Source organism: Pseudomonas helleri (assembly GCF_001043025.1).
GTDB classification, from domain to species: Bacteria; Pseudomonadota; Gammaproteobacteria; order Pseudomonadales; family Pseudomonadaceae; genus Aquipseudomonas; species Aquipseudomonas helleri.
Map to the genome: position 1 here is coordinate 54,679 of NZ_JYLD01000011.1, position 113,114 is coordinate 167,792.

Annotated in this window: 119 protein-coding genes (2 of these 119 only partly in view); 32 read left to right on the forward strand and 87 right to left on the reverse strand. The window is 59.6% G+C overall.

Features of this window, described 5'->3' with window-relative positions; translation table 11 throughout:
• The 4 genes from TU84_RS17885 to TU84_RS17900 form a co-directional block, all read left to right on the forward strand.
• Positions 1-158 carry the end of an urea transporter gene (locus TU84_RS17885; RefSeq protein WP_048371319.1) on the forward strand. It extends 733 nt beyond the left edge of the window, so the window shows 158 of its 891 coding nt (coding positions 734-891); its start codon lies off the left edge, out of view; the stop codon is at positions 156-158.
• A gap of 39 nt (positions 159-197) precedes the next feature.
• Positions 198-1,019 carry an ion transporter gene (locus TU84_RS17890; protein WP_048371321.1) on the forward strand — a complete coding sequence of 274 codons (822 nt, stop codon included), beginning with the start codon at positions 198-200 and terminating at the stop codon, positions 1,017-1,019.
• A 93-nt stretch (positions 1,020-1,112) separates the two neighbouring features.
• Complete coding sequence (locus TU84_RS17895; protein ID WP_048371323.1) at positions 1,113-2,114, forward strand: sulfate ABC transporter substrate-binding protein; 1,002 nt, start codon at positions 1,113-1,115, stop codon at positions 2,112-2,114.
• A 169-nt stretch (positions 2,115-2,283) separates the two neighbouring features.
• Positions 2,284-4,221 (forward strand): DNA topoisomerase III, encoded by a 1,938-nt coding sequence (locus tag TU84_RS17900; RefSeq protein ID WP_048371325.1) that lies wholly within the window; start codon positions 2,284-2,286, stop codon positions 4,219-4,221.
• A gap of 6 nt (positions 4,222-4,227) precedes the next feature.
• Here the strand turns inward: TU84_RS17900 and TU84_RS17905 are convergent, their stop codons facing one another.
• The 11 genes from TU84_RS17905 to ccmA all read right to left on the reverse strand — a co-directional run bounded on the left by TU84_RS17905 (position 4,228) and on the right by ccmA (position 12,681).
• On the reverse strand, positions 4,228-5,070 hold the full coding sequence (locus TU84_RS17905; protein WP_048371326.1) for a PhzF family phenazine biosynthesis protein: 843 nt from the start codon (positions 5,068-5,070) through the stop codon (positions 4,228-4,230).
• A gap of 112 nt (positions 5,071-5,182) precedes the next feature.
• Positions 5,183-5,578: a hypothetical protein gene (locus TU84_RS17910; RefSeq protein WP_048371328.1), complete on the reverse strand. Its 396-nt coding sequence runs from the start codon at positions 5,576-5,578 to the stop codon at positions 5,183-5,185.
• A gap of 134 nt (positions 5,579-5,712) precedes the next feature.
• Positions 5,713-6,915: a c-type cytochrome biogenesis protein CcmI gene (ccmI, locus tag TU84_RS17915; RefSeq protein ID WP_048371329.1), complete on the reverse strand. Its 1,203-nt coding sequence runs from the start codon at positions 6,913-6,915 to the stop codon at positions 5,713-5,715.
• A complete protein-coding gene (locus TU84_RS17920; protein WP_048371331.1) occupies positions 6,908-7,384 on the reverse strand; it encodes a cytochrome c-type biogenesis protein in 477 nt (158 codons plus the stop codon). Before TU84_RS17920 ends, ccmI begins: the two co-directional genes overlap by 8 nt.
• On the reverse strand, positions 7,381-7,917 hold the full coding sequence (locus TU84_RS17925; protein WP_048371333.1) for a DsbE family thiol:disulfide interchange protein: 537 nt from the start codon (positions 7,915-7,917) through the stop codon (positions 7,381-7,383). The genes TU84_RS17920 and TU84_RS17925 overlap by 4 nt, the downstream gene beginning before the upstream one ends.
• Positions 7,914-9,902 (reverse strand): heme lyase CcmF/NrfE family subunit, encoded by a 1,989-nt coding sequence (locus tag TU84_RS17930; RefSeq protein WP_048371336.1) that lies wholly within the window; start codon positions 9,900-9,902, stop codon positions 7,914-7,916. Before TU84_RS17930 ends, TU84_RS17925 begins: the two co-directional genes overlap by 4 nt.
• Positions 9,902-10,360, reverse strand: a complete 459-nt coding sequence (gene ccmE / locus TU84_RS17935) for a cytochrome c maturation protein CcmE (protein ID WP_048371338.1) — start codon at positions 10,358-10,360, stop codon at positions 9,902-9,904. Before ccmE ends, TU84_RS17930 begins: the two co-directional genes overlap by 1 nt.
• Positions 10,357-10,533 carry a heme exporter protein CcmD gene (gene ccmD, locus TU84_RS17940; protein WP_048371340.1) on the reverse strand — a complete coding sequence of 59 codons (177 nt, stop codon included), beginning with the start codon at positions 10,531-10,533 and terminating at the stop codon, positions 10,357-10,359. The genes ccmE and ccmD overlap by 4 nt, the downstream gene beginning before the upstream one ends.
• Positions 10,530-11,288, reverse strand: coding sequence for a heme ABC transporter permease (locus tag TU84_RS17945; RefSeq protein WP_173430622.1), 759 nt, complete (start codon positions 11,286-11,288; stop codon positions 10,530-10,532). The genes ccmD and TU84_RS17945 overlap by 4 nt, the downstream gene beginning before the upstream one ends.
• Before the next feature lie 92 nt (positions 11,289-11,380).
• The gene (ccmB, locus tag TU84_RS17950) at positions 11,381-12,049 is read right to left on the reverse strand and encodes a heme exporter protein CcmB (RefSeq protein WP_048371344.1); all 669 of its coding nucleotides are present in this window, start codon (positions 12,047-12,049) and stop codon (positions 11,381-11,383) included.
• Positions 12,046-12,681: a cytochrome c biogenesis heme-transporting ATPase CcmA gene (gene ccmA / locus TU84_RS17955; RefSeq protein ID WP_048371630.1), complete on the reverse strand. Its 636-nt coding sequence runs from the start codon at positions 12,679-12,681 to the stop codon at positions 12,046-12,048. The genes ccmB and ccmA overlap by 4 nt, the downstream gene beginning before the upstream one ends.
• 191 nt (positions 12,682-12,872) lie before the next feature.
• Here ccmA and fliK point away from each other — a divergent pair, with 191 nt between their 5' ends.
• A complete protein-coding gene (gene fliK / locus TU84_RS17960; RefSeq protein ID WP_048371346.1) occupies positions 12,873-14,444 on the forward strand; it encodes a flagellar hook-length control protein FliK in 1,572 nt (523 codons plus the stop codon).
• A complete protein-coding gene (locus TU84_RS17965; protein ID WP_048371348.1) occupies positions 14,441-14,758 on the forward strand; it encodes an EscU/YscU/HrcU family type III secretion system export apparatus switch protein in 318 nt (105 codons plus the stop codon). The genes fliK and TU84_RS17965 overlap by 4 nt, the downstream gene beginning before the upstream one ends.
• Here the strand turns inward: TU84_RS17965 and TU84_RS17970 are convergent.
• Complete coding sequence (locus TU84_RS17970) at positions 14,745-16,037, reverse strand: amidase (protein ID WP_048371350.1); 1,293 nt, start codon at positions 16,035-16,037, stop codon at positions 14,745-14,747. The genes TU84_RS17965 and TU84_RS17970 overlap by 14 nt on opposite strands.
• Before the next feature lie 30 nt (positions 16,038-16,067).
• Complete coding sequence (locus tag TU84_RS17975) at positions 16,068-16,481, reverse strand: VOC family protein (RefSeq protein ID WP_048371352.1); 414 nt, start codon at positions 16,479-16,481, stop codon at positions 16,068-16,070.
• Positions 16,482-16,589: 108 nt separating this feature from the next.
• Between TU84_RS17975 and TU84_RS17980 the strand changes: the two genes are divergently transcribed.
• A complete protein-coding gene (locus tag TU84_RS17980; protein ID WP_048371354.1) occupies positions 16,590-17,450 on the forward strand; it encodes a LysR family transcriptional regulator in 861 nt (286 codons plus the stop codon).
• A gap of 85 nt (positions 17,451-17,535) precedes the next feature.
• On the opposite strand, the gene TU84_RS17985 is transcribed toward TU84_RS17980, so the two are convergent.
• Positions 17,536-18,384 carry an NmrA family NAD(P)-binding protein gene (locus tag TU84_RS17985; RefSeq protein WP_048371356.1) on the reverse strand — a complete coding sequence of 283 codons (849 nt, stop codon included), beginning with the start codon at positions 18,382-18,384 and terminating at the stop codon, positions 17,536-17,538.
• 114 nt (positions 18,385-18,498) lie between these two features.
• Here TU84_RS17985 and TU84_RS17990 point away from each other — a divergent pair, with 114 nt between their 5' ends.
• Positions 18,499-19,401 (forward strand): LysR family transcriptional regulator, encoded by a 903-nt coding sequence (locus TU84_RS17990; RefSeq protein ID WP_048371358.1) that lies wholly within the window; start codon positions 18,499-18,501, stop codon positions 19,399-19,401.
• Positions 19,402-19,418: 17 nt separating this feature from the next.
• Here the strand turns inward: TU84_RS17990 and TU84_RS17995 are convergent, their stop codons facing one another.
• The 52 genes from TU84_RS17995 to TU84_RS18250 all read right to left on the reverse strand — a co-directional run bounded on the left by TU84_RS17995 (position 19,419) and on the right by TU84_RS18250 (position 71,752).
• Positions 19,419-19,811 carry a DUF2802 domain-containing protein gene (locus tag TU84_RS17995; protein WP_048371360.1) on the reverse strand — a complete coding sequence of 131 codons (393 nt, stop codon included), beginning with the start codon at positions 19,809-19,811 and terminating at the stop codon, positions 19,419-19,421.
• On the reverse strand, positions 19,812-20,291 hold the full coding sequence (locus tag TU84_RS18000) for a chemotaxis protein CheW (RefSeq protein WP_048371363.1): 480 nt from the start codon (positions 20,289-20,291) through the stop codon (positions 19,812-19,814). It abuts the gene before it with no gap.
• A 65-nt stretch (positions 20,292-20,356) separates the two neighbouring features.
• Positions 20,357-21,154, reverse strand: coding sequence for a CheW domain-containing protein (locus tag TU84_RS18005; protein WP_048371365.1), 798 nt, complete (start codon positions 21,152-21,154; stop codon positions 20,357-20,359).
• A gap of 84 nt (positions 21,155-21,238) precedes the next feature.
• The gene (locus TU84_RS18010) at positions 21,239-22,027 is read right to left on the reverse strand and encodes a ParA family protein (RefSeq protein WP_048371367.1); all 789 of its coding nucleotides are present in this window, start codon (positions 22,025-22,027) and stop codon (positions 21,239-21,241) included.
• A gap of 50 nt (positions 22,028-22,077) precedes the next feature.
• The gene (motD, locus tag TU84_RS18015) at positions 22,078-22,968 is read right to left on the reverse strand and encodes a flagellar motor protein MotD (protein ID WP_048371370.1); all 891 of its coding nucleotides are present in this window, start codon (positions 22,966-22,968) and stop codon (positions 22,078-22,080) included.
• A gap of 2 nt (positions 22,969-22,970) precedes the next feature.
• On the reverse strand, positions 22,971-23,711 hold the full coding sequence (locus tag TU84_RS18020) for a flagellar motor protein (RefSeq protein ID WP_048371371.1): 741 nt from the start codon (positions 23,709-23,711) through the stop codon (positions 22,971-22,973).
• Entirely contained in the window at positions 23,711-24,841 is a 1,131-nt protein-coding gene (locus TU84_RS18025; protein ID WP_048371374.1) for a protein-glutamate methylesterase/protein-glutamine glutaminase, read from the reverse strand. Before TU84_RS18025 ends, TU84_RS18020 begins: the two co-directional genes overlap by 1 nt.
• A 49-nt stretch (positions 24,842-24,890) precedes the next feature.
• A complete protein-coding gene (locus TU84_RS18030) occupies positions 24,891-27,089 on the reverse strand; it encodes a chemotaxis protein CheA (protein WP_048371376.1) in 2,199 nt (732 codons plus the stop codon).
• 65 nt (positions 27,090-27,154) lie between these two features.
• Complete coding sequence (locus tag TU84_RS18035; protein ID WP_048371378.1) at positions 27,155-27,943, reverse strand: protein phosphatase CheZ; 789 nt, start codon at positions 27,941-27,943, stop codon at positions 27,155-27,157.
• A gap of 20 nt (positions 27,944-27,963) precedes the next feature.
• Positions 27,964-28,335, reverse strand: a complete 372-nt coding sequence (locus TU84_RS18040) for a chemotaxis response regulator CheY (RefSeq protein WP_162207692.1) — start codon at positions 28,333-28,335, stop codon at positions 27,964-27,966.
• A 163-nt stretch (positions 28,336-28,498) separates the two neighbouring features.
• Entirely contained in the window at positions 28,499-29,239 is a 741-nt protein-coding gene (fliA, locus tag TU84_RS18045; RefSeq protein WP_048371382.1) for an RNA polymerase sigma factor FliA, read from the reverse strand.
• Entirely contained in the window at positions 29,239-30,069 is an 831-nt protein-coding gene (gene fleN / locus TU84_RS18050; protein ID WP_048371384.1) for a flagellar synthesis regulator FleN, read from the reverse strand. Before fleN ends, fliA begins: the two co-directional genes overlap by 1 nt.
• 117 nt (positions 30,070-30,186) lie before the next feature.
• Complete coding sequence (gene flhF / locus TU84_RS18055; RefSeq protein WP_048371386.1) at positions 30,187-31,506, reverse strand: flagellar biosynthesis protein FlhF; 1,320 nt, start codon at positions 31,504-31,506, stop codon at positions 30,187-30,189.
• An 11-nt stretch (positions 31,507-31,517) separates the two neighbouring features.
• Entirely contained in the window at positions 31,518-33,647 is a 2,130-nt protein-coding gene (flhA, locus tag TU84_RS18060; protein WP_048371631.1) for a flagellar biosynthesis protein FlhA, read from the reverse strand.
• 183 nt (positions 33,648-33,830) lie between these two features.
• The gene (locus tag TU84_RS18065; protein ID WP_048371388.1) at positions 33,831-34,100 is read right to left on the reverse strand and encodes a hypothetical protein; all 270 of its coding nucleotides are present in this window, start codon (positions 34,098-34,100) and stop codon (positions 33,831-33,833) included.
• A gap of 416 nt (positions 34,101-34,516) precedes the next feature.
• On the reverse strand, positions 34,517-34,786 hold the full coding sequence (locus TU84_RS18070) for a hypothetical protein (RefSeq protein WP_048371390.1): 270 nt from the start codon (positions 34,784-34,786) through the stop codon (positions 34,517-34,519).
• A gap of 231 nt (positions 34,787-35,017) precedes the next feature.
• The gene (locus TU84_RS18075; RefSeq protein WP_048371392.1) at positions 35,018-35,587 is read right to left on the reverse strand and encodes a hypothetical protein; all 570 of its coding nucleotides are present in this window, start codon (positions 35,585-35,587) and stop codon (positions 35,018-35,020) included.
• Between the two features lie 136 nt (positions 35,588-35,723).
• The gene (flhB, locus tag TU84_RS18080) at positions 35,724-36,860 is read right to left on the reverse strand and encodes a flagellar biosynthesis protein FlhB (protein WP_048371394.1); all 1,137 of its coding nucleotides are present in this window, start codon (positions 36,858-36,860) and stop codon (positions 35,724-35,726) included.
• 2 nt (positions 36,861-36,862) lie between these two features.
• Positions 36,863-37,645 (reverse strand): flagellar biosynthetic protein FliR, encoded by a 783-nt coding sequence (gene fliR, locus TU84_RS18085; protein ID WP_048371396.1) that lies wholly within the window; start codon positions 37,643-37,645, stop codon positions 36,863-36,865.
• Complete coding sequence (gene fliQ / locus TU84_RS18090; protein ID WP_016781562.1) at positions 37,646-37,915, reverse strand: flagellar biosynthesis protein FliQ; 270 nt, start codon at positions 37,913-37,915, stop codon at positions 37,646-37,648.
• Between the two features lie 4 nt (positions 37,916-37,919).
• Entirely contained in the window at positions 37,920-38,663 is a 744-nt protein-coding gene (gene fliP / locus TU84_RS18095; RefSeq protein ID WP_048371400.1) for a flagellar type III secretion system pore protein FliP, read from the reverse strand.
• Positions 38,663-39,103 carry a flagellar biosynthetic protein FliO gene (fliO, locus tag TU84_RS18100; RefSeq protein ID WP_048371402.1) on the reverse strand — a complete coding sequence of 147 codons (441 nt, stop codon included), beginning with the start codon at positions 39,101-39,103 and terminating at the stop codon, positions 38,663-38,665. Before fliO ends, fliP begins: the two co-directional genes overlap by 1 nt.
• Positions 39,104-39,568: a flagellar motor switch protein FliN gene (gene fliN, locus TU84_RS18105; protein WP_048371405.1), complete on the reverse strand. Its 465-nt coding sequence runs from the start codon at positions 39,566-39,568 to the stop codon at positions 39,104-39,106.
• A gap of 37 nt (positions 39,569-39,605) precedes the next feature.
• Positions 39,606-40,574: a flagellar motor switch protein FliM gene (fliM, locus tag TU84_RS18110; protein ID WP_048371407.1), complete on the reverse strand. Its 969-nt coding sequence runs from the start codon at positions 40,572-40,574 to the stop codon at positions 39,606-39,608.
• Positions 40,575-40,582: 8 nt separating this feature from the next.
• On the reverse strand, positions 40,583-41,074 hold the full coding sequence (gene fliL, locus TU84_RS18115) for a flagellar basal body-associated protein FliL (RefSeq protein ID WP_048371409.1): 492 nt from the start codon (positions 41,072-41,074) through the stop codon (positions 40,583-40,585).
• 150 nt (positions 41,075-41,224) lie between these two features.
• On the reverse strand, positions 41,225-42,484 hold the full coding sequence (locus tag TU84_RS18120) for a flagellar hook-length control protein FliK (protein WP_048371411.1): 1,260 nt from the start codon (positions 42,482-42,484) through the stop codon (positions 41,225-41,227).
• Positions 42,485-42,559: 75 nt separating this feature from the next.
• A complete protein-coding gene (locus tag TU84_RS18125) occupies positions 42,560-42,910 on the reverse strand; it encodes an Hpt domain-containing protein (RefSeq protein WP_048371413.1) in 351 nt (116 codons plus the stop codon).
• A gap of 69 nt (positions 42,911-42,979) precedes the next feature.
• Positions 42,980-44,689, reverse strand: a complete 1,710-nt coding sequence (locus tag TU84_RS18130) for an ATP-binding SpoIIE family protein phosphatase (RefSeq protein ID WP_174479337.1) — start codon at positions 44,687-44,689, stop codon at positions 42,980-42,982.
• A complete protein-coding gene (locus TU84_RS18135; RefSeq protein ID WP_048371417.1) occupies positions 44,686-44,991 on the reverse strand; it encodes an STAS domain-containing protein in 306 nt (101 codons plus the stop codon). The genes TU84_RS18130 and TU84_RS18135 overlap by 4 nt, the downstream gene beginning before the upstream one ends.
• Positions 44,992-45,137: 146 nt before the next feature.
• A complete protein-coding gene (fliJ, locus tag TU84_RS18140; protein ID WP_048371419.1) occupies positions 45,138-45,590 on the reverse strand; it encodes a flagellar export protein FliJ in 453 nt (150 codons plus the stop codon).
• 6 nt (positions 45,591-45,596) lie between these two features.
• Complete coding sequence (fliI, locus tag TU84_RS18145; RefSeq protein WP_048371421.1) at positions 45,597-46,955, reverse strand: flagellar protein export ATPase FliI; 1,359 nt, start codon at positions 46,953-46,955, stop codon at positions 45,597-45,599.
• Entirely contained in the window at positions 46,945-47,715 is a 771-nt protein-coding gene (gene fliH, locus TU84_RS18150; protein ID WP_048371423.1) for a flagellar assembly protein FliH, read from the reverse strand. Before fliH ends, fliI begins: the two co-directional genes overlap by 11 nt.
• Entirely contained in the window at positions 47,716-48,738 is a 1,023-nt protein-coding gene (fliG, locus tag TU84_RS18155; RefSeq protein WP_048371424.1) for a flagellar motor switch protein FliG, read from the reverse strand.
• On the reverse strand, positions 48,731-50,521 hold the full coding sequence (gene fliF / locus TU84_RS18160) for a flagellar basal-body MS-ring/collar protein FliF (protein WP_048371426.1): 1,791 nt from the start codon (positions 50,519-50,521) through the stop codon (positions 48,731-48,733). Before fliF ends, fliG begins: the two co-directional genes overlap by 8 nt.
• 15 nt (positions 50,522-50,536) lie before the next feature.
• Positions 50,537-50,869: a flagellar hook-basal body complex protein FliE gene (fliE, locus tag TU84_RS18165; protein ID WP_048371428.1), complete on the reverse strand. Its 333-nt coding sequence runs from the start codon at positions 50,867-50,869 to the stop codon at positions 50,537-50,539.
• Between the two features lie 226 nt (positions 50,870-51,095).
• A complete protein-coding gene (locus tag TU84_RS18170; protein ID WP_048371636.1) occupies positions 51,096-52,457 on the reverse strand; it encodes a sigma-54-dependent transcriptional regulator in 1,362 nt (453 codons plus the stop codon).
• A gap of 5 nt (positions 52,458-52,462) precedes the next feature.
• Entirely contained in the window at positions 52,463-53,608 is a 1,146-nt protein-coding gene (locus TU84_RS18175; RefSeq protein ID WP_227024842.1) for a sensor histidine kinase, read from the reverse strand.
• Between the two features lie 280 nt (positions 53,609-53,888).
• Complete coding sequence (locus TU84_RS18180) at positions 53,889-55,364, reverse strand: sigma-54 dependent transcriptional regulator (RefSeq protein ID WP_048371432.1); 1,476 nt, start codon at positions 55,362-55,364, stop codon at positions 53,889-53,891.
• A 179-nt stretch (positions 55,365-55,543) separates the two neighbouring features.
• The gene (locus TU84_RS18185) at positions 55,544-55,837 is read right to left on the reverse strand and encodes a hypothetical protein (RefSeq protein ID WP_048371434.1); all 294 of its coding nucleotides are present in this window, start codon (positions 55,835-55,837) and stop codon (positions 55,544-55,546) included.
• Between the two features lie 18 nt (positions 55,838-55,855).
• The gene (fliS, locus tag TU84_RS18190; RefSeq protein ID WP_048371436.1) at positions 55,856-56,251 is read right to left on the reverse strand and encodes a flagellar export chaperone FliS; all 396 of its coding nucleotides are present in this window, start codon (positions 56,249-56,251) and stop codon (positions 55,856-55,858) included.
• Between the two features lie 96 nt (positions 56,252-56,347).
• Positions 56,348-57,709 (reverse strand): flagellar filament capping protein FliD, encoded by a 1,362-nt coding sequence (gene fliD / locus TU84_RS18195; RefSeq protein WP_048371438.1) that lies wholly within the window; start codon positions 57,707-57,709, stop codon positions 56,348-56,350.
• An 82-nt stretch (positions 57,710-57,791) separates the two neighbouring features.
• Entirely contained in the window at positions 57,792-58,142 is a 351-nt protein-coding gene (locus tag TU84_RS18200) for a flagellar protein FlaG (protein ID WP_048371440.1), read from the reverse strand.
• Positions 58,143-58,214: 72 nt separating this feature from the next.
• Positions 58,215-59,966 (reverse strand): flagellin N-terminal helical domain-containing protein, encoded by a 1,752-nt coding sequence (locus tag TU84_RS18205; RefSeq protein WP_048371442.1) that lies wholly within the window; start codon positions 59,964-59,966, stop codon positions 58,215-58,217.
• A 290-nt stretch (positions 59,967-60,256) separates the two neighbouring features.
• A complete protein-coding gene (locus tag TU84_RS18210) occupies positions 60,257-61,186 on the reverse strand; it encodes a ketoacyl-ACP synthase III (protein WP_048371444.1) in 930 nt (309 codons plus the stop codon).
• A gap of 363 nt (positions 61,187-61,549) precedes the next feature.
• Positions 61,550-63,139, reverse strand: coding sequence for a flagellar hook-associated protein 3 (locus tag TU84_RS18215; RefSeq protein ID WP_048371446.1), 1,590 nt, complete (start codon positions 63,137-63,139; stop codon positions 61,550-61,552).
• A gap of 14 nt (positions 63,140-63,153) precedes the next feature.
• Positions 63,154-65,199 carry a flagellar hook-associated protein FlgK gene (gene flgK / locus TU84_RS18220; protein WP_048371448.1) on the reverse strand — a complete coding sequence of 682 codons (2,046 nt, stop codon included), beginning with the start codon at positions 65,197-65,199 and terminating at the stop codon, positions 63,154-63,156.
• Between the two features lie 10 nt (positions 65,200-65,209).
• Positions 65,210-66,466 (reverse strand): flagellar assembly peptidoglycan hydrolase FlgJ, encoded by a 1,257-nt coding sequence (flgJ, locus tag TU84_RS18225; RefSeq protein WP_048371450.1) that lies wholly within the window; start codon positions 66,464-66,466, stop codon positions 65,210-65,212.
• A 10-nt stretch (positions 66,467-66,476) separates the two neighbouring features.
• Positions 66,477-67,586, reverse strand: a complete 1,110-nt coding sequence (locus tag TU84_RS18230; RefSeq protein ID WP_048371451.1) for a flagellar basal body P-ring protein FlgI — start codon at positions 67,584-67,586, stop codon at positions 66,477-66,479.
• Between the two features lie 11 nt (positions 67,587-67,597).
• Positions 67,598-68,293: a flagellar basal body L-ring protein FlgH gene (gene flgH, locus TU84_RS18235; protein ID WP_048371453.1), complete on the reverse strand. Its 696-nt coding sequence runs from the start codon at positions 68,291-68,293 to the stop codon at positions 67,598-67,600.
• 21 nt (positions 68,294-68,314) lie between these two features.
• Positions 68,315-69,100, reverse strand: a complete 786-nt coding sequence (gene flgG, locus TU84_RS18240) for a flagellar basal-body rod protein FlgG (protein ID WP_048371455.1) — start codon at positions 69,098-69,100, stop codon at positions 68,315-68,317.
• 46 nt (positions 69,101-69,146) lie between these two features.
• Positions 69,147-69,887, reverse strand: coding sequence for a flagellar basal body rod protein FlgF (locus tag TU84_RS18245; RefSeq protein ID WP_048371638.1), 741 nt, complete (start codon positions 69,885-69,887; stop codon positions 69,147-69,149).
• Positions 69,888-70,189: 302 nt separating this feature from the next.
• The gene (locus TU84_RS18250) at positions 70,190-71,752 is read right to left on the reverse strand and encodes a sigma-54-dependent transcriptional regulator (protein ID WP_048371457.1); all 1,563 of its coding nucleotides are present in this window, start codon (positions 71,750-71,752) and stop codon (positions 70,190-70,192) included.
• A 341-nt stretch (positions 71,753-72,093) separates the two neighbouring features.
• Between TU84_RS18250 and phhA the strand changes: the two genes are divergently transcribed.
• The 6 genes from phhA (at position 72,094) to TU84_RS18270 (ending at position 76,333) form a co-directional block, all read left to right on the forward strand.
• A complete protein-coding gene (gene phhA / locus TU84_RS18255; protein ID WP_048371458.1) occupies positions 72,094-72,885 on the forward strand; it encodes a phenylalanine 4-monooxygenase in 792 nt (263 codons plus the stop codon).
• A gap of 48 nt (positions 72,886-72,933) precedes the next feature.
• Positions 72,934-73,290, forward strand: a complete 357-nt coding sequence (locus TU84_RS18260; RefSeq protein ID WP_048371460.1) for a 4a-hydroxytetrahydrobiopterin dehydratase — start codon at positions 72,934-72,936, stop codon at positions 73,288-73,290.
• Positions 73,290-74,486: an amino acid aminotransferase gene (locus tag TU84_RS18265; RefSeq protein ID WP_048371461.1), complete on the forward strand. Its 1,197-nt coding sequence runs from the start codon at positions 73,290-73,292 to the stop codon at positions 74,484-74,486. The genes TU84_RS18260 and TU84_RS18265 overlap by 1 nt, the downstream gene beginning before the upstream one ends.
• A gap of 224 nt (positions 74,487-74,710) precedes the next feature.
• Entirely contained in the window at positions 74,711-74,842 is a 132-nt protein-coding gene (locus TU84_RS26630; protein ID WP_256665532.1) for a hypothetical protein, read from the forward strand.
• 90 nt (positions 74,843-74,932) lie between these two features.
• The gene (locus TU84_RS26315) at positions 74,933-75,109 is read left to right on the forward strand and encodes a hypothetical protein (RefSeq protein WP_088500399.1); all 177 of its coding nucleotides are present in this window, start codon (positions 74,933-74,935) and stop codon (positions 75,107-75,109) included.
• A 36-nt stretch (positions 75,110-75,145) separates the two neighbouring features.
• Positions 75,146-76,333, forward strand: a complete 1,188-nt coding sequence (locus TU84_RS18270) for an MFS transporter (RefSeq protein ID WP_048371464.1) — start codon at positions 75,146-75,148, stop codon at positions 76,331-76,333.
• Between the two features lie 36 nt (positions 76,334-76,369).
• Here TU84_RS18270 and arfB read toward each other — a convergent pair whose 3' ends face one another.
• From arfB to TU84_RS18310, 8 genes are all read right to left on the reverse strand, one after another.
• Positions 76,370-76,783 carry an alternative ribosome rescue aminoacyl-tRNA hydrolase ArfB gene (gene arfB / locus TU84_RS18275; protein WP_048371466.1) on the reverse strand — a complete coding sequence of 138 codons (414 nt, stop codon included), beginning with the start codon at positions 76,781-76,783 and terminating at the stop codon, positions 76,370-76,372.
• 87 nt (positions 76,784-76,870) lie between these two features.
• Entirely contained in the window at positions 76,871-78,289 is a 1,419-nt protein-coding gene (locus tag TU84_RS18280) for an amino acid permease (RefSeq protein ID WP_048371468.1), read from the reverse strand.
• 656 nt (positions 78,290-78,945) lie between these two features.
• Positions 78,946-80,142, reverse strand: coding sequence for a 23S rRNA pseudouridine(2605) synthase RluB (gene rluB, locus TU84_RS18285; RefSeq protein WP_048371470.1), 1,197 nt, complete (start codon positions 80,140-80,142; stop codon positions 78,946-78,948).
• Between the two features lie 144 nt (positions 80,143-80,286).
• On the reverse strand, positions 80,287-80,469 hold the full coding sequence (locus TU84_RS18290) for a DUF1289 domain-containing protein (protein WP_048371472.1): 183 nt from the start codon (positions 80,467-80,469) through the stop codon (positions 80,287-80,289).
• Between the two features lie 97 nt (positions 80,470-80,566).
• Complete coding sequence (scpB, locus tag TU84_RS18295) at positions 80,567-81,520, reverse strand: SMC-Scp complex subunit ScpB (protein ID WP_048371475.1); 954 nt, start codon at positions 81,518-81,520, stop codon at positions 80,567-80,569.
• Positions 81,521-81,532: 12 nt separating this feature from the next.
• Positions 81,533-82,231, reverse strand: a complete 699-nt coding sequence (locus TU84_RS18300; RefSeq protein ID WP_164488149.1) for a segregation and condensation protein A — start codon at positions 82,229-82,231, stop codon at positions 81,533-81,535.
• Positions 82,232-82,359: 128 nt separating this feature from the next.
• On the reverse strand, positions 82,360-82,989 hold the full coding sequence (locus TU84_RS18305) for an L-threonylcarbamoyladenylate synthase (RefSeq protein WP_082148760.1): 630 nt from the start codon (positions 82,987-82,989) through the stop codon (positions 82,360-82,362).
• Positions 82,990-83,002: 13 nt separating this feature from the next.
• Positions 83,003-83,866 (reverse strand): PHP domain-containing protein, encoded by an 864-nt coding sequence (locus TU84_RS18310; protein WP_048371481.1) that lies wholly within the window; start codon positions 83,864-83,866, stop codon positions 83,003-83,005.
• Between the two features lie 84 nt (positions 83,867-83,950).
• Here TU84_RS18310 and TU84_RS18315 point away from each other — a divergent pair, with 84 nt between their 5' ends.
• The 5 genes from TU84_RS18315 to TU84_RS18335 all read left to right on the forward strand — a co-directional run bounded on the left by TU84_RS18315 (position 83,951) and on the right by TU84_RS18335 (position 87,701).
• Entirely contained in the window at positions 83,951-84,553 is a 603-nt protein-coding gene (locus tag TU84_RS18315; RefSeq protein WP_048371484.1) for a septation protein A, read from the forward strand.
• Position 84,554: 1 nt separating this feature from the next.
• Positions 84,555-84,854: a YciI family protein gene (locus TU84_RS18320; RefSeq protein ID WP_048371486.1), complete on the forward strand. Its 300-nt coding sequence runs from the start codon at positions 84,555-84,557 to the stop codon at positions 84,852-84,854.
• Between the two features lie 63 nt (positions 84,855-84,917).
• Complete coding sequence (locus TU84_RS18325; protein ID WP_048371487.1) at positions 84,918-85,595, forward strand: response regulator transcription factor; 678 nt, start codon at positions 84,918-84,920, stop codon at positions 85,593-85,595.
• Between the two features lie 265 nt (positions 85,596-85,860).
• Positions 85,861-86,289: a Spy/CpxP family protein refolding chaperone gene (locus TU84_RS18330; protein ID WP_048371489.1), complete on the forward strand. Its 429-nt coding sequence runs from the start codon at positions 85,861-85,863 to the stop codon at positions 86,287-86,289.
• An 80-nt stretch (positions 86,290-86,369) separates the two neighbouring features.
• A complete protein-coding gene (locus TU84_RS18335; RefSeq protein WP_048371491.1) occupies positions 86,370-87,701 on the forward strand; it encodes a sensor histidine kinase in 1,332 nt (443 codons plus the stop codon).
• Between the two features lie 155 nt (positions 87,702-87,856).
• On the opposite strand, the gene TU84_RS18340 is transcribed toward TU84_RS18335, so the two are convergent.
• The gene (locus TU84_RS18340; RefSeq protein WP_048371492.1) at positions 87,857-88,417 is read right to left on the reverse strand and encodes an NAD(P)H nitroreductase; all 561 of its coding nucleotides are present in this window, start codon (positions 88,415-88,417) and stop codon (positions 87,857-87,859) included.
• Between the two features lie 118 nt (positions 88,418-88,535).
• Between TU84_RS18340 and TU84_RS18345 the strand changes: the two genes are divergently transcribed.
• The 3 genes from TU84_RS18345 (at position 88,536) to TU84_RS18355 (ending at position 91,735) form a co-directional block, all read left to right on the forward strand.
• The gene (locus TU84_RS18345) at positions 88,536-89,990 is read left to right on the forward strand and encodes a TrkH family potassium uptake protein (RefSeq protein ID WP_048371495.1); all 1,455 of its coding nucleotides are present in this window, start codon (positions 88,536-88,538) and stop codon (positions 89,988-89,990) included.
• Between the two features lie 18 nt (positions 89,991-90,008).
• The gene (locus TU84_RS18350) at positions 90,009-90,764 is read left to right on the forward strand and encodes a helix-turn-helix transcriptional regulator (RefSeq protein WP_048371497.1); all 756 of its coding nucleotides are present in this window, start codon (positions 90,009-90,011) and stop codon (positions 90,762-90,764) included.
• 77 nt (positions 90,765-90,841) lie between these two features.
• Positions 90,842-91,735 (forward strand): DMT family transporter, encoded by an 894-nt coding sequence (locus TU84_RS18355; RefSeq protein ID WP_048371499.1) that lies wholly within the window; start codon positions 90,842-90,844, stop codon positions 91,733-91,735.
• On the opposite strand, the gene TU84_RS18360 is transcribed toward TU84_RS18355, so the two are convergent.
• Positions 91,729-92,016 carry an Rdx family protein gene (locus TU84_RS18360; protein WP_048371501.1) on the reverse strand — a complete coding sequence of 96 codons (288 nt, stop codon included), beginning with the start codon at positions 92,014-92,016 and terminating at the stop codon, positions 91,729-91,731. The two genes, TU84_RS18355 and TU84_RS18360, sit on opposite strands and share 7 nt — an antisense overlap.
• A gap of 70 nt (positions 92,017-92,086) precedes the next feature.
• Here TU84_RS18360 and TU84_RS18365 point away from each other — a divergent pair, with 70 nt between their 5' ends.
• Positions 92,087-94,270, forward strand: coding sequence for a patatin-like phospholipase family protein (locus TU84_RS18365; RefSeq protein ID WP_048371503.1), 2,184 nt, complete (start codon positions 92,087-92,089; stop codon positions 94,268-94,270).
• A gap of 93 nt (positions 94,271-94,363) precedes the next feature.
• Here the strand turns inward: TU84_RS18365 and TU84_RS18370 are convergent, their stop codons facing one another.
• Entirely contained in the window at positions 94,364-94,798 is a 435-nt protein-coding gene (locus TU84_RS18370; RefSeq protein WP_048371505.1) for a MarR family transcriptional regulator, read from the reverse strand.
• 116 nt (positions 94,799-94,914) lie between these two features.
• Positions 94,915-97,044, reverse strand: a complete 2,130-nt coding sequence (recQ, locus tag TU84_RS18375) for a DNA helicase RecQ (RefSeq protein WP_048371507.1) — start codon at positions 97,042-97,044, stop codon at positions 94,915-94,917.
• 273 nt (positions 97,045-97,317) lie between these two features.
• Between recQ and TU84_RS18380 the strand changes: the two genes are divergently transcribed.
• Both TU84_RS18380 and TU84_RS18385 read left to right on the forward strand, forming a co-directional pair.
• Positions 97,318-97,905, forward strand: coding sequence for a UPF0149 family protein (locus TU84_RS18380; protein ID WP_048371508.1), 588 nt, complete (start codon positions 97,318-97,320; stop codon positions 97,903-97,905).
• A gap of 4 nt (positions 97,906-97,909) precedes the next feature.
• Complete coding sequence (locus tag TU84_RS18385) at positions 97,910-98,308, forward strand: YbaN family protein (RefSeq protein WP_082148754.1); 399 nt, start codon at positions 97,910-97,912, stop codon at positions 98,306-98,308.
• A 30-nt stretch (positions 98,309-98,338) separates the two neighbouring features.
• Here TU84_RS18385 and TU84_RS18390 read toward each other — a convergent pair whose 3' ends face one another.
• Positions 98,339-98,944, reverse strand: a complete 606-nt coding sequence (locus TU84_RS18390; RefSeq protein ID WP_048371509.1) for a tRNA-uridine aminocarboxypropyltransferase — start codon at positions 98,942-98,944, stop codon at positions 98,339-98,341.
• Between the two features lie 16 nt (positions 98,945-98,960).
• On the reverse strand, positions 98,961-99,854 hold the full coding sequence (locus tag TU84_RS18395) for a LysR family transcriptional regulator (protein WP_048371511.1): 894 nt from the start codon (positions 99,852-99,854) through the stop codon (positions 98,961-98,963).
• Positions 99,855-100,093: 239 nt separating this feature from the next.
• Here TU84_RS18395 and speB point away from each other — a divergent pair, with 239 nt between their 5' ends.
• The 3 genes from speB to TU84_RS18405 all read left to right on the forward strand — a co-directional run bounded on the left by speB (position 100,094) and on the right by TU84_RS18405 (position 102,924).
• Entirely contained in the window at positions 100,094-101,044 is a 951-nt protein-coding gene (gene speB, locus TU84_RS18400) for an agmatinase (protein WP_048371512.1), read from the forward strand.
• Between the two features lie 280 nt (positions 101,045-101,324).
• The gene (locus TU84_RS26110) at positions 101,325-101,519 is read left to right on the forward strand and encodes a hypothetical protein (protein ID WP_153336274.1); all 195 of its coding nucleotides are present in this window, start codon (positions 101,325-101,327) and stop codon (positions 101,517-101,519) included.
• A gap of 25 nt (positions 101,520-101,544) precedes the next feature.
• Positions 101,545-102,924 carry a sodium:solute symporter family protein gene (locus TU84_RS18405; protein WP_048371515.1) on the forward strand — a complete coding sequence of 460 codons (1,380 nt, stop codon included), beginning with the start codon at positions 101,545-101,547 and terminating at the stop codon, positions 102,922-102,924.
• 79 nt (positions 102,925-103,003) lie between these two features.
• On the opposite strand, the gene TU84_RS26635 is transcribed toward TU84_RS18405, so the two are convergent.
• On the reverse strand, positions 103,004-103,129 hold the full coding sequence (locus TU84_RS26635) for a PA1414 family protein (RefSeq protein WP_256677203.1): 126 nt from the start codon (positions 103,127-103,129) through the stop codon (positions 103,004-103,006).
• Positions 103,130-103,254: 125 nt separating this feature from the next.
• Positions 103,255-104,157, reverse strand: coding sequence for a putrescine utilization regulator PtrR (ptrR, locus tag TU84_RS18410; protein ID WP_048371517.1), 903 nt, complete (start codon positions 104,155-104,157; stop codon positions 103,255-103,257).
• Positions 104,158-104,260: 103 nt separating this feature from the next.
• Here ptrR and TU84_RS18415 point away from each other — a divergent pair, with 103 nt between their 5' ends.
• A complete protein-coding gene (locus tag TU84_RS18415) occupies positions 104,261-105,442 on the forward strand; it encodes an MFS transporter (protein ID WP_048371520.1) in 1,182 nt (393 codons plus the stop codon).
• Here TU84_RS18415 and TU84_RS18420 read toward each other — a convergent pair.
• Complete coding sequence (locus TU84_RS18420) at positions 105,390-106,319, reverse strand: DMT family transporter (RefSeq protein ID WP_048371522.1); 930 nt, start codon at positions 106,317-106,319, stop codon at positions 105,390-105,392. The genes TU84_RS18415 and TU84_RS18420 overlap by 53 nt on opposite strands.
• A 39-nt stretch (positions 106,320-106,358) precedes the next feature.
• A complete protein-coding gene (locus TU84_RS18425; protein ID WP_048371524.1) occupies positions 106,359-107,195 on the reverse strand; it encodes a CvfB family protein in 837 nt (278 codons plus the stop codon).
• 347 nt (positions 107,196-107,542) lie between these two features.
• On the opposite strand from TU84_RS18425, the gene TU84_RS18430 reads away from it, so the two are divergent.
• The gene (locus TU84_RS18430) at positions 107,543-107,722 is read left to right on the forward strand and encodes a hypothetical protein (RefSeq protein ID WP_048371526.1); all 180 of its coding nucleotides are present in this window, start codon (positions 107,543-107,545) and stop codon (positions 107,720-107,722) included.
• 181 nt (positions 107,723-107,903) lie between these two features.
• Positions 107,904-108,626: a TorF family putative porin gene (locus TU84_RS18435; RefSeq protein ID WP_048371529.1), complete on the forward strand. Its 723-nt coding sequence runs from the start codon at positions 107,904-107,906 to the stop codon at positions 108,624-108,626.
• A gap of 242 nt (positions 108,627-108,868) precedes the next feature.
• Here the strand turns inward: TU84_RS18435 and TU84_RS18440 are convergent, their stop codons facing one another.
• Positions 108,869-110,215 (reverse strand): DEAD/DEAH box helicase, encoded by a 1,347-nt coding sequence (locus tag TU84_RS18440; protein WP_048371531.1) that lies wholly within the window; start codon positions 110,213-110,215, stop codon positions 108,869-108,871.
• Positions 110,216-110,406: 191 nt separating this feature from the next.
• On the opposite strand from TU84_RS18440, the gene TU84_RS18445 reads away from it, so the two are divergent.
• The gene (locus TU84_RS18445; protein WP_048371533.1) at positions 110,407-111,690 is read left to right on the forward strand and encodes a mechanosensitive ion channel family protein; all 1,284 of its coding nucleotides are present in this window, start codon (positions 110,407-110,409) and stop codon (positions 111,688-111,690) included.
• A 50-nt stretch (positions 111,691-111,740) separates the two neighbouring features.
• Here the strand turns inward: TU84_RS18445 and TU84_RS18450 are convergent, their stop codons facing one another.
• On the reverse strand, positions 111,741-112,304 hold the full coding sequence (locus TU84_RS18450) for an RBBP9/YdeN family alpha/beta hydrolase (protein ID WP_048371535.1): 564 nt from the start codon (positions 112,302-112,304) through the stop codon (positions 111,741-111,743).
• Between the two features lie 90 nt (positions 112,305-112,394).
• Positions 112,395-113,114 carry the 3' portion of a carboxylate/amino acid/amine transporter gene (locus TU84_RS18455; RefSeq protein WP_048371537.1) on the reverse strand. It continues 141 nt past the right edge of the window, so only the last 720 of its 861 coding nucleotides appear in the window; its start codon lies beyond the right edge, outside the window; the stop codon is at positions 112,395-112,397.

The window sequence follows — 113,114 nt, forward strand, 5'->3', positions numbered from 1 at the left end:
TGACCTTGGCCCTGGCGCCGGGTTTCAGTGCGCTGGGTCTGCCTCTTTTAACCGCGCCCTTTGTGCTCAGTTGCTGGGTTATCGGTGGCGGTGTTCGCCTGTTAAGCCGCAAATCGGCTGACAGTGAATCGCAAAGCAGGTTGCGCATCGAACGTTAATACCCGAATCTTCTGGGTTTTGGGTATAGAGCGATCTACATGAAGAATCAGGATTGGCGTCAGCGCCTGTACGTGATGGTGTTTCAGTCCGACACCCCCGCCGGGCGCCGTTTCGATACCACCCTGCTGCTGATCATCATGGCGAGTCTGGTGGTGGTCATCCTCGACAGCATCAACAGCATTCACCTGCAATACGGTGACCTGCTGGCCTATATCGAATGGGGCTTCACCTTTGTGTTTGCCATCGAATACGGCCTGCGCCTGTACTGCTCGCCCAAACCAATGCGCTACGCGTTCAGCTTTTATGGATTGGTGGACCTGCTCGCCATCGTGCCGGGGATCCTGGCGATTTATTACAGCGACGCGCAGTACCTGTTGATTATTCGCGTCATCCGCATGCTACGGATCTTCCGGATCCTCAAACTGTTGCCCTACTTGAGCCAGGCCAATTACCTGCTCTCGGCCTTACGCGGCAGCAAACAGAAAATCATCGTGTTCCTGGTCGGCGTATCCACCCTGGTCACTGTGTTCGGCACCTTGATGTACGTGGTTGAAGGCCCGGATCACGGCTTTACCAGCATCCCGGTCAGCATCTATTGGGCCATCGTGACCCTGACCACCGTCGGCTACGGCGACATCGTCCCACAGACCATTCCCGGGCAAGTGATCTCGGCCATGGTGATGATCACCGGCTACTCAATCATCGCCGTGCCCACCGGTATTTTTACCGCCGAACTGGCCAACGCCATGCGCGGCGAACAGCTGCAACACACGTGCACCACCTGCAAAAAAGCCCAACATGAGGCCTCGGCGTCTTTTTGTTCCCGGTGTGGTAATGCGCTATTCGTCAAAAACGTATAAACAAAGTGCTTTTTAATCTTTTAAGGACTATGCAGCACCCGCTATAGTCGCTGGCATATTGCCTCTTTTGCCCCCTATAACAAGGACTACGCAGTGAAAAAACTCTTTAGCGCCTCTTTGTTGGTCGCAGGCCTTGCACTTAGCAGCCTGGCCCACGCCGACAACAAACCGTTGCTTAACGTGTCTTACGACGTGATGCGCGACTTCTACAAAGACTACAACGCTGCGTTCATCAAGCACTGGGAAAAAGAGAAAAAAGAAAAGCCGACTGTGCAGATGTCCTTCGGCGGCTCGAGCAAACAAGCACGCGCAGTGATCGACGGCCTGCCGGCCGACGTGATCACCATGAACATGGCCACCGACATCAACGCCCTGGCTGACAACGGCCAGCTGGTCCCGGAAAACTGGGTCACCCGCCTGCCGGATAACAGCGCGCCGTTCACCTCGGCCACCGTATTTATCGTCCGTAAAGGCAACCCTAAAGGCCTGAACGACTGGCCAGATCTGCTCAAGGACGGCGTGCAAGTGATCGTGCCCAACCCGAAAACCTCGGGCAACGGCCGCTACACCTTCCTATCGGCCTGGGGCTATGCGCAAAAACACGGCGCCGATGAAGCAAAAGCCCGAGAGTTTGTCGGCAAACTGTTCAAGCAAGTGCCTGTGCTGGACACCGGCGGCCGTGCGGCCACCACCACGTTCATGACCAACCAGATCGGCGACGTGCTGGTGACCTTCGAAAACGAAGCAGAAATGATTGCCCGCGAGTTTGGTCGTGACCAGTTCGAAGTGATCTACCCAAGTGTTTCCGCCGAAGCAGAGCCGCCAGTGACCGTGGTCGATAAAGTCGTCGACAAAAAAGGCACCCGCGCCGAGGCCGAGGAATACCTGAAGTACCTGTGGTCGCCAGAAGGCCAGGAAATTGCTGCCAAAAACTACCTGCGGCCACGCGACCAGGCGATCCTGGCCAAGTACAACGACCGCTTCCCGAAAGTCGACTTCCTGTCGGTTGAGAAAACCTTCGGCGACTGGCGTGAAGTGCAGAAAAAATACTTCAGCGATGGCGGCGTGTTCGATCAGATCTACAGCGGCCAATAACCCCACGCCCGCGTAGGAGCGAGCTTGCCTCGCGATCTTTTGACGTTCTGAAAGCTCGCGAAGCAAGCCCGCCCTCACCACCTGTACAAAAACACAGTAAAAACGCTTGATCTCCAGCCAATGACTGCCCATGCTGCACCTCTTCTGCGATGCATAAATGAGTGGAGCTATGCGGCTGTTTCTGTGTGAAAAACCTTCCCAGGCCAAAGATATTGCGGCCGTGCTCGGCGCCAGCCGACGCGGTGATGGCTGCTGGGTGGGCGCCACTGCAACCGTCACCTGGTGCATTGGCCACCTGCTCGAAACCGCCCCGCCAGACGCCTATGACGAGCGCTACAAGCGCTGGGTGCTGGCCGACCTGCCGATCATCCCCGACAAATGGAAGATGCGGGTCAAGCCCAAAACCGCCAGCCAGTTCAAAGCCGTCAAACGCCTGCTGGGTGAAGCCAGTGAACTGGTGATTGCCACCGACGCCGACCGCGAAGGAGAAATGATCGCCCGCGAACTGGTCGAACATTGCCGCTATCGCGGGCCCATCCAGCGCCTGTGGTTGTCCGCACTGGACGACGCCTCCATTCGCAAAGCCCTGGCGGCACTCAAGCCCGGCGCCGAAACCTTTAACCTCTATCACTCGGCCTTGGGCCGCTCGCGGGCCGACTGGCTGATCGGCATGAACATGAGCCGCCTGTTTACCCTGCTCGGGCGCAAGTCCGGCTATCAGGGGGTGTTGCCGGTCGGTCGGGTGCAAACCCCGACCCTGCGCCTGGTGGTCGACCGTGATCGCAGCATCAGTGACTTTGTGCCGGTGGCGTACTGGGCGATCGACGTGCAACTCAAGCACGACGAGCAACTGTTCACCGCGCAATGGCGGGCCGATCCCGACACCTGTGACGATCAGGACCGCTGCCTCAACCAGGCCCACGCGCAACAGGCTGCTGCCGCCATCAGCAACGCCCGCCACGCGCGGGTCAGCAAACTGCACACCGAGCGCATGCGCGAAGTCGCGCCGTTGCCCTTCGACCTCGGCACCCTGCAAGAAGTGTGTTCAAAAAAACTCGGCCTCGGCGCGCAAGAAACCCTCGACGTCGCCCAGGCGCTGTACGAAACCTACAAGGTCGTGACCTACCCGCGCAGCGATTGCGGCTACCTGCCGCTCAGCCAGCACAGCGAGGCTGCCTCCATACTGGCCGCCTTGCGTCAGGCCGACCCCAGCCTTGCGCCACTGGCCGGGCACCTCGACCCGCAACGCCGTTCACGGGCCTGGAACGACGCCAAGGTCAGCGCCCACCACGGCATCATCCCCACGGCAGCGGCGAAGAACCTCGAACGCCTGAGCGGCAAACACCGCGCTGTTTACACCTTGATTCGTGCCCGCTACCTTGCGCAGTTTCTACCCAACCATGAATACGACCGCACCCAGGCTGACTTCGACTGCGCGGGCCAGCACTTGCGGGCCGTCGGCAAGCAAATCGTCGAACCCGGCTGGAAGCGCGCCCTGCCCGAAGCTTTGGCCCCGGCCAAAGGTCGCGAAGCCCCGGCCCCGCAACCCTTGCCGGCCTTGCGCGAAGGGCTCGACTGCGCGGTTGCCAACGTCAACCTTAAAGACCTGTGGACCCAACCGCCCAAGCCGTTTACCGAAGGTGACCTGATCAAGGCGATGAAAAACGTCGCCAAACTGGTCCAGGACCCGCGACTCAAGCAAAAGCTCAAAGACACTACCGGCATCGGCACCGAAGCCACCCGCGCCGGGATCATTCAAGGCTTGCTCGACCGCGGCTACCTGATCAAAAACGGCAAGGCGCTGGCCGCCACGCCCCCGGCCTTCAGCCTGATCGACGCGGTGCCCCGCGCCATCGCTGACCCCGGCACCACCGCCATCTGGGAACAGGCTTTGGACATGGTGCAAAGTGGCGAAATGCCCCTTGAGATCTTCGTCGCCAAGCAGGCCGCCTGGATGAGCAAACACATCGAGCGCTGCAGCGGCATGAGCATGACCATCAGCGGCCCGGCCAGCCCGGCGGGCGTAACACAGCCCTGGAAGAAAAAACGCAAAAGCCCGGCCAGCAAGGCCAAGCCCAAGCGCATCACAAAAGCTAAAAGTGCCTGACGGGGGTCAAAGGCTCAGCGTCCCGGAGATACACGTCACCGCCGCGCCACCGACCCAGATGTCCTCGCCAACCTGCTCAATGAACACCCGCCCTGCCCGCCCCAAGGCCGTGCCCTGACTGGCCACATAACGCTGCGGCGCCAGGCCGTCAGCGATCAACCATTGCGCCAACCCGGCGTTCAAACTGCCGGTGACCGGATCTTCCTGCATGCCGTCGCCGGCCAGAAAGGCCCGCACCTCAAACTGCGCCTCAGCGCCATCACGCTCAGCCGACCAAGGCGCGACCACACCCAAGGCTAGACCGTGTAATTGCGAGTAGTCCGGCTTAATCGCCAGCACCTGCTCGCGATCCGCCAGCAGCAGCGCCAACCAGCCCGGCCCGTTATCGACCCAGCGCGCTTGCTGCACAGCGTGCGGTTCAATGCCCAAGCCTTGGCACACACGCTGCAACAACGCCTCATCGACCGGCCCAGTACGCAACAGAGGCGGCGCGGTAAAGGCCAATTGTCCAGCGTTGCGGCGGACCCGGATCAGCCCTACCGCACACTCCTGAATAATCTCCTCACTACGTGGCTTGCCACCGGCTTCCAGCCAGGCATGGCAACTGCCCAACGTAGGATGCCCGGCAAACGGCAACTCGCGCAGCGTGGTAAAAATCCGCAGCCGATAATCCGCCTCGGGGTTTTGTGGTTTCAGTACAAACGTGGTTTCACTGAGGTTGGTCCAGCGCGCGAAATCGGCCATTTGCTCATCGCTCAAACCGTCGGCATTCAACACCACCGCTACCGGATTGCCCTTGAGGGCCACCGTGCTAAACACATCAACTTGCTTGAAATCGAAGAGGCTCATGGCGGGTTCCTTGTGTAGTGAGTGGGCCATCCTACCGCTATGCAGGCGCTTTTTTTAAAAAGATCAAACGATCGCAGCCTGCGGCAGCTCCTACAAAAGGTAATCCGAGGCGTTACTTGAACTGGCGGCTCAACCCCGGCGGTACGCCGCTGGTATCGGTTTCTTCCCAGGGCCCGTTCGGGCTGATCCCGCGGCTCCAGCCGTTGTCCCAGCGGTAGTAGGTGCGCTGGCGATAAAAGATGTTGCTCTGGTCATCCAGCACATACACCCCAAGACGTGCGTCCCAGTGGCTCGGGCCGCCCGGTGGCGGGGCGAACGTGGCCGAGGTGCGCGGCAGCGGTTTGGGCGGTTGCGGGATCGGCATGTCCGGCAAGGGTTTGTCCGAGGGTTGCGGCTGCGGGATCGGGCTGGGCGGCGTCGGTGGCGTGGATTCGTACGGTTGATGAACCGAGCAGGCACTCAGGCCGATGGCCAGGCTAAGCAGGGTGATTCGAGCAAATGCGGCCATAACGGGATCTCGTGCAAGTCCTATGGAACTGTGGGAGCGGGCTTGCTCGCGATGCAAACGACGCGGTGTATCTGTTACACCTTGCCGATCTCATCGCGAGCAAGCCCGCTCCCACAGATTAAGCCCTGATAAATTTATTTATCCGGGCTGTCGATTGTCAGCTGTTGCAACGTCTGGGTGCTGTTGGGCAGCGGTTTGCCACGCCCTACCCATTCGCCAGCGGTGGGCTGGCCCGCACGGGAGATGCGCGCAACCAGTTGGACTTCAGGAAAGTTGGACAGTTTCAACTGCGGCATCATTGCGTCGGCATCGCTCAGTTCCACGGTGATCGGCAGGTCCGCCACGGTCACGCGTTTGACCGCCAACGGGGCCGGTGGGCCCGACACGGCGCGGGCGAAGATGAACACGCTGTCGCCCGGCAACACACTGGCTTTAACAGCATCAGCCAAGTCGACGCTGACCTTGATCGACGCCTGCGCCGCAGGCACAGGGGCGCTTTCAACCTTGCCGCCGCTGGCCAGCAATTGCCCGCGGGCGCGCTCGATGCCGCCCTCCAGCGCTTCGCGGGACGGGTCACCTATAGGCAGCTCATTGAGCAGCCGCTGCCAGTAGTTGATGGCCTCCTGATAACGCTGGCCCTCAAATGCCGCAATGCCGAGCAGGCCCAGGCTGGTGACTTCGTTGGGGTCGGCTTTTAAGGCTTCGTCGGTCAGGGCCTGGGTCTTGTCGCTCCACTTTTTATCGTCAGCAAAGTACTGCGCCTGCGCCCACTGACCCAACAGCTCGGGCTGGCGCCCGGCCAGCGCCACGGCGCGTTCAAACACCTTGGCGGCCTCTGCCGAACGGTTTTGTGCCATGTAGGCACGCCCCAGGAAGTACCAGCTCTCGGCAGAGTCCGGCTGGGCAGCGGCGGCCCGCTCAAGACGCGAGATCATTTGCTCTAGCGATTGCGGTGGCGTGGCGAACTCTTGGGTCAGTTCAACCTTGTCGCTGGCACCAAAGTGCAGGTACAGGCCCACACCCAGCACCGGCACCATCAACGCCGCCAGTATGGGCACTACCTTGCCCAAGCTGGAACTGCGCCCCGGCGCCACGCCTTCGGTGTCCGCCAGCAACTCACGCGCGGCTTCGTCGCGACCGCTTTGCAGTTGTTGTTCGGTCAGCACGCCCTCTTCGCGCTGAGCCTGCAATTGCGCCACGCGCTCTTGGTACAGCGCCACGTTGAGGGCGGTGCGATCTTCTTCACGCTGGGCACGGCGACCACGCAGCACCGGGATCAGCAAAAAACTGAGGGCGATGAGTAGCAGCAAGCCCGCTGCAAGCCAGAAATCAATCATCTTGGTTTTTATCCAGCAAGGTATCGAGGCGCTGACGCTCCTCGGCAGAAAGAGTGTCCGAAGCTTCGGCCCGCGCTGTACGACGGCGACGCCCGACAATCACCCCGATCACCACTACACCGCCCACCAACAAGGCCAGCGGGCCGAACCACAGCACCACGGTCTTGCTGGTCAAGGCCGGTTTGTAGCGCACAAAGTCGCCGTAGCGGTCGACCATAAAGTCGATGATCTGCTGGTTGTCCTTGCCCTCGCCCAGCATGCGGAAGATCTCGCGGCGCAGGTCGGTGGCAATCGGCGCGTTGGAGTCGGCAAGGTCCTGGTTCTGGCACTTGGGGCAACGCAGCTCCTGGGTCAACTCGCGAAAACGCGCGCGCTCAGCGTCATTGGCAAACTCATAGGTGTCGATGGCCGCATGAGCGATGCCGGTCAAGGCCAGCCCGCACACCAGCGCTGCTAACCAACGCTTCATGGCTTGGCCTCATCAACCAGCGCCTGATACTTGCCAGCCAGTTGTTCGCGCCACACGCGCTCGTCGATCACGCCGACAAACTTGTGGCGGATGATGCCCTGGCTGTCGATCAGGAAGGTTTCCGGGGCGCCGTACACACCCAGGTTCAAGCCCAGCGAACCGGCTTCATCGTTGATGTCCAACTGGTACGGGTTGTGGAATTCCTTGAGCCACTTTTTCGCGTCCTCATTGACGTCCTTGTAGTTGACGCCATAGATCACCACGCCCTGCTCGGCCAGTTTGGTCAGCACCGGGTGCTCGACCTTGCACGAGATGCACCAGGTGGCCCAGACGTTAACCAGCGCCGGTTTGCCCTTGAGGTCGGCTTCGGTCAGGGTTTTGTCGCCCTCAACCGCTGGCAGGCTGAACGCCGGGAACGGCTTGTCGATCAGGGTCGACGGCAGCTCGGTCGGGTCCAGGTACAAGCCTTTGTACAGAAACCACGCCATGCCCAAAAACACCGCCAGCGGGGCCAGCATTAGCCAGCGTCTCATGCTGTTTCTCCTTTCATGCCCAGCGCGTCGCGCACGCGGGTTTTAACCTTGACTCGATAACGTCGGTCCAGCGCCGCCAGCAAACCGCCAAAGCCGGTGAGCAAACCGCCCAGCCAGATCCAGCGCACAAACGGTTTAACGTGGACCCGCACCGCCCAGGCGCCATCGCCCAGCGGTTCACCCAGCGCCACGTACAGGTCGCGGGTAAAACCGGCGTCGATACCGGCTTCAGTCATCATCGAACTTTGTACCGTGTACAAACGTTTTTCCGGGTGCAGCACGCTGACTTGCTTGCCATTGCGGATCACCCGCACGGTGCCTTTGTCCGAGGTGAAGTTCGGCCCTTCAAAATGTTTGGCACCGTCAAAAATGAACTGATAACCGGCCAACTCCATCGACTCACCCGGCGCCAGACGCAGATCGCGTTCGGCACTGTTTTGGCTCGACAGCACCACACCCAGCGCGCACACCGCGATACCCAAGTGCGCGATCTGCATGCCCCAATAACTGCGGGTCAGGCTGCGCAAGCCTTTGACCAGGCCCTTGTGACGGGTTTTGTCACCGATATCGCGCACCCCGGCCAGCAACACCCAGGCCGCCAGCATAAAGGTCGCGATCACCGCCCAGTTAAAGTCGCCATAGGCCACACCGGCAATCACCGACAGCGCCGCGCTGCCCAGCAACACCGGGGTCAACATGCCCAGCAGCCATTTGACCGGGGTGTCTTTCCAGCGCACCAGCACACCCACCGCCATGACCACCATCAGCAAAGCCATCAACGGGATAAACAGCGCATTGAAGTACGGCGGGCCGACCGACATTTTCGCCCCGCTCACCGCGTCGACAATCAGCGGGTACAAGGTGCCGAGCAGAATCATCGACGCGGCCACCACCAGAATCAGGTTGTTGCCCAGCAGCAACGTCTCACGTGACCACAGGTTAAAACCGACATGGCTTTTGACCACCGGCGCACGCAACGCAAACAACGTCAGCGAACCGCCCACCACAAACAGCAGGAAGATCAGGATAAACACGCCGCGCTCCGGGTCGGCCGCAAACGCATGCACCGACGTCAGCACCCCGGAACGCACAAGGAATGTCCCGAGCAAGCTCAACGAAAACGCGGCAATGGCCAACAGCACGGTCCAGCTTTTGAACACGCCACGTTTTTCGGTCACTGCCAGCGAGTGAATCAGCGCCGTGCCGACCAGCCATGGCATGAAAGAAGCGTTTTCAACCGGGTCCCAGAACCACCAGCCGCCCCAGCCAAGCTCGTAATACGCCCACCACGAACCCAGGGTGATGCCGATCCCCAGAAAGGCCCACGCGACAATCGTCCACGGCCGCGACCAGCGCGCCCATGCGGCGTCCAGTCGACCACCGAGCAAGGCCGCAATGGCAAAGGCGAAGGCCACCGAGAAACCGACATACCCCATGTACAGCATCGGCGGGTGCACGATCAGACCGATGTCTTGCAGCAGCGGGTTAAGGTCGTTGCCATTGGCAGGCATTTGCGGCAGCAGGCGTGCGAACGGGTTGGAGGTGAGGATCAGAAACAGCAAAAAGCCGACGCTGATCATGCCCATGATCGACAGCACGCGAGCCAGCATCACTTGCGGTAACTGGCGTGAGAACACCGACACAGCGAATGTCCAGCCGCTCAGAATCAGCGCCCAGAGCAACAGCGAGCCTTCGTGGGCGCCCCACACGGCGCTGAATTTGTAGTACCACGGCAAGGCGCTGTTGGAGTTGCTGGCCACGTAGCGGACCGAAAAATCGTCCGCCATAAAGGCGTAGGTCAGGCAACCGAAGGCAAACAGCATAAAGGCAAATTGCCCCCAGGCGGCAGGCTGGGCCAGGCCCATCCACAGCTTGTCGCCACGCCAGGCGCCGAGCAGCGGGACGATGGCCTGCACGATGGCAAAGCACAGCGCCAGAATCATGGCCAGGTGGCCCAATTCAGGAATAAACAGTCCAGACATCATCACTTAACCTCGTTAGCCGGTGCCGGGGCGGATTGGCCGCTCTCCTTTAGCGCCTTGGTCACCTCGGGCGGCATGTACTTCTCGTCATGCTTGGCCAGCACTTCGTCGGCCACCACCACACCCTGGGCGTTGAGCTTGCCCAACGCAACGATGCCCTGCCCTTCGCGGAACAGGTCCGGCAAGATGCCACGGTATTGAATGGTCACGCCCTTGTTGAAGTCGGTGACCACAAATTCGACGTCCAGCGAGTCGCCAGAGCGTTTCAGCGAACCGGTTTCAACCATGCCGCCCGCGCGGATCCGCGTGTCCAATGGCGCTTCGCCATTGGCGATCTGGGTCGGCGTGTAGAACAGGTTGATGTTTTGCTGCAGCGCGCTCAGGGCCAGGGCAACGGCCGCGCCGATGCCCACCAGAATCGCCAAAATGATGATCAAACGTTTCTTGCGCTGCGGATTCACTTCGAATTCTCCCGGCGCAAACGACGCGCCTCTTGTTGCAGATAACGCCGACGCGCCGTCAGCGGCAGCGCCACGTTAAGCGCCAGCACCGCCAGGCAAATGCCATAGGCCGACCACACATACAGACCATGCTGGCCCATGGCGACAAAGTCGCTGAAAGAAGCAAAACTCATCGCGTACCCTCCAGCGCTTTTAACACTTCAGCCTTGGCCCAACTGCTGCGCGCTTCGCGCTTGAGCACTTCGAGGCGCATGCGCAGCAACAGCACCGCGCCAAAAAAACAATAAAAACCCAGCACGGTGAGCAGCAACGGCAGCCACATTTCTACAGGCATCGCCGGTTTTTCAGTGAGGGTAAAGGTGGCGCCCTGGTGCAGGGTGTTCCACCACTCCACCGAGTATTTGATGATCGGGATGTTGATCACGCCCACAATCGCCAGCACCGCGCAGGCCTTGGCCGCGCTGTCGCGATTGGTAATGGCGTTACCCAGGGCAATCAGGCCGAAGTACAGAAACAGCAGAATCAGCATCGAGGTCAGGCGCGCATCCCAGACCCACCACGAGCCCCACGTCGGTTTGCCCCAGATGGCCCCGGTCACCAGCGCCACGGCGGTCATCCACGCGCCGATGGGGGCGGCGCATTGCAGCGCGACGTCAGCGATTTTCATCTTCCAGACCAGCCCCACCACCCCGCACACCGCCAGCATCACGTAGCAGGACTGCGCCAGCATGGCGGCCGGAACATGGATGTAAATGATCCTGAAACTATTACCCTGCTGGTAGTCCGGTGGCGCAAAAGCCAGGCCCCAGATCACGCCGACGACCATCAGCAGCACGGCGGCAATGCTCAGCCAGGGCAGTAAACGTCCACTGATGGCATAGAACCATTTGGGTGAGCCGAGTTTGTGAAACCAAGTCCAGTTCATCACGCTGTTTCCATCACGGTGCTTTGACGCGGCCTGTGCACGGCCTCATCAACGCGCGGGTCTTTACTGGCCTTTGCAGGGCCAGACCTCATTATTTATTCGCCGACACTGATCTTCAGGCCGGCCGCTATTGCAAAAGGTGTAAGGGTGACGGCCAGCACGGTCAGGCTGGCAAGCCAGAGCAGATAACCGGTCGCAGGCATGCCTTGCAAAGCTGCTTGCAAAGCCCCGCTGCCCAGAATCAGCACCGGGATATACAAGGGCAAAATCAGCAACGCCAGCAGCAAGCCGCCGCGTTTAAGCCCCACGGTCAGCGCGGCGCCCACCGCGCCGAGCAAGCTCAGCACGGGCGTTCCGAGCAACAACGACAACAACAGCACCGGCAAACAGGCCACCGGCAATCCCAGCATCAGCGCCAGCAACGGTGACAAAATCACCAGTGCCAGCCCGGAAAACGCCCAGTGTGCCAGCACCTTGGCCAACACCAGTAGCGCCAGAGGGTGCGGCGAAAGGACCCACTGTTCCAGTGAACCGTCTTCGAAATCACTGCGAAACAGCCCGTCCAGCGAGAGTAAAACCGATAATAGCGCTGCCACCCAGAGCAGTCCGGGAGACAAGGTTTGCAACAATTGAGACTCCGGGCCAACCGCCAGCGGGAACATCGCGATCACAATTGCGAAGAACACCAGCGGGTTGGCCAACTCGGCCGGGCGCCGAAAAAGCAAACGCGCTTCACGAGCCAATAACGATGCAAACACACTCATACGGCGTACTGCCCCAGATCGATGTCGCGATAACCGGCAGGTGTGCGGGTCAAGGTATGGTGCGTGGTCAACACCACCATGCCGCCCCGCTCACAGTGGCTGGCCAAGTGCTCTTCAAGGGCCGCAACGCCTTGTTTATCGAGCGCGGTAAACGGCTCGTCGAGAATCCACAGCGCCGGGCTGTCCAGATGCAACCGGGCCAACGCAACGCGCCGCTGCTGCCCGGCCGACAAGGTGTGGCACGGCACGTCTTCAAAACCCTGCAAACCCACGGCGGCCAATGCTGCCCAAATTGCCTCACGGCTCGCCGGACGATGCAGGGCGCACAGCCAACGCAGGTTTTCTTCGGCGCTCAGCAAATCTTTGATCCCGGCTGCATGGCCGATCCACAGCAGGTTGCTGGCCAGTTCTGCACGCTGCTCGCTCAACCGTTGCCCGCTCAGCCGAATCTCGCCCTCGGTGGGTTGCATCAGGCCCGCCAACAAACGCAACAGGCTGGTCTTGCCGCTGCCGTTGGGGCCGCTGATCTGTAGCATGTCGCAGGGGCTGAGTCGCAATTCGAGATTTTCAAATAACAGGCGCCCGTCACGCTCACAGGTCAGCGATACGGTTTCTAAAAGAGGGCTGGTCACGTCGTTGAGGCCTTCACGGTTCAAGTCGGCCCGGGCGTGGCCGTTAAAGTGATGCAGGATAGATACATTTGCGGCCTGTTTAAGAGAGCTGGATCAAAGAATTGTGTTGTTTTTAGGCACCTTAAACGATGGGGCAGCATTATACATGCCATGTCCTACTCTAAAGAGGGCATATTCATAAGGTTGTAACAATGAAAAGCGACATGAATATTCCACCCATCCCACCTGCTGCGTCCAATCCCGTACGCCCCGGTGCAGCAGGCGGTGAAGTGCTCAAGTTGCTGCAACCGCTCGAGGGTTTGATCAGTCCGGGGCAAAGCGCCCAGGCGCAGGTGCTGTCGCTTAAACAGGGCGATGCGGTGTTTCAGCTGCTGCTCAAACTGACCCTGGACAGCGGCCGCCAAACCAACGTGCAGGTCAGCAGCAACCAGCCGCTACCGCTGGGCACGCTGCTGTCGGTGACCCAACCTTCGCCCGCCAGCCTGGCGGTCAGCCTGCAACAAGCCCTGAGCAGCAATGCCAGCGCCCTCACCCGCCTTGATCCGCAGCAACTGCCGGTGGGCACGTTAGTACAAGGCAAAGTGCTGAGCACCCAGGTGTTGGCGCAAGCCACCGGGCAACCGGCCGTGTATCGCTCACTGGTGACCTTGCTTAACAGCGCCTTGAGCGGCAGCACCCTGACCGTCGATAGCCCGCGACCTTTGCGCGTCGACAGCTTGCTCACCGCGCAAGTGCAAGGCAGCCAGAGCCTGAACTTCGTGCCCCTGAGCGGCCGACAAGACCAACTGGCGATTACCCAGCAACTGGCCGCCCAACAAAGCCGCCAGGGCTCGCTCGACGGCTTGTTGAACGCCTTGCAGAAACTGCCACCCAGCGAGAGCATGCCCGACGCTTTGCGCGCCTCTATCGACAAGTTGCTGAGCGGTTTGCCTACGTCGCAACAACTAAGCAACCCCGCCACACTCAGTAATGCCCTGCTCAACAGCGGCGCGTTTCTCGAAGCCAAGCTGCTCGGTGGCCAGTTACAAAACCTCGCCCCCGACATGAAAGCCACCTTGTTGCGGCTGATTGCGCAAATAGTGCCCGGCGTGCCGGCCAACCCGACCTTCAACCCCGGTGTCGCTGCCAGCACCCAGGCGCAAGCCCTGCCGACGTTTGTGCGCAATGCGCTGGGCATGCTTGGGCAAGTCAGCGCCAAGCCGCAGCCAGGCGGTTTTCCACTGCCGCCGCGCCTGCTGCAACGGGGCGAAGGCGAAGACAGCCTGGAAAACCTGCTCAAGCTCGCCGCCGCAGCCATTTCGCGCCTGCAAAGCCATCAATTGTCGAGCCTGGAACAAAGCGGGCGCACCGCCGACGGTAGCCTGCTGACCACCTGGCAGCTGGAAATCCCCCTGCGCAACGCCCACGACATCGTGCCGTTGCAGGTCAAGTTCCAGCGTGAAGATCCGCCCGAGCAAGGGCCTGAAGACAAACGCGAACAACGCGAAAGCAAAGATCAACTGTGGCGCGTCGAACTGGCCTTTGACCTCGCGCCGCTGGGCCCGCTGCATGTGCAGGCACAATTGCTGCGCGGCAACCTGTCTGGCCAGTTATGGGCGCAACACAGCGCCACCGCCGAACTGATCGCCAGCCAACTGGGCGTACTGCGCCAGCGACTGAAGGACGCGGGGCTGAGCGTGACCGATCTCGATTGCCATCAGGGCACCCCGCCCGCCCATGGCCATACTCCCCTTGAACAACGCTGGGTCGACGAAACCGCATGAGCACACCCCCCGAACCGCGTCAGGCGATTGCCCTCAAGTACGACGGCAAACAGGCGCCCACCCTGACCGCCAAAGGCGACGACGCACTGGCCGAAGCCATCCTCGCACTGGCCCGCGAGTACGAAGTGCCTATTTATGAGAATGCTGAGCTGGTCAGATTATTGGCGCGCATGGAGCTGGGCGACAGCATCCCCCAGGAGCTGTACCGAACCCTGGCTGAAATCATTGCCTTTGCCTGGCAGCTAAAAGGCAAATACCCACAGGGATTTGACCCGGATGCAGGGCCGATGGAGCGCGACATCACGCCAACGTAACCCCACCGTTGAGTGCACTGTCGACGTGCTGCGCCGCGTCCAGCAGTTGGCTGTCGCTGCGAAAATCCCCCACCACTTGCAGCCCGACGGGCAGCTCACCCGGCGCTCTGGGCAGCGGGAGGTTGATCTGCGGCAAGCCAAATGCCATCCAGAACTTGCAGAAGTCAGACGGCCCTGTGGCCTCCAGCCCCAAGGGCGCGACCATGCCGCAACTGGCCCCGAGCATGGCGTCATAGGGGGCGAACAGCGCTTTGAGGACTGGGGCCAGCGCGGCCAGACGGGCCTTGGCGGCGGTTTCCTGCTGCCACGTGGTCTGTTGGGCCCGCTCGATCATGGCCACCACCTGCGGGCTGAGTAACTCGGGGCTGGCGTGCCATTCTTTGGCCAGCGAGCGGGCACCCTCGCAATCGTTGATCAACAGATGGTCGTCAAACACCCCGGCAAAAGCCACCGGCAACTCGACCTGCGTCACTGTGTGCCCCGCCGCGCGGAGCACGTCGAGTGACGCCAGCAACGCGTCGGCCACCGGCTGATCAATGTCGCCCCAACGTGCCGTTCGGCAAAATCCAAACGCTCTGCGCCCACTCACCCGCGGGCTGCTGGTCAGCCCCGGAATCAGCACCTGCGCGACCAAAGCCAGATCCCCCACCGAGCGCCCATACCAACCCAGCGTGTCAAAGCTCGGCGCCAGCGGCTTGATCCCCTCCAGAGGGACCAGCCCCCAGGACGGTTTGAACGCATATAAGCCACAGTACGACGCAGGCTTGAGCAACGAACCCGCGGTCTGCGTGCCCAGCGCCAGAGGAAAAAACCCGGCCGCCATGCCCGCAGCAGAACCGGCGCTGGAACTGCCGGGTGTTCTGTTCAGGTCATGGGGGTTACGCGTCGGCCCGGTCTGCATATAAGCAAACTCGGTGGTATGGGTCTTGCCCATGATCAGCGCGCCCGCCTGGCGCAGCAGCGTCACCACATGGGCATCGCGCGAGGGTTGGTTGCCTTGATAGATCGGAGAGTAAAAACACGTGGGATGATCGTGGGTATCAATGATGTCCTTGACGCCCACCGGCACACCCGCGAGCAAACCGTTGAGTGCAGGCCCTTTCAACTGCGCCACTTGCGTGCGCAGCGCGGCGGGGTCCAGCGAAACAAAGGCCTGGATGTCAGCTTCGCGCGCATGGGTGTGCGCCAAAAAATGCTCAGCGACTTCGGCGGGGCTGATACGCGCAGTGCGCACCTGCTCGGCAATCATCCCGGCATCGGCGGTGTCTAGAAGGCTCATGGTGGTACTCACCTCTTGGCTTTATGGGTGTTAAACGGCGTATACCGACGCCCAATCGGTGAATCCTTTGATCTCAATGGGATTGCCCGACGGATCAAGGAAAAACATCGTCGCCTGTTCACCCGGTGTTCCCACAAAGCGTCGGGTAGGCACCATCACAAAGTCGACGCGGCGATCCTCCAGCCGCGCTTTCAACGCCAGCCAGTCCGGCATTTCCAGCACCACCCCGAAATGCGGCATGGGCACCCAATGCTCGCCCACTTTGCCGGTATTAGTGACGGCAAACGGCTCGCCCAGATGCAATGACAATTGATGGCCGAAAAAGCTGATGTCCAGCCAGGTCTCAGTGCTGCGCCCCTCGATGCAGCCCAAAACCCCGCAATAGAACCCACGCGCAGCGGCCAGATCGTGAACGTGGTAAGCGAAATGAAATAGCGATTTCACAGCAAGCTCCTTGAGCCGGATGCGGCCACATGACCAGGGCAGAAATCATGCCGCGTCATACTCAAAAGAGATAACCTGTTATTTTTTCCCAGAACGAAATTAATTCTTATGGATACGCGCTACCTGAAAAGCCTGATCGCAGTGGTGGAATGCGGGTCCATTGCCAAGGCTGCACGCCTTGAGGGATTGACCGCGGCCGCGATCAGCCAGCGCATCGTCGCGCTGGAACGCCAACTGGGGCTGGAGTTGTTGCTGCGCGTCGGGCATGAGGCCAAGCCCAGCGCAGCGTGCCTGGACTTGTTGCCCAGAGCACGGCGCATCACCCATGAAATATCGCTGCTGGCCGGCGATGCCGACGCTGAGGGGCTGACCGGCCCGTTGCGTATCGGCGCGATTTCAACCGCGCTTACGGGCATCCTGCCAGCCGCCCTGCGCACCTTGACCGGCTCAAGCCCGCAGCTAAAGCCGATCATTGTGCCGGGCACCTCGCGTTCGCTGTTTCAGGCACTGGAAGCCAATGAGCTGGATGCCGTCATCGTGGTAGCACCGCCCTTTGATCTGGCCAAGCGGTTTAATGCGCAGTTGCTGCGCCGGGAACCCTTGGTGTTTATCGCCCGTGAAACCTCGCCCGAGAGCGTCAACCAGCGCTTGCAGAGCCAGCCCTACATTCAATACGACCCCGACGCCTGGGGCGCCCGGCATGCGTCGCAGTACCTGCAAGACCACGGCGTTCTACCCACCGCCGTGCTGGAACTGGACGCCCTGGAAACCATCGCCCTGCTGACCGCTGAAGGGTTGGGCGTGAGCCTGGTGCCCCGTTGGTCCGGCTTTGAACGCTGGGCCAGCGGTTGCGTGGCAGAGCCCGTGGGCGACGAGCGTTACCACCGCGAGATCGTCCTGATCAGCCACGCACACAGCGCCAAACCACGGATGGTTGCAGCGCTGAGCAGCGCGTTGTTGCGGCCGTAAATTACGATCTACACCCCTCCCCTGTAGGAGCGAGCTTGCCTCGCGATCTTTTGATCTTTTAAAAGATCGCAGCCTGCGGCAGCTCCTACAACAAGAGCCCCTTCAACACCGTTTCAAGCTCAACCTGCCCTTTACGCGGCGTGCCGGCAAATTCGATCCAGCCTTCGTTGAAGCCATCGATCATCTGCATGCGCGGCAACGGGTTGCGCATGCCCTGCTCGATAAACAGCGCCTGCCAGCGATCCCGCGGCACGACCTGCATGCTCACCGGTTTGTCGAGCAAGCGGGCGAAGGTCTCGGCAATCTGGTCAGGGGTAATACGCTGCGCGCCTTCCAATTCAACAATGCGCTGCCCTTGCCAAGTCTCCTGCAACAACTCGGCAGCCACCCGCCCCACGTCTGCCGTGGCAATCATGGGCACCGGCTTGTCCAGTGGCTGCAAAAAGCTCGGGATCACCCCGCTCTCAATCGCCGGGGCAACATCCCACAAGGCATTTTCCATAAACCAGCCGGGGCGTAGAAACGTCACGGGCAGGGCCAATGACCCCAAGGCCTGTTCAAGCAGTTGCAACTGGTTCAGCAGGTTGGGTTGTGTGGCCTGAGCGCCGATGGTTGACAGGCAAACCACCTTGCCCGGCCGAGCGCATTGCAATGCCTGGCGAATGTTGTCGACCAACACCCGTGCCTCAGGGAACCCCGGCGAAGGATCGAAGTTAGACGGCAACATGATGAACACACCGTCGACACCGCTAAACGCCTGCGCCATGGCCTGGGCATCGTCGACTTCTGCCAGCGCCACCTCACACCCCAGTTGCGCCCAAGGCAGCCCTTTCTCGGCACTGCGCACCACCGCTCGCACTGACTGCCCGGCACCGAGCAATGCCCGCGCGACAGCGCCACCCACTTTCCCGGTAATGCCTGTGACTGCGTACATATGCTTCTCTCCTCAACTCAAACAACGGCTGTTGTGTTGGCAGAAATTATCCAGCGCGAACGCCTGATTCTTCGATAGCATCAGTGTCATTGCATACGTGACAGGTAATCACCAATGAGCTTTGACCCGGGTTTGGCCAGCGGCATGGGCGTGTTGAGCGCGGTGGTCGACAGCGGCAGTTTTGCCAAGGCCGCCGACCGGCTGGACATCACGCCCTCGGGGGTCAGCCGGGCGATTTCGCGGTTGGAAAAACGCTTGGGCATTCGCCTGTTCGACCGCACCACGCGCTCGGTGCAATTGACCGATGAAGGGCGGCGCTTTTATCAGGAAGTCGCCCCGCTGCTGGCCGGGCTTGACGACGCGGCCAACTCGGCGGCAGACAGCGCGCTGACTGTACGCGGGCGCTTGCGGGTCAATATCGACCCGTATTTCTCAAGGCTGGTACTGGGCCCGGTATTGGGCGAGTTCATGCGCCACCACCCGCAATTGCAGCTGGACTTGCACACCAAAGACCAACTGGGCGATTTGGTAGCTGACGGCTTTGATCTGGCCATTCGCTTTGGCCACCCGCAGTCGTCTTCGCTGGTGGCGCGCAAGCTGATGGAAGTACGCGTACTGACCGTCGCCGCACCCGCGTATTTCCAGCGTTACGGGCGCCCTGTCAGGCCGCAGGACCTTGAACACGGCCAGCACGTGTGCATCGACTTTCGCGATACACAGACCGGACGGCCGTTTGCGTGGGAGTTTCATCGCGACGGGCACATACTCATCGTGCCCACTAATGGCCGGTTGATCATCAATGACGCCAGCACCTTGTACAGCGTGTGCGAGCACGGCCACGCGGTGGCGCAAATGCTCGATCTGGGGCTGGCGCCCGCGCTTAACGACGGTCGCCTGGTGGACGTGTTCCCGGACTGGCCCGATGAGCGTTTTCCGCTGTACGCGTTCTACCCGTCGCGGCATTTACCGGCGGCTAAAGTGCGGGCGTTTCTGGAGTTTGTGCAGGGGTTGTGTTGAGTTCCCGAAAACGGGGCTCAACCCTTGTGCATCTTGCTCATCAACTCGGCCTCGGCCTGGGTCAGGCCGCAGGACTGGGTCAGTTCGTCAACGCTGGCACCCATGCCGACCAGACGCGCGGCCTGGTCGAAAGACAGGCTGGTGGGGTCGCGCTGTTCAAGGCGGGTGAGTTTTTCTGGCAAGGGGGCCACCACCGAGCGCATTTCGTGCAGCTCTTCGCCCATTTGCACGTTGCCGTTCTGGTAGGTGTCCAGGCGGCGGCTGAGTTCCTTGAGGCGGCGGTCGCGGCGGGCGTCGGCCTCGGCCTGCTGCACGGCGGCCACGCGCTGTTTGCGCACGTAGAGCACAAACGCACACAGGCTCGCGGCCCACAGCAGAGCCAGCACGATTACCGCCACCTCAAGGATCAATCAGATGTTCTCCAGGTCTGACCACTCTTCTTCGCTCATCATTTTGTCCAGCTCAACCAGAATCAGCAACTCGCCGTTCTTGTTGCACACGCCTTGAATGAACTTGGCCGACTCGTCGTTGCCCACGTTCGGCGCCGTTTCGATTTCAGACTGACGCAGATACACCACTTCCGCCACGCTGTCGACCAGAATGCCCACCACTTGCTTGTCGGCTTCGATGATGACGATGCGTGAGTTGTCGGTGATATCAGCGTTGTACAAACCAAAACGCTGGCGGGTGTCGATAACAGTCACCACGTTGCCGCGCAGGTTGATGATGCCCAGCACGTAGGCTGGCGCACCCGGCACCGGGGCAATTTCGGTGTAGCGCAGCACTTCCTGCACCTGCATGACGTTGATGCCGTAGGTCTCGTTGTCCAGCTTGAAAGTGACCCATTGCAGGATCGGATCCTCGGAACCTTTTGCGGCTGTGTTCTGCATACCCCAAACCCCTGACTAAAAACCTTAACGGTGTGTGTTGTCTAACCGCGCTCAAGCACGGTCGTTTAAGTGTCTGCCTGATGGCGGGTCGCGCCGCTGGCGATCAAGTCGGCAAGTTCTGCCACGTCCAGCAACGCGCACATGTGTTCGATCACGGTGCCCGCCAACCACGGGCGTTGCCCGCGCTGCGAACGCCATTTGATCTGGTTGGGGTCCAGGCGCAATGAACGGCTGACCTGATGCACCGCCAGCCCCCATTCATAGCCCTGAACCGAAATAACGTATTGCAGCCCTTCACGAAAATCGTCGCGGTAACGCTCCGGCATCACCCAGCGCGCCGTGTCGAGCACGTTAAGCTTGCCGCTCTGGCTCGGCAGAATCCCCAAAAACCAGTCAGGCTGACCAAACAGCGGGGTCAACTCGCGATTGTGCAACGCGTAAATCGACCCCAGGCACACCAGCGGCACCGCCAGGGTCAGCCCTGCGACATCAAACAGCAGGCATTCAAACGGCTCACTGGCCCACGCCGGTCGACCATCGTCCTGCACTGGCAAGCGGGTGCCGGTTGCGATCGGGCGCTGCACGTCGAGCAGCGGCGGCGCCAGTAAGTCGGCATTCGGCAACACCTCGGACAACGGCACCGGCACCGCCAGTTCCTGCACAGGCTCCGGGGGCGTCAGGCGGGCATCACGGACTTGCTCTTCCAGCACCGCAGCGGCGAATTCGTCCAGTGCCTCAGGCTCGGCCGTCAGTACAGGCTCCGGCGTTTGCAGAGCCTCTTCGGTTGCATCAAACAGCAAGTTGTCCAGATAAGCCTGCAAGGCCACTTGCGGGCTTGTAGACAGCGCGACCGGTTGCTTCATCAGGTGCCTCACTCAACCTTGGCGCGACCATGACCTCTAAGGGTTATCGGCCACGCCATGCAGATACTTGAATGCACGCCCAGCTCACACCGGCTGCGGTGTGAGTTGCTGGGTCAACATGTGTTTGAGCAACGCGCGGTACGCAATCGCACCCCGGCTTTTGCCGTCGAACTGCGAAGGCGTGAGCCCTGCCCGGCTGGCGTCACGCAAACGCGTGTCGACCGGGATAAAGCCCTGCCACAGTGTTTCGGGGTGTGAGTCACGCAGTACCCGCAGGGTGCTCATGGAAGCCTGGGTTCGACGGTCAAACAACGTCGGCACGATGCAGAACGGCAACGCCTGTTTGCGCGAGCGATTGATCATCGCCAGGGTGTTGACCATGCGCTCCAGGCCCATCAGGGCCAAGTGCTCGGTTTGCACGGGGATGATCAACTGCTGGCTGGCCGCCAATGCATTGACCATCAACACGCCGAGCAAGGGCGGGCTGTCGATGATCGCGTAGTCGTAGTCCTGCCACAGTTGCGCCAGGGCACGGGCGATCACCAGGCCCAGGCCACTCTGGCCCGGCGATTGGCGCTCTAGCGTGGCCAGCGCGGTGCTGGCCGGCAACAAGGCAATCTGCTCGTTGCTGGTGGGCAACAGCAACTGCGCGGTCAGGCCGTCGGGCACCTGCCCCTTGTGCAAGAACAGGTCGTAATTGCTGTGCTCAAGGGCGTCCGGGTCATAACCGAAATAACTGGTCATGGAGCCATGCGGGTCGAGGTCAACCACGACCACGCGCTTGCCCGCCTCAGCCAGCAAACCCGCCAGGGCGATGGAGGTGGTGGTCTTGCCGACCCCACCTTTTTGATTAGCTACAGTCCAGACTCTCATTCAGTTATTCCTCCCGGTTGCACGCGTGCCGACCGAGAATTGCCATGCACTTATAGGGACGGTGACGGGGAATTGACGGCATTCCCTCGAACCAGCGGCGTTGATCGTGGCGGTGCAGTTTGTGTGCCAGCACGCTTCAAGGCGGCATCTGGCGTGACGTTGGCGGCGCCGCTGCTGGTCAAACTGCGACGCACTTCCAGGTTACGTGACACAACGAGCACCACGCGACGGTTGAGCGCACGCCCTTCAGGCGTTGCGTTATTGGCCACCGGCTGAAACTCGGCGTAGCCCACCGACGCCATGCGCCCCGGGTCTACGCCTTGCATCGCCAGCATGCGCACAATGCTCGCCGAGCGCGCTGAAGACAGCTCCCAGTTGGTGGGATATTGCGCAGTACGAATCGGCAGGTTATCGGTAAAGCCTTCGACGTGAATCGGGTTATCGAAAGGTTTGAGGATCGCCGCCACCTTGTCGATGATGCTGAACGCCAGGTCATTGGGCATCGCATCGCCACTGCCAAACAACAGGCTGGAGTTGAGTTCGATCTCGACCCACAGCTCGTTGCCACGCACGGTGAGCTGGTGTGAGGCAATCAAGTCGCCAAAGGCCTGGGTGATGTCATTGGCGATGGTTTTCAGCGGATCGTCCTGGGCCTGGCCCAACCCCGCGTCAGTGTTTTCGCTGTCTTTGATCAGCGGCTCGGCCGGTTTGGTGGTCAGTGGGCGCTCTTCGCCCACCGGGATCGGCTTGACGCTGCGCTCGGTGTCATTGAACACGCCCACCAGCGCCTGCGAGATCACTTTGTACTTGCCTTCGTTAATCGACGAGATCGAGTACATCACCACAAAAAAGGCAAACAGCAAGGTGATGAAGTCTGCGTAGGACACCAGCCAGCGTTCATGATTGACGTGCTCTTCAGCAGCGCGGCGGCGTCGGCTCATCGTTACCCCGTAAACCCTTGGAGTTTGAGTTCGATGGCCCGCGGGTTCTCGCCCTCGGCAATCGACAGGATGCCTTCAAGCAACATCTCGCGGTACAGCGACTGGCGCAACGCAATGGCCTTGAGCTTGCTGGCCATGGGCAGCAACACCAGGTTGGCGCTGGCCACCCCGTAAATGGTCGCCACAAATGCCACGGCAATGCCGCTGCCCAACTGCGTCGGGTCGGCCAGGTTGCCCATCACATGGATCAAGCCCATCACCGCGCCAATGATGCCGATGGTCGGCGCATAACCGCCCATGCACTCAAACACTTTGGCGGCCTCAATGTCGCGGGCCTCCTGGGTCATGTAGTCGACCTCCAGCACGCTGCGAATGGCTTCGGGTTCTACCCCGTCCACCAGCAGTTGCAGGCCCTTGCGCGAGTAGCTGTCGGGCTCGGCATCGGCCATGCCTTCAAGGCCCAGCAAGCCTTCCTTACGCGCCGTGAGGCTCCAGTTGACGACGCGGTTGATGCCGCCCGCCATGTCGATCTGCGGCGGGAAGAAAATCCAGCCCACGGTCTGGATCGCCCGCTTGAAGGCGCTCATGGGCGACTGCAACAGTGCGGCGCCAATGGTGCCGCCCAAAACGATGAGTGCCGCCGGGCCATTGGCCAGCGCGCCCAAGTGCCCGCCTTCGAGGTAGTTGCCGCCGATAATCGCGACAAAGGCCATGATGATGCCGATCAGGCTGAGCACGTCCATCAGTGACACGCCTCAACCAAGTGGCGGCCCATGTCATCAAGGCTGTACACCGCGTCAGCGAGGTTGGCCTTAACGATGGCCATGGGCATGCCGTAAATCACGCAGCTGGCTTCGTCTTGCGCCCACACCTGGCTGCCGCCCTGCTTGAGCAAGCGCGCGCCTTCACGGCCGTCTGCGCCCATGCCGGTCAAGACCACCGCCAAAACTTTGTCACCGTAGGTTTTGGCCGCCGAACCAAAGGTGATGTCGACACTGGGCTTGTAGTTCAGGCGCTCATCGCCCGGCAGAATCCGCACCGTGCCACGACCGTCGATCATCATTTGTTTGCCGCCCGGTGCCAGCAAGGCCAGCCCGGGACGCAAGATATCGCCGTCTTCGGCTTCCTTGACGCTGATGCGGCACAGTTTGTCCAGACGCTCGGCAAAGGCTTTGGTAAACGCCGCCGGCATGTGCTGCACCAGCACAATGGGCGCCGGGAAATTGCCCGGCAACTGAGTCAATACCCGCTGCAACGCCACCGGGCCACCGGTCGACGTGCCAATGGCCACCAACTTGTAAGGCTTACGCTTGGGTGCAGGTGAATGCGCGGCCGGGGCTGGCGCCGCACGGCTGGCAATCGGTGTGGTGCGGGTCGGTGCGGGTGCAGGCGCAGATGCCCCCCCGAGCGGCGCACGGCTCACAGGTGCCGGGGCGGCAACGGGCGGCGGCGCGCTGTAACTGGACAGTCGCCGGTTACTGCGCGAAATGGTATGGACCTTCTCACACAGCAGCTGTTTGACCTTGTCGGGGTTGCGCGAGATGTCTTCGAAATTTTTCGGCAGGAAGTCCACGGCCCCGGCGTCCAGCGCATCGAGGGTCACGCGCGCGCCTTCATGGGTCAGCGACGAGAACATCAAGACCGGCGTCGGGCAGCGCTGCATGATGTGGCGCACCGCCGTGATGCCGTCCATCATCGGCATTTCGTAGTCCATGGTGATCACGTCGGGCTTGAGCGCCAACGCCTGATCGATTGCTTCCTTGCCATTGGTGGCGGTGCCGATCACTTTAATCGTCGGGTCAGCCGACAGAATTTCCGACACACGACGGCGGAAAAACCCAGAATCGTCCACCACCAGGACCTTGACTACCATAAACACTCCGTTAGGCGGCAGGGCACGCTGGCGCCCCCTGCTACGAGAATCAAATACGCCGCGAGGCGTAGTGCTTGAGCATGCTCGGCACATCCAGGATCAAGGCAATGCGACCGTCACCGGTAATGGTGGCGCCCGACATGCCCGGCGTGCCCTGAAGCATTTTGCCCAACGGTTTGATCACCACTTCTTCCTGGCCGACCAGTTGATCGACGACAAAGCCGATGCGCTGGGTGCCAATCGAGATAATCACCACATGCCCTTCGCGTTGCTCTTCATGGGCGGCCGAGGCCACCAGCCAGCGCTTGAGGTAGAACAGCGGCAACGCTTTGTCGCGCACGATCACCACTTCCTGGCCGTCAACCACGTTGGTGCGTGACAGGTCCAGGTGGAAAATTTCGTTAACGTTGACCAGCGGGAAGGCAAACGCCTGATTGCCCAGCATGACCATCAGGGTCGGCATGATCGCCAGGGTCAGCGGCACTTTGATGACGATTTTTGAGCCCTTGCCCAAGGTCGACTCAATGGCCAGCGAGCCATTGAGCTGGGCGATTTTGGTTTTCACCACGTCCATGCCCACGCCACGGCCCGACACGTCAGAAATCTCGGTCTTGGTCGAAAAGCCCGGGGCAAAGATCAGGTTGTAACAGTCGTTTTCGCTCAGGCGGTCGGCGGCGTCCTTGTCCATCAGGCCTTTTTTGACGGCGATGGCGCGCAGCACATTGGCGTCCATGCCTTTGCCGTCGTCTGAGATCGACAGCAAGATATGGTCGCCTTCCTGTTCGGCCGACAGCACCACCCGCCCGCACCGCGACTTGCCCGCGGCTTCGCGCTCTTCGGGGGTTTCACAGCCATGGTCAACCGCGTTGCGCACCAAGTGCACCAACGGGTCGGCCAGCGCCTCCACGAGGTTTTTGTCGAGGTCGGTGTCTTCGCCCACCAGTTCCAGGCTGATTTCTTTTTTCAGCTGGCGGGCCAAATCGCGAACCAGACGCGGAAAGCGGCCGAAGACTTTCTTGATCGGCTGCATGCGGGTCTTCATGACCGAGGTTTGCAGGTCTGCGGTAACTACGTCGAGGTTAGACAGCGCCTTGGCCATGGCCTCGTCATGAATGCTCAGGCCCAGGCGCACCAGGCGGTTACGCACCAGCACCAGTTCGCCGACCATGTTCATGATCTCGTCGAGCCGCGCGGTGTCTACCCGCACCGTGGTTTCGGCTTCGCTGGCCACCGGTTTTTCCTGCGGTGCAAGCGCTGCCCGGGCGGGCGCCGGGCGCGGAGCGGCAGGCTTGGCTTGGACCTTGCTGGCGACTGGCGCCGCTACCGCACTGACCGTCGCAGCAACCGCTGGGCTTTCGGCCGAGAACTGGCCTTTGCCATGTAGCTCGTCGAGCAGGGCTTCAAATTCTTGATCGGTGATGTGGGCTGCCGGCGTGTCCGCGACGGGTTCAGCCGCGACGTCAGCAGGGGCAGCGGCGACAGCCTCAAGGGCGTCTGCGCTGAACGAGCCCTTGCCGTGCAATTGGTCCAGCAGCGCCTCGAATTCATCGTCAGTGATTTCATTGCTGGCCGCAGCAGACGTTGCCGGAGCTGTAGCGGCTGCGGGCGTGGCCACGGCGTTCGCAGAGAACTTGCCTTTGCCATGCAACTGATCAAGCAAGGACTCGAACTCGGCGTCGCTGATTTCGTCGCTCAGGGTCGCGTCGTCAGAGGCCTGTTCGACAAGCGCCGCATCAGCCTTGACCGCATTCAGCGAGTCGAGCAGTTGTTCAAATTCGTTATCGGTAATGTCGCCGGTGCTGTCGTTAGACACGGCCTCGACCACCGCAGCAGGCGCTTCGACCGCTGCCGGGGCGGCAGCAGGCTCGGCCAAACGCGCCAGCGCGGCCAGCAACTCAGGGCTGGCGGCGGTGATCGGGCTGCGCTCGCGCACTTGGGCAAACATCCCGTTGACGGCGTCCAGGGCTTCAAGCACCACGTCCATCAATTCCGCGTCGACGCTGCGCTCACCCTTGCGCAGGATGTCGAACACGTTCTCGGCGATGTGGCAGCACTCCACCAACTCATTGAGCTGCAGGAAGCCGGCGCCTCCCTTTACAGTGTGAAAACCGCGAAAAATAGCATTGAGCAAGTCTGCATCATCCGGTCGGCTTTCCAGCTCGACCAGTTGTTCGGACAGCAACTCTAAAATTTCGCCGGCCTCAACCAAAAAATCCTGAAGGATTTCTTCATCGGCGCCGAAGCTCATGTGTGTGCTCCTTGAAGGAGGACCTTTCAGCGCCGGACAACAGCGCCCGCACGCCTACTCAAGACCTAGAAACCTAAACTGGACAGCAAATCGTCTACATCATCCTGGCCGGATACGACGTCACTACGCTTATCGGCATGAATCTGCGGACCTTCACCCTTCGTCAGGTTTTTTTGCGAATTATTTTCAGCACGCAGCGCTTCGTGGTCATGTTCGATCCCGGCAAAGCGATCGACCTGACTGGCCATGAGTACCAACTTGAGCAAGTTCTGCTCGACGTCGGTGACCAACTGCGTGACCCGCTTGATCACCTGACCGGTGAGGTCCTGGTAATCCTGGGCCAGCAGAATGTCAGTCAGGTTACTGGAAACGATCTGCTGCTCGGCTTCGCTGCGCGTCAAAAAACTGTCTACCCGACGTGCCAGCTCGCGGAACTCTTGCGCACCGACTTCGCGGCGCATAAAACGCCCCCAGTCCGCGCTCAAAGCCTTGGCTTCCTGGCCAAGGCCATTGACCAGCGGCGTGCAGTTCTCGACCAGATCCATGGTCCGGTTAGCGGCGGCTTCCGTTAGCTTCACAACATAAGCCAAGCGCTCGGTCGCATCCGTGATCTGCGACACTTCTTCGGCGCGCGGCATGGTCGGATCAATGTGAAAATCGACAATCGCGCTGTGTAATTCACGCGTCAGCTTGCCGACTTCACGATAAAGGCCGCGATCGCGGGTCTGGTTCAGTTCATGAATCAGCTGTACTGCGTCGCCGAACTGGCCTTTTTCAAGGCTTTCAACCAGCTCTTGAGCATGTTTTTTCAGGGTCGATTCAAACTCGCCCACTGTTGATTCCTGCCGCTCCATAGTGCCCCCCGGGGAACCGTTCAACCGATGCGTTCAAAGATCTTTTCGATCTTGTCCTTGAGGGCGATGGCGGTGAATGGCTTGACCACATAACCGTTTACACCGGCTTGGGCAGCCTCGATGATCTGCTCGCGCTTGGCTTCGGCGGTGACCATCAAGACCGGCAAATGCTTGAGTTTTTCGTCGGCACGCACATGGCGCAACAAGTCGATACCGGTCATGCCCGGCATGTTCCAGTCGGTGACCAGAAAGTCGATATGCCCCAGATTGAGAATCGGAATCGCCGTGGTGCCGTCATCCGCCTCGACCGTGTTGGTGAACCCGAGATCACGCAACAGGTTTTTAATGATCCGCCTCATCGTTGAAAAGTCATCAACGATGAGGATTTTCATGTCTTTGTTCAAGTCGACCTCCAGCAGTCTTAAACGCGATCACAACCGGACCGCGCCATTCAATCAATTCGGTTTATTACGCATCCAACCTGTAGGAGCGAGCTTGCCTCGCGATCTTTTAAAAGCCCCAAAGATCGCGAGGCAAGCTCGCTCCTACAGTGAGTCAATGCGCTCGCCATTGCCCCAGGCGTGCGCGCAAACGGGCGGCGCACTGGCTGTGCAACTGGCTGACACGCGACTCGCTGACCCCCAGCACCTCACCGATTTCCTTGAGGTTGAGCTCTTCGTCGTAGTACAGCGCCAACACCAGCCGCTCACGCTCGGGCAACAAGCTGATGGCCTCGGCCAGCGCGGCCTGAAAACGCTCGTCTTCGAGGTCTCGCGACGGCTCAAGGTGCGCGCTGGCGCCATCTTCATGCAGCCCCTCGTGCTCGCCGTCCTGCAACAGGTCGTCGAAGCTGAACAGACGACTGCCCAGGGTGTCGTTCAAGATGGCGTAATAATCATCAAGGCTTAACTGGAGTTCGGCCGCAACCTCGTGATCTTTAGCGTCACAGCCGGTTTTTGCTTCAATAACGCGAATTGCGTCACTGACCATGCGCGTATTGCGGTGCACCGAGCGTGGCGCCCAGTCACCCTTGCGCACTTCATCGAGCATGGCACCGCGAATGCGAATGCCGGCGTAGGTCTCAAAACTCGCGCCCTTGGTGGCGTCGTACTTGCTCGAGACCTCGAGCAGGCCGATCATCCCGGCCTGAATCAGGTCGTCCACTTGCACGCTGGCAGGCAAACGCGCCAACAGGTGATAAGCGATGCGTTTGACCAACGGCGCATAGCGCTCGATCAGCTCATATTGGCTGTCACGTGACGGCTTGCTGTACATGCGATAGCCGCTGGCATTCATCAGACTCGTCCTCCACCTGCTTGCTGTACCAAACGCTCAACAAAGAACTCCAGGTGGCCACGGGGGTTAGCCGGCAGCGGCCAGGTATCGACCTTTTGCGCGATAGCCTTGAACGCCAGGGAGCACTTGGAACGCGGGAATGCTTCGTACACGGCGCGCTGCTTTTGCACGGCCTTGCGCACGCACTCGTCGTACGGCACGGCGCCCACATATTGCAGGGCAACGTCAAGAAAACGGTCGGTCACTTTGGTCAGCTTGGCGAACAGGTTGCGCCCTTCTTGCGGGCTCTGGACCATGTTCGCCAACACCCGAAAACGGTTCATGCCGTAGTCGCGGTTAAGCAGTTTGATCAACGCGTAGGCGTCGGTGATAGAGGTCGGCTCGTCGCACACCACCAGCAAAACCTCCTGGGCTGCGCGGACAAAACTGACCACCGACTCACCGATCCCGGCGGCGGTATCAATCACCAGCACATCGAGGTTGTCGCTCAGGTCGCTGAACGCCTGGATCAGACCGGCGTGTTGCGCAGGGCTCAACTGCACCATGCTCTGGGCGCCAGACGCGGCGGGCACGATACGAATCCCGCCGGGGCCCAGGAGCAATACATCACGCAGCTCGCAGCGACCCTCGACCACATCGGCCAGGGTAAATTTCGGTGTCAGCCCCAACAGGACATCAACATTCGCCAACCCGAGGTCGGCGTCCATCAACATGACGCGCCTGCCCAGTTCGGCCAGCGCGATGGACAAATTGACTGACACGTTAGTTTTACCGACGCCACCCTTGCCGCCGGTCACTGCGATCACCTGTACGGGATGCATGCTGCCCATGATCTTTTTTTACCTTGTCTTACTTAGACGCGGCTACAGAGAGTGCTGCGTGTTCCCCCAGGAACAACACTGTGCAGACCTTCAATGTAGGTACATTGCAACGTTTTCATCTTTACCCTAGCCAACCCGTTTGGGCGGGCTGTGGTAAATGTCAGCGAACATATCGGCCATGGCTTCTTCGCTGGGTTCTTCCTGCATTTGCACACTCACCGCCCGGCTCACCAATTGGTGGCGGCGCGGCAAGTGCAGATCGTCCGGGATCCGCGGACCGTCCGTGAGGTACGCCACGGGCAGGTCATTGCTGATCGCCAGACTCAGTACTTCGCCAAGGCTGGCGGTTTCATCCAGCTTGGTCAGAATGCAGCCGGCCAGCCCGCAGCGCTTGTAGCTCAGGTACGCGGCCGACAGCACCTGCTTCTGGCTGGTGGTGGCGAGGACCAGATAATTGCGCGCCTTGATCCCGCGCCCGGCGAGGCTGTCCAGTTGCAGGCGCAACGCCGGGTCACTGGCTTGCAGCCCGGCGGTGTCGACCAGCACCACGCGCTTGCGCGCCAGCGGCTCGAGGGTTTGGCCCAACGACTGGCCGGGGGCCACGTGGGTCACCGGCACATTGAGAATGCGCCCCAGGGTTTTAAGCTGCTCCTGGGCGCCGATACGAAAGCTGTCCATGCTCACCAATGCAATATTTTGCGCGCCGTACTTGAGCACATAACGTGCCGCCAGCTTGGCCAGCGTTGTGGTTTTACCCATGCCTGCAGGACCGACCATCGCGATCACACCGCCCTCTTCCAGCGGCTCCAGTTCAGGGGTGGTAATCATCCGGGCCAGGTGCGCCAACAACATGCGCCAGGCCTGACGCGGCTCTTCAATCTCGGTCACCTGGGTCAGCAAACTGTGGGACAACGGACCGGACAAACCGATGCGCTGCAAACGCCGCCACAAATTGGCCTGCTCAGGCCTTGAGCCTTGCAACTGGTTCCAGGCCAGCGAGCCCAGCTGCACTTCGAGCAACTCGCGCAGGCCGTTCAGCTCATTGCGCATGTCGTCAAACACCCGCTGGTCAATCGATGGCGCCGGTGCAGGCGCAGGCTGTGGCCGCGACGGTTCGTCAAAGCGCGGCTCAATCAACGGCTCGGCGGCGGTCAGCGGCAAGCCGGCAAACAACTGGCGGCTGGCATCCGTGTCGCCTTCTGCGCGCAAGCTCAACTCGGCCTGAGCAGAGACAATCTTGGACTGGGTCTTGCGCAGTTCTTCTTCCAGCTCAACGTTCGGCACCCGCGGTGCCAGCGCGGACAGCTTGTAATCCAGCGCTGCGGTCAACTCAACACCGCCGGCGATCCGGCGATTGCCAATAATCGCGGCATCCGCGCCCAATTCATCACGAATGAGTTTCATGGCCTGACGCATGTCGGCGGCGAAAAATCGCTTCACTTGCATAGATCAAACCCTCAGCCGTTAGGGCCCACTGTCGCAACGATGGTCACTTGCTTGTTGTCAGGGATTTCCTGGTACGCCAGCACATGCAGGTTGGGCACCGCCAAACGGCCAAACCGCGAAAGCATCGCGCGTACCGGGCCTGCCACCAGCAAGATCACCGGGTTGCCTTGCATCTCCTGACGCTGCGCTGCGTCGATGAGTGAGCGCTGGAGTTTTTCTGCCATGCTTGGCTCCAGCAACACACCGTCTTCCTGGCCTTGTCCAGCCTTCTGCAAACTATTGAGCAATATTTGTTCCAACCTTGGTTCCAAGGTGATCACAGGCAGCTCAGACTCAACGCCGACAATGCTTTGCACGATGGCGCGGGACAAGCCGACGCGCACGGCGGCAACCAAAGCGGCAGTATCTTGACTCTTGTGGGCATTGTTAGCGACGGCTTCGGCAATGCTGCGTATATCGCGCACCGGCACCTGCTCGGCCAGCAGCGCCTGCAACACTTTGAGCAACTGCGACAGGCTCAACACGCCCGGCACCAACTCTTCAGCCAATTTAGGCGACGACTTGGCCAGCAATTGCATCAGTTGCTGCACTTCCTCATGGCCAATCAGCTCATGGGAATGCTTGTACAGAATCTGGTTAAGGTGCGTCGCCACCACCGTACTGGCATCGACCACGGTATAGCCCAGTGATTGCGCCTGGCTACGCTGGCTGACCTCGATCCACACGGCTTCCAGACCAAAGGCCGGGTCTTTGGCGGTGATCCCGTTGAGGGTGCCAAACACCTGGCCGGGGTTGATCGCCAGTTCGCGGTCCGGGTAAATCTCGGCCTCGGCCAGAATCACGCCCATGAGTGTCAGGCGATAAGCGCTCGGCGCCAGGTCGAGGTTGTCGCGGATGTGCACGGTGGGCATCAAAAAGCCCAGGTCTTGGGACAGCTTTTTACGCACACCCTTGATCCGCGCCAGCAATTGCCCGCCCTGGTTACGGTCCACCAGCGGGATCAGGCGATAGCCCACTTCCAGGCCGATCATATCGATGGGCGTGACGTCATCCCAGCCCAGCTCTTTGGTCTCTTGGGCACGGGCGGGTGAAGGTAGCAGCTCTTGCTGGCGCTGCACTTCTTGCAGGGCCTGAACCTTGGCCACGTTTTGTTTTTTCCACATCCAGTAGGCAGCGCCACCGGCTACTGCGGCTAGGCTGAGGAAAGACACATGGGGCATGCCCGGCACGATCCCCATCACCGCCATCAAACCGGCAGACACCGCCAGCGCCTTGGGCGAGGCGAACATCTGGCGATTGATTTGCTTGCCCATGTCTTCGGAGCCCGAAGCACGGGTCACCATGATCGCGGCTGCGGTCGACAACAGCAGCGACGGCAATTGCGCCACCAGACCGTCACCGATGGTCAGCAAGGCGTACACCTTGCCCGCTTCGCTGAAACTCATGCTGTGCTGGAAGATGCCCACGGCCATGCCGCCGATCAGGTTGATAAACAGGATCAACAGACCGGCGATGGCATCACCGCGCACAAACTTGCTGGCACCGTCCATGGAGCCGTAAAACTCGGCCTCCTGGGCGACTTCTTGACGGCGCAGCTTGGCCTGGTTCTGATCGATCAGCCCGGCGTTGAGGTCGGCGTCAATCGCCATTTGTTTGCCGGGCATGGCGTCGAGGGTAAAGCGCGCGCTCACTTCGGAGATCCGCCCAGCACCTTTGGTCACCACCACGAAGTTGATGATCATCAAAATCGCGAACACCACCATACCGACCACATAGTTGCCGCCGATCACCACCTCACCGAAGGCCTGGATCACTTTACCGGCAGCGGCGTGGCCTTCCTGGCCGTGGAGCATCACCACGCGGGTCGACGCCACGTTGAGCGCCAGGCGCATGAGCGTCGCGACCAGCAAAATGGTGGGGAACACCGCAAAATCCAGCGGGCGCAGCGCGTACACGCACACCAGCAAGACCACAATCGACAGCGCGATGTTGAAGGTAAAAAACACATCCAGCAGAAACGCCGGGATGGGCAACATCATCATTGCCAGCATCACCAGCAGCAACAGCGGCACGCCCAACTGCCCGTGACCCAAACCGGCCAGACCGTTGCGTGCGGTGTTGATTAACTGAGAGCGATCCAATGACATGCCTAAACCTTTAGCAAACTTTTGACGCCAGATGCGTCTGCAAGCCTGCCACTGCAAGAAGCCTTCCAACTTTGGCAAAAGGCCACGTCACCGGGAGGTAAATCCAAACTCTGTAGGCGCGAGCTGGGGATCAAGATCAAAAGATCGCGAGCAAGCTCGCTCCTACAGGGGGTGTGGTTACACCGGCCTTAAGCGCCAGCCCAGCACGTCGAGCACGTCACAGCCATCGCGCAGCAATAACACTGCGGTGCTGGCCAAGTGCTTGAGATCAATGGCGTCGGCCTCGGCCAGTTCGCGGCTGGCAAAGGTTTCCATCAGTTGGGTGACCGCCAAAACACGGGCAGCCGCGTTGGCATGCAACACATCCAGTGGCGCATTGCGGTCGATCAATAAGGCGGGAATGGTGCAGTCAATGGCGGTCAGCGGGATGTAAGGTGAATTCGTCATAAGTTAAGTCCAATGGTTAGACGCACTAACGTTATTCATCTTTTCATTCCAAGTCGCCAAACCTGGTCGCCATGAGGGCGAGCGCGGACTATAAGCATCGGGGTGCAACAGCGGCAAGCGCCAACACTGTACGAAGCTGCCGATAAATCGGCAGGCAAACACAAAAATCTGTAGGAGCGAGCTTGCCTCGCGATCTTTTGATCTTGAAAGGTGTACATATCCATTCGATGCGCAACGGCGTTTTACGGGTTTCGCTCTTACAGCGAGGCACTTTTGTCAAACAGCCACAAAAGTACCCAAAAAGGCCTTGCCCCGGCGTACGGCCTCCCGAAGGGGCCTGTAGATCAAGATCAAAAACCAGATCACAAGACAGATCAAAAGATCGCGAGACAAGCTCGCTCCTACCGGGGGAGGGGTTAAACCGGCCTTAATCGCCAGCCCAGCACGTCGAGCACGTCGCAGCCATCGCGCAGCAATAACACTGCGGTGCTGGCCAGGTGTTTGAGATCAATGGTGTCGGCCTCGGCCAGTTCGCGGCTGGCAAAGGTTTCCATCAGTTGGGTGACCGCCAAAACACGGGCAGCCGCGTTGGCATGCAACACATCCAGTGGCGCATTGCGGTCGATCAATAAGGCGGGAATGGTGCAGTCAATAGCAGTCAGCGGGATATACGGGGAATGCGTCATAAGTTATGTCCAATGGCTAGACGCACTAACGTTATTCATCTTTTCATTCCAAGTCGCCAAACCTGGTCGCCATGAGGGCGAGCGCGGACTATAAGCGTCGGGGTACAACAGCGGCAAGCGCCAACGCTGTACGAAGCTGCCGATAAATCGGCAGGCAAACACAAAAATCTGTAGGAGCGAGCTTGCCTCGCGATCTTTTGATCTGCCTCTGGCCAGGCAAAAAAGTGAGGCTCAGTTCCAGCGCCATTCGCCCAGGTCAATCACCAGGCACGCGCTGCTGTTTGAACCGAACACGACGTCTATCTTGCGGTTGGGCTCATAGCGGTCAGTGCCGCAGCCACCAATCAAAATCGCACCACAACGCCCATCCCGTACATGCGGGTGTTCTTCCCACACCGGCACGCTGTCGAGCTGCAACTGACGGATGAGTTTGTACAGGATAAAACTGCGCACACAGCGCCCGTTGATGCCTTCAAAACTCAATGACTTGCGCATAAACGTCAGTATCGAATCACGCTCTTTGTAGCAGCGTTCCACGATCGCGCTGTAGTACTGCTCTCGCCCGCTGCTGTGGGGCACCGTGGGCAAGGAAATGACGGCCAGCAAATTAGTGCCTTCCGTGCTGAAGCCCACAATGTGGCGGTCTTGCAATTGATCCAGCCAAAAAATCGCAAATGTGCCGTCCAGCGCAGGAAACTTCGGGAACAATCCCTCAAGATCCACCTTGGCTTTTTCTCGGGAATCACTCAAAACACAGGTTTTGATAGAGCCATTGGGAATAAGGGTTAACTCGATCGACATCGCGCATCTCCATTGCCTGCACACGAACCAAAAGCACTCGACCTCTCAAGTTAAGCAGGTTTGCGCAAAGCCTCTACTGTCAGAAATGACAGTCCGTCTTCAAATTTTCACCGCTTGTCAGCTCTTGGCTTCACATTTAGTCATCGCGGCGTAAATCCGGCGGAATCGGCAGGTCTTTCAGCGGGTCAGGCCGCTTGCCTTTGCCCGCCTGGTGCTGGCGGATCTGGTAGACGTACGCCAACACCTGCGCCACGGCCAGGTAGAGGCCCGCCGGGATCTCCTGTTCAAGTTCGGTGGAATGGTAAATCGAGCGCGCCAGCGCCGGGGACTCCAGCAGCAGGATGTTGTGCTTGGCGCCGATTTCTCGAATTTTCAGCGCCAAAAAGTCGCTGCCCTTGGCTAGCAACATCGGCGCCCCGCCCTTTTCGGGGTCGTATTTGAGGGCCACGGCGTAGTGCGTCGGGTTGGTGATGATCACGTCGGCATCAGGGATGGCGCTCATCATGCGGCGCTGGGACATTTCGCGCTGCACCTGGCGAATACGCTGTTTAACTTCAGGCCGGCCTTCTTGGTCCTTGTGTTCGTCGCGCACTTCCTGCTTGGTCATCAGCAGTTTCTTATGGCTTTCCCACAACTGCACCGGCACGTCGACGGCGGCAATCAAGATCAACCCGCAGGCCATCCACAACGCACTCCAGCCCACCACTTGCAGGCTGTGGATCACCGCCAGCTCCAGGGGCTCATGGGCGATGCGCAGCAGGTCGTCGATGTCGGATTTCAACACCAGCAAGGCGACGATCAAGATGATGAAAAACTTGGCCAGCGCCTTGAGCAGTTCCACCAGCGCCTTGGCCGAGAACATGCGTTTAAGCCCCGCCAGCGGGTTCATGCGGCTGAATTTGGGTGCCAGGCTGCCCGCAGCAAATAGCCAGCCACCGAGGGCGATGGGGCCGACGATGGCGGCGATCAATAAGGTGATCAGCACCGGCTGCAAGGCGATCAGGGCGATTTTGCCCGAGTGCAGCAAAAAGGCGGCCATGGAGTCGGTGTTGTACAAGGTCTCGCGGCTGATGCTGAAGTTGTAGCGCATCACTTCCATCAGGTCTTCGGCCAGCGCCCCGCCAAAAATCAGCAGCCCGGCCGACCCCGCGAGCATGATCGCCAAGGTATTGAGTTCTTTAGAGCGCGCGATTTCGCCCTTTTCCCTGGAGTCTTTTTTTCGTTTCTCCGTGGGGTCTTCTGTTTTATCGGCGCCGCTCTCGCTCTCTGCCATGGCTATTTCGCCTGTGCCAGTTCACGTAAAAACTGCAAAGCCTCAGAGGCCAGCGGCTGATACTGATTGAGAATGTCGGCCATGCTGATCCACAGAATGACCATGCCCAGCACCAGGGTCAGAGGAAAACCGATGGCGAAGATGTTGAGTTGCGGGGCCGCACGGGTCATGACGCCAAACGCGATGTTGACCACCAACAAAGCAGTGATCGCCGGCAGCACCAGCAACAGGGCCGCGCCCAGGACCCAGCCCAGTTTGTTGGCGATTTCCCAGTAATGATTAGTCATCAGCCCGCCGCCAACCGGCAACGTGGTGAAGCTCTCGGTGAGCACTTCAAACACCACCAAGTGACCGTTCATGGACAAAAACAGCAGGCTCACCAGCATGGTGAAAAACTGCCCGATCACCGCCACGTTGACCCCGTTGGCCGGGTCGACCATGGAGGCGAAGCCCATGCCCATCTGCACCGCGACGATTTGCCCGGCCACCACAAACGCCTGAAAAAACAGCTGCAACGAGAAGCCGAGCAAGGCACCGATAATAATTTGCTCGGCAATCAGCATCAGGCCACTGAGGTCCAGCGGGTTGACGGTGGGCAGCGGCGGCAAGCTGGGCATGATCGCCAGGGTGATTGCCAAGGCAAGAAACAGCTTGATGCGCTTGGGCACCAGCGTGGTACCGATGATCGGCATGGTGGCCAGCACCGCGCCCACCCGAAACAGCGGCAGCATAAAGCTGGCGACCCAGGTACTGATCTGCGCGTCCGTCAGGGCCAGCAGCGACATTTAGCCGATCAACTGCGGAATACTGCCGTACAACTGCAGGATGTATTCCATAAAGGTTTGCACCAACCATGGCCCGGCCACGATCAGGGTGACCAGCATCACCAGCAAACGCGGCAAGAAGCTCAAGGTCTGTTCGTTGATTTGCGTCGCCGCCTGGAACATCGCCACCAGCAAACCCACCAGCAAACTGGGGATCACCAGCACCGCGACCATCATCGTGGTCAGCCACAACGCATTGCGAAACAGGTCGACTGCGACTTCTGGGGTCATGGGCTCAGACTCCGCCGAAACTGCTGGCCAGGGTGCCGATAATCAGCGCCCAACCGTCCACCAGCACGAACAGCATGATTTTGAACGGCAACGAAATGATCAACGGCGAGAGCATCATCATGCCCATGGCCATCAGCACACTGGCCACCATCAGGTCGATAATCAGGAACGGAATGAAGATCATAAAGCCGATCTGGAACGCAGTTTTAAGCTCAGAAGTGACGAAGGCCGGGACCAGAATGGTCAGCGGCGCCGCGTCGGGCGTCGGGATGTCGGTACGCTTGGACAAGCGCATAAACAGCTCAAGGTCGCTGGTGCGGGTCTGCGCCAGCATAAAGTCCTTGATCGGGCCTTCTGCCTTGAGGATCGCGTCCTGGGCCGTGAGTTTTTCCGCCAGGTACGGCTGCAGGGCGTCGCGGTTCACCTTGTCAAACACCGGCGCCATGATGAACAGGGTCAAAAACAGCGCCATGCCGGTGAGGATCTGGTTGGACGGGGTTTGTTGCAGCCCCAACGCCTGACGCAGAATCGAAAACACGATGATGATCCGCGTAAAACTGGTCATCAGCATCACGAACGCCGGGATAAAACTCAGGGCGGTCATGATCAGCAAGATTTGCAGGCTGACCGAATACTCCTGCTGCCCGTTGGCGCCGGTGCCCAGGGTGATTGCCGGGATCGACAACGGGTCGGCCGCCAAGGCGACCGGCGCGAGCAAGGCCAACAACAGTGCGACAGCTAAACGCATTACGGCTTGTCCTTTTGCTGGCCGAGGATTTCCATCAGCCGCTTGGCAAATTCAGGCGTGGCCGGTTGCGTGGTGTCCGGCGCTGCAACCGGCTCTTTGAGCACATGCAGCGGGGTGATGCGGCCCGGCGTCAGGCCGAGCAGGATTTGCTCGTTGCCCACTTGCACCAGCACCAGCCGGTCACGGGTGCCCAGGGCCCGCGAGCTGATCAGTTCGATGACTTGCCCCTGGCGCGCGCCTCCTTGCTGAACCCGGCGCAGCACCCAGGCCAGGGCAAAGATCAGCCCCAGCACCAGCAGCAAACCCAGCACCAGTTGCGTCAACTGGCCGCCCAGGCTGCTGGCGGCCACGGGCGCAACGGCGCTCGCGGTGCTGGCCACCGGCTCTGCTGCCAGGGCGCTCAAGGGTAGCGCCAGTAAACCGCCGAGAAGCCGCTTCACTTAGCGCAACTTCTTGATGCGTTCGCTTGGGCTGATCACGTCGGTCAGACGGATGCCAAACTTTTCGTTGACCACCACCACTTCGCCATGGGCAATCAGGGTGCCGTTAACCAGCACGTCCAGCGGCTCACCGGCCAGGCGATCGAGTTCGATGACCGAGCCCTGGTTGAGTTGCAGCAGGTTACGAATGTTGATGTCGGTGCTGCCCACTTCCATGGAAATCGACACCGGAATATCCAGAATCACATCCAGGTTGGGACCGTCCAGCGACACCGGGTCGTTGTTGCGCGGCACGCTGCCGAACTCTTCCATAGGCAAGCGGTTGGACGCCGGTTTTTGCGCGGCGTCAGCGGCCAGCAGCGCGTCGATATCGGCCTGGCCAACATCGCCGGTTTCTTCCAGCGCGGCGGCCCATTCATCGGCCAGCGCCTGGTCGGCGGCGCTTGTATCGTTTTCGTTAGCCATCAGGTGTCCTCACTGAGCAATTGGGGGGGTTCGGTGTTTAACGCCGAACGATGGGTTCAAGCACTTGCAAGGCCAGATTGCCTTTGTGCGAACCCAGTTTGACCTTGAACGTGGGCACGCCATTGGCGCGCATCACCAGTTCGTCCTGCAATTCGATCGGGATCACGTCCCCCGGCGCCATGTGCAAAATGTCGCGCAGGCGCAGTTGGCGGCGGGCCACAGTGGCGCTCAGCGGTACGCTGACGTCCAGCACGTCTTCGCGCAGGGCTTTGCTCCAGCGTTCGTCCTGGTCGTCGAGGTCTGACTGAAAGCCGGCATCGAGCATTTCGCGCACCGGCTCGATCATCGAGTACGGCATGGTCACGTGCAGGTCGCCGCCACCGCCATCGAGTTCGATGTGGAAGGTCGACACCACAATCGCTTCGCTGGGGCCGACGATGTTGGCCATGGCCGGGTTCACTTCCGAGTTGATGTACTCGAAATTGACTTCCATGATCGCCTGCCAGGCTTCTTTCAAATCGACGAAGGCCTGCTCCAGCACCATGCGCACGACGCGCAATTCGGTGGGGGTGAATTCGCGGCCTTCGATTTTGGCGTGACGGCCGTCGCCACCAAAAAAGTTGTCCACCAGCTTGAACACCAGCTTGGCGTCGAGGATGAACAGCGCGGTGCCGCGCAACGGCTTGATCTTGACCAGGTTGAGGCTGGTGGGCACGTACAGCGAGTGCACGTATTCACCGAACTTCATCACCTGCACGCCGCCCACCGCCACATCTGCCGAGCGGCGCAGCATGTTGAACATGCTGATGCGGGTATAGCGGGCGAAACGCTCGTTGATCATTTCCAGGGTCGGCATGCGGCCCCGGACAATCCGGTCCTGACTGGTCAGGTCGTAACTTTTGACGCTGCCGGGTTCGGCAGCCGCCTCGGCCTGTACCAGACCGTCATCGACGCCATGCAGCAGCGCGTCGATCTCATCCTGGGACAGCAGGTCTTGCACGGCCATGTCGTGTCCTACTGCAATACAAAGTTAGTAAAGAGGGCCTGATCAATAACCACTTTGCCGAGTTCTTTTTGCGCCACTTCCTGCACGCTCGCAGTGGCTTTCTGACGCAACATTTCCTGCCCCACCGGAGTGGCGAGGCTGTCAAAGGTCTGTCCGGAGAACAGCATGACCAGGTTGTTGCGGATCACCGGCATATGCACCTTGAGCGCATTGAGGTCATTTTGATCCCGCGCCTGCAAGGTGATGCTCACTTGCAGATAGCGCTGGCGGCCGTTGTCATTGAGGTTGACCACAAAAGCGGGTGGCAGCGGCTCGTAGATGGCCGGGCGCTTGATGTTGGCGTCCACCACAGGCGGCGCGGCGCTTTTCTCGCCGCTCATGAAAAACCAGGTAGCCCCCACCGACAGGCCGATGGCCAGCAACAGCGCCACGACCACCAGAATAATCAGCTTGAGTTTGCCTTTATCGGCGGGGTCTTTCGGTGCGTCGGTCGTCGCCATGCCAATAATCCGTCACTTTTGGGTTTTCACAGGTGCATGACTAGGCAGAGCAAGTGTTATGCCAGAACTGGAGGAGCTGCCGCAGGCTGCGATCTTTTAAAAGATCAAAAGATCGCGAGGCAAGCTCGCTCCTACAAGGCCACTTGGGGTTCAGGCGTAGTAGTCCACGGCGCTGGTGCCCAGCACGATGCTGGGGGCGACGGGTTCGGCGGCGGCTAACGGCGTGTCGTCGTCAAGGCGCGCGCCACTGGCCCGGGAGCGCTGCTGGCCTTGTTGCTCCTGACCTTGGCCCTGCCAATTGCGCGACTGGTCCGACACATTGACGTCGACCTGGCCCATGCCCTGCTGGGCGAGCATGTCGCGCAGGCGGTGCATCTGGCTGTCCAGCGCTTCTCGCACGGCCGCATGGCCGCTGACAAAGTTGACTTGCGTGGACTGGTCCGCCGCGACGTTGACGCGAATATCCAGGCGCCCAAGCTCCGCCGGCTGCAATTGGATGTCGGCGGATTTGAGGTTGGCGCTGGACAGGTACATCACTCGGTTGACGATTTCTTCTGACCAGCCGCTCTGGTGCATGGCCAGCGGCTGGTTGACCGGCAGCGCATTCGCGGTTTTCGGCACGGCCGCCTGAGTCAGCGCAGCCAGACGGTTGGCAAAGTCATCGACGCGGGTGTCGCTGGAAGCGCTTTTGAGGTCTTTAAGGCCGTCATCCACCAGCCCCTTGAAGGCTTTTTCACCGCCCTCACCCGTACTGGAGGCGTCGGCTTTGGGCTCAAGCATCTGCGCAATCGCGTTCGGCTGGCCCTGGCTCGCATTGGCCGGGGTGTCGGGTTGAGCATTTTTCGCCGGTGACTGGCTGCTGGCGGACACATGGCCGCCCTGCTCCATGGCCAGGCGCACAGCGGGCATGTCATCCAGCGGGTCGGCTTGTGGGTCAAAGGTGTCATCCACCACAGGCGGTGGCGGCGCTTGCACGGCCATGTTCGCGGCGGCCAGTTGCGCAGCTTGCTCATCAGGCTGTGCCGGGGCAACAGGCGCAGGGGTTTGCGCTACCGCCGGTGGCGTTTGCACAGCAGGGGGTGTGGTATCGGCAGTCGGCAGGCCGTCGTCAGGTTTGACCGGCGTGTCATCTTGATCGGTGCTTTGAGACTTGCCAGCAGGCAAGGGTTTGCCGCTATCGGCAACAGCAGGCGATGGGTTTGCAGTGCTGTTATTGCTCGCATCGCGTGTTATGGCAGGCTTGCTGCTGGTGACACCCGAGGTGGCGTCAGACGCTTTGGCATAGACCCTGGAAAACGGCTCGCCCCCTGTTTTTACGGGCTCGACGTCAGGCTGTGCAGCTTTGCCCGTTGCGGCTTTGGACGCAGCGACGGCAGGTGTCTGAAGGAACGGGTTGGCGGCGAGTGGCATTGGCAAAGTCTCCGCTGTACGGCAGGCATCGGTACAGGTGGAAGAGACAGAGCAAGGTTCGGGCCAGCTTTGCCGTCAGTTGCCCGAGAGGTAACTGGAGACGCTCACCCGCTGGCGCTCGGCACGATACAGCTGGCGGACCATTTGGTATTCGTCATTGATTTCGATGACCAGCTCTTTGATGTCCGCCAGTTGCTTCTTTTGCGCACGCTCTTCGAGCTGACCGCACAACAACGCCAGGCGGGTGGCGCCCATGTTGCTGCTGCTGCCTTTGAAGCTGTGCGCAACCAGGGTCAGGTCGCGGGCTTCCTGGGCATTGTGCAATTGGTCGATACGTTCTTCGGAGTCCGAGAGAAAGGTGTCCAGCAGGTCTGCAAACCCCTCTTCCATCACCTCGCGCAACGAACTGATGACTTGCTCATCCATATGAATTGCAGGTACTTGTCCATTATGAATTTCAGACACTTGTTCACTCCTTGATCAAGAATGCTCGGATTATGCCAGAGCCTCCCATAAAAACTCTACGGTCGCTGTACGACCCTCGTCGGACCACCGCGCGGACGGGCAGAGCTGGCGCACCAGACTCAAACCGCGCCCCGACAAACGGTCGAGATCAAGCGGTCTGGCCAGCATGCTGGCGACGTCAAAGCCCGGCCCGCTGTCTTCTACGTGCAGTGTCAGGCGACCACCCTGGCGCTCGGGCACCACGCACATAGCCACACGCACGAAACCACTTTTTAACGCAATCAGACGCTGATTGCGCAATTCGTAATATCTTGCAAAACCTTTAGCGTCTCGCTTGAGCCGTGAATCCAGCCCAAGCACGCCATGTTCCAGCGCATTGCTGTACAGCTCGGACAGCACCGCATGGATCTGAGCGCCCTGCGCACGCAGGCCATGCACCTCCATCAGCATGTGCAGCAAATAAGGCAGCGGGTTGAACTGTTGCAGCGTCGACGCTCGGAATTCGAAACGGGCAGACCAGTCGAGCGGACTGCATTGGCCGCTGTCGGTGTAGAGCATCGCGGGCATCCCCAGGCGCTGCGCAACCTGCGAGGTGATCTGCACCATGCTGACGTCATCGCGAATCTGCCCCTGAAACTGCCGCAACGCCTGCTCGACTTCATCGATCAGGTGCTGCGGGTCGCGATTGGCCTCCAGCACGCGCTGCAACCGTTGCGCACCAAACAGCTGTTCATCCGGGCCAGTGGTTTCGGTCACGCCATCGGTGAGCAAGAACAATTGATCGCCGGGCAGCATGGGCAGCACCCGGGTCGAATGGTCAAACGCCTTGGCCTTCAACACCCCCAGCGGTAAATGCTGCGAGCTGAGCGCGGTGCGCTGCCCCGTAGCCTGGGTGTGCAAATAGCCGTCGGGCATTCCCCCGCTCCACACTTCAAGGCTGCGCCTCAGCGCACTGACACAGACCACGTGGGCGCAGCAGAACATGTCGACCGGCAGGATGCGTTTGAGCTTGGCATTCATTTCACGGAGCATTTCGCCCAGGCCATAGCCCTTGGCCGTCATGCTGTAGAACACCTCAGACAAGGGCATCGCACCAATGGCTGCCGGCAATCCATGACCGGTAAAGTCGGCCAGCAGCAGATGGGTATCACCCGAAGGCGTGTGGGCAGCAAGCAGCAAGTCGCCGTTGAACAAGGCGTACGGCGACTGCCGATACTGGATATTCGGGGCGCTCAGGCAGCCCTCATGGGCCACCCGGTCAAACACCGCCTTGGCCACACGCTGCTCATTGAGCAAATACACATTGTGCCGGGCGATCTGGTCACGTTGCTGCAACACGGTGTCTTGCAAGCGCCGCAGGCGATCCATGACAGTGATCTTGGCGGCCAGCAGCATCGGGTTATACGGCTTGAGCAACACATCATCACCGCCCGCCTCCAGGGTGCGGGTCAATGCATCGGCGTGATTGAGTGAAGTCAGGAAGATGATCGGCACCAGCACTTCACCGGCCAGCGCCTTGATCTGGCGCGTCGCCTCAAAGCCGTCCATCACCGGCATCAGGCCATCCATCAGCACCAGATGCGGGCGCTGCTGGCGGAAGACCTCCACGGCCTCGGCACCGTTGCTGGCCAGCAACACGGTATGGCCCAGGCGCTGCACGATAGTGGCCAGCAACAGCCGGTCCGCAGCGCTGTCTTCGGCGATCAATATCGTCAGGCCGCGAGCCTGGGGCGGGTTCACTTGATGTCGAACAACTGGTCGAAATTGGATATCTCGAAGGTTTTGCGCACATCGTTGCTGCTGTTGACCACTTGAATCTCGGCTTCATCGCCACCGGCGTGATCGCGCAGCAGCAACAGCATGCCCAGGGCGGAGCTGTCGATGTAGGTGGCCTCTTTCAAGTCCACGACAATCGACTCGGGTATGGGGTCGTTTTTTTCGTAAGCAGCACGAAAGTCTTGATGCTTGGCAAAATCAAACCGCCCCTTGATGGCGATGGTCAGTTGGTTGCCGTCGGCTGAAACGTGAGAAGTCACGGCCATGGGGTAGCTCCTGGTTCAGGTATCGATTGACCTGAACTATAGACGCTCTGAAAACCTGCGCAGGCTGTAGGAGCGAGCTTGTCTCGCGATCTTTTAAATGATCAACAAGATCGCGAGGCAAGCTCGCTCCTACAGGGCATGCGGGATTAGTAGACTTCTTTGCGTGGCAGGCGCTGGGACAGTTCGTCCATCAGTTTTTGCTCGCGCTTGTCTTCAAGCTGGCGCGCTTCGTCGGCGTAGCGCTGGACCAGTTTGCGCAACCCTTCAACCCTGGCGTAGGCCTGTTGCCAGGATTCGCGGGCTTTGTTGAGGTTGTTTTCATGCCATTGCAGGCTTTGGCGTTGCTGGCCCACCGCGGTTTCAAGCTGGCCCAGAAAGTATTGATAGTTGCGCAGCCATTGGCCGGTTACGCCCTGGCTGCCGCGCTCGACCCATTGCGCCTGGTATTCGCCCCGAAAGTTTTCAAGGTCGCCCAGCTTGCTGTTGGCCAGATTGACTTGGCCCTGAAAGTGGCCCAATCGCTGGGCGGCTGCCTTTTCGGTTTTTTCGGCCATTTCGACCACCGGCGCCAGACGCGCCGCCCTTCCTCCGCTCGCCATAATCGATTAACCACCCGCCGCCGGGGCGAACAGGCTGGCCAGGTGGCCGCCGCTTTCGCCCAGGCTGATGTTGTCGTTCAGGCCTTGGCGCAGGTACGCGACCATGGCCGGTTGCAGGGCAATTGCGGTGTCGGTTTCACGGTCGCCGCCGGCCACGTAGGCGCCCACGCTGATCAAGTCCCGCGCTTGCTGGAAGCGTGACCACAGTTGTTTGAATTGCTGCGCCCGGCGCATGTGCTCGGCGCTGACCACCGACGGCATGACCCGGCTGATGGACGCTTCAATGTCGATGGCCGGGTAATGGCCCTCTTCGGCCAAACGCCGCGACAGCACGATGTGCCCGTCGAGCACGCCCCGCGCCGAGTCGGCAATCGGGTCTTGCTGGTCATCGCCTTCGGACAACACGGTATAAAACGCAGTAATCGAGCCACCTCCGGCCTCGGCATTACCGGCGCGCTCCACCAGTTTGGGCAGCTTGGCGAACACCGACGGCGGGTAGCCCTTGGTCGCGGGCGGTTCGCCAATGGCCAGGGCAATTTCCCGCTGGGCCTGAGCAAAACGGGTCAGCGAGTCCATCAGCAGCAGGACGTTTTTGCCCTTGTCGCGAAAGTATTCGGCAATCCGCGTGCAGTACATGGCCGCGCGCAAACGCATCAGCGGCGCATCGTCGGCAGGTGAGGCAACCACCACAGAACGCTTGAGGCCTTCTTCACCGAGAATGTGCTCGATAAATTCCTTCACCTCACGGCCCCGCTCACCGATCAGGCCCACCACGATAATGTCGGCCTCGGTAAAGCGCGTCATCATGCCCAACAGCACACTCTTGCCCACGCCGGTACCGGCAAACAGGCCAAGACGCTGGCCACGGCCGACCGTCAATAATCCGTTGATGCTGCGAATGCCCACGTCCAGCGGCACGCTGATGGGGTCGCGCTTGAGCGGGTTGATGGTCGGGCCGTCCATCGGCACCCAGTCTTCGGCTTTCATCAAGCCTTTGCCGTCCAGGGCGCGGCCCGCGCCGTCGAGCACCCGGCCGAGCATGCTCATGCCCATCGGCAAGCGGCCGGTGTCAGCCAAGGGCACCACGCGGGCACCCGGCGCGATCCCGGCCACGCTGCCCACCGGCATCAGGAAGATTTTGCTGCCAGAAAAGCCCATCACTTCGGCTTCGACTTCAACCGGATGAAACAGGTCGTCGTTGATCACCAGGCAGCGGCTGCCCATGGCGGCGCGCAGGCCTTCGGCTTCGAGGGTCAGGCCGACCATGCGCAACAGCCGCCCTTCGACCACCGGCTGGGCCGGTAAAGCCACCGCCGGGGCGTAGCCGCTCAGGCGCTTGGCGAAGCTGGTGCGCTTAAGGCGCATGGGGTTGGTCCAGGTCGACGTCGATGTCCGGCGCGGCCGGGTGCAGCGACTGCTCGTGCAGTTGATCAAACAGTTGGCTCATCGCCAGTTTGATCCGCGTTTCGATGCTGGCGTCGATGCGGCTGTGTTCGGTCTCGATGCGGCAGCCGCCCGGTTGCAGGCTGTCGTCTTCGACAATTTTCCAGCGTTCGTCATGACGCTCGCGCAGGGCCTTGATCTGGTCAAAGTCTTGCGGGTTGATAAACAGACGGATGTTGTCGGCGCCCATCGGCAGCAGTTTCAAGCCGTCGCGCAGCACTTGCTCGATGTGGCTTGAGTCGGTTTTGAGTTCGCGCTGGATCACCAGCCGGGTCATGTGCTCGACCAGCCCGACCATGGCTTTTTCAAGCTGCTGGTCCTGCTCGGCCAACGGCGCCAGCAGGCTGCCCATCAAGCGTTCCAGGCTGGCGACCTTGGCATTCAAGGCCACTTCGGCTTCCTGGCGTACTTTGAGCTGAGTGCTGTGAAACCCTTCTTTTTCGCCGGTGGCAAAGCCTTCGTTCCAGGCTTCCTGGCGGATGCTTTCGAGTTCTTCGAGGGTCAGCGGCTGGACTTCTTCGAGCGGCACTTCTTCGCTGTCGGCGGGCAGTTCTTCAACCGGTTCCGGCTCGGGTGCTTCGGGCTCTTCCTGCCAGGGGTCAAAACTGGGCAGCCCCCATACGTCGAACGCACCGACATCCTTGGCACGAATTACATCCCCGGGTGACTCGCCGTTGCTCACTTAGATCATCTCTTCGCCGCCCTTCCCGCCGAGAACGATTTCTCCGGCTTCGGCCATACGGCGGGCAATGGTGAGGATTTCTTTTTGCGCGGTTTCGACATCGCTGACGCGCACCGGGCCTTTGGCTTCCAGGTCGTCGCGCAGCAGCTCGGCCGCGCGCTTGGACATGTTCTTGAAGATTTTGTCCTGAACGTTGTCGTCCGAACCCTTGAGCGCCAGCACCAACACGTCCGAAGACACTTCGCGCAGCAGCGCCTGAATGCCGCGATCGTCAACATCGGCTAGGTTGTTGAAGACGAACATCAGGTCTTCGATCTGCCCGGACAGGTCTTCGTCGATGTCGCGAATCGAGTCCATCAACTGCGCTTCCATCGAGCTGTCGAGGAAGTTCATGATGTCGGCGGCCCGCTTGATCCCGCCCAGCGAAGTACGCGCCGCGTTGGAGTTACCGGCGAACTGCTTCTCGAGGATCTGGTTGAGCTCTTTCAACGCCGCCGGTTGCACGGTGTTGAGCGAGGACACGCGCAGAATGATGTCCAGCCGCGCCTTCTGATCGAAATGGCCGAGCACTTCGCCCGCCTGATCGGGGTCGAGGTAGGCCACCACGATGGCCTGGATTTGCGGGTGTTCGAAGCGGATCACGTCGGCCACGGCGCGCGGCTCCATCCACTTCAGGCTGTCGAGGCCGCTGGTGTTGCCGCCCAGCAGAATACGGTCGATCAGGCCATTGGCCTTGTCTTCGCCGAGGGCCGAGGTGAGCATTTTGCGGATGTAGCTGTCAGAGCCGACGCCGAGGCTGGTCTGATCGCCGACGATTTCGACGAACTCACTCATTACCTGCTCGACTTGCTCTCGGTGCACGTTGCGCATCTGCGCCATCGCCACACCCACGCGCTGCACTTCTTTGGGCCCCATGTGCCGCAATACTTGCGCGGCATCGGCTTCGCCCAGCGACAGCAGCAAAATCGCTGCCTTGTCGACCCGGGTCAGCTTGGCATTGGCGGCAGCTCGGTTATCACTCATCGGCGTTGATCCACTCTTTGACGACCTGGGCCACGCGGCCCGGGTCTTCGGCTACCAGACTCTTGATGGCATTCAGTTGTGCGTCATAGCCTTCGCTCGGGCTCGGCAACATGATGCTTTGTGGCCCGCCCAGGCTCACGCGGTCGTTGGCCAGCTCACCGTCCAGACCGCCCATGCCGGCCATTTCGGCATCGCTGCCAATACCCGCCACCTGCTTGTTGCGGCCATTGCCGGTGATGTTGTTGAGCACCGGGCGCAGCACGCCAAACACCAGCACCAGAATGAACAGCACGCCCAGCACTTGCTTGACCACATCCCAGAACCAGGGCTGCGAGTAGAACGGAATATCGGCAATCACTTCGCCACGCTCGGAGGAGAACGGCACGTTGATCACGCTCACACTGTCACCGCGGCTGGCATCAAAGCCCACGGCGTCCTGCACCAGGCGGGTGAAGCGCGCCAATTGATCGGCGCTCCACGGAGTGCGGGTGACTTCGCCGTTGGCCGGGTTGACGATGGCCTGATCATCGATGACCACGGCCACCGACAGGCGATTGACTTTGCCCTGCTGCTGTTTGGTGTGGCTGATGGAGCGGTCGAGCTCAAAGTTGCGGGTCGACTGCGAGCGTTTGTCGGCCGGGTACGGCGCCAGCATCGGTTGGCCGGTGGCCGGGTCCATGATTTGCTGGCCGTTGGCATCGAGCAGCGGCTGGCCCGGTTGCACCATGCCTGCGCCCGCCGCCCCGGCCTGGCCGGTTTGCTGCGGCGCGGTGGCCGGGGCTGGCGGCTGATTGCTCAACGCCCCCGGTACGCCTTGCGGGCCGTTGCTGGCGGTGCGTTGTTCGTTGGTGGATTGCTCGCTGCGCAAGGCGGGCTGGTCAGGGTTGAACTGCTCGGAGGTGGATTCGACCGAGCTGAAATCAACGTCTGCCGAGACTTCAGCCTTGTAGCGATCATTGCCCAGCACCGGTTGCAAGATGTTATGCACGCGTTGGGTGAGCATGCCTTCCATGCGCCGGCTGTAGTCAAATTGCTTGCCGGCCATGGTCAGCTCGGAGTTCTCTGCCTGATCTGAAAGCAGATTGCCCTTTTGGTCGACCACGGTGACCTGGGACTTGATCAGTTCCGGCACGCTGGTGGCCACCAGGTTGATGATCGCCATCACCTGGCCTGGCTCCAGCGAGCGGCCGGGGTACAGCTCCACCAGCACCGAGGCGCTGGGCTTGCGTTCATCGCGCACGAACACCGAGCTTTTCGGGATCGCCAGGTGCACGCGGGCAGCCTTGATGTTGTTGAGGCTGGAAATGGTCCGCGCCAGTTCGCCTTCCAGACCACGGCGATAGCGCGTGGCTTCCATAAACTGGCTGGTGCCCAGGCCCTGGTCTTTGTCGAGGATTTCGAAGCCGATGTTGCCGTCTGAAGGGGTGACGCCTGCGGCCGCGAGCTTGAGCCGCGCCCGTGAGACGTCATCGGCCTTGACCAGCAAGGCGCCGGAATTGGGTTCAACAGTGTAGGCAATATCAGCGGCGGCCAGGGTTTCCATGACCTGCTTGGCGTCCATCCCGGCCAGGCTGCCGTACAGCGGCCGGTAATCGGGCTGTTGCGACCACAACACCACGGCAAAACCTATCGCCACGCTCGCTGCCAGACCGACCATAAGGCCGACCTGACGCAACATGGTCATCTCGGCCAGGTTGTCCAGAAAGGACAAGCCGAACAGCGGCCCTTTGCCGCCACCCAGGCCTGACTTGGCCGGAACGTTTTCCGGAAGTGCATCTGCCATGACTTAATATCGCCCTTAAACCGGCATCTGCATGATGTCTTGGTACGCCTGAACCAGCTTGTTACGCACTTGCGTGATCGCCTGGAAAGACACGCTGGCCTTTTGTGAGGCAACCATCACGTCGGTCAGGTCGACACCGCTTTTACCGATTTCGAACGCGTTGGACAGCTGCGACGACGCTTGCTGCGTCTCGCTGACCTTGTTGATCGCGTTGCCGAGCATGTCGGAGAAGCTCGGTGCACCCGCTTCAGGAGCGGCCTGCACAGCCGATTTCGGTTGGGCCATGGCGTCCATTTGCATGGCCCGCATATCCAACATCAATCGATTAAATTCAATACCTTGGCTCATGGACTATGGCCTCCGCCGACCCGCATTTTTTTGACACTTTCACTGCTCGTAGTGAGGTATAGCAACAAGGGTGCCAGCTCTTTGTCGTTTTCGCACGATTAACGTTACAAAACATCGCAAAAACCGAACTAAACACACCCTGTAGGAGCGAGCTTGCCTCGCGATCTCTTGATCTTTAAAAGCAAAAGATCGCGAGGCAAGCTCGCTCCTACAGGGGGATGCACCGTCACGTTGCGGCAAACAGGTACGCCTCGACATCCATTCCGGCGTCACGCATTTGCGCCAGCTTGTAGCGCAAGGTGCGCGGGCTGATGCCCAGGCGTTCGGCCGCTTCTTTGCGCCGCCCCCGCTCGGCACGCAAGGTGTCGATGATCATTTCAAACTCATGGCGACGCAGGTCGTCGCCCAACGCGCCGGACGACTCGACCGGCGCCACCGCAGGCAGCGGCGCGTACGTCACCGGCCCGGCCAGGCAGAAGTCGGCCGCTTCAATCAAGCCGCTTTGTTGCAGGATCAGCGCCCGCTGGATTGCGTTGTCCAGTTCACGCACATTGCCCGGCCACGGGTAACCCACCAGGCACGCCTGGGCCTGCGCCGAGAAACGCACCGGGGCATGCTTCATTTTGCTGATGTGCTTGGCCAGCAGCCGCTCGGCCAACGGCACGATATCGGCGGTGCGTTCGCGCAACGGGCGCCAGGCCAGCGGGAACACCGACAATCGATAGTACAAATCTTCACGGAAGCGCCCCGCCGCCACTTCCCCGGCCAGGTCACGGTTGGTGGTGGCGATCACGCGGATATCCAGGGCAATGGGTTTGCGCCCGCCCACGCGTTCTACCTCACGCTCCTGCAACACCCGCAGCAACTTGGCTTGCAGGCCCAGGGGCATTTCCGAGATTTCGTCGAGCAGCAAGGTGCCGCCGTCGGCCTGTTCGAACTTGCCCGCCTGCGCTGCAATGGCGCCGGTAAACGAGCCTTTTTCGTGGCCAAACAAGGTGGCTTCGAGCATGTTGTCCGGAATCGCCGCACAGTTGATCGCCACGAACGGCTGATCGATCCGGCTGGAATGCTGGTGAATGTAACGCGCCAGCACTTCTTTACCGGTGCCCGACTCCCCGGAAATCAACACCGTCGAGTCACTTTTGGCCACCCGCGCTGCCAGCGCCAACAGCTGCGTGCTGGCCGGTTCAACCGCCACCGGGCCTTCGCTGTCTGCCGCGCTCAGGCTGCCCAGCGCATGGCGCGCCACCAGATCAAGCAAGGCCTTGGGTTCAAACGGCTTGACCAAGTAATCCGCAGCACCCTGGCGCATCGCATCGACGGCGCGTTCTACCGCGCCGTGGGCGGTCATCAACAGCACCGGCAACTGCGGATGACTGGCGCGCAGGCGGCCCAGCAGTTGGTGGCCGTCCATGCCCGGCATGTTGACGTCGCTGACTACCAGGCTGAAAGCTTCGCCCGCCACCGCGTGCAGCGCTTCTTCGCCAGAGCCTACGGCCTTGAAGTCGTGACCGGCCAACAACAACGTGTCGGCCAGCGCTTCACGCAAGGCGCGGTCATCCTCGACCAGCAGCACTTTGATTTGCATCGCCATCAGTTAGCCTCTCCTGCAACGGCAATCAGCGGCAAGCTGAGCAAGGCACAGGTGCCCCGCCCCAGCCGCGAACGTAAGCCCAGATCACCCTGGTGCGCACGCACCACGGCGGTGACCACAGCCAGTCCGAGCCCGGTGCCGGTGGCCTTGGTGGTGAAAAAAGGTTCGCCCAAACGCTCCAGCACCTTGGGTTCGATGCCGCTGCCGCTGTCGCTCACGCACAAGCGCAGTTGGTTGTCGCGGGCGTACAGGTGCACCTTGAGGCGCACCGCACCGGCTTGCAGGGCGTTTTCGATGAGGTTGAGCAGCGCGCCCACCAGCGTGTCGCGGTTGCACAGCACCAGCCCGGTGTGCACATCGCACTGCCAACGCATTGACACACCCTCAACGTGGGTCTGTGCCGCTGCCTGCAATGCTTGCATCAAGGCTTTGGGAGAAACCCGATCCGCCAGCGGCAGTTCGCCACGGGCAAACACCAGCATGTCGCGCACCTGATGTTCCAGTTCATGCAGGCGCTCTTTCAAGCGCCCGGCAAAGCGCTGCTGGGTTTCGACCGGCAGCGTTTGTTCAGTCAAATGGCTGGCGTAGATCAACGCCGCCGACAAGGGCGTGCGGATCTGATGCGCGAGGGAGGTGACCATGCGCCCCAGCGACGACAAACGTTCATGCCGGGACAGCTGGTCTTGCAAGCGCCGGGTTTCTGTCAGGTCGTTGAGCAACACCAGTTGCCCCGGTTCCGGGTCCAGCGAGCGGGTGGCAATCGACAGGCGACGACCGTCTTTAAGCGAGATTTCATGGCCATCGTCTTCACGCGGCGCGAAGCAGCGGGCAATCACCTGGCGCCACAATTCACCTTGCAGCGGCAGCCCCAACAGCTCGCACGCCGCCGGGTTGGCCTCGCTGACCAGTCCGCGATCGTCGATCACGATAACGCCGCCGGGCAACAAGTCCAGCAGGTGCTGCAAGCGATTGGCCAAGCGCTGGTTTTCTGCCAGCTCAGCCACGCGCCGCTCCCCGGCCAGCGCCAGCTCGCCTTTAAGCTCGGCAACCCGGGCTTCCAGCAGGCTGTAGGAGTCGGTCAACTGGGTCGACATCTGATTGAACAGCGAGAACGCCTGTTCAAGCTGCGCCGCGTTGGCGGGCATGGTGCTCAGAGACGCGGCAGCCCCTGCGAGATCAGGGACCGAGGACTGTTGGGCGGCGTGGGGCATGGGACGTTCTCGCTTGGCTGACCGTCATAAAACGGTTCGTTAACCCAAGCAAAGCAATACCCGTGCCCGAAAAATAACATTGGCAGGATGAAGGGAGGATGTGTTGATGCAGATCAAAGGATTGATGCAAAACCCTGTAGGAGCGAGCTTGTCTCGCGAGCTTTTAAAAGATCAAAAGATCGCGAGCAAGCTCGCTCCTACAGTTTGGGCGAGGTTAGTCGTCGCCCTGCTCTTCGCCTTCGCGGCGGCTCATGCCGTATTTGCGCATTTTTTCAACCAGGGTGGTACGACGGATCCGCAGGCGCTCGGCCGCACGGGCGACGATGCCGTTGGCATCGTCCAGCGCTTGCTGGATCAAGCTTTGTTCCAGCCCGCCCAGGTAGTCCTTGAGGTCCAGGCCTTCGGGCGGCAGCATCGCGCCGGTGGTGAAGTCCGGCGTATTGCTGTTGATGGCGACGCGTTCTTCCATGTCACTGCGCAGGCTGTCGACCAACTGCTCGTCTTCATCGTCGACATAGCGGAATTTTTTCGGCAGCTCTGCCACGCCGATCACGCCATAGGGATGCATGATCGCCATGCGCTCAACCAGGTTGGCCAGCTCGCGGACGTTGCCCGGCCAGGCGTGGCGGCACAGCGACATGATGGCGCCCGAGTTGAAGCGGATCGAACCGCGCTTTTCGTGTTCCATGCGTGAAATCAGCTCGTTGAGCAGCAGCGGAATGTCTTCCACCCGCTCACGCAAAGGGGCCATTTCAATCGGGAACACGTTGAGGCGGTAGTACAAGTCTTCGCGGAAGGCACCGACTTCGATCATGCTTTCGAGGTTTTTGTGGGTGGCCGCAATGATCCGCACATCGGCGCTTTGGGTCTTGTTGCTGCCCACGCGCTCAAAGGTGCGTTCCTGCAACACCCGCAGCAGTTTGACCTGCATCGGCAGCGGCATGTCGCCGATTTCATCGAGGAACAACGTGCCGCCATTGGCCAGTTCAAAACGCCCGGCGCGGCTGGTGATGGCCCCGGTGAACGCGCCCTTCTCATGGCCGAACAACTCGCTTTCAAGGAGCTCTGCGGGGATCGCCCCGCAATTGACCGGCACAAACGGCGCATCGCGGCGCTTGGAATGGTAATGCAGGTTGCGCGCGACCACTTCCTTGCCGGTCCCGGACTCGCCGAGGATCAACACGCTGGCGTCGGTGTCGGCCACTTGCTGCATCATCTGGCGCACGTGCTGGATCGCCCGGCTGGTGCCGACGAGGCTGCGAAACAGGTTGGGTTCACGGTGACGACCGCGCTCACGGGCCTGATCGTACATTTCACGATAGACCTGGGCACGGTGCAGCGAATCGAGCAATTTGCTGTAGCTGGGCGGCATTTCGAGGCTGGACAGCACGCGACGACGCTGGTCGTCGGGCAGCTCGGTCGAAGAAATATCACCTAAAAGCAGAATGGGCAGGAACTCATCCCAGGCTGCGAGTGTCTTAAGCAGGCTTGAAATTCCGCCAGCAGCGGTCACCGTGCCAATCAGCACGCAGAGCACCTCACGGCTGGACGACAGGCCTGTAACCGCCTGCTCCCACTCGTGACTAGGGCTGGTTAAATTCTCTTCGCCGAGAAAACTTAAAATTACCGCCAGGTCATGGCGGCGAACGCTATCGTCATCGATCAGCAGAATTTTGGTTTCACGCCACATGCAATAGCAACTTCCCTAGTCAACTCAGCGCTCCGGATAATGTGGAGCACACTAGCCGCCCCGATCCTGTTGGATGTGTGAGGCGACTGAAACAGAATACGTACTAGTTAAGTCAAAAAAACATACACAGTCAAATTTATGGCGCCGCTTAAACGGATTAACCCTATACTTCTTATGCCTTAACCGAACAAATGGTAAACCTTTGAAGCATTTTTTGCTTGGTTGATCTGCGCCATTTGCTCGACTACCAGTTGCCGCTCATCGGTAGCGGCCTCCAGCAGCATGCGATACACCACCAACAACCCCTCCAGATTTTCGCGCAGCACCGCTTCGTCCAGCGGGCGCTCGTCGAGTACTGTCTCAACACATTCACGGCACGCCGAGTCCAGCTCGCCGATGGCATCCCAGTTTCGCGCCGCCAGGGCATCGATCAGCGCGTCGCGGGTTTCTTGAATTCGTTGCAGCTGGCTCATGACGCACTCCTCAGGCCATTAGATTGATTGCGGGGCGATCTCGTCCCAGCCGCTTTTCACCGTGATCAGCAGGCGTGCGACTTCGTCGATGATTTCAGGATCGTTTTTGATATTGGCCTGGGTCAGACGCACGGCCATGTACTCGTACAGGTCATCGAGTTGCTGCAGCGCCGCCTTGTCGTCGGTCTTGTCAGCATCCAGGCCCTGACGCAAACCGCCAATAATGTCGACGGCTTTGGTCAGCAACAGTGCCTTCTGCGGGATATCGCCACGGCTCAACGCACCTTTGGCCTGGGCCATGCGCTCCAGGCCGCCTTCCATCAGCATTTGAATCAAGCGATGAGGGCTGGCTTCGGAGATTTGAGCGTGGGAATTGACCTTCTGATACTGACGAAGGGCGCGCATCGGGTTCATGTTTCTACCTCATCACAAATGGGCTAAGTCTTACTTCTTATGTCGGCGCCGGGGCTCAAAGCTTTAGCGCTCAAGCCGCACCAGATGCCCGGAAAATCAGTTATTCGACTTCGGGTTATTCAGCGAATTGAGCGTGGTCATGATGCTGGAACTGCTGGCGTTGATCTTCGCGATCAAGCCGTCCATCGCCGTGTATTTGGCGGTGAGCGTGGTTTTCAGCGTGTCCATACGGCTGTCCAGCGCTTTTTGCTGCTCGGTCAGATCGGTCAACTTGGTGTTCAAATCGGCGGCACGGGTGGTCAGCAGCCCGCTGGTGCCGACATAACTGTCCGTGGCCTTGGTCATGCGCGTGATCAAACCGGTGTCGCCGGTGAACACCTTGGCAATCTCGGTCGGACCATTGGGGGTCGCCACTGCGGCGTTCCACTTGGTGTCATCCAGGGTCAGCAAACCGGTTTTCTGATCGGTACTGATGCCCATTTGCGCCAGGTTGCCCACGGTGGAACCGCCGGAGTTTTGCAACAGTTCACTACGAATGCCGTTGACCAATTGGCGCATTGACGAATCACCGGTCAACGCACCGGTTGTGGTCGTGGCCGCATCACCGGTTGCAGTGACTTTGGTCTGGGTGTTGATGCTGGTCATCAGTGCGTTATAGGCACTGACAAACGACTGCACCGAGGTTTTCAAGGTGGTGGTGTTGGACGCCACGGTAATGGTCGACGGCTTGGTGTCCAGCAGCTCAAGACTCACACCACTGATGGCCGAGGTGATCTTGTTGCTCTTGGACTCCATGGCAATGTTGTCGATGGTGTACTCGGCGTTGACCGGCGGTTTTCCGGCGTCATAGCCAGTTGCCAGCTCGGAATCGCCACTGAGAGTAATGTCCGTGCCCTTACCGGTGGTTTGCGAACTGATGACCAGACGCGAGCCGTTGGCGTCGGTCAGCACGTTGGCGCTGATGCCCTTGGATTGCAGCTGCGTGTTGATCGCGTCACGGGTCTGCTGCATTGTCGCACCCGCCGGGACCTTGACGTCGTAACTGCTATCGGACTGCGAAATAGTCAGGGTTGCTTCTTGATCACCTGAGTTAACAACGGCTGAGCTGCCTTCGAACACTTTGCTGGTGACCTTTGACCCCGTCGCCAATTGCGTGACGTTAAGCGCATAGGTACCGCTTGCGGCTTTATCGCCCAGGGTGACCTTGGAAATTTTCTCGTCAGAAGACGTGCCCGCAAGCCCGTTGAAACTGGCTTCCGTGTTGAGTTTGGCGATGGCCGTACGATAAGTCTCAAGCGACGCCTTGACCGTGCCCACCGCCGACAGCTGGGTGGTGGTCGTGGTTTGCAGCTTGGTGATTTGCGCCTGCTTGGGGGCTTTTTCAGCATCCACCAACGCTTTGACGATCCCTACCGTATCGAAACCCGAACCGACGCCGGTAATCGTTGAACTGGCCATCTTTTTTCTCCTTGTTCGGTGGCTGTCGCTTTATTGGCTAAGAACAGCGAAGCCACAAACACCATCACATTTCATGCCACCTTCAAACACTGGCGTTAAAAAGCAGGCTGTTGGGGTCTGCCAGATTTTGCGCCAACTTGAGGGCCACTTCTGAAGGTAGCTGGCGAATCACTTCACCGCTTTGGGTGGCGATGACCTTGACCACCATGATGCCGGTGGTGTCATCAATCGAAAAATCCAGCTGACGCTGGTGAGACTGCGCGAAGTCGCGTAAATCACTGACCGCTTTTTCAACCTCGATACGCTCAGGCGGCTTGCCTGGCGGCACGATGTCACTGGCATCTGCCCTGGCAATGGCAGCCGGTGCTGGCGCGGGGCTGGACGGCCCGACGGCGGTTGGGTAGGCGGAATTCAGTTTGATGCTCATGTCCATGTCATCACCTCACCACTGAAAAAACAAAAGGGCACGTAAACGCGCCCTTCCGTTATCAACCGTGCGCTGAAATTACTGAAGCAGCTTCATCACAGCGGATGGCAGTTGGTTCGCCTGGGACAGGATCGCAGTGGACGCCTGTTGCAGGGTTTGTTGCTTGGTCAACTGAGCAGCTTCCGATGCGAAGTCAGTGTCCTGAACACGGCCCAGAGCAGCGGTCGAGTTCTCGGAAATGCTTTGCAGGTTAGCCACGGTGCTGTCGAAACGGTTTTGTACGGCACCCAAAGCCGAACGCTGGGTGTCGATCTGCTGAATCGCATCAGCCAGCGCCTGAACGGTACGCTGCGAATCGGCGGCAGTCAGAACACTCAGGCTGGCAACGCTGGTTTCAACGGTGGTTGCTTTCGCAGTGCCAGCGTCTGAAGCAGCAGTCAGGCCCAGCGCTTTCAGGCCCGAACCGGCTGCGCCATCCTTGATGGTGATGTCTTTGTTAGAGAACAGCTTCAGCGTGCCGTCATCATTTTTGCTGGCCGTTACGCCGGTGCTGGCGCTGTTGATCGAGGAAACGATTGCGTCTGCGCTATCGCCCTTCTTGAACTTGACTTCAACGCCGTTCAGTTCAATCGAAGTGTCTTCGGTCAATTTTGCCTGGGAAGAACCTGCCGACAGACCCAACTGAGCCAACGAGCCGCCTGCAGTGTTAGCCAGTTTGATGTCTTTGCCATCGCTGGTGGTTAGAGAGACGCGGCCCTCTTCAAAAGAAGCCTTGGAACCAGTACCGGCTGCAGTCGTCAAGCTCGACAAAACAGTTTGCAGAGTGTCATCAGCTTTCCAGGTAACATCTTTGCCGTTAACACTGGCACCGCCAGCTACGCCCATTGCTGTTGTAAGCGCTACTTTGTTAGCAACAGCTGGGCCTGCGGCGGCTGCCGCGGTCAGACCCAGATTAGCCAAGCCTGCGTTTGGAACCTGAGGATCGGTAGGGGGCGTAGCGTCTTCCATTACCGCCGAGACCGTAAAATCGGTCTTCGACGACAACACCAATTTCCCATCTGTATCAACAGCAGCGGTAACGCCGGTTTTTGCAGTCTGGTCATTGATGGACTTCAAAGCATCGGCAGTTGCTAGGTCAGCATCTGCACCGCCAGCCAATGTAATCTGTACATCATTGATCTTGAATGTCTCTCCCGCTGCGGTTGCTACAGGAGCAGCTGAAGCCGTTACCAGTGCCTTCTGACCCAACGCCGTACCGACAGTCGACGCAGTCAACCCCGTCAAAGCGGTGCTGTTAGCGCTTGCTTCGCTGTAAGAACCCTTCAAAGCAGTAGCACTGATATCGCTCATGCCGAACGAAATGGTCTGGTTGGCATCAGCGCCGACCTGGAAAGACTGGTTAGTGAACGAACCGTCCAGAATGTTACGACCACCGTAGGTAGTGGTTTGAGCAATACGGGTCAGTTCACCGGTTTTTGCTGTGAATTCTTGTTGCAGGGACGCACGGTCAGCGTCGCTTTTATCACCGTTCGCGGACTGCAGAGCCAGTTCACGCAGACGTTGCAGAATGTTGGTCGACTCTTGCATCGCGCCTTCAGCGGTCTGAGCAATCGAGTTGCCGTTGTTGGCGTTGGCGATCGCTACGGTCATGCCTTTGGTCTGCGAGGTCAGACGGTTGGCCATCTGCAGGCCAGCAGCGTCGTCTTTGGCGCTGTTGATTTTCAGGCCGGAAGACAGACGGGTCATCGAGGTGCTCAGCGCATCACCGGCTTTGTTCAGGTTTTTCTGAACGGTCAGGGACGTGACGTTGGTGTTTACGGATAAAGCCATGACGAAATCCTCATGAGATAAATACAGCGGCTTCCGGCCCTGGCAACCGCCGGGTGTGGCCTAGAGAACCTTCGTAATAGTTATCGTCGTGATGGCAGGATGCTTGAGGGCTTTTTTGATTTTTTTTACAGGCGGGGTTTCATGCCTTGTGTTTCAAGGGGTTGCGCGTTGCCCCCTGGCAAAATCTGATCGTGTAGGAGCGAGCTTGCCTCGCGATCTTTTAGAAGATCAAAAGATCGCGAGGCAAGCTCGCTCCTACAGCGGGGTCGATTGTTGTGTCTAGCGAGTGCTTAGTCGCGATAGATGATCGCCGAGCCCCACGACAGGCCCACACCGAACCCGCTCAGCGCTACGCGCTTCCAGGTGGCGTCCATCACGTGTTTTTCCAGCAGCAACGGAATGCTCGACGAAACGGTGTTGCCGGTCTCGACCATGTCTTTGATGAATTTCTCGGGCTCGCTTTCTTCAAAACGACGGGCCACGGCGTCAACAATCGCTGCGCTGCCCTGGTGGATGCAGAACGCGTCGATGTCTGTGGCTTTGAGTTCGGACTCGTCCAGCAGCTCATGCAGGTGCGCCGGGACTTTGACCAGGGCAAAGTTGAACACTTGGCGGCCGTTCATAAAGAACACGCCGTCGCTGACTTTCAGGTGCGGTGCGCCCGAGCCATCAGTGCCGAATTTGGCTTTGCCCAGCTGCCAGGTGGCGTCTTCGCCCATCCAGGTGGCGGTGGCGGCGTCGCCAAACAGCATGGTGGTGTTGCGGTCTTCGGGGTCGACGATTTTGGAATACGGGTCGGCGGTCACCAGCAAGCCGTTTTTCAGGCCCGCAGCTTCCATAAAGCCTTTCATGGCGTAGATGCCATACACGTAGCCCGAGCAGCCCAAGGAGATGTCGAACGCGGCCACGTGGGTCGGCAGGCCCAGCTTGTCTTGCACGATGGCGGCGGTGTGCGGCAAGCCTTCGGCGTCACCGTTCTGGGTGACGACGATCAACGCGTCGATGGATTCACGCGAGAGCTGCGTGTTGTTGGCGAACAGTGCGTTAACGGCTTCTACGCACAGGTCTGAGGTTTCCTGGTCAGCATCTTTACGCGGCAAGAAGGCCGAGCCAATCTTGCCCAGAATGAAGTCTTCGTCCTTGGAGAACTTCGCGCCCTGAGCGTAGTTGTCTACGCCGTTTGCAGGCACGTAACTGGCGATGCTTTTAATGCCAATCATTGTGGCTTCCCAATACTAATAGCTGGAGATCACCCGCTCAGCTAACCGAGGGGCGTTGACAATAAGAGGGCTTCGTCGCGCAAAAACAGCGGCGAAATGGGCACCTGACACCTACAAAAAAAACCACACAAATCAGCTGAAAATAGCCCGGCGCCCGCCCAAACGTTTCACACGATACAGTGAAGATGCGCGTTGTGACTCATAGGTCACTCTAATTTGTGTGGTTTTATACAAAAGATTTCAGAGAAGTTGTAGTCGCTGTCGAGGCACGAGGCTGCGATGCGGGCCGCAGGACCGCCAAAACGGGGGTCGCTTCGCAACCTATCGCAGCCTCGTGCCTCGTCAGCGACTACGGGATTTAGATCACAGCTGGTTGAACAGGCTGAGCTGGGAGATTTTGACGAACGCCAGTTGTGAGGCTTCGAGCATGGATTTCTGGAAGGCCAGTTGGGTTGCCGCGCTCGCGGTGTCGGTGTTGCCGATGGCCGCGGTGGTGGAGTCGTTGGCCAGGCCCATGCTGGTGTTTTCGTCGAATTGAATGTCCACCGCGTTCAACCGTGCACCGATTGAGCCGCGGGCGGTGTCGATGCTGGCGCTGGCGTTTTTCAGGTTGCCAATCGCGGTGTTGATGGCGTCACGCTGCATGCGCGAAGCCGCCGCGTCTTTTTCACTCGGCACCACTAACGCCTTGCGCAGCTCGCTGATGGTGTCCAGCGCGCTCTGGCTTTGGTGGTTGTTGTTGCTGACGACAAACTGATCGCCCGAGGCCGGGGTGCCGGTGAAGTCAAATTTGACGCCCATGGCTTCCAGCGAGCCATCGGCCAGGGTGCCCTTGGCAATCGACTTGCTGCTGTCGGTCAGCGGCTGCGCGTAGACCTCGTACTCGGTGGCGCTGGTGAACTTGATCACCGCGCCATTGCTCGGAAAACTGTCGCTGTAAGTGCCCGCGTTGGTCACGTTGGAGCCAGTGATTTGCGCCGTCGAGCTGTTGCTCGGGGTGCGCGAGGCATTGAAGGTGTCGGGCTTGGCTTGCAGGGTGAAGGTATGGCCCTTGACCGCCGCGTCCTGGTCGGTCGGGGCAATGTCCTTGAGGTTCAGGTTGATGTCAAAAGACACCCCGCGCAGGCTGATGCTGTGCGCGCCCTCTTTGGTCGAATCGAAAACGCCGTTGCCCGGGATCTCCGAGGTCACGTCTTTGCCCTCGGCATCTTTGAGGGTGTATTGGGTGCTGCTGGTGAATTCCAGGGTGTACGGCTGGCCTGCGGCAAAGCTCTTGTTGAACACCGCGCTGGAGGTCACCAGACCCGATGACACCGCAACCACGCCTTTGTCCGGCACCACCGCGCCATCCGGGTCGAGCATCGGCTGCAAGGTGCTTTGAGTACGCCCGGTGTTCACCGAGTTCTCCATAAAGCTTTTGGCCGTGTCGCTGCCCGCCAGGGTCAGGGTGTCCGAGACCTTGAGGTTGAGCTGGGTGTCATCGCCCTGATAGGAGTAGGTGCCATCGTTGTTGCGGATGTACGGCTGGGTGTCGGTCTTGGAGCCCGAGAACATGTAGTTGCCCGCGGAGTCTTTGCTGTTGAGCAGGCTGAAGACCTGGTCTTCGATGCTGCCCAGTTCGTTGGCCACCGCCAAACGGTCGGCGTCGTTGGTCAGGCCGCCCGCCCGCAGCGCCAGCTCACCGGCTTTTTGCAGGGAGTTATTGATGCTGTCGAGCACGCTTTCCTGATTGCTCAGCGACGACTTGATGCTGTCCATATTGGAGGAATACTGGCCCAACATGTCTTTTTGCTGCTGCAGTTGCAGCAAACGTGCGGCCCCCACCGGATCATCGGCAGCGGTCTGGATGCGCACGCCAGAGTCGATCTGCTGCTGGGTTTTGATCACCGACGAGAAGTTGTTCTGGTAGGTGGTGCTGGTCGACTCAAAAAACTGGGCAGTGGAAATACGCATCGTCGAGTGCTCCCTTAAAGACTGTTGATCAGCGTGCTGAAGGTTTCTTGCGCCGCTTTGATGATTTGCGACGATGCGGTGTAGTACTGCTGGAACTTGACCAGGTTGGAGGCTTCTTCGTCCAGGTTGACCTGCGACACCGAGTTGCGGGTTTGCGTGGCGTACGCCAGGGCGGCCGTGTTGGCGGTGCCGTCGACGCTGGCCTGGCTGGCTTTGCCGCCGACCTTGGAGACCAATTGGCTGTACGAGGTGCCGAGGCTCGCCCCGCCCCCGCCGCCGCTCACGCCCACGGTCTGTTTGGTTTGCAGGCCCAACAGCTGGTTGGCGTTGCTGTTGTCAGCCTTGCCGTCCTTGTTGAAGCGGATATCAAAGCTGTCCCCTTTGGCCGGGGAGCCGCTGAGGGTGGTGTCGAAGTTGACGGTTTTTGGCGTGCCGTCCGGGTTGGTCACCGCCGCGCCCGAGGCATCGAGCACCGGCACCTTGATCGTGACTTTGTTGTCTTGCCCCGGAACGATGGTGCCTTCGCCGATCTTCTCGCCCTTTTCATTGAGGATGCGATAGCCCTGGGTGCCGCCGCTGGCTTCGTCAAAGGCAATGCGCACCGGCATCGCGCCTTCGATTTCGCTTTGCGCTTTGCCCAGGTCCGCGCCGCCATAAATATTCAGCGCTTGCGACAGGCTCAGGCCGCTCGCCGCGCCGGTGCCGCTGTTGGAGCCGCCTTTAACGGCCACCAAAGGCCCGGCGAACGCCAATTTACTGGCATCGGTCATTTGCACGTTGAGGCTGCTGGCGCCATTGGCGGTGGGGCTGACTTTAAAGCTGTCGCCCTTGCTCAATGCACCGCCATTAAGGCTCATGCTGAAGCCGTCGATCACCGCCGGCGGGTCTTGATCGAGTTTGAAGGCGCCCATGTTGGTGCCGTCCGAGCGCTTGACCGTGTATTCGTTGTCGCTGGTGAACGTGACCTGATAGTCGTAGGTGGTCAGTGCGCCGCTGTTGGTGATTTTTACGTCGAGGTTGCCCGAGCCTGCGCTGTTGCCCGTCGCGGCCAGGCTGCGCTGGCTGATCGCCTTGTCACTGTTGATGCTGCTGAACAGGGACGAGCCAAATTCGCCGTTGGCGTCCAGCCCTTGCCCCAACTGCTGGTTGAAGGCATCGGCCAACACAATGGCCGTGCGCCCCAGCTCATTGATGGACGGGGCCAGCACGTCTTCGCGATAACGCAGCAGGCCGCCGATTTTGCCGCCGGTGAGCACCGAAGTGACGTCGGAACTGGACTGCGGGTAGTTGATCTGGATGCTGAACTGGCTTTTGTCGGTTTTGCTGGGCACCGCCGACAAGGTGTTCGAGGTATTGCCCTGCACCAGCGCCTGACCGGTGCCGAGGGTGATGTCGTACACATTGTCGTGCTCTTGAACCGACACCCCGACCAACTCGTTGAGGGTGCGCACCGCTTCGTTGCGGGCATCCATCAGGTCGTTGGGGGTGTTGCCCGCCGTGGTGGCCTGGGCAATCTGCTTGTTCAGCGAGGCAATGGTGGCCGTGTGCTGGTTGACCATCGAGGTCAGGGTATCCAACTGGCTGTTGATGCCGTCGTTCTGCTGGTTGAGCTGAGTCGAGATCGAGTTGAAGCGGTTGCTCAGGGTTTGCGCATTGGTCAGCAGCAATTGCCGCGTGGAGCTGTCGCCTGGCGCCCCGGCCGCTGTTTGCAGGGAGGCGAAAAAGCTGTTCAGCGCCGACGACACACCGGTGCTTTTGTCCGAGAGCAGTTTGTCGATCGAGCCGATCTGGTCGAGATACGCCTGGGCGTCGCCGTTGAGCGATGTGGTGGCTTGCAACTGGGCGTCGAGGTAGGAGTTGTACACCCGGCGTACGTCGGCCAGGGTGGTCCCGGTGCCGATAAACACCCCGCTCACCTGTTGCGAGCCCGCGCTGCTCTGCACCACTTGCTGACGCGAGTAGCCCGAGGTATTGGCGTTGGCAATGTTATTGCCCACGGTGGCCAAGCCCCCTTGGCTGGCGTTAAGCCCCGACATCCCGATGTTGATCAAACTCGCCATGGTTCAAACCTTATAAATGCGTGAGAGAACCCGTCGAGACGTAGCTCTGGTAGGTTTTCATTTGCTTGGCAATCTGCGAAATCTTGCTCGCGTACTCAGGGTCGGTCGCGTAACCGGCCTTCTGCAGTTCACGAACAAACTGCTCTGGTTTATCGGCTGCGTTGAGCACATCTTTATAACGATTGTTGCTCTGCAGCAGGGTCACCAGGTCGTGGAAGCTGTCTTGATAGGAGTTGTAGGAACGGAAGTCCGCCGTCTCCTTGACCATCTGCCCATCACGGAACTCACTGGTAATGGCCCGCGCCTGCGCGCCCTGCCAATTGCCGGTGGCCTTGATGCCGAACAGGTTGTAACTGCTATTGCCGTTTTGTTGACGCATGACCGATTTGCCCCAACCGGTTTCCAGCGCCGCTTGCGCGACCAGATACAGCGGGTCGACGCCGATTCGGTCGGCCGCCTGCTGCGCCATCGGCAACATGGTGGCAACGAATGCATCCGGCGATTCAAAGGCTTGTTTGGCCGGTGCCAACGGCGGCTGGGCCACGGCGCGGCCATAAATCTGCATGCGCCCGTTCACCCCGGAGGCGCTGAGCATCGGCTGTCGGCTGCCCTTGATCACCGCGTCCAGCGCCGGGCTGGTGCGGCCCGGTACGGTGCTGGTGTTAACGGTTGAGCGCGCCGGGTCAGCCGACGGCACAATCCCGGCCAACAGGCGGTCGGTCAATTTGCTCGGTAACGCCAGACGACGCTGGTTGAGCATCGCCATGTCATTTTTGTGCCCACCATCGACCGCAGGCGTGGCCACCCGTGCAGCCCACAAGGCGCGCTGGCCGTTGGAGCGCACGAACGGGCTGTTGGTGGTGGTCGTCGCAGGCGCAGTGACCTTGGTTTCTGCGGCCACCGCAGGCGTGGCGGGTACGTCACCCGGCACTACCGATTTGTTTTTTGACATCTGGCGCATCAGCACGTCGGCCAAGCCAATGCCGCCGCCCTGGCGTGACAAAGTCACCGACAGTTGCTGGTCGTACATTTCCTGGTATTGCTTGGCCGCAGGCGTGTTGAGCGGGTTGTCCTTGCCCAGCACTTCGTTGGCCGATCGCATGGACTTGAGCATTTCGTTGAGAAACAGCGACTCGAATTCCTGCGCTACCTTGCGCATATTGCCGTCGCTGTTACGGTCGCCGACCTTCAGGTTGTTCAGACGATTGAGGTCGCTGAACGCCCCCGAATCGCTGTCACTGACGACGCCACTCTTACGCATGTCCATGCCGTAGGCCTCAGATCACGATCAGGTCGGCTTGCAAGGCGCCGGCCTGTTTCAGGGCTTCGAGGATCGCCATCAGATCCCCCGGCGCCGCGCCCACCTGATTCACCGCCCGGACGATTTCGTCGAGGGTGGTGCCCGGGCCAAACTTGAACATCGGCTTGGCTTCTTGCTGGGCGTTGATCCGCGAGCGCGGCACTACCGCCGTCTGGCCGTTGGACAGCGGGCCCGGCTGGCTGACGATCGGGTCTTCGGTGATGGTCACGGTCAAGCTGCCGTGGGTCACCGCCGCAGGCGATACCTTGACGTTCTGCCCGATCACGATGGTGCCGGTGCGCGAGTTGATGATGACCTTGGCCACGGCCTGGCCCGGGTCCACTTCGAGGTTTTCCAGAATCGACAGGTAGTCAACGCGCTGGCTTGGGTCCAAAGGCGCGGTGACGCGGATCGAGCCGCCGTCAATCGCCTGGGCCACACCCGGCCCCAGCAGGTCGTTGATTTTGTCGACCACGCGCTTGGCGGTGGTGAAGTCGGAACGGTTGAGGTTCAGGGTCAGGCTGTTGCCCTGGTTGAAACCGCTGGGCACTGCCCGCTCAACCGAAGCACCGCCCGGAATTCGCCCGGCTGACGGCACGTTGACGGTGATTTTCGAGCCGTCACGGCCTTCGGCGTCAAAGCCGCCGACCACCAGGTTGCCTTGGGCAACCGCGTAGACGTTGCCGTCAATGCCCTTGAGCGGGGTCAGCAACAACGTGCCGCCACGCAGGCTTTTCGAGTTGCCGATGGACGACACAGTGATGTCGATCACCTGCCCCGGCTTGGCGAACGCGGGCAAATCGGCGCTGATCGACACCGCCGCGACGTTTTTCAACTGCACGTTGCCCGAACCCGGCGGCACTTTGATGCCGAACTGCGAGAGCATGTTGTTGAAGGTCTGCAGGGTGAATGGCGTTTGCGTGGTCTGGTCGCCCGTGCCGTTAAGCCCGACCACCAGGCCATACCCAATCAATTGGTTGGAACGCACGCCCGAAATGCTGGCGATGTCTTTCAACCGCTCGGCGTGAGCGCCCAGGGTTGTCGACAGCAGCAGTACGGCTGCCAGCAGGTGCTTGAGGTTCGGCATGGTCGGTCCGGTCAGAAAGGAAACAGTGGGCTAAGGAAGAAGCGGTCAAACCAGCCCGGCTGGCTGGCATCGGCAAACGAGCCCGTCCCCGAGTAGGTAATGCGCGCATCGGCCACGCGGGTCGAGGACACGGTGTTGTCGGTAGAGATGTCATCCGCCCGGACCAGCCCGGCGATTCGCACCAGTTCGTCGCCGGTGTTCAAGGTCATCCACTTCTCGCCGCGCACGGCGATGATGCCGTTGGGCAGAACGTCGGCCACGGTCACGGTGATCGAACCGGTCAGGCTGTTGCCCTGCCCGGCCTTGCTGTCGCCCTTGGTGGCACGGCTGCCGCTGTAGCCTGCATTGAGGCTCAGGTCGGCACCGCCCAACGGGTTGTTGGTGGTCATGCCGCCACCGAACAGCGAAGTCAGGCCGATATTGGTGTTGCTGTTTTTACCGATGGCCGAGTTGGCGTTTTTGCTCGCCTGGGTGCGCTCATTCAAGGTGATGGTGATGATGTCACCCACCCGGAAGGCCTTGCGGTCGCTGTACAGGTTCTGTTCAAAACCGGCCTGGTAAATCGAGCCGTTGTTCGCCGCAGCCGGCAGCGGCGTGCGCGGCAGTACCGGGGCGTAGTACGGATCGTTAGGGCGTGGCGGCGGGCTGACACAGCCCGCCAGAAAAGTAACGCCACCCAGTGCCAGAACAGAAATAAAGCGTTTCATGACCTCTCCCGCTTCACGTAATTACAGATTTTGCGTCACAAACGACAACATTTGATCGGCGGTGGAGATCACTTTGGAGTTCATCTCGTAAGCGCGTTGGGTGGTGATCATGTTGACCATCTCTTCAACGGTGCTGACGTTTGAGGTTTCGAGGGTGTTCTGCATGGTGGTGCCGAAACCGTTCAGGCCCGGCGTGCCGATTTGCGGCGCGCCGCTGGACGCGGTCTCAAGGAACAGGTTGCCGCCCTGTGCCTGCAAGCCGGCCGGGTTGATAAAGTCGGCGGTTTGCAGGTTGCCGATGATCTGCGCAGCGGCGTTGCCGGGCACGGTGACCGACACGGTGCCGTCCTGGCCGACGGTGAACGTCTCGGCATCGGCAGGCACGACAATCGCAGGCTCCAGGGTGAAACCGCTGGCGGTGACAATCTGGCCGTTGGAATCAAGGTGGAAAGTACCGTCACGGGTGTAGGCCGTGGTCCCGTCGGGCTGCATGATCTGGAAAAACCCGCGGCCATTGATGGCCATGTCCAGCGGCTGCTCGGTGGTTTGCAGGCTACCGGCGGTGAAGTTCTTTTGCGTGCCGACAATGCGCACACCGGTACCCAGTTGCAGGCCGGAAGGCAGCTCGCTGTCTTGGGTCGATTGCGCGCCGGGCTGGCGTTTGATCTGGTAGAGCAAGTCCTGGAACTCGGCACGATCACGCTTGAAGCCGGTGGTCGAGACGTTGGCCAAGTTGTTGGAAATTGTCGTCAGGTTGGTGTCTTGTGCAGCCAAACCCGTTTTTGCAACCCACAGTGCCGGAAGCATGCGTGCTCTCCTCGTGCGCCGGTTTTTCGGCGCAACGTGTCAGTAATTAGCTCATGGCCAGGACGCGAGTCATGGCCTGGTCGTCTTCTTTGGCGGTGTTCATCATTTTGATGTGCAACTCGAACTGCTTGGACAGGGCCAGCACCGAGGTCATCTCTTCGACGGCATTCACGTTGCTGGCCTCCAGAAACCCCGAGGTCACCCGAACATTGGCGTCGAAGGGCGCAGGCTGGCCGTTGGCGGTGTGGATCAGGCCGTCGAGGCCTTTAGTCATGGAGCGCAGGTCCGGTTGAACCAGCTTGATGCGGTCCACTTCAGCCATCACGCGCGGGCCCTCGCCCATAGCGCGAATGCTGATGGTGCCGTCTTCGCCCACTTCAATTTGCTGCTGCGGCGGCACGGCGATCGGCCCGCCGTTGCCCATGACCGGCATGCCGTTGCCGGCCCGCAGAATGCCCAGCGAGTCGACATTCATGCTGGCGGTGCGCACATAGGCTTCGCTGCCATCGGGCGCCTGCACGGCCAGCCAGCCATCGCCTTTGACGGCGATGTCCAGGTCACGCCCGGTTTGCACCAGCGCACCCGGCGTGAAGTCCGTGGCAGGTCGCTCGGTCATGGCAAAGGCCCGCGCAGGAAAGCTGTCGCCAAACACCGGCATCGAGCGCGCCTGTTCCAGATCGCGCTGAAAGCCGTTGGTTGAGATGTTCGCCAGATTGTTGGCATGTGCCTTTTGCGCCAAAGCATTCTGACTGGCGCCGGTCATTGCCACATAAAGGTACTTGTCCACACTCATTCCTCTGCCTGACGGACGCTTGCCGCCCACCGCTGTACTGAATGGGTACTAGCAATTTGCGCACCAACTTTTTATTGACGGTGAAAAGGCCGTGCTCGTGGGGTTTGAGGGGGGGTTATATGGCGTCACAGAAATGGCAAACCGGCGCGGTTATGCCGGTTGCGGCAAAGGGCGGCCTGTTCGGCACAAAAACGGTGGGAGCGGGCTTGCTCGCGATGCAAGCGACTCGGTGTACTTGACACTGCGCATCGTTCCAATCGCGAGCAAGCCCGCTCCCACAAGGTTTTTGCGCGTTTTTAATCCCGACCAGGCTTGATGATGTCGTGCTCGCGCAGTTTGTTGGCGATGGTGGTGTGCGATACGCCCAAGCGCTTGCCCAGCAGGCGGCTACTCGGGTGTTCGGAGTACAGGCGCTCCAGCACGGCTTTTTCAAAGCGCCCGACGATTTGGTCCAGACCACCTTCCATCGAGAACTCACCCAACGGCTGGCGCACGCCGTAGTCCGGCAAGCGGATGTGTTCGGCCTTGACCACGCCGCCATCGCACAGCGACACCGCCTGGAACAACACGTTTTCCAATTGCCGCACGTTGCCCGGCCAATGGTAGTGGCTCAAACGGTCCATGGCCGCCGGGGCCAGACGCGGCAACGCACAGCCAATTTGCCGACTGGCCTGATCGAGAAAATGCTCGACCAACGGCTCAAGGCCATCCAGGCAATCGCGCAACGGCGGGATGTGCAACGACAATACGTTGAGGCGGTGGTAAAGGTCCTGACGGAATTCGCCACGGGCGCACAGCTCAGACAAATCCACCTGCGTAGCGCACATCACGCGCACATCGAGGTAAACCTCTTCGTCGCTGCCGACACGGCGAAAGCAACCGTCCTGCAGAAAACGCAGCAACTTGACCTGCAAACGCGGGCTCATTTCGCCCACGCCATCCAGAAACAACGTACCGCCTGCGGTCAGTTCCAACAGCCCCAACTTGCCCTCGGCCCGCGCCCCTTCGAATGCACCCGGCCCGTAGCCAAACAGTTCGGTTTCGGCCATCGACTCGGGCAAACCGGCGCAGTTGAGCGCCATCAGCGGCGATTGCCCCCGCGGGCTGGCCAAGTGACAGGCGCGCGCCAGCAATTCTTTGCCGGTGCCGGTTTCGCCTTCTATTAATAGAGGCGCATCCAGCGGCGCCATACGTCGGGCTTCACGGACCACCGCGGCCATGACTTTTGAGCTTTGGAAAATGCTGTCGAAGCCGCGCAACTCCTGCTTGCGCACGTTATAGATCTGCTCACCCAGACGGTCAGCCCGGTGCAAGGTAAGCACCGCGCCAGCCATGGCTTCGCTGTCATCGTGTTCCAGTTGCAGCGGCGCGATGTCAGCGAGGAACACATGCCCCTTGATCTTGACCCGCAGGCCGTTGATCCGCGATTTGTTGGCCCGTACCAGCTCCGGCAAGTCGAAGTCTTCGGCGTAGCGCGACAGGGCAATGCCCGGCACTTCATCGACGCGCACGCCGAGCAACTGCGCCGCCGCACGGTTGGCCGCCACAATCGAGCCGCCCATGTCGATGGACAGCACGGGGAATTCCAGTGCGCCGAGCAAGGCGTTGAGTTCCATGTGCCTGCGTTCGCTGGGCATCAGCCCTACGCGCTTGACGCCAAAAACCCCGGCAATGGTTTCAAACTTGGGGCGCAGCGCCTGAAACTGAAGGTTGATCAGATTTGGGCAAAACAGGTAGATCGCATTGCCCTGATCGCCGCCCACCTCGCCGCGCTTGACGTTGATGCCGTAGGCCACCAACAGGTTGAGGATGTCACGCAGGATGCCAATCCGGTTTTGGCAGTGGACTTTGATACGCATGGGGCAAGGCTCGGCTGTGTCTTTATTGTAGGAGCGAGCTTGTCTCGCGATCTGTTGATCTTTTTAAAAGATCGCGAGGCGAGCTCGCTCCTACAGGGGGTGTTTTTTTGTTCGGGAGAGCATTTTGCTGTCACGATTTTTTGACGATTTTGCAATTACCCACGCAAGAATGACAGTTCAATTGTCCCGTCGTAACGAATTATTTACGGAATACGCACACTATTCCGGTAATAGACACGTTTACCCGGCTGCATCCGGCCAGCACTTGGGATATCACTTAACCAACGAATACCCGCCGTCCCTGACAGAACAATAAAAACGATTTCTCTGCGGAGAGCACCATGAAGCAAACGAAATACGTCGCCCGTGAGCCGGATGCCAATGGCTTTATCGACTACACACCCGAGGAACACGGGGTGTGGAATACGCTGATTACCCGCCAGCTCAAATTGCTCGAAGGCCGTGCCTGCCCTGAATACCTGCAAGGCATCGAAAAACTCGGCCTGCCCCACGACCGCATCCCGCAACTGGGCGAGATCAATAAAGTGCTGGGCGAAACCACCGGCTGGCAAGTTGCCCGCGTGCCGGCACTGATCCCCTTCCAGACCTTTTTCGAATTACTGGCCAGCAAGCAGTTCCCGGTGGCAACGTTTATTCGTACCCGCGAAGAACTGGATTACCTGCAAGAGCCGGATATTTTCCACGAGATTTTTGGCCATTGCCCGCTGCTGACCAACCCGTGGTTTGCTGAATTCACCCACACCTACGGTAAGCTCGGCCTGCAAGCCAGCAAAGAACAGCGCGTGTATCTGGCCCGCCTGTACTGGATGACCATCGAGTTCGGGCTGGTGAATACCCCTGAAGGCAAACGCGTGTATGGCGGCGGAATTCTGTCTTCGCCTAAAGAAACGGTTTACAGCTTGTCTTCAGAACCTGAACATCAGCCATTCGATCCGCTGGAAGCCATGCGCACGCCGTATCGAATTGATATTTTGCAGCCGCTGTATTTTGTTCTGCCGGACTTGAAGCGCCTGTTTGACCTGGCCCACGAAGACATCATGGGCATGGTTGAAAAAGGCATGGAGCTGGGCTTGCATGCGCCCAAGTTCCCGCCCAAGCCGAAAGCGGCTTAACCCTTATTTTTTTCAAGACCAATAAAAAATCGATTTCAGGAATACACCATGAGCACATTGAACCAAGCCCACTGCGAAGCCTGCCGCGCCGATGCTCCACAGGTCAGCGACGAAGAGTTGCCGATGCTGATCAAGCAGATCCCGGACTGGAACATCGAAGTTCGCGACGGCATCATGCAACTGGAAAAGGTTTTTCTGTTCAAGAACTTCAAGCACGCCCTGGCGTTCACCAACGCCGTTGGAGAAATCTCTGAAGCTGAAGGCCATCACCCGGGCCTGCTGACCGAATGGGGCAAAGTGACCGTGACCTGGTGGAGCCACTCGATCAAAGGCTTGCACCGCAACGACTTCATCATGGCTGCGCGCACCGATGACGTTGCCAAAACTGCCGAAGGTCGCAAGTAATGCACTTCTCAGCCATTGGCCGTGTGCCGGGCGATCCGATCCTGGGGTTGATCGACGCCTATAACCAGGACACCAACCCGAACAAATTCGACTTGGGTGTGGGCGTCTATAAAGACGCCAACGGCCTGACGCCGATTTTGCAGTCAGTCAAACAGGCCGAACAGCGCCTGGTAGATCAGCAACAGACCAAAACCTACATCGGCGGCCACGGCGACAGCCGTTTTGGCCAACTGATCAGCGAACTGGTACTGGGCACTGATTCGCCGCTGCTGGCGGCCAAACGTGCGGGCGCCACGCAAACGCCGGGCGGTACCGGCGCATTGCGTCTGGTGGCCGACTTTATCGCGCACTGCCTGCCAGGGCGCGGAATCTGGCTGAGCGACCCGACCTGGCCGATCCACGAAAGCATTTTCGCCGAAGCCGGGTTGAAGGTAGGTCATTACCCGTACGTGGGCCGCGACAACACCCTCAACGTAGCCGCCATGCTGCACGCCCTGGAGCACGTACCCAAGGGCGACGTGGTGCTGCTGCACGCGTGCTGCCACAACCCGACCGGCTTTGACCTGTCGCAAGACGACTGGCGGCAGGTGCTGGATGTCGTGCGTCGGCGCGAACTGCTGCCACTGATCGACTTTGCCTATCAGGGCTTCGGCGACGGGCTGGAAGAAGATGCCTGGTCAACACGCCTGTTCGTGAGCGAACTGCCTGAAGTGCTGATCACCAGCTCGTGCTCGAAAAACTTCGGCCTGTACCGTGAGCGTGTCGGCGCGTTGATCGTGTGTGCCAATGACGCCGAAAAACTGACCGATGTGCGCAGCCAACTGGCGTATCTGGCGCGTAACTTGTGGTCCAATCCGCCTGATCATGGCGCCGCCGTGGTGGCGACCATCCTCGGTGATGCGCAGCTCAAGGCGCAATGGGCCGCCGAAGTGGAAGCCATGCGTAGCCGCATCGCGCAACTGCGCAGCGGCCTGGTCGAGGCGCTGACGCCGTTCGGTCTGGCCGAGCGCTTTGCGCACATCAACCAGCAACGCGGGATGTTCTCGTACACCGGGTTGAGTACCGAGCAAGTGCAAGTGCTGCGTGAAAAACACAGCGTTTACATGGTCGGCTCAGGGCGCGCCAACATGGCCGGGGTCGATGGCACCCGTCTGGAGTTGCTCGCCAAGGCCATTGCACAAGTCTGCCAGCACTAAAAAACCTGTAGGAGCGAGCTTGCCTCGCGATCTTTTGAGCGTTTAAAAGATCGCGAGACAAGCTCGCTCCTACAGGCCTGTTACAAGATGAATAAATCGCCACAATCGGCGCCAGACGCAATAAAAAGACAAATTGTCACACTCCCTCCTGTATCCTGCCCTTGCTTTTTAAAAGCGCCGATTTACCCAGCGATTTAAAAACACACCTTACGAGGAGCGCGACGATGCACGAGATCCCAAACCTCCCCTTCCCAAGCCTGCATGAAACTCAGCAGCCAACCCCGCAACACACCAGTGGCGAAAACCCCGCACTGGAAGAGGCTCAAGACAGCCTCCAGGCCGACAGCGAAGACTGACCGGCCATCTATCAGGCGGTGCGAAAAGCTTCAGGTTTTTCATACCGCCTGACACAATTGCGGCACCCTCCTCTTCTCGCGGACAACAGCGTGACTGACACCTTCAGCGACACCCAGGCCAGCGTCCTGATCGGCACCGCCGAAAAAATGATCGAGCTCTGGGAGCGTCTCAGCCCACAAAAGCAGGCCCTGCTGCTTAAGCGCTTCGGCACCCAGGAAAACGCACTGGCTGCTTTAATTGCGACACAATTGGTTGCACCGTTGTAATCTGCACCTTACCGCTCCCCGCAGGACCCCTACCCAATGCCTGAAACACAACGCCCTATGGCAATCACGCTGCAAGTGGTTTCCATCGTTCTGTTTACCTTTATCGGCTATTTGAACATCGGCATCCCGCTGGCCGTATTGCCCGGTTACGTTCACAACCACCTGGGCTATGGCACGGTCATCGCCGGGCTGGTGATCAGCGTGCAATACCTGGCCACGCTCCTGAGCCGCCCTTACGCCAGCCGCATCATCGATAACCAGGGCAGCAAGCGCGCAGTCATGTACGGCTTGGTGGGTTGCGGCTTGAGCGGTGTGTTGATGCTGACTTCAAGCTGGCTGGCCGCGGCACCTGCCTGGAGCCTGGCCAGCCTGCTGTTGGGCCGGCTGGTGCTGGGCAGCGCTGAAAGCCTGGTGGGTTCGGGGTCGATCGGCTGGGGCATTGGCCGGGTAGGCGCTGCCCACACCGCCAAAGTCATCTCCTGGAACGGCATCGCCAGCTACGGCGCCATTGCCATTGGCGCACCGCTGGGCGTGGTGATGGTCGGGCATTTGGGCATGTGGAGCCTGGGCGTGAGCATCATTGCCCTGGCCACGCTGGGCTTGCTGCTGGCCTGGCCAAAAGTGGCCGCACCCATTGTCAGCGGCGTACGCTTGCCGTTTCTGCACGTGCTGGGCCGGGTGCTGCCCCACGGTACAGGTTTGGCGCTGGGTTCGATTGGTTTTGGCACCATCGCCACTTTTATCACCCTGTACTACGCCACTAACCACTGGGAAAACGCCGCGCTGTGCCTGAGCCTGTTTGGCGCCAGTTTTATCAGTGCGCGCTTGCTGTTCGGCAACATGATCAACCGCCTGGGCGGCTTTCGCGTCGCCATTGCCTGCCTGAGCGTCGAAACCCTGGGCTTGCTGTTGCTGTGGCTGGCGCCTGATCCGCATCTGGCCTTGGCCGGTGCAGCGCTGAGCGGTTTTGGCTTTTCGCTGGTGTTTCCGGCGCTGGGCGTTGAAGCGGTCAACCTGGTGCCCGCCTCCAGCCGAGGCGCAGCGGTGGGCGCCTACTCGCTGTTTATCGACCTGTCATTGGGCATCACCGGGCCGCTGGTGGGCGCGGTGGCAGCAGGTTTTGGCTTTACCTCGATCTTCCTGTTTGCAGCACTGGCGTCGTTTAGCGGGGTGCTGCTGAGTGTTTACTTGTATCGGCAGGCAAAGCTTGCAAGAGACAGCTAAGAACAACCCTCTCCCTCTGACTGAGGGCTTTTGACTTTAAAAGTCCACCTTGCCCCGCCCGGCCTTGATGCTGCCGCGCTTGGTCTTGGATTCGAGGCGACGCTTTTTTGAGCCCAGGGTCGGCTTGGTCGGGCGGCGCTTTTTTTCGACTTTGGTCGCGCTCACGATCAATTCAAGCAAACGCTCCAGCGCATCCGCCCGGTTCTGCTCCTGGGTGCGGTATTGCTGCGCCTTGATGATCAACACCCCGTCACTGGTGATGCGGCTGTCACGCAGCGCCAGCAGTCGCTCTTTGTAAAAAGGCGGCAAGGATGAGTTGGGGATGTCGAAGCGCAAATGCATGGCGCTTGAGACTTTGTTGACGTTCTGCCCGCCCGCGCCCTGGGCACGAATAGCCGTCAGTTCGATTTCGGCATCGGGGATATGCACGTTGTTGGAAATCACCAGCATTACAAAGGTCCATCAGCAGGGCGTGCAGCATACCCCACAAACAACACACCCGGCGCGGTGGCCGGGTGTGTTGTTTAACCGATCAATTTACTTGGCCGGGCTGTAAACCTCGGTAGAGGCTTGTTCAACACGCTTGGGTTTCAACCAGTAGCAGAGCCCCATAAAGGCCACCCAAATCGGCATTGCGAACACCGAGATGCGAATGCCCGGGATCAACAGCATGATCACCAGAATGAACGCCACAAACGCCAGGCAGATGTAGTTGCCGTACGGGTACCACAGTGCCTTGAACAGCGGGGTTTGCGCGGTTTTGTTCATGTGCTGGCGGAATTTGAAGTGCGAGTAGCTGATCATCGCCCAGTTGATCACCAGCGTCGCAACCACCAGCGACATCAGCAGTTCCAGCGCGTCGTGCGGCATCCAGTAGTTGAGCAGTACCGCAATCACCGTCACTGCTGCCGAAGCCAGAATGGCATTGACCGGCACGCCACGCTTGTCGATCTTGGCCAGCGCTTTGGGCGCATCGCCCTGCTGCGCCATGCCCAGCAGCATACGGCTGTTGCAGTAGGTGCCGCTGTTGTACACCGACAACGCCGCGGTCAGTACCACGAAGTTGAGGATGTTCGCTGCGGTGTTGCTGCCCAGCATCGAGAACACTTGTACAAACGGGCTGCTGCTGTAGCTGTCGCCACCAGCGTTGAGGGTTTCAAGCAGCGAGTCCCACGGGGTCAGCGACAGCAGAACCACCAGTGCACCGATGTAGAAAATCAGGATGCGGTAGATCACCTGGTTGATCGCTTTAGGGATCACCGTGCGCGGTTTGTCGGCTTCTGCGGCGGTGAAACCGAGCATTTCCAGACCACCGAACGAGAACATGATGAAGGCCATGGCCATCAGCAAACCGGTCACGCCGTGCGGGAAGAAACCACCATGCGACCACAGGTTGCTGACGGAAGCTTGTGGGCCGCCGCTACCACTGGTGAGCAAGTAACTGCCCAGGGCGATCATGCCGATAATGGCCACGACCTTGATGATCGCGAACCAGAACTCGGCCTCACCAAACACTTTGACGTTGGTCAGGTTGATCACGTTGATCAGCACGAAGAAGGCTGCCGCAGAGGCCCAGGTCGGGATCTCGGGCCACCAGTAGTGCACGTATTTACCGACCGCTGTCAGCTCCGACATGCCCACCAGGATGTACAGCACCCAGCAGTTCCAGCCCGACAGGAAGCCGGCAAAGCCGCCCCAGTATTTATGCGCAAAGTGGCTGAAGGAGCCGGCAACGGGCTCTTCGACGATCATTTCGCCGAGCTGGCGCATGATCATGAAGGCAATGAAGCCGCAGATGGCATAGCCCAGAATCATTGATGGACCGGCCGATTTGAGTACCCCGGCCGAGCCGAGGAACAGGCCAGTACCAATCGCGCCGCCGAGGGCAATCAACTGGATATGACGATTTTTCAGGCCGCGTTTAAGCTCACCTGATTGCGAGGTTTTTCCACTCATTGAAAGCGTTCCACACAAGGTTTGATGTGATTCAGTGCGATGTAGCTTGAGCACCAGAGGCAGTGATCGAAGGGTCTACAACACACATCAAACCCCAGCGCAGACGCCAGGAATCCAAAGTTGTTTCACGAGTCATGCGTCACCTGTTTGTTTTTATCTGTGACGGAATCGAACCCGCAACGCTTGTGGCGATGCGGAGTTAACAAGGCGGGTTAGCCTCGAGGTTTTGGCCACTCATCACGGGGTTGAGCAGCGCAAAAAGCGCGGGTACGCAATTGGGTCACAGTTAAAACGCGGCGCATTGTACACCCGCTCGTAGGCAAGATCCCATCACACCGCCGTTTGCAAGACGAAACAAGCCAATAAACGGTCAGAAATAGTACCGGCAGCCCTTTTTCCGGAAAGTATTCTTTACAGAAGGGGTGAAACGGGCTGCTGCGCCGGATAACCTGTTGATTTTGTAGAGATAGCTTTACGGAGCGTAAAGAAATATTTCCACGTGGAAACCTGATTTTGTAGGAGCGAGCTTGCCTCGCGATCTTTTAGAAGATCAAAAGATCGCGAGGCAAGCTCGCTCCTACAGGGCCAGGTGATTTGCAGGCATAAAAAAACGCCAACCCTTTGGGGGTTGGCGTTTTTTTTACAGCGCCGCAGGTTTACTCAGGCTTGCGACGACCAAAGCCTGGACGCTGACCGGAACCGGACGGCGCGCCACGACGCTTGCCGGACGGCGCATCATCAACCAGCTTTGGACCCGAGCGCGTCGGCTTGGCCGGGCGCTTGCTGATTTCGCTCGGACGCTCGGCGATCGGTGCACCGCGACCTGCCGGTACACGGTCAGTGCGGCCGGACGGCTTGCGGGCCGGACGGGCAGACTCATCACGGGCCGGACGACCTGGACGCTCACCTTCGATGTGCGGTTGACGCGCTGGACGCGGCGCAGCCGGTTCACCATTGGCCGGGCGCAAGGTACGTGCAACACGGTCAGCACGCGGTACTGGGCGCGATGACTTGCGCTGCATGCGCTCAAGCTTGTCTTTGCTCTTGGCGTTCATTTCAGGCAGGGCAACCGGCGTGAGGCCGACTTCAGCACTGAGAATGTCGATTTCGTACTGGCTCATTTCGCGCCAGCGACCCATCGGCAGGTCAGAGTTGAGGAACACCGGACCGAAACGCACGCGCTTCAGACGGCTGACCACCAAGCCCTGAGATTCCCACAAACGACGTACTTCACGGTTACGGCCTTCCATCACCACGCAGTGGTACCAATGGTTGAAGCCTTCACCGCCTGGCGCTTGCTTGATGTCGGTGAAACGCGCAGGGCCGTCTTCCAGCACGACGCCCGCCTTGAGGCGTTCGATCATTTCGTCATCGACTTCGCCACGCACACGTACCGCGTATTCACGGTCCATTTCGTAGGAAGGGTGCATCAGGCGGTTAGCCAGCTCACCGTCGGTGGTGAACATCAGCAAGCCGGTGGTGTTGATGTCGAGACGACCGATGTTGATCCAGCGGCCTTCTTTTGGGCGCGGCAGCTTGTCAAACACGGTCGGACGGCCTTCCGGGTCGTCACGGGTGCAGATTTCGCCGTCGGGTTTGTTGTACATGATCACGCGGCGCACCGATTCGGCGGCCTCTTCACGCTTGATCACCTTGCCATCGATGGAGATGGCGTCATGCAGATCTACGCGCAACCCAAGGGTTGCATCCTTGCCATTGACCTTGATGCGGCCTTGGCTGATCCAGCTTTCTACGTCGCGGCGCGAGCCGACGCCGATACGGGCGAGTACTTTTTGCAGTTTTTCGCCTGCCGGGCCAATTTCCTGGCTGTCTTTAGGGTCTAGATCACTCATCTGGGCACCTCCCGGTGTGTCAACTCAGGCGTGGCCTGAGGTGTTAAAAATTAAGCCCTGCTGCTCGAACGAGCGCGTGGGGGTCGCGAATCATACGCGGATGTTGGCCATTGCGCATCAATGTCGGGTGATGAAGGCGCCGACTTACTTCTTTTTCCGCCGGCCGGTGGCCTTCAGAGTCTTCAAACGCAGGGCGGCTTCGGCCAGCACGGCACGTTTTTCATCCTTGTCGAGTTTCTTCCAGCTTTTGATTTCACGCTTGCTGCGCCCGCAGCCGATGCAGATGTCATCGGTGAATTTGCAGAGGCTGATGCAGGGGTCTTTCATGATGGAATCTCTCAAAATCCCTGTAGGAGCGAGCTTGTCTCGCGATTTTTAAAAGATCAAAAGATCGCGAGGCAAGCTCGCTCCTACAAGGGGTGTGTCAGTCTTCGAGATCGCGGCGTTCCTGTTCGATGGCGTCGGCCAGGGCTCGGGCTTCGAGTTCTTCTTCACTCAGGGCGGCCCGCGCTTCCAGGGCTGCTACGGCAGCACGCAAGCGATCACGCGCCAGCTCCGCCGCGCTGAGCCGTGGCTCGACCTCAGGTTGCGGTTCTGGCTCAGGTTCAGGTGTTGGCTCTGGCTCTTCACTTGCCGGTTGCGGCTCATCGCTGACTGCTGCTTCTTCCCTCAACAAGTCATCAAAGTCAGTTTTAAGACCTTCTTCCATCGAGTCCAGTTCCACCAGCAGGGTGCGGAAGCTGGTCTCGTCCTTGGGCTCTTCAGGCTCCAGGCTTTCGTCTGCCAGGGCTTGCAAGTGTTCAGGCACAGGGGCGTCGTCGAAGTCGAGGATCGGGTCTGGCTCCAGCTCGCGCAGTTCGGCCAACGGCGGTAAATCGTCGAGGTTTTGCAGATTGAAGTGGTCCAGAAACGCCTTGGTGGTCGCAAACATCGCCGGTTTGCCCGGCACGTCGCGGTAGCCCACCACGCGGATCCATTCGCGCTCCAGCAGGGTTTTGACGATGTGGCTGTTGACCGCTACGCCGCGCACGTCTTCGATCTCGCCACGGGTGATGGGCTGGCGATAGGCAATCAGCGCCATGGTTTCGAGCATCGCCCGTGAATAACGTTGCGGGCGTTCTTCCCACAGCCGCCCGACCCACGGCGAAAACTTCTCGCGAATTTGCAGGCGATAGCCCGAGGCGACTTCCTTGAGTTCAAAGGCGCGGCCATCGCACGATTTGCGCAGCACATCGAGGGCCTTTTTGAAAACGGGCGGCTCAGGCCGTTCGCTCTCATCAAACAGCTCAAACAGTCGCTCCAGGCTTTGCGGCTTTCCGGAGGCCAACAAAAAGGCCTCCAGCAGCGGTGCCAGTTCGCGGGGTTCAGTCAAATTCATGGTTTCAGCTCTTTATTCGGCTCGCGCCCGCACGTGGATTGCCGTGAAGGGCTCATTTTGCACCAACTCGACCAGCGACTCTTTGACCAGCTCAAGAATGGCCATAAAGGTCACGACCACGCCCAAACGCCCTTCTTCTACGGTGAACAGCTCAACAAACGGCACAAAACCGCCGCCTTTGAGACGTTCCAGCACTTCGCTCATGCGCTCTCGCGTGGACAGGGCTTCACGGCTGACCTGATGGCTTTCAAACATGTCGGTACGGCGCAGCACTTCGGCCATGGACATTAGCAGCTCTTCGAGCGCGACGTCCGGCACCAGCTTGCGCGCCCGTGCCTCGGGGGCATCGAGTTTGGGCACGATGATGTCGCGCCCTACCCGGCTCAAGCCATCAATGCCTTCCGCTGCCGCCTTGAATCGCTCGTATTGTTGCAAGCGGCGGATCAGTTCGGCACGCGGGTCGCCTTCTTCCTCTTCGACCTCGGCCGAGCGCGGCAGGAGCATGCGTGACTTGATTTCGGCCAGCATCGCGGCCATCACCAAATACTCGGCGGCCAGCTCCAGACGCACGGTTTTCATCAGTTCGACATAGCCCATGTACTGGCGGGTAATTTCCGCCACGGGAATGTCCAGAATGTCGATGTTCTGTTTGCGGATCAGGTACAGCAGCAAGTCGAGCGGGCCTTCAAAGGCGTCAAGAAACACCTCCAGCGCATCCGGGGGGATGTACAGGTCCATCGGCATTTCAATAACGGCCTGGCCATAGACCATGGCAAACGGCAGTTCTTGCTGGGCACCGGCTTGCTCATCAACCGTTTCTACTACGTCCAGGTCTGACATCAGGCCTCGACCATAAACGGCGTCGGGTCACCACAACCTACCCGTACGATTTCGGGTTCGTCATTAATCAGATTAATCACGGTCGAAGCCTTATTGCCGCCAAAACCGCCATCAATAATCAGATCGACGTGCTTTTCCAGCTCCTGGCGAATCTCGTAAGGGTCTTCCATCGGCTCGGTTTCACCCGGCAGGATCAGCGTGACGCTCATCAGCGGCTCGTTCAGTTCCTGGAGCAGTGCCAGGGCAATCGGATGCTGCGGAACGCGCATACCGATGGTGCGCCGCTTGGGGTGCAGCAGCAGGCGCGGCACTTCACGGGTAGCGTTGAGGATAAAGGTGTACGGCCCCGGCGTGTGAGCTTTGAGCAAACGGAACACGCCAGTACCAACCCTGGCAAACATACCCAATTGCGACAGGTCGCTGCACATTAAAGTGAAGTTGTGTTTATCGTCCAGGTTACGCAGGCGCTTGATTCGCTCGATCGCGGTTTTGTCGCCTATCTGACAACCCACGGCATAGGACGAATCGGTGGGATAGATCACCACGCCACCCTCGCGGATGATCTCGACTGCCTGTTTGATCAGGCGCGGCTGCGGGTTTTCCGGATGGATCTGGAAAAATTGACTCACGTTATGTTCCTGTTCAGTCGGTGGCAGCAGGCTGGTCATATTTGAATCGACACCACAATGGCGGCAGATCTTCCGGGACGGGGCGATATTCGCCGATCTCGGACCAACCTCCAGGGCCATGAAAATCACTGCCGGCACTGACCAGCAGACCAAATTCACGCGCCAGAATCGCCAGGCTGCCCACCTGATCAGCAGGTTGGTAGCCATTGACGACCTCAATCGCGTGACCTCCCGCTTGAATATAGTCGCCAATCAGCCGACGTCGCTTGCTGCGCGTGAAATCGTAGTGCGACGGGTGCGCCAGGCTCACCCAGGCACCGGCTGCACGCAAAGTGCCGACGGTCTCGTCAAGGGTCGGCCAATGCTGTTTGACGTCGCCCAGCTTGCCAGCGCCCAGCCATTTGCGGAACGCTTCGGCGCGATCTTTGACGTACCCGGCCTCAACCAGGTAGTCGGCAAAGTGCGGACGGGCCGGGGCATTGCCGCTGTCGCCCAGGCCCTGTTGAATGGCCCGCGCGCCTTCCAGTGCGCCGGGCATGCCTTTGAGGGCGAGCTTGCGGCTGATTTCTTCTGCGCGCAGCCAACGGCCTTCGTGCAGTTTGGCGATGGCCTCAAGCAAGGCCGGGGCCTGGGTATCAAACCCGTAGCCCAGTACATGAATAGTCGCGCCACCCCAGGTACACGACAATTCAATGCCGTTTATCAGCGTCATGTTCAAGGCCAGCGCCGCCGCGCGGGCCTCTTCGAGGCCTTCAAGTGTATCGTGATCGGTCAGGGCCAGGACTCGCACACCTTTCTCGAACGCACGCGCAACCAGTGCCGCCGGCGCCAAAGCGCCATCAGATGCCGTGCTATGGCAATGCAAGTCTATTTCCACGGGGATTTAATAACCTCTAGCTGACGCTTTCGCTGTCATTGATGTTTGTTATTATGCCGCCACATCCTGCTTCTGGCTGCCACTGTGAAACAATTCATCGACTTCATCCCGCTGTTACTGTTTTTCGTTGTCTACAAAATCGAACCACGCGTCGTTGATTTCGCCGGGCATAGCCTGACGGTCGGGGGCATCTTCAGCGCGACAGCGATGTTGATCCTCAGCTCGGTGGTGGTTTACGGCATTCTGTTTATCAAGCAGCGCAAGCTCGAAAAGAGCCAGTGGCTGACCCTGATCGCCTGCCTGGTATTTGGCAGCCTGACCTTGGCCTTCCACAGCGAAACCTTCCTTAAATGGAAGGCGCCGGTGGTGAACTGGCTGTTTGCCGTGGCGTTTGCCGGTAGCCATTTCATTGGCGACAAGCCGCTGATCAAACGCATCATGGGCCACGCGCTGACCCTGCCGGATGCCGTCTGGACGCGCCTGAACCTGGCCTGGATCGGCTTCTTCCTGTTCTGCGGTGCGGCCAACCTGTTTGTGGCCTTCACTTATCAGAGCATCTGGGTCGACTTCAAAGTCTTCGGCAGCCTGGGCATGACCGTGCTGTTCCTGGTTGCTCAGGGTATTTATCTGTCGCGCCACCTGCATGACACCGATTCTGCACCGACCAACACCAAATCCGAGGACTGACATGCTCTACGCAATCATTTCCACCGACGTTGCCGACTCCCTTGAAAAACGCCTGGCCGCACGCCCGGCGCACCTTGAGCGCCTGCAAGCACTGCAAAAAGAAGGCCGTGTCGTTCTGGCTGGCCCGCACCCGGCCATCGACAGTAATGACCCAGGCCCGGCCGGTTTCACTGGCAGCCTGGTGGTCGCCGAGTTCGACTCACTGGTAGCTGCCCAGGCCTGGGCTGACGCGGACCCTTACGTGGCTGCTGGCGTGTACGCCAATGTAATCGTCAAGCCGTTCAAGAAAGTCCTGCCCTAATCGCGGTATTTTTTGCCGGTCGCCGACGCGCAAAGCGTCGGCACTGGCTAAATCGAGTAAGACATGAGCGACCTGTTACTGATAGATGATGACCAGGAGCTGTGTGAGCTTCTGAGCAGTTGGTTAAGCCAGGAAGGCTTCCAGGTACGCGCTTGCCACGACGGCCTGAGCGCCCGCAAGGCGTTGCTCGAGGCCAGCCCCGATGCAGTGGTGCTGGACGTGATGCTGCCCGACGGCAGTGGTCTGGAGCTCCTCAAGCAACTGCGCAACGACCACCCTGACCTGCCCGTGCTGATGCTGTCGGCCCGTGGCGAACCGCTGGACCGTATTCTCGGCCTCGAACTGGGAGCCGATGATTACCTGGCCAAACCCTGTGACCCTCGCGAACTGACCGCCCGCTTGCGCGCTGTCTTGCGCCGCAGCCACCCGGCCGCCGTGTCCACCCAACTGGAGCTGGGCGATTTGTGTTTCAGCCCGGCGCGGGGCGTGGTCACCATCGACGAACATGACATTCCCCTGACCGTATCTGAAAGCCGCCTGCTTGAGGCGTTACTGCGCCAGCCCGGCGAGCCACTGGACAAACAGGAGCTGGCGCAAATTGCCTTGGGCCGCAAGCTGACCTTGTACGACCGCAGCCTCGACATGCACGTGAGCAACCTGCGCAAAAAGATCGGCCCCCACCCCGATGGCCGCCCACGCATCATGGCCCTGCGCAGCCGCGGCTATTTTTACAGCGCATAAGAACCTGTAGTCGCTGCCGAGGCACGAGGCTGCGATGGGGTGCGAAGCGGCCCTTGGCGATGGTCTTGCGACCCACATCGCAGCCTCGTGCCTCGGCAGCGACTACGGGGTTTGAGCAAGGCTGAGTGTTGTGTTGATGACACTATGTAAACCTCACCCCAAAACGTCTTTACCTAAGCTTTACGCTCGACTGACAGCCATTGACCTTGATCTCCCTAAACTGGGCGCATCCGGATTCACCGGAACCGTACTAAGGAGACACACCATGCGTAAGACTCTAATTGCTCTGATGTTTGCTGCAGCCCTGCCAACCGTCGCAATGGCCATGCCTGGTGGTGACGGCCCAATGGGTCCACGTCACGGCGGTGAGCACGGTCGCGGCGATGCCCCTTACAGCCAACTGGACCTGAGCCGCGAACAGCGCCAGCAGATCGGCAAGTTGATGGGCGAGCAAATGCACGAACGTAAACAACTGGTTGAGAAGTACCTGGAAAAACTCCCGGCTGCTGATCAAAAGGCACTGAAAGACGAAATCGCTGCCAAGCATCAGAAAACCCAGAGCGATATTCGTGCGCTGCTCAAGCCTGATCAGCAAAAAACGTTCGATGAGATGCAAAAAAAACGCGCTGAACGCCAAGCAGAATGGAAACAGTTCAAGGAGTGGAAAGCTCAACAGGCTCCAAAAGCGCAATAATCTAGTCTGTTACCAAGCCCAACGCCCCCCCCGGTCGTTGGGCTTTGGTCGTTTCAATCATTTACCTGTGAGGAATTACTGTGCGTTCACTGTTTTGGCGGATTCTGGCCAGTTTTTGGCTGGCGATAGCCTTGGTCGCAGGGCTCTCGATTCTGTTGGGGCATATGCTCAATCAGGACGCCTGGATCCTCAGTCGCCACCCCGGCCTGCATAATCTGGCGCAACAGTGGACCGAACGTTTTGAAACCCAAGGCCCGGACGCCGCGCAGGATTTCCTCGAACGGCGCAAGCGTCGTTATCACATTGACGTCCAGGTGCTTAACGAAAGTGGCGATCCGGTGGTGGAAGGTACCTTTCCACGCCGCGCTGCGGTTTGGGAAGCCCGACAGGGGCGCGGCAAGGAGCAACTGCCATGGCGCCGCCTGACCGTCGAGTACACCAGCCCCAAGACCGCCGAAACCTACTTGCTGATTTACCGCATTCCGCACCCGGAACTGGACGCCTGGCATCGCCAAAGCCTGATCTGGCCGCTGAGCGCGCTGGGGATTGCGCTGGTGGTGCTGACCTTGTTCAGTTTGCTGGTCACGCTGTCGATCACCCGCCCGTTGAGCCGCTTGCGCGGGGCCGTGCACGATCTGGGGCAAACCACCTATCAGCAAAACAGCCTGGCGCAACTCGCATCACGGCGTGATGAGTTTGGCGTGCTGGCAACCGACTTCAACCGCATGGGCGCCCGCCTGCAAAGCTTGATCGGCAGCCAGCGCCAACTGCTGCGCGATGTGTCCCATGAACTGCGCTCACCGCTGGCACGTTTGCGCATCGCATTGGCGTTGGCCGAACGGGCCGGGCCAGAAGAACGCGAAAAGCTCTGGCCACGCCTGACCCGCGAGTGCGACCGCCTGGAATCATTGATCAGCGAAATTCTCGCGCTGGCCAGGGTTGATGCCGATCAGGCGAGCGCCGAGCCCATTGAGCTGAACCCCTTGCTCGCCACGGTCCAGAAAGACGCCTCACTGGCCGCCCCCGAACAACGAGTGCAGCTCAATGCCGAGCCTGACCTGAGCATCAGCGGTTGGCCGACCATGATCGAACGCGCCGTGGATAACCTGCTGCGCAACGCTCAGCGCTTCAACCCGCCAGAACAACCGATTGAATTGACCGCACAACGCTCGGGCGACCACATCGCCATCAGCGTGCGCGATCACGGCCCGGGGGTGGCTAAAGAGTATTTGGCGCATCTGGGCGAGCCGTTCTTCCGGGCACCGGGCCAAGCGGCGGCAGGCCATGGGCTGGGCCTGGCGATTGCCCGCCGTGCGGCAGAACGCCATGGCGGCAGGTTGCTGCTGGACAATCACCCGCAGGGCGGGTTTGTTGCCACGCTGGAGTTGCCGTTGGAGCCTAATGCCACTTAGCGAGCTTGATTCGCGATCGCTTAAAGATCAAAAAAGCCCCTCACCCTAGCCCTCTCCCGCAGGAGAGGGAACCGATTGGGGGATGCTGAAGATACTAGGTAGCCTGTTTGCTGGGCGACAGCGCGGCATCGAAGACGGGGCGGTATCGTAAACGCTTAGGCTGACCAGGCTTTGACGAATTCGGCACTGTTCACTTTTGGCGCATCACGCAGGTCGTTCTGCGGGGTACCCAGATACAGGAACGCAACCACTTCTTCGCCGTCTTCCAGCCCCAGGCCCTTGGCCACGTGTGCGTTGTAGGACAGCTCGCCAGTACGCCACACCGCGCCAATGCCTTGGGCAAACGCGGCCAGTTCAATGGCGTGGGCAGCGCAACCGGCGGTAATCAACTGCTCGGACTTCGGCACTTTGAAGTGCTCCTGCAAACGTGCCACGACCACCACCACCAACGGCGCCCGCAATGGCATGGCCCGCGCCTTGTCCAGTGCCGCCTGGGTCACTTCGCCGCCCTGCCCTTGCACCGCTTGGGCCAGGATTTCACCCAGTTGATTGCGCGCTTCACCTTCAACCGTCAAAAAACGGTAAGGCCGCAGTTGGCCGTGATCCGGAGCGCGCAAGGCGGCCGCGAACAAGACTTCACGTTGCTCGGCCGTCGGCGCAGGGTCCAGCAAGCGCGGGGCAGATACACGGTTAAGCAAAGCGTCGAGAGCCTCCATTGGCCACCTCCTGAAGAAAATGTGCGGCTATTCTAACGGTATCCATCGAAAGTCTGGCGGTTTACATCGCTCAGACCACAGGTAGAATGGCGCCCCCCTTCAATCCCGAGCTGATTTCATGGCACTGCCGACTTTACGCATTATCGGTTTTGTAATCGGCATCTTCCTGATTACGCTCGCGGTCAGCATGTCTGTGCCGATGCTGACGCTGGTCATTTTTGACCGCATGAGTGATCTGCCGTCCTTTCTGTGGGCCAGCCTGATCACCTTCGTCGCCGGTCTGGCACTGGTGCTGCCCGGCCGCCCGGAGCAGGTGCACCTGCGCCCGCGGGACATGTACCTGCTCACGGTCTCGAGTTGGCTGGTGGTGTGCATTTTTGCTGCGCTGCCGTTTTTGCTGACGCAGCACATCAGTTACACCGACTCATTTTTCGAAAGCATGTCCGGGATTACCGCCACCGGCTCCACGGTGCTGAGCGGGCTGGACACCATGACGCCGGGTATTTTGATGTGGCGCTCGATGCTGCACTGGCTCGGCGGCATCGGCTTTATCGGGATGGCGGTGGCCATTCTGCCGTTGCTGCGCATCGGTGGTATGCGCCTGTTCCAGACCGAATCGTCTGACCGCTCAGAAAAAGTCATGCCGCGTTCGCACATGGTGGCGCGCCTTATTGTGGCGACTTATGTGGGCATCACCATTCTCGGTAGCCTGGCGTTCTGGTGGGCGGGCATGAGTGTGTTCGACGCGATCAACCACGCCATGTCGGCAATTTCCACTGGCGGGTTTTCAACCTCGGACCAGTCTCTGGCCAAGTGGACGCAACCGGCGGTGCACTGGGTGGCCATTGTGGTGATGATTCTCGGCAGCCTGCCTTTTACCTTGTATGTGGCGACATTGCGCGGCCATCGTCGGGCATTATTCAAGGATCAACAGGTTCAAGGGTTGCTCGGGCTGCTGGTGGTGACCTGGTTCGTCATGGGCACCTGGATGTGGTGGACCACCGACATGTCATGGTGGGACGCCTTTCGTCATGTGGCGCTAAACGTTACGTCGGTGGTGACCACCACCGGCTTTGCCCTGGGCGACTACAGCTTGTGGGGCAACTTCTCGCTGATGCTGTTTTTCTACCTGGGTTTTATCGGGGGTTGCTCGGGCTCGACGGCGGGCGGAATCAAGATTTTCCGCTTTCAGGTTGCCTATATTCTGCTCAAGGCCAACCTTAACCAGCTGATTCACCCCCGTGCGGTGATCAAGCAAAAGTACAACGGGCACCGCCTCGACGAAGAAATCGTGCGCTCGATTTTGACCTTTTCGTTCTTCTTCGCCACCACCATCTGCGTCATTGCGTTGGCGTTGTCGATGCTTGGCCTGGACTGGATGACCGCCCTCACCGGCGCCGCCAGTACGGTGTCTGGCGTGGGGCCGGGGCTGGGTGAAATCATCGGCCCGTCGGGCAATTTCTCCAGCTTGCCGGATGCCGCCAAATGGATTCTGTCGTTTGGCATGTTGCTTGGGCGTCTGGAGATCATTACCGTGTTTGTATTGTGTGTTCCGGCATTCTGGCGGCATTGATTCAATCAGAGGTTCAGCATGGGCCAAATCCTGTCACTGCGTCATTACCGCCAGGACGTAATCGCGCACAGCCATGAGCATGCGCAGCTGGTGATCAGCTTGTCCGGCCTGCTCGACTTTGAAGTCGACGGCCGGGCCAGCCTGTTGCGCCAGCAGCACCTGATGGTGATCCCGGCCGGCGCCCATCATATTTGCGGCAGCGAACAAGGCAGCCAGTGCCTGGTGCTCGATGTACCGGGCCAGGACTGGCTCGGCGAGTCGCTGGGCAGTCATGCCGACGCCAGCCGACGCTTGCTCGACAACGCCGGGCACTTGAGCCTCGACGCCAATCAACACCAACTGGTGAGCTGGCTGGCCGCCAGCCCGGTGAACGACCCCTTGATCGCCCGGCAAGGCGCAATTTTGCTGCTGGCGAGCCTGAACAACGCTGTCGAACCGGTAACTGCAAACCGTCTGCCTTTCGCCGCACTGGATGCCTACATTGAGCAAAACCTCTCTTACCCGCTTCAGGTCATGGATCTGGCGCGAGTCGCAGGTTTGTCCTGCGCGCGTTTGCACAGCCGCTTCGTCAGTGAATGCGGGGTTACGCCCATGGACTACATTCGCCAGCACCGCCTGAACACGGCATTGCAGCTTTTGCGCCACAGCGCCCTGCCCATGGGCGAAGTGGCCAGCCGGGTTGGCTACGCCTCGCAAAGTGCCTTCAGCGCGGCCATGCTGCGGGAATTTGGCGCGTCACCTTCGAGGCTGCGCCGCGAGTCTGGCGACAACTGACGCGAGTCTGGCGACAGACACCGCTCAAGCCCACAGCCTAGACTGCCTGCCTTGCCTGTATCGACTTAAGGACTGCAATGACTCCGCGTACCGCCTTGGGCGCCCTGCATATTGGCGCACTGATGTTCGGCCTGACCGGCGTGTTCGGCAAACTCGCCGTCGCGTCAGCTTCCATTATTGTGTTTGGCCGGGCCGGTTTCGCGGTGCTGGCCCTGGCCTTCTTTGCTGCGCTGGCCAAAAGTACCCGCTGGAAAAAACTGGCACTGCGCGACGCGCGCAACCTGCTGATCAGCGGCCTGCTGCTGGCCGGGCATTGGGTGAGTTTTTTTGTTTCGGTCAAAATTGCCGGGGTGGCAATTGCGACCCTCGGATTTGCCAGCTTCCCGGCATTTACCGTGATCCTCGAAGGGCTGATTTTCCGCGAGCGCATCCGCCTCAATGAAGTGATTCTGGTGTTGCTGGTCAGTATCGGCCTGATTCTGGTGACCCCCAGCTTCGATCTGGCCAGCCAGGCCACCGAAGGGTTGATCTGGGCCATTGCCTCGGGCCTGCTGTTTTCGCTGCTGTCACTGAATAACCGGGCCAACAGTGGGCGCGTACCCGCAGTGCAGGCAGCCATGTGGCAAAACGCGGTGGTCGCCTTGTGCCTGCTGCCTTTTGCGGCACCGGGTCTGAGCGAAGTCCGGCCGCTGGACTGGCTGTGGATCGCCTTGCTCGGGGTGTTCTGCACAGGCGTGGCCCACAGCCTGTTTGTCGCCAGCCTGGCAGTAATCAAAGCGCGCACGGCGGCCGTGGTCTTTGCCCTGGAGCCGGTGTACGGCATCACTCTGGCGTGGCTGATATTCCACGAAACCCCGACGCTGCGCATGCTGGTTGGCGGGGTGTTGATCATCGTCGCGATTGTGGTGTCGAGCCGCCTCAGCAGCGGCCCGACGCCGAAACAGGCCGTGCTCGATTCAGCCGCTCACTGAACCCGGTCGTTGTGCCCCAAATCACGCTGCGGGTCGATCTGATCGCGGACCCGCTGCTTGAGCACCTTGGCTTCGGGGAAGCCGCCGTCGGCCTTGCGCTCCCAGATCTGCACGCCGTCACAGGTAATGCGGAACACACCACCGGTACCCGGTTCCAGCGCCACTTGGCGCAAATCGTCAGCAAACGTACTGAGCAGCTCTTGCGCCAACCAGGCCGCCCGGAGCAACCACTGACATTGCGTGCAATAAGTGATGACAATTTGCGGCTTGCTGGCGGTCATGTTTCTAAAACTCCTGAGGTTAAAGGCGCCGCTATAATAGCCGCCTTTGTCGCTTGCCCAGAGATTCATGATGCGCCGTCTGCTGATTTTCCTGCTTCTGTGTTTAAGCCCATTGGCCCTGTTGGCGGCTGAAAAGCCCCAGCCCAAAATCGGTTTAGTGCTGTCCGGCGGGGCCGCCCGTGGCCTGGCACACGTCGGCGTACTCAAAGCGCTGGGAGAGCAAGGCATTCATATTGATGCCATCGCGGGCACCAGCATGGGCGCAGTGATTGGCGGACTGTATGCCTCGGGCTACAAAATTGATGAGCTGGAAAAGCTCGCTTTGAGTATCGACTGGCAAGAAGCGCTGTCAGACAGCCCCGCCCGCGAGGACATCCCGTTCCGGCGCAAGCAGGATGACCGGGATTTTCTGGTCAGACAAAAGCTCAGCTTCCGTGACGATGGCAGCCTGGGCCTGCCATTGGGCGTCATTCAGGGGCAAAACCTGGCATTGCTGCTGGAAAGCCTGCTGGCGCACAGCAGTGACGTGCGCGACTTCGACAAACTGCCCATCCCGTTCCGTGCCGTGGCCACCGACATCGTCAGTGGCGAGAAAGTGGTGTTCCGCAAAGGCCACCTGCCCCAGGTGATTCGCGCCAGCATGTCGATCCCGGCGGTGTTTGCGCCCGTGGAAATCAACGGCCAGTTGCTGGTCGACGGCGGCATGGTCGACAACATCCCGGTGGACGTGGCCCGCGAGATGGGCGTCGACCTGGTGATTGTGGTCGATATCGGTACGCCGCTGCGGGGGCGCAAGGAGCTCAACACGGTCTTCGACATTCTTAACCAGTCCATTACCTTGATGACCCGCAGTAACTCTGAGGTTCAACTGGCCACGCTAAAACCGGACGACGTACTGATCAAACCGTCGCTCGCGAGCATTGGCGCGACGGACTTTGGCCGCTCAGAAGAAATCATCAATGCCGGCTATCGCGCGACGCAGATCCTTGAAAACCGTCTGGCCAGCCTGCGCCAGCCCGCCGATGCGCAACTGAGCATCGCCCGCTCAGCCGAAGAGCGGACCCCGGTGATTACCGCGATCAAAATCGAAAACGACTCGAAAATCGACGACTCAGTGATCCGCTATTACATCCGCCAACCGGTCGGTGAGCCGTTGGATCTCGCGCGTTTGCAACGAGACATGGGCACGCTTTACGGCCTGGATTACTTTGATCAGGTGCAGTACCGCGTAGTGCACAAAGGTCAGGAGCGCACCCTGGTGATCAGCGCCCGGGCCAAACGCAGCGGCACCGATTTCCTGCGCCTGGGCATCAACCTCTCTGACGACATGCACGGTGACAGCGCCTTCAACCTCGGCGCCAGCTACCGGGTCAATGGCATCAACCGCTTGGGCGCCGAGTGGCTGACGCGGGTGCAAATCGGCGATAAGCAAGAGTTGTACAGCGAGTTCTATCAACCGCTGGATGCGGGCTCGCGGTTCTTTGTGGCGCCGTATATCAACGCTCAATCGCAGAACGTCGAGGCCATTCTGGATAACGACCCGATTGCTGAATACCGTCTTGAGCGCTATGGATTTGGCTTGAACCTGGGCCGCCAGATCGGCAACAGCGGTGAAATCCGTGTAGGCGTCGGTGAGGCATGGGGCAAGGCCGATGTACGAATCGGCGAGCGTGACTTGCCGAGCACCAGCTTCACCGAAGGCTTTTATGACGTGAAGTACTCGTTCGACTCGCTGGATAACGTTTACTTCCCGCACACCGGCGAAGACATCAGCTTGAAGTTTCGCCAGTTTGACCCGGCGCTGGGCTCGGACGAGCGTTATCGCCAATGGGAATTCAACCTCGACAAGGCCCTGAGTTCGGGGCCAAACACCTGGATTCTTGGCGGGCGTTACGGGCGTACGCTGGACCAGGCCAACGTCGTGACCTCGAGCTTTTTGCTCGGCGGTGCGCGGCAGCTGTCCGGGTTCCGTGAGGATGCTATTTCGGGGCAGAACATCAGTTTGATGCGGGCTGTTTACTACCGCCGCCTGACGCCGCGCTCGTACCTGCCGCTTGATTTCCCGCTGTATGCCGGTGCGTCACTGGAACGCGGCCGCGCCTGGAACAACGACAACGAGTTCGACAGTGGCTACATCAATGCCGCGAGCATTTTTATTGGCTTTGATACACCGCTGGGCCCGCTGAATTTCAGCTACGGGATTAACGATGACAATCAGAAGGCGTTGTATTTGAACTTGGGGCAGACGTTCTAAGCTGTGCCCTTGTAGGAGCGAGCTTGCCTCGCGATCTTTTAAACGATCAAAAGATCGCGAGGCAAGCTCGCTCCTACAGATAGAGGGAGGGAATCAGTTTTTTTCGAGATTTTCCAGGATGCGCTTGTGCACGCGCATGCAGATGCGCTGCTCTTCTTCGTCAATGCCGACAAACAATTCCTGACGCAACGCGGTGGCGATGGCCTCGATCTGGGCGATCAAGGGCAATGCTGACTCACTCAGTTCGATTTTCTTGGCACGGCGGTCTTCCAGCACCGCCTGACGCTTGACCAGGCCTTGGGCTTCAAGGCTGTCGAGCAAACGCGCAAGGGTCGGACCTTCAACCCCGACACTTTGCGCCAATTCCCGCTGGGTAGGCTTGCAGTCGAATCGTGCCAGATGCAGCAGCACCAGCCAGCGGGCTTGCGACAGGCCAAGACCGGCCAGGCGTCGATCCAGCTCCGCACGCCAGCCACGAGACATTTGGGCCAACTGCATACCAAAACGGTGTTGATCGGTTAACGGCATAAAAAACTCAATGTTTAGACTGAAAAAGAGTGAAACCAATTGTTAGTCAGCTAAGCATGGAGCTTGCACATAGGCAAGACCTGTATGTCAATCAATTCGTTACATGCCAATAACCGTTACATTTCGAATTCAGATTGCAGGGCGGCGCGCACGCAATACAGCACGCCTTCCGGCACTCGACCTTTGAACTGTTCAGCGATGCTGGCCACGCTTGGCAGTTCGCCCTCACCGTCCAGAAACGCGTCCTGCACTTCTTCCATCAGTTCTTCGGGCAAGTCCAGGGCTTGCTCCAGTGACAGTTCCTGACGCCCAATGGCTTCGGCCAGCAGCGTGTAAACGTTCTTTTCAGAGCACTGCAATTGCCCGGAAATCTGCAGCGGGGTCATGCCGGCGCGTGCCAGGCTGATCAGTTCGTGGCGGATGTCCGCGACCACTTTCGGCGCCTCGGCCTGCCCGCCCAACACTTCGAGGAACGCCTCGCCGTAGCGCTCCAGTTTGCGCGCACCAATACCGCCGACCTTGGCCATGTCGGCCAGCGACGTCGGCTGGCTGCGCAACATTTCGAGCAGCGTTGAGTCAGGAAAGATGACGTAAGGCGGTACGCCGTGCTCTTCGGCCAGCTTGCGGCGCAAGGCACGTAGGGCCTCCCACTGCTCGCGCTCGTCGCCACGCACCAGTTGGCTGGCCGGGCTGGCAGAGCTGCTTTTGACCGTGGTTTGCGGCTTGAGCTCGCGACGCAGTTCGAGCGTCACTTCGCCGCGCAACAAAGGCCGGCACGTGTCGCTCAAACGCAAACCGCCGTAGCCTTCGATATCAATGTCGGCCAGACCACGGGCAACCAGTTGGCGGAACAAGGTGCGCCAATCGCCCTCGGATCGGGCTTTGCCTACGCCGAAGACCGACAGGTGCTGATGGCCCATGCTGCGGGTTTTTTCGTTTTCGCGGCCCAGCAACACGTCGATCAGGTGGCCGGTGCCATAACGCTGGCCGGTACGATAAATCGCTGACAACGCCTGACGCGCCGGTTCTGTGGCGTCCCAGGTTTGCACGCCGTCGACACAGTTATCGCAATGCCCACATGGCTGGGGCATGTCTTCGTCAAAATACGCAAGCAAGGTCTGACGACGGCAGCGGGTTTCTTCGCACAGAGCCAGCATCGCGTCGAGCTTGTGATGCTCCAGACGCTTGTGGCGCTCGTCGCCTTCGGAGTTTTGCAGCATCTGTTTGAGCATCACCACGTCTTGCAGGCCGTAAGCCATCCAGGCATCTGCCGGCAAGCCATCACGGCCAGCACGGCCGGTTTCCTGGTAGTACGCCTCAAGGGATTTGGGCAGGTCCAGGTGCGCCACGAAGCGCACGTTGGACTTGTCGATGCCCATGCCAAAGGCAATGGTCGCGACCATGATCAGCCCTTCTTCATTGAGGAAGCGCTTTTGGTTGGCGGCACGGGTTTCGTTGGGCAGACCGGCGTGGTACGGCAAGGCCGGGAAGCCCTGGTCGCACAAAAACTGCGCCACTTCGTCGACCTTTTTACGCGACAGGCAATAGACGATGCCCGCATCGCTGCGCCGCTCCGAGAGGAACGCCAGCAATTGTTTGCGCGGCTGCTCTTTGGGCACGATGCGGTAAAAAATGTTGGGGCGGTCGAAGCTCGACAAAAAACGCTCCGCGTTCTGCAAATGCAGGCGGGTGACGATTTCTTCGCGGGTACGTTTGTCGGCGGTGGCGGTCAGGGCGATGCGCGGTACATGGGGGAACATCTCGGCCAACTGGCCCAGTTGCAGGTACTCCGGACGGAAGTCATGCCCCCACTGCGACACACAGTGCGCTTCGTCGATCGCAAACAGGGCGATGTCCAGGCTCTGCAGAAAGGCCATCATGCGCGGTTGCACCAGACGCTCTGGCGCCAGGTAGAGCATTTTGACTTCGCCACGGCGGATCCGGTTGGCCAGGTCGCGCTGCTGATCGGCGCTCAATGTCGAGTTCAGGGAGGCGGCGGCGACGCCCAGTTCTTCGAGCGTGGCGACCTGATCGTCCATCAAGGCGATCAACGGCGAGACCACCACCGCCAGGCCGTCACGCAACAGCGCCGGGACCTGGAAGCACAAGGACTTGCCGCCGCCGGTGGGCATCAGCACCAAAGCGTCGCCACCACTGGCCACGCGCTCAATAATGTCACCCTGACGGCCACGGAAACTGTCGTAGCCGAAGATGTCTTTGAGTACGCGTTGAGCCTGTTCGAGCATAGAAACTCCAGAAATCGCCGAAACACCCCTGCGTCAGCGGGACCCGGCGCGGCCTCAAGCGGCGTTTAAACCCTTGGGCGCAGAGCGCTGGAGCCGCTGTCTTGACCGCAGGGCATCACAAAACGCGGCAGTATACCCGAGCACTCCACCCTACAGGGCGCTGTGATTGCAGTACCGATCACCGGGAAGTGATGGCAAATGTGCGCAACGACTGGCTTGGGCGCTCAAGAAAGCCTAGAATTCGGTATTGTTTATTTTCTAGGTAGTCCCTTAATGTCCTTCGCTGAGCAACTAACCCGCCTGCAAGCCTTCCTCGACGCTGACGAGCTGCATGACGAGGCGCTGGACTACGTAGCCACTCACGGCTACCTGACTGCCCTGTCCATCTGCGCTGAAGAAGTACCTGAGCGTGAATGGATCGACGCCATTTTCTCTGAAACCCCGAACTACAAAGACGACGCCCAGCGCGAAGAGATCGAAGGTTCCCTGGTTAAACTCAAGGACCACATCGCTCGCCAACTGGCGTCGGACGAAGAGTTCGAACTGCCGTGTGATCTGGACCTCGGCGACGAGCCGGATGAGTCCGATCTGCGCGGCTGGTGCATCGGCTTTATGGAAGGCGTGTTCTTGCGCGAAGCGGCCTGGTTCGAAACCGCCGAAGAAGAAGTCAGCGAAATGCTGCTGCCGATCATGGTCGGTTCGGGCCTGTTCGACGACCAGCCTGAATTCGCCGATATCGCTCAGGACGCCAACCTGATGGACGACATGATCGTGCAGATCCCGGAAGCCCTGACTGCCCTGTTCCTGCTGTGCCATGCCCCTGACGAAAAACCGGCCATCCTCAAGCCGCGTCACCACTGATTCAATGCCCGGCCCCTCATTCAGCAGCCGGTCGCGGCTGCTGCGTTACGTTCTGTTTGCCATTGGCTGGCTGAGCGTAGCGCTGGGGGTTCTGGGGATCTTCCTGCCGGTACTGCCCACCACTCCCTTTCTGCTCTTGGCTGCCGCCTGCTTTGCGCGCAGTTCCCCACGGTTTTACCAGTGGCTGGTCGAACACCCTCGACTGGGGCCCTGGATCCGCGACTACCTCGACGGTAACGGCATCCCGCTGAAGGCCAAGGTCTATGCCATTGGTTTGATGTGGCTGAGCATTGGCGTGTCCTGCTACTTGGTGCCATTGCCTTGGGCGCGAGGGTTTATGCTGCTCAGCGCGGTGCTGGTGAGCCTTTATATCCTGCGCCAGAAAACCCTGGAAAAACCTTAAAGATCAAAAGATCGCGAGGCGAGCTCGCTCCTACAGAGGGTGTTTTGTGACGTGGTTGCGCTGGTAGGTGTCGGCGCCCATGGCTTCGATCTGCCCTTCGATCAGCGCTTCAAACGGGCGCAGCAGCGGTGCATAGGACGCCGGAGCTTCGAGGATGTCCAGCGCCTGTGCAATGGCTTCCACGGTCGACAAAGCCCCAGGCCCCGGTGCCTTGCGCAGGCGGTATCGGGACACCGCGCCCTCGGGCAAGGTCACCCGTGGCAGCTGTGCCAGCAACGGGTTGAGGTGCAGCAGTTTGCGCGCCTTGCGCCATGTGCCATCGGGTACCACCAGCAGCAGTTTTTCAGTTGCCGCAGCATCCGCCTGTAGCGGTTGCGCACACTCCCCCGGAAACAACAACCGCGCCTGATACCCCGGCGGGTTGAGCAGCGTGTGCAAATCCTCAAACACTTCGCCCACCCGCAGTTCAGCGTTGGTCAGCCCCAAGGCCGCCAGCCGTGCAGTATTCAGCGCATGATTGACTTCACTGGGATGCTGTAACAGCAAGACGCGGGTGTGGCTGTCCAGTTGTGGGATCAAGTCGCACAGGCAGTGCGTTTGCGGGCGCAAGCAGCGAGGGCATTGAGCACGGGACATAGCGATAACGCTCTCTTCAAGGTTGATTTAGCTGCGCTTTGAGCAGGTCGCGAAAGGTTTGAATCAGCGGCTCACGACTACGACCACGGCGCACGATCATTGAAAACGGCGCCTGATAACCAAAGGTCGCCGGCAGCAACACGCGCAAGTCACCCTTCTCGACCCACGGCTCGGCGTAATGTTCGGGCAAGTAACCAATGTAGGCGCCGGAGAGCACCAGGATCAGTTGGGCTTCCATACTGTCAACGGTGGCCGCACTGTGTTTAAAGCCGTGCCGCGCCAGCTCGGCCTGGCTCCAGTAGCCGCGCCCGACCATGCGTTGCTGAGTAATCACCGGCTCGGGGATTCGCCGCTCAGCGAACAAGGGATGCCGCGTGCTGCAATACAGCCAATGCTGTTCACGGTACAGCGGCTGATAAACCAGACCGCTCATGCGCGACGAAAACGCACCGATGGCCAGATCAAGCCGGTTGTCTTGTACTCCGAGCTGCAATTCGTAAGGGCTCATGACCGACAGGTGCAAGTGCACCGCCGGGTGCTCCTGACTGTAGGCGCCAATGGCTTCGGCAAAGGGCAAGGCTTTGTCGCTGACCGTGGAGTCGATCACCCCCAGGTTCAAGGTGCCGCGCAGTTCACCCTTGAGCGCGGCGGCGTACTGCTCAAAGCCTTCCAGCTCGCCCAATAGACGCAGGGTTTCCTGGTGAAACAGCTCGCCCTTGCTGGTGAGGCTGAACCCGCCGCGCCCCCGATGGCACAGCACCAGCCCCAGATTGGCCTCCAGCTGGCTCATGTAGGTGCTGATGGCCGACGTCGACAGGTTGAGTTCCTGCTGCGCCGTGGCGAAACCCTGGTGCCGGACCACACTGGCAAAGATTCGCAATAGTTTTAGATCGGGTAAAGCGTTGGCCATGAATGACTCACTTTTCACGGTAGGAGCGAGCTTGTCTCGCGATCTTTTCACAATCAAAAGATCGCGAGACAAGCTCGCTCCTACCCGTGGCGCGCATATTTTAGGCTCGGAGTCTAACTCGAGGCCGCGCATTAGTTTAGAAAAATCTGAACTAAGTATTTGCCTGTAGGGATTCTTCCCGCCGCCCGCCTTTCGCAGAATCGACCGCCATAACCACAACAAACGACGAGGTCTTTCCCGTGGATAAAATTCTTCACCAACCACTGGGCGGCAATGAAATGCCGCGCTTCGCCGGCATTGCCACCATGATGCGCCTGCCCCATCTGCAATCCGCCGCCGGTCTGGATGCCGCCTTTGTTGGCGTGCCATTGGACATCGGTACGTCGTTGCGCGCAGGCACCCGTTTCGGCCCTCGCGAAATCCGCGCCGAATCCGTGATGATCCGCCCTTACAACATGGCCACCGGCGCTGCCCCGTTCGACTCGCTGTCGGTCGCGGATATCGGCGACGTTGCAATCAACACCTTCAACCTGCTGGACGCCGTGCGCATCATCGAAGAAGCCTACGATGACATCCTCGAGCACAACGTGATCCCGTTGACGCTGGGTGGCGACCACACTATTACCCTGCCGATCCTGCGCGCCATTCACAAAAAGCACGGCAAGGTTGGCCTGGTGCATATCGATGCTCACGCCGATGTGAACGATCACATGTTTGGCGAAAAAATTGCCCACGGCACCACGTTCCGCCGCGCTGCCGAAGAAGGCTTGCTGGACTGTGACCGTGTCGTGCAAATCGGCCTGCGCGCCCAGGGCTATACCGCTGAAGACTTTAACTGGAGCCGCAAACAGGGCTTCCGTGTGGTGCAGGCCGAAGAGTGCTGGCACAAGTCGCTGGCCCCGTTGATGGCTGAAGTTCGTGAAAAAGTCGGCGATGGCCCGGTGTACCTGAGCTTTGATATCGACGGCATCGACCCGGCCTGGGCGCCTGGCACCGGCACCCCGGAAATCGGCGGCCTGACCACCATTCAGGCGATTGAGATTATTCGCGGCTGCCAAGGCCTCGACCTGATCGGTTGCGATCTGGTAGAAGTCTCGCCGCCTTACGACACCACCGGCAATACCTCACTGCTGGGCGCGAACTTGCTGTACGAAATGCTCTGCGTCTTGCCGGGTGTCACTCATCGCTAAACCCCGTCTCCAGACGGGATAAAGGGTTCGAGGTGCCATCGCGCACCTCGAACAGCGCCTTCGCCGGCAAGCCGGCTGACAGGACAATTTTTGTGCATGACGCGGCCAGCGAGCGGCGCATGCAAGGGGAGCAATTCTTTAGCCAGGATCGCGCGCCTCCGGTCTTCAAGACCTGAGTCAGCACACAAGAACAAAAGGCCTTTGGCTGGCCTGTTACGAATGTTTGTCCGCTTTGTCGGAAAGGCTGCCGCCCCCTTAGCCAGTGTGATCGGAGATGATCATGAATAATAAAAACAGCCCCAATAATGCGGGCCACATTAATTCACCAGGAGTTGACCCGACTCCGAACAACGCACGCCGAACCGGACTCAGGGACGTATTTCGCCTGTTTTTGGGCAACGCGCGCGCCACGCAATACACCCAACGCCACACCCGAAACACCGGTGATGCCACCCATCGCCTGATCGCCTCATAAAAAAAATAATCGGAGACTCGCCATCATGGCTTTAGACCTAATAGTCGTCCTTATCTACGCTGCGGCAATGCTGGTGCTGGGTTACTACGGCATGCGCAAGGCAAAAACCCACGAAGAATACCTGGTCGCCGGACGCAACCTGGGCCCGACACTGTACATGGGCACCATGGCCGCCACGGTGCTGGGCGGTGCTTCAACTGTCGGTACTGTCCGTTTGGGTTATGTACACGGGATTTCAGGCTTCTGGCTATGTGCTGCCCTGGGTTGCGGGATCATCGCGCTCAACTTGTTTCTGGCCAAGCCGTTGCTCAAACTCAAAATCTTTACCGTGACCCAAGTGCTGGAAAAACGTTACAACCCTATGGCTCGCCAGGCGAGCGCGGTGATTATGCTAGCGTATGCCCTGATGATCGGCGTGACCTCCATTTTGGCGATCGGCACCGTGCTTGAAGTGTTGTTCGGCCTGCCGTTCTGGGTGTCGGTGGTGCTCGGCGGTGGCGTGGTGGTGGTGTACTCGACCATTGGCGGGATGTGGTCACTGACCCTGACTGACATCGTGCAGTTCGTGATCAAGACCGTGGGCCTGATGTTCGTGCTGCTGCCAATCTGCCTGTACCGTGTTGGCGGCTGGGATGAATTGGTGAGCAAACTGCCAGCCTCGAACTTCAGCTTCACCAGCATCGGCTGGGAAACCATCGTCACCTACTTCATGATTTACTTCTTCGGCATTCTGATCGGCCAGGACATTTGGCAGCGCGTGTTTACCGCCAAAACTGACAAGGTGGCCAAGTACGCCGGTACGTTCGCAGGGTTCTACTGCATCCTTTACGGCCTGACCTGCGCCCTGATCGGCATGGCGGCCCATGTGCTGATCCCGGACCTGGGTAACGTCAACAACGCGTTCGCCGCCATCGTTAAGGTTTCGCTGCCGGACGGCATTCGCGGGCTGGTGATTGCTGCCGCCCTGGCCGCCATGATGTCCACCGCCAGTGCCGGCTTGCTCGCCGCGTCCACCGTATTGACCGAAGACCTGCTGCCCAAGCTGCGCGGCGGCAAACAATCGAGCCTGAAGATCAACCGCCTGTTCACCATGCTCACAGGCCTCGTGGTGCTGGCGATTGCCTTGGTGGTAAGCGACGTTATCAGCGCCCTCACGCTGGCCTACAACCTGCTGGTTGGCGGCATGCTGGTGCCATTGATCGGGGCGATTTACTGGAAGCGCGCCACGACGGCAGGCGCCATCAGCAGCATGAGCCTGGGCTTTATCACGGCGCTGATTTTTATGATCAAGGATGGTCTGGACGCCAATACGCCGATCTACTACAGCCTGGCTGTAGGGCTTATCAGCTTTATCGTGGTCAGCTTGCTGGATCGGCGCCCGGCCACAGTGGCCAGCGCTGCCTGATACCCACTTTCTTCAGCGGGCGCGACGTCGGAGGTCGTGCCCGTTTTTTTCGATATCAGGCGCTTACGCTGCCACCGTCTTAACGGCGACGTTGCGGACGGCGACGCGGGTCTTCGACAGGGATCGGAATTGGTTGCAGCGGAGGCTCAATCAGGCCCAGTGCAACGCCGACGTCATGCAGCCAGTTTTTCAGTTTGTCTTTCATATTTCCCCCTTGGGGCCACACTTACGACCGGATTCCTTGGTCGCTTCGTACAGATAATAGTCCTAAGTCCTACAAGATGCTTGCTTAAGGTCAATGAACTTTAGGCTAATCCTCCTCTTTTCAAGTCAGGCCGATGCGCGTTGTGCCGCAATTTCTACGTCGCTTTTAACAGACGCCGTCTGCTGCAACGTTATCCACGCATTCAAGTTGGCGCCCAGCATGCCCTTTCGCCACATCAACCACGTAGTGGCAGAGGCAAAAGGTTGTTTCAAGGGATGTACGCCGACACTTTCACGGCCCGGCAAGCTGGCCAGCATCGAAGCTGGCATCAACGCCACACCCGACCCCGCCACCACGCACGCCAGCATGCCCTGATAGGACTCAATCTCCATCACGCGGCCCATTGCCGCCCGGTCGCTGGCGTACCAGGCCTCAAGGCGGGTGCGATACGAACAGCCCTGACGGAAGGCGAACACCTCACGCCCCTGCACGTCCTGGGCGCGGGTGATAGGTGGATGATCCAGATCGCTGATCATCACCAGTTGCTCTTCACAGAACTCAACGCCATCGAGCCCGGCCAACTCAAGTGGGCCATCCACCAGCGCCGCATCCAGACGCCCGGTGAGCAAACCTTCGAGCAATTCCCCGCTCGGCGCCGACTGTACGTGCAGGTTCACTGCCGGGTAGGCGCGATGGTAGCGGGCCAGCAAAGCGGGCAAATGGATCGCCGCGGTGCTGTACATCGTGCCAAGGGTGAATTTGCCGGACGGCACGCCGCCCTGTACCGCGCCCAGCGCCTCATCGCGCAGGGCGAACAGGCGCGCGGTGTAATCGAGCAGCACTTTGCCTGCCGGGGACAATTGCAAGCGCTGGCGCTCACGCATGAACAACTCGACACCCATTTGCTCTTCAAGTTGTTTGAGCCGGGTCGACAGATTGGAAGGCACGCGGTGCAGACGTTCAGCTGCACGGGTGATCGAGCCTTCTTCGGCCACGGCCTGAAAAATCCGTAATTGGATGAATTCCACACCATTCTCCAAAACTGAACAAGTCACTCACTATTATTCAATTTTATAGAAAGTCAATCACCGCTAGCCTGACGGTCATTGTCACTGCCCGGGAATCAACAGCATGTCAGCCCTGACTCGCTTACTCGCCAGCTTTATCGCCCTCATGATGGCCATGGGGATTGGCCGTTTTTCACTCACCCCGCAACTGCCGCACTTGATCAGCGAAGGCCAGATCGACTTGACCGGCGCCGGGCTGATTGCCGCCGCCAACTATTTGGGCTATTTGATCGGCGCGCTGGACGCCATTCGTGCCAGACGCCCGGAGCAAGTCCGTGGCCGACTGCACACCGGTTTATGGCTGTGCGTGGTGCTGACGCTGATTTCGTACTGGGCACAAGGCTTCTGGCCGCATATGCTGCTGCGCTTTGGCGCGGGGGTGGCAAGCGCCTGGGTGATGGTGATGATCACGGCGCTCAGCCAACAGATCGCGGTCAGCGCTAACCGGCCGCGCTTGGGTGCCCTGGTGTTTGCAGGGCCCGGCATTGGCGTGGTGCTGACCGGATTGCTCGCGCTGTTTGCCAACGTTCAAGGGCAAAACTCGTCCATGTTGTGGCTGATCTACGCGGTGGCCGCCTTGCTCATGCTGCTGGTGATCATGCCGATCCTGCCACCCGCCAACGGCCTTGCTCCGCACGTGCAGACGGCGACCACAAGCCCACGCCACCCCGGTATCACCCGTCTGGGGGCCATTTATGCGCTGTATGGCTTGGGGTACATCATTCCGGCGACGTTTTTGTCGCAAATGGCCAGCGCGCAATTTCGCGGTCAATGGCAAGCTGATTTGTTCTGGCCAGCTTTCGGCCTGTGCGCGGCCATTGGCGTGGTGCTGATCAGCTTTCACCGGCCCTCGCCGCGCACCACTCGCCTGTGGCTGATGGCCGCGCTGTGGGTGCAGGCGGCCGGTGTGCTGGCATGCTTGCTGCCCAGCAGTGCGGGCCTGGCGCTGGGGGTGATTTTATGCGGCACGCCGTTCCTGGCCTGCATGCCGCTGGTGATGCAAAGCTCACGCGACATCGCCCCCCACGCCACTCAGCGCAACGCCGCCTTGCTCACCGCCTGTTTTGCCGTCGGCCAACTGGGCGGGCCTTTGCTGGCAGCCGTCAGCAGCCATTTCAGTGGCGGATTGCACCCGGCGCTGATCATCGCGGCCAGCGGCCTGGTGCTGGCCGGGGTACTGGCCTTGCAACTGGTTAATTTTGTAGCAGTGCGCGCACCTTGCGACGCACCCACTGCTCCGCGCTGACAAAAGTGATACCTAGCAGCACCAGCACCGCGCCCACGGCGAAGTTGAAGCTTAATGGCTCATCCAGTATGAACACGCCAAAGGTCACCCCGAACAGGGGCGTCATAAACGAAAACACGGCCAGATTGGAGGCCAGGTAACGCTTGAGCAGCCAAAACCACATCAGGTAGCTGAAAAAAGACACCACCAGGCCCTGAAACAAGACGCTGCCAATGGCCAGCCCGGTGAAGCTGAAGTGGGTGATTTGCCCTGTGGCAAGGGCAATCACCAGCAGGCCGATAAAGCCCACGATCAACTGGTAAAACAGGGTCAGCGTGACCGGCGCCTCAGAGAGCCTGGAGCCGCGCACCACCACAGTGGTGACGCCCCAGGCCATGCCTGCCAGCACACCGTAGGCATCGCCAAGCAAGACGTCGGGGTCCATGTCCGCGAACGACATGCCTCCGGCAAAGGAGAATGCAATGCCCAGAAACGCGAGGAAGATCCCCAGCCACTGCAGCGGCCGCAGACGCTCACTGGGCAACAGCCAGTTCACCCCCAGCGCAGTAAAGATCGGCGCGGTATAGAGGAACACCGACATGTGCGCCGCGCTGGTCAGGTGCAGCCCCTGCGCAATAAAGAAAAACTCCAGGCCAAACAAACTGCCTGCGAGCAAGCCGCCGCGCCAGGTGTAGGGCACCTGGTCCCAGCCACCCTTCCAGCAAATCAGCAGCCCCACCAGCAGCGCCGAGATCCCCGAGCGGGCCATGGCCTGCATGACCGGGGAAATATCAGGTGCAGCCACTTTGATCAGCACCTGCTGGACACCCCAGATCAGGCACAACCCCAGCATGACTTGCAGTGCAAAAGCATCCGTTGCTCGCCGCGAACCACTCATAGCCACACCCAAAAGATAAAAACAGCGCAGGCCGCTGGTTTAAACCAGTTCGATGCGGTCCGCGTGGATCACAATCTTGCCTTCCTTGTAGAGCGCACCAATGGCCTTCTTGAAGTTGCCCTTGCTGACGCCAAACAGGTTGCTGATCTGCTCGGGTGCACTTTTATCACTGACCGGCAGTACGCCATTGTTTTCACGCAACTTGCTGAGAATCTTCGAGTTCAGGCTGCTGGATGCCTCCTGACCGACTGGCTGCAAACTCAGGCTGATCTTGCCATCGGCACGAACTTCTTTGATATAGCCTTTCTCTTGCTTGCCCGCACGCAGGAACTTGAACACTTCGTTCTTGTGGATCAAGCCCCAGTGCTTGTTGTTGATCACGGCTTTAAAGCCCATGTCCGTGGCCTCAGCCACCAGCAGATCAACTTCCTGGCCCACCTGATAGTTGGCCGGGGTTTTGTCCAGGTAGCGGTCCAGGCGGGCCGTGGCGGTGATCCGGCGCGTGTGTTTGTCCAGGTAAACGTGCACAACCACATATTCACCAGCGGTCATCTGGCGTTTTTCTTCGGAATACGGCAACAGCAAATCTTTCGGCAGGCCCCAATCAAGGAAAACACCGATGCTATTAATTTCGACGACTTTAAGACTGGCAAACTCACCGACTTGAACTTTTGGTTTTTCAGTGGTGGCAATTAACTTGTCAGCGCTGTCCAAATAAACAAATACGTTTAGCCAGTCTTCATCTTCACTGGGAATATCTTTAGGAATATAGCGATTGGGCAACAGGATTTCCCCGTCAGCTCCGCCATCCAGATACAAACCGAAGTTAGTGTGTTTAACCACTTGCAAACTGTTGTAGCGACCGATTAAAGCCATGTCCAATACCCTCATTACGTGGGCAGCATTCTACCCGAGTTTGGCCCGGCAAATTGGAGCCGCGCAGCAAGGCTTTCACATTTTTTACAAAAGGCCTGATTTATCAAGGATTTTTGCCTCGACCCCAGGACCACTCGTCAGCCCGGCGAGCCCTCAAGGCCCTGCCGAGCAGCGCAAAAACAACCCGATGATATGAATTAAAACAGCGGGTTAGCCGGCGCATAGAGTGTTGATTATGTGCAATGCCAAGGTGCTTATAATATTTCAGGAGGATATTTAACAAGCAATTGTCAAGTATTTCAGTTACTATCGCTGGCCAAGTTATTTTCTACAGGTGAATAGCCGCCATGCGTGTAAAAGCATCCGCCAGCAAAGTAAAGCCAGCTCCCGCCGTTGAAACCAGTGATTCAATCAATGCGCAAATTGCCGCATTCTTGAAGTCCGGTGGCGAGATCCAGCAAATTGACAAAGGCGTCAGCGGCCAAACTTTCGGCGCATCCAAACAGATTTCGCTGGGTAAAAAGTAATACCCCCGCTTTATAGTGGTCCTGATGCGCTTTGCCTTCCAAAGCGCTGGGACTCCTGAACCCCCTCCCCTCAAGAAATCGACGAACGGCCCCCATCTGCCAGCATACATCCGTATGCTTGAACCTCTCTAAACCAAGCCTTCGAGCCAATCACTGCATCCAGTTGTCAAGGGAGTGACCTATGCTCACACGAGCGTTACTGCTCACCGGCACATTGCTGTCCAGCGCGGCTGTCAACGCACAGGTGTTTTCACGCGAGCTGGGCGACTTCGACCTCAGAATGGGCACCCAGCCCAGCCGCAGCATGGCCCAAGGCCTGGTCAAGCCGACCAGCCCGGGTTCAACCTTCCATGGCGGCCTGGACCTCACGCACAACAGCGGCTGGTATGTCGGCCAATGGGCACCCACCATGGGCCTCAAGCCCGGCAGCAATCTGGAAGTCGATTCATACCTCGGTTACAAACACCCGTTTGACCAGACCCTGAGTTATGAACTGGGGATGATTCATTACAGCTACCCCAAAGTCAGCCCCATGGACAGCCAGCAGTTTTATGCGGGGCTGACAGTGTTGGGTACGCGCTTTGGCGCAGCGTTCAGCAATGACCCGGACCGACGCGACAGCACCGTGTTTGCCGATTTGGGCGCCAATCGCACGCTGGGAGTCGGGGTCAGCCTGAAATACACCACCCACCAACTGGGCACGCCGGTATCCATCGCCGATGGCGGCAGCGTGCGTACGTTCAATGATTGGTCAATCACCTTCTCACGGCCCTGGATGGGCGTGAACCTGAACGTGATCTACAGCGACTCCAGCCTCGATGGCGGCGATTGCTCAGCGTACTCGGGGCAAAACCCGCAATGCGATGGGTTACTGACGTTCAAGGCTGAACGTACGTTTTATTGAGAGAGGGGATTACAAAGCCGTCCCGTCTTCGACGCCGCGCTGTCGCGCATCAAACAGGCCACTATACTCGCTGACGAGGTACGAAGGCTGCGATCGGCCAGCGTGGTTTAACGGAGCCTCTTACGGCTTAGATCAAGATCAAAAGATCGCGAGCAAGCTCGCTCCTACAGGGTCTTATGAGCGAGCTTGCCTCGCGATCTTTTACTCTTAAAAGACCGAGAGGCAAACCTTATCCGTAAACCTTACTCAGCAGCCGGAGCTTCTGGCTTACGGCGCTTGAGCGGCGCCATGCCGTCCTTGCTGACCAGCGACAGGGCGTCGGTCTTTGGGCGGTTGGCGATTTTGCGTTTGGTCGGGGCCTTGGCGCCGGTCTTTTTCTTGTCGCCTTTGCCGTCAGTCTTTTTCTTCTTCACACCAACAGCTTTACCCGAAGCCTTGACCTTTTTCGGCCCGCTGTAGGTGCCTTTGACTTCTTTGATCACGCGACGCTCGAAGCTTTGCTTCAAGTAGCGCTCGATGCTGGACATAAGGTTCCAGTCACCGTGGCAAATCAGCGAGATCGCCAGACCGTCGTTGCCGGCACGGCCAGTTCGGCCAATGCGGTGAACGTATTCGTCGCCGCTACGCGGCATGTCGAAGTTGATCACCAGATCCAGACCTTCAACGTCCAGACCACGGGCGGCCACGTCGGTAGCGACCAAAATTTTCACGCCGCCCTGCTTCAGGCGATCAATGGCCAGCTTGCGGTCTTTTTGGTCTTTCTCACCGTGCAAGACAAACGCCTTGTACTCCTGAGCCACCAGACGGCCGTAAATGCGGTCGGCCATGGCGCGGGTGTTGGTGAAGACGATGGCTTTTTGATAAGTCTCGTTGGCCAGCAACCAGTTCACGATTTGTTCTTTGTGCTGGTTGTGGTCAGCGGTGATCACTTGCTGACGCGTGGTAGCGTTCAGCTGACTGACCTGGTTGAGCTGCAAGTGCTCAGGGTTGTTCAAGACTTTACCGATCATGTCACGCAGGCCCGAACCACCGGTGGTGGCCGAGAACAACATGGTTTGCTGACGGTTCGGGCATTCGTCAACCAGACGCTGCACGTCTTCGGCGAAGCCCATGTCGAGCATGCGGTCAGCTTCGTCGAGCACCAGCACTTCAACTTCGTTGAGTTGCAGGTTGCCGGCGTTCAGTTGCTCAAGCAAACGGCCTGGCGTGCCGATCAGGATGTCAGGCACTTTGCGCAACATGGCGGCCTGTACTTTGAAGTCTTCACCGCCGGTAATCAGACCGGACTTGATGAACGTGAACTGCGAAAAGCGTTCAACTTCTTTCAAGGTTTGCTGCGCCAGCTCGCGGGTCGGCAGCAAAATCAACGCTTTGATGCTGACGCGGATTTTGGCTGGGCCAATCAGGCGATTGAGAATCGGCAGAACGAAAGCAGCGGTTTTGCCACTCCCGGTTTGAGCTGTAACCCGCAGGTCACGCCCCTCGAGCGCGAGCGGGATGGCCGCTGCTTGCACAGGCGTAGGCTCGACAAATTTAAGCTCGGCCACAGCTTTAAGCAGGCGTTCGTGCAGGGCGAAATCGGAAAACACGGGTGCTACCTCGAAGAAATGCGAAAAATCAGCGGCATAGAGTAACGGTTTCGAGCGCTCAGGCCGAGTTTCTTTGCATCAACGGCGCGAAACAAATGCTTTTTTAGGGTCTTTAGTCCAAAGACAGCCCCTAAATCGTCTTGAGATGGTCTAATCCCATGGCCATTTCTTTTGGGATAACGCTTTAACTTATGGATACTCAAACACTCTGGAGCGAATTTGAACGCCTTTGGGCCAACCTGGATCACTATCCTTGGCTGTCGTCCGTTCTGGGACTGATCGTATTGGTGAGCGTCGCCCTGCTCGCCGGTCACATTGCCCGCATCATTATCTTGCGCGTCACCAAGATGCTCGCCCGCCAGCCAGCCTTGCACTGGGTCAGCGATTTGCGCGAACACAAAGTGTTCCATCGCGTGGCGCAAATGACGCCGTCACTGATGATCCAGTTTGGCCGCAATTTGGTCCCGGACCTGAGCGACAACGGTCGCCAATTCCTCGGCAACCTGGCCTTGGCCATCACCATTTTTGTGTTGACGCGGGTCATCACCGCCCTGCTCGATGCCTTGCTCGACATCTACGCACGCACCAACTACGCCAAGACCCGGCCCATCAAGGGCTATATCCAGCTGGGCAAGATGCTGCTGTATGTGTTCTCCGCGATCATCATTGTCGCCACCCTGATCGACCGCTCGCCGATGCTGTTGCTCTCGGGCCTGGGTGCCATGTCTGCGGTGATTTTGTTGGTCTACAAAGACACCCTGCTGTCTTTTGTCGCCAGCGTTCAGTTGACCAGCAACGACCTGCTGCGAGTAGGCGACTGGATCGAAATGCCGCAAGTGGGCGCCGACGGCGATGTCATGGACATCACGCTGCACACCGTCAAAGTACAGAACTTCGACAAGACCATCGTCTCCATCCCGACCTGGCGCTTGATGTCCGAGTCGTTTAAAAACTGGCGCGGCATGCAGCAATCCGGCGGTCGACGGATCAAGCGCAGTCTGTTTATTGATGCCGCAGGCGTCGGGTTTCTGACCGACGAGCAGGAGCAGCGCCTGGAGCAAGTGCGCTTGCTGAGCGACTATCTGGCGCGCAAAAAAGCCGAACTCAAGAGCTGGAACGAAGCCCAGGGCAACGTCGCGGCGATGTCAGCCAACCGTCGGCGCATGACCAACATAGGTACCTTCCGCGCCTACGCACTGGCCTACCTGCGAAGCCACGCGATGATCCAGCCCAACATGACCTGCATGGTGCGCCAGATGCAAGCCACGCCCCAAGGCGTGCCACTTGAAATCTACTGCTTCACCCGCACCACGGTGTGGGACGAATACGAGCAAATCCAGGGCGATATTTTCGACTATCTGTTATCGGTCTTGCCGGAGTTTGGCTTGAGCGTGTATCAACAGCCAAGTGGCAATGACTTGCGTCAAGGGCTGATGAACAAGATCAACCCGCCGCACGTGGCGGTTGAAGACTGAGTCACGTGTAAGTCGCCGCAGCCAGTGATGACTGCGGCGACGTGGCAGCGTTAGCTGTGTTTGAACTGCGGATCACCGCTCAGTTCGAACAACAACTTGATGCCTTCGGGCCAGTCACCCAAGCCACTCTCATGGTTGATGTGCCTGGCTTGTTGCAACCACACTAATTCACTGCCCCACGCCTCGCTGAAGGCTGTCGCGCGCTCGACGCTGACATAGGGATCATCCGTGCTGGCCACGGTTATCGAGTCAAAGGGCAGTTTCCCCAAGTGCATGGGTGCAAACCCTGACGTGCCTTGCGGATAACTCGGCGCTTCGGTGTCGCTGGGGGCTACCAGCAGCGCGCCGCGAACACGGTTTTTGGCATCTGTGGGGTACTGCTGCGACCACGCCGCAATCAGGTTGCACGCCAGACTGTGCCCCACCAACACCACCGGTCGCTGGCTGGAAGTGACTTTGTCGTGTAATCGCTGAACCCAATCAGCGCACACCGGCGTGTTCCAATCGTCTTGCTTGACCCGTTTCAGACCGCTGTAGTTCTTCTCCCAGCGCGTTTGCCAGTGATCTTCCCCCGAATTATTCAGGCCCGGCAAGATCAACACTTTGACTGTCATTCCCACTCCCCTTTAAGGCGTTAGATTGGGTCTGTTGACGTTTCATTGCGGTCGCGACGAGACGTCAACAGACCTTGGGCCTTAAGGACCTTAGCCCCTGATAGCCTTGCGGTCTAGCCGGCTGATCCACACAGCCAGCAGAATCACCGTGCCGCCCAACATTAACCTGCCCAACGGTTCGTGCTGGTTCCAGATCAGCAGGTTCAGCAGTAAACCCACCGGCACATGCAGGTTGTTCATCACCGCCAGGGTGCCGCCGCTGACCAGGCACGCGCCTTTGTTCCACCAGTACATGCCCAGCGCCGTCGACACCAGGCCCAGAAACAGCAACACGCCCCACTGCAACGGTGCGTCGGGCAAAAAGTGCGCTTTGCCAAACAGCAGGAAAGCCGGCAACACCACAATCAGGGCGCCGACATAAAAGAACCCGAACCGCCGGTAGCCCGGCAGCTCACTCGGATAGCGCAGCACCAGACGCCGGTACAGCACCTGACCAGCGGCATACGTAAAGTTGGCCAGTTGCAGCAGCAGGAAGCCTTTGAAGAAGTCCGGGCTGATGCTGTCAAACCGAATCACCGCAGCCCCGCCAACGGCCACCAGCGCGGCGACCAGCGCCCACGGATTAAAGCGCCGGTTTAGCGCATCTTCAATCAGGGTGACGTGCAGCGGCGTAAGGATGGTGAACAGCAGCACCTCGGGCACCGTGAGCACGCGAAAGCTCAGGTACAGACAGACGTAGGTGATACCAAACTGCAGGGCGCCAATCACCAGCATGCCGCGCATAAAGCCGGGTTCAACCTGGCGCCAGCG

Bases quoted from the DNA above. Each gene is read 5' to 3' on its own strand.
- TU84_RS17890 (WP_048371321.1), top strand. From the start codon at position 198: ATGAAGAATCAGGATTGGCGTCAGCGCCTGTACGTGATGGTGTTTCAG.
- TU84_RS17900 (WP_048371325.1), top strand. From the start codon at position 2,284: ATGCGGCTGTTTCTGTGTGAAAAACCTTCCCAGGCCAAAGATATTGCG.
- TU84_RS17905 (WP_048371326.1), bottom strand. From the start codon at position 5,070: ATGAGCCTCTTCGATTTCAAGCAAGTTGATGTGTTTAGCACGGTGGCC.
- TU84_RS17910 (WP_048371328.1), bottom strand. From the start codon at position 5,578: ATGGCCGCATTTGCTCGAATCACCCTGCTTAGCCTGGCCATCGGCCTG.
- ccmI (WP_048371329.1), bottom strand. From the start codon at position 6,915: ATGATTGATTTCTGGCTTGCAGCGGGCTTGCTGCTACTCATCGCCCTC.
- TU84_RS17920 (WP_048371331.1), bottom strand. From the start codon at position 7,384: ATGAAGCGTTGGTTAGCAGCGCTGGTGTGCGGGCTGGCCTTGACCGGC.
- TU84_RS17925 (WP_048371333.1), bottom strand. From the start codon at position 7,917: ATGAGACGCTGGCTAATGCTGGCCCCGCTGGCGGTGTTTTTGGGCATG.
- TU84_RS17930 (WP_048371336.1), bottom strand. From the start codon at position 9,902: ATGATGTCTGGACTGTTTATTCCTGAATTGGGCCACCTGGCCATGATT.
- ccmD (WP_048371340.1), bottom strand. From the start codon at position 10,533: ATGAGTTTTGCTTCTTTCAGCGACTTTGTCGCCATGGGCCAGCATGGT.
- ccmB (WP_048371344.1), bottom strand. From the start codon at position 12,049: ATGAGTGTGTTTGCATCGTTATTGGCTCGTGAAGCGCGTTTGCTTTTT.
- fliK (WP_048371346.1), top strand. From the start codon at position 12,873: ATGAAAAGCGACATGAATATTCCACCCATCCCACCTGCTGCGTCCAAT.
- TU84_RS17965 (WP_048371348.1), top strand. From the start codon at position 14,441: ATGAGCACACCCCCCGAACCGCGTCAGGCGATTGCCCTCAAGTACGAC.
- TU84_RS17970 (WP_048371350.1), bottom strand. From the start codon at position 16,037: ATGAGCCTTCTAGACACCGCCGATGCCGGGATGATTGCCGAGCAGGTG.
- TU84_RS17980 (WP_048371354.1), top strand. From the start codon at position 16,590: ATGGATACGCGCTACCTGAAAAGCCTGATCGCAGTGGTGGAATGCGGG.
- TU84_RS17985 (WP_048371356.1), bottom strand. From the start codon at position 18,384: ATGTACGCAGTCACAGGCATTACCGGGAAAGTGGGTGGCGCTGTCGCG.
- TU84_RS17990 (WP_048371358.1), top strand. From the start codon at position 18,499: ATGAGCTTTGACCCGGGTTTGGCCAGCGGCATGGGCGTGTTGAGCGCG.
- TU84_RS18000 (WP_048371363.1), bottom strand. From the start codon at position 20,291: ATGCAGAACACAGCCGCAAAAGGTTCCGAGGATCCGATCCTGCAATGG.
- TU84_RS18005 (WP_048371365.1), bottom strand. From the start codon at position 21,154: ATGAAGCAACCGGTCGCGCTGTCTACAAGCCCGCAAGTGGCCTTGCAG.
- TU84_RS18010 (WP_048371367.1), bottom strand. From the start codon at position 22,027: ATGAGAGTCTGGACTGTAGCTAATCAAAAAGGTGGGGTCGGCAAGACC.
- motD (WP_048371370.1), bottom strand. From the start codon at position 22,968: ATGAGCCGACGCCGCCGCGCTGCTGAAGAGCACGTCAATCATGAACGC.
- TU84_RS18020 (WP_048371371.1), bottom strand. From the start codon at position 23,711: ATGGACGTGCTCAGCCTGATCGGCATCATCATGGCCTTTGTCGCGATT.
- TU84_RS18025 (WP_048371374.1), bottom strand. From the start codon at position 24,841: ATGGTAGTCAAGGTCCTGGTGGTGGACGATTCTGGGTTTTTCCGCCGT.
- TU84_RS18030 (WP_048371376.1), bottom strand. From the start codon at position 27,089: ATGAGCTTCGGCGCCGATGAAGAAATCCTTCAGGATTTTTTGGTTGAG.
- TU84_RS18035 (WP_048371378.1), bottom strand. From the start codon at position 27,943: ATGGAGCGGCAGGAATCAACAGTGGGCGAGTTTGAATCGACCCTGAAA.
- TU84_RS18040 (WP_162207692.1), bottom strand. From the start codon at position 28,335: ATGAAAATCCTCATCGTTGATGACTTTTCAACGATGAGGCGGATCATT.
- fliA (WP_048371382.1), bottom strand. From the start codon at position 29,239: ATGAATGCCAGCGGCTATCGCATGTACAGCAAGCCGTCACGTGACAGC.
- fleN (WP_048371384.1), bottom strand. From the start codon at position 30,069: ATGGGCAGCATGCATCCCGTACAGGTGATCGCAGTGACCGGCGGCAAG.
- flhF (WP_048371386.1), bottom strand. From the start codon at position 31,506: ATGCAAGTGAAGCGATTTTTCGCCGCCGACATGCGTCAGGCCATGAAA.
- TU84_RS18065 (WP_048371388.1), bottom strand. From the start codon at position 34,100: ATGACGAATTCACCTTACATCCCGCTGACCGCCATTGACTGCACCATT.
- TU84_RS18070 (WP_048371390.1), bottom strand. From the start codon at position 34,786: ATGACGCATTCCCCGTATATCCCGCTGACTGCTATTGACTGCACCATT.
- TU84_RS18075 (WP_048371392.1), bottom strand. From the start codon at position 35,587: ATGTCGATCGAGTTAACCCTTATTCCCAATGGCTCTATCAAAACCTGT.
- flhB (WP_048371394.1), bottom strand. From the start codon at position 36,860: ATGGCAGAGAGCGAGAGCGGCGCCGATAAAACAGAAGACCCCACGGAG.
- fliR (WP_048371396.1), bottom strand. From the start codon at position 37,645: ATGTCGCTGCTGGCCCTGACGGACGCGCAGATCAGTACCTGGGTCGCC.
- fliQ (WP_016781562.1), bottom strand. From the start codon at position 37,915: ATGACCCCAGAAGTCGCAGTCGACCTGTTTCGCAATGCGTTGTGGCTG.
- fliP (WP_048371400.1), bottom strand. From the start codon at position 38,663: ATGCGTTTAGCTGTCGCACTGTTGTTGGCCTTGCTCGCGCCGGTCGCC.
- fliN (WP_048371405.1), bottom strand. From the start codon at position 39,568: ATGGCTAACGAAAACGATACAAGCGCCGCCGACCAGGCGCTGGCCGAT.
- fliM (WP_048371407.1), bottom strand. From the start codon at position 40,574: ATGGCCGTGCAAGACCTGCTGTCCCAGGATGAGATCGACGCGCTGCTG.
- fliL (WP_048371409.1), bottom strand. From the start codon at position 41,074: ATGGCGACGACCGACGCACCGAAAGACCCCGCCGATAAAGGCAAACTC.
- TU84_RS18120 (WP_048371411.1), bottom strand. From the start codon at position 42,484: ATGCCACTCGCCGCCAACCCGTTCCTTCAGACACCTGCCGTCGCTGCG.
- TU84_RS18125 (WP_048371413.1), bottom strand. From the start codon at position 42,910: ATGGATGAGCAAGTCATCAGTTCGTTGCGCGAGGTGATGGAAGAGGGG.
- TU84_RS18135 (WP_048371417.1), bottom strand. From the start codon at position 44,991: ATGGCCGTGACTTCTCACGTTTCAGCCGACGGCAACCAACTGACCATC.
- fliJ (WP_048371419.1), bottom strand. From the start codon at position 45,590: ATGGCGAGCGGAGGAAGGGCGGCGCGTCTGGCGCCGGTGGTCGAAATG.
- fliI (WP_048371421.1), bottom strand. From the start codon at position 46,955: ATGCGCCTTAAGCGCACCAGCTTCGCCAAGCGCCTGAGCGGCTACGCC.
- fliG (WP_048371424.1), bottom strand. From the start codon at position 48,738: ATGAGTGATAACCGAGCTGCCGCCAATGCCAAGCTGACCCGGGTCGAC.
- fliF (WP_048371426.1), bottom strand. From the start codon at position 50,521: ATGGCAGATGCACTTCCGGAAAACGTTCCGGCCAAGTCAGGCCTGGGT.
- fliE (WP_048371428.1), bottom strand. From the start codon at position 50,869: ATGAGCCAAGGTATTGAATTTAATCGATTGATGTTGGATATGCGGGCC.
- TU84_RS18170 (WP_048371636.1), bottom strand. From the start codon at position 52,457: ATGCAAATCAAAGTGCTGCTGGTCGAGGATGACCGCGCCTTGCGTGAA.
- TU84_RS18175 (WP_227024842.1), bottom strand. From the start codon at position 53,608: ATGCCCGCCAACGCGGCGCAGCTTGAACAGGCGTTCTCGCTGTTCAAT.
- TU84_RS18180 (WP_048371432.1), bottom strand. From the start codon at position 55,364: ATGTGGCGTGAAACCAAAATTCTGCTGATCGATGACGATAGCGTTCGC.
- TU84_RS18185 (WP_048371434.1), bottom strand. From the start codon at position 55,837: ATGAGCCAGCTGCAACGAATTCAAGAAACCCGCGACGCGCTGATCGAT.
- fliS (WP_048371436.1), bottom strand. From the start codon at position 56,251: ATGAACCCGATGCGCGCCCTTCGTCAGTATCAGAAGGTCAATTCCCAC.
- fliD (WP_048371438.1), bottom strand. From the start codon at position 57,709: ATGGCCAGTTCAACGATTACCGGCGTCGGTTCGGGTTTCGATACGGTA.
- TU84_RS18200 (WP_048371440.1), bottom strand. From the start codon at position 58,142: ATGGACATGAGCATCAAACTGAATTCCGCCTACCCAACCGCCGTCGGG.
- TU84_RS18205 (WP_048371442.1), bottom strand. From the start codon at position 59,966: ATGGCTTTATCCGTAAACACCAACGTCACGTCCCTGACCGTTCAGAAA.
- TU84_RS18210 (WP_048371444.1), bottom strand. From the start codon at position 61,186: ATGATTGGCATTAAAAGCATCGCCAGTTACGTGCCTGCAAACGGCGTA.
- TU84_RS18215 (WP_048371446.1), bottom strand. From the start codon at position 63,139: ATGCGTATTTCCACTGCCCAGTTTTTTGAGTCGACCAGCACCACCTAC.
- flgK (WP_048371448.1), bottom strand. From the start codon at position 65,199: ATGGCGAGTTTGATCAACATCGGGATGTCGGGGCTTAACGCCAGCCAA.
- flgJ (WP_048371450.1), bottom strand. From the start codon at position 66,466: ATGGACATGCGTAAGAGTGGCGTCGTCAGTGACAGCGATTCGGGGGCG.
- TU84_RS18230 (WP_048371451.1), bottom strand. From the start codon at position 67,586: ATGCCGAACCTCAAGCACCTGCTGGCAGCCGTACTGCTGCTGTCGACA.
- flgH (WP_048371453.1), bottom strand. From the start codon at position 68,293: ATGAAACGCTTTATTTCTGTTCTGGCACTGGGTGGCGTTACTTTTCTG.
- flgG (WP_048371455.1), bottom strand. From the start codon at position 69,100: ATGCTTCCGGCACTGTGGGTTGCAAAAACGGGTTTGGCTGCACAAGAC.
- TU84_RS18250 (WP_048371457.1), bottom strand. From the start codon at position 71,752: ATGCGTATCAAAGTCCACTGCCAAAACCGGATTGGCATCCTGCGTGAC.
- phhA (WP_048371458.1), top strand. From the start codon at position 72,094: ATGAAGCAAACGAAATACGTCGCCCGTGAGCCGGATGCCAATGGCTTT.
- TU84_RS18260 (WP_048371460.1), top strand. From the start codon at position 72,934: ATGAGCACATTGAACCAAGCCCACTGCGAAGCCTGCCGCGCCGATGCT.
- TU84_RS18265 (WP_048371461.1), top strand. From the start codon at position 73,290: ATGCACTTCTCAGCCATTGGCCGTGTGCCGGGCGATCCGATCCTGGGG.
- TU84_RS26630 (WP_256665532.1), top strand. From the start codon at position 74,711: ATGCACGAGATCCCAAACCTCCCCTTCCCAAGCCTGCATGAAACTCAG.
- TU84_RS18270 (WP_048371464.1), top strand. From the start codon at position 75,146: ATGCCTGAAACACAACGCCCTATGGCAATCACGCTGCAAGTGGTTTCC.
- arfB (WP_048371466.1), bottom strand. From the start codon at position 76,783: ATGCTGGTGATTTCCAACAACGTGCATATCCCCGATGCCGAAATCGAA.
- TU84_RS18280 (WP_048371468.1), bottom strand. From the start codon at position 78,289: ATGAGTGGAAAAACCTCGCAATCAGGTGAGCTTAAACGCGGCCTGAAA.
- rluB (WP_048371470.1), bottom strand. From the start codon at position 80,142: ATGAGTGATCTAGACCCTAAAGACAGCCAGGAAATTGGCCCGGCAGGC.
- TU84_RS18290 (WP_048371472.1), bottom strand. From the start codon at position 80,469: ATGAAAGACCCCTGCATCAGCCTCTGCAAATTCACCGATGACATCTGC.
- scpB (WP_048371475.1), bottom strand. From the start codon at position 81,520: ATGAATTTGACTGAACCCCGCGAACTGGCACCGCTGCTGGAGGCCTTT.
- TU84_RS18320 (WP_048371486.1), top strand. From the start codon at position 84,555: ATGCTCTACGCAATCATTTCCACCGACGTTGCCGACTCCCTTGAAAAA.
- TU84_RS18325 (WP_048371487.1), top strand. From the start codon at position 84,918: ATGAGCGACCTGTTACTGATAGATGATGACCAGGAGCTGTGTGAGCTT.
- TU84_RS18330 (WP_048371489.1), top strand. From the start codon at position 85,861: ATGCGTAAGACTCTAATTGCTCTGATGTTTGCTGCAGCCCTGCCAACC.
- TU84_RS18340 (WP_048371492.1), bottom strand. From the start codon at position 88,417: ATGGAGGCTCTCGACGCTTTGCTTAACCGTGTATCTGCCCCGCGCTTG.
- TU84_RS18345 (WP_048371495.1), top strand. From the start codon at position 88,536: ATGGCACTGCCGACTTTACGCATTATCGGTTTTGTAATCGGCATCTTC.
- TU84_RS18350 (WP_048371497.1), top strand. From the start codon at position 90,009: ATGGGCCAAATCCTGTCACTGCGTCATTACCGCCAGGACGTAATCGCG.
- TU84_RS18355 (WP_048371499.1), top strand. From the start codon at position 90,842: ATGACTCCGCGTACCGCCTTGGGCGCCCTGCATATTGGCGCACTGATG.
- TU84_RS18360 (WP_048371501.1), bottom strand. From the start codon at position 92,016: ATGACCGCCAGCAAGCCGCAAATTGTCATCACTTATTGCACGCAATGT.
- TU84_RS18365 (WP_048371503.1), top strand. From the start codon at position 92,087: ATGCGCCGTCTGCTGATTTTCCTGCTTCTGTGTTTAAGCCCATTGGCC.
- TU84_RS18370 (WP_048371505.1), bottom strand. From the start codon at position 94,798: ATGCCGTTAACCGATCAACACCGTTTTGGTATGCAGTTGGCCCAAATG.
- recQ (WP_048371507.1), bottom strand. From the start codon at position 97,044: ATGCTCGAACAGGCTCAACGCGTACTCAAAGACATCTTCGGCTACGAC.
- TU84_RS18380 (WP_048371508.1), top strand. From the start codon at position 97,318: ATGTCCTTCGCTGAGCAACTAACCCGCCTGCAAGCCTTCCTCGACGCT.
- TU84_RS18385 (WP_082148754.1), top strand. From the start codon at position 97,910: ATGCCCGGCCCCTCATTCAGCAGCCGGTCGCGGCTGCTGCGTTACGTT.
- TU84_RS18390 (WP_048371509.1), bottom strand. From the start codon at position 98,944: ATGTCCCGTGCTCAATGCCCTCGCTGCTTGCGCCCGCAAACGCACTGC.
- TU84_RS18395 (WP_048371511.1), bottom strand. From the start codon at position 99,854: ATGGCCAACGCTTTACCCGATCTAAAACTATTGCGAATCTTTGCCAGT.
- TU84_RS26110 (WP_153336274.1), top strand. From the start codon at position 101,325: ATGAATAATAAAAACAGCCCCAATAATGCGGGCCACATTAATTCACCA.
- TU84_RS18405 (WP_048371515.1), top strand. From the start codon at position 101,545: ATGGCTTTAGACCTAATAGTCGTCCTTATCTACGCTGCGGCAATGCTG.
- TU84_RS26635 (WP_256677203.1), bottom strand. From the start codon at position 103,129: ATGAAAGACAAACTGAAAAACTGGCTGCATGACGTCGGCGTTGCACTG.
- TU84_RS18415 (WP_048371520.1), top strand. From the start codon at position 104,261: ATGTCAGCCCTGACTCGCTTACTCGCCAGCTTTATCGCCCTCATGATG.
- TU84_RS18420 (WP_048371522.1), bottom strand. From the start codon at position 106,319: ATGAGTGGTTCGCGGCGAGCAACGGATGCTTTTGCACTGCAAGTCATG.
- TU84_RS18425 (WP_048371524.1), bottom strand. From the start codon at position 107,195: ATGGCTTTAATCGGTCGCTACAACAGTTTGCAAGTGGTTAAACACACT.
- TU84_RS18430 (WP_048371526.1), top strand. From the start codon at position 107,543: ATGCGTGTAAAAGCATCCGCCAGCAAAGTAAAGCCAGCTCCCGCCGTT.
- TU84_RS18435 (WP_048371529.1), top strand. From the start codon at position 107,904: ATGCTCACACGAGCGTTACTGCTCACCGGCACATTGCTGTCCAGCGCG.
- TU84_RS18445 (WP_048371533.1), top strand. From the start codon at position 110,407: ATGGATACTCAAACACTCTGGAGCGAATTTGAACGCCTTTGGGCCAAC.
- TU84_RS18450 (WP_048371535.1), bottom strand. From the start codon at position 112,304: ATGACAGTCAAAGTGTTGATCTTGCCGGGCCTGAATAATTCGGGGGAA.